This window comes from Rickettsiales bacterium (genome assembly GCA_035765535.1).
Taxonomy (GTDB): Bacteria; Pseudomonadota; Alphaproteobacteria; order Rickettsiales; family JABCZZ01; genus JABCZZ01.
In genome coordinates, this window is sequence record DASTXE010000006.1 from 115,168 (window position 1) to 230,510 (window position 115,343).

Annotated in this window: 106 protein-coding genes (2 of these 106 only partly in view); 58 read left to right on the forward strand and 48 right to left on the reverse strand. The window is 52.5% G+C overall.

Annotated features, from left to right (window positions below):
* Nucleotides 1–119, forward strand: partial view of a 50S ribosomal protein L34 gene (gene rpmH / locus VFT64_09195; protein ID HEU5047999.1) — the 3' portion only. Its footprint begins 16 nt before the window's first position; only the last 119 of its 135 coding nucleotides appear in the window; its start codon lies beyond the left edge, outside the window; it ends in the stop codon at nt 117–119.
* Between the two features lie 16 nt (nt 120–135).
* Nucleotides 136–525, forward strand: a complete 390-nt coding sequence (gene rnpA, locus VFT64_09200; GenBank protein ID HEU5048000.1) for a ribonuclease P protein component — start codon at nt 136–138, stop codon at nt 523–525.
* 188 nt (nt 526–713) lie between these two features.
* On the opposite strand, the gene VFT64_09205 is transcribed toward rnpA, so the two are convergent.
* Nucleotides 714–878, reverse strand: a complete 165-nt coding sequence (locus VFT64_09205) for a Flp family type IVb pilin (GenBank protein ID HEU5048001.1) — start codon at nt 876–878, stop codon at nt 714–716.
* 481 nt (nt 879–1,359) lie between these two features.
* Here VFT64_09205 and VFT64_09210 point away from each other — a divergent pair, with 481 nt between their 5' ends.
* The 4 genes from VFT64_09210 (at nt 1,360) to yidC (ending at nt 5,454) form a co-directional block, all read left to right on the forward strand.
* A complete protein-coding gene (locus VFT64_09210; protein HEU5048002.1) occupies nt 1,360–1,575 on the forward strand; it encodes a hypothetical protein in 216 nt (71 codons plus the stop codon).
* 76 nt (nt 1,576–1,651) lie between these two features.
* Nucleotides 1,652–2,806, forward strand: coding sequence for an FtsH protease activity modulator HflK (gene hflK, locus VFT64_09215; protein ID HEU5048003.1), 1,155 nt, complete (start codon nt 1,652–1,654; stop codon nt 2,804–2,806).
* Complete coding sequence (gene hflC, locus VFT64_09220; protein HEU5048004.1) at nt 2,806–3,738, forward strand: protease modulator HflC; 933 nt, start codon at nt 2,806–2,808, stop codon at nt 3,736–3,738. The genes hflK and hflC overlap by 1 nt, the downstream gene beginning before the upstream one ends.
* Before the next feature lie 36 nt (nt 3,739–3,774).
* Nucleotides 3,775–5,454, forward strand: coding sequence for a membrane protein insertase YidC (gene yidC, locus VFT64_09225; protein ID HEU5048005.1), 1,680 nt, complete (start codon nt 3,775–3,777; stop codon nt 5,452–5,454).
* A 155-nt stretch (nt 5,455–5,609) separates the two neighbouring features.
* Here the strand turns inward: yidC and dapB are convergent, their stop codons facing one another.
* The 3 genes from dapB to VFT64_09240 form a co-directional block, all read right to left on the reverse strand.
* Complete coding sequence (dapB, locus tag VFT64_09230) at nt 5,610–6,410, reverse strand: 4-hydroxy-tetrahydrodipicolinate reductase (protein HEU5048006.1); 801 nt, start codon at nt 6,408–6,410, stop codon at nt 5,610–5,612.
* A complete protein-coding gene (grxD, locus tag VFT64_09235) occupies nt 6,407–6,736 on the reverse strand; it encodes a Grx4 family monothiol glutaredoxin (protein ID HEU5048007.1) in 330 nt (109 codons plus the stop codon). The genes dapB and grxD overlap by 4 nt, the downstream gene beginning before the upstream one ends.
* A 70-nt stretch (nt 6,737–6,806) precedes the next feature.
* Nucleotides 6,807–7,826, reverse strand: a complete 1,020-nt coding sequence (locus VFT64_09240; GenBank protein HEU5048008.1) for an ELM1/GtrOC1 family putative glycosyltransferase — start codon at nt 7,824–7,826, stop codon at nt 6,807–6,809.
* 116 nt (nt 7,827–7,942) lie between these two features.
* Between VFT64_09240 and VFT64_09245 the strand changes: the two genes are divergently transcribed.
* The 4 genes from VFT64_09245 to dapD all read left to right on the forward strand — a co-directional run bounded on the left by VFT64_09245 (nt 7,943) and on the right by dapD (nt 13,051).
* Nucleotides 7,943–8,416, forward strand: a complete 474-nt coding sequence (locus VFT64_09245) for a hypothetical protein (protein HEU5048009.1) — start codon at nt 7,943–7,945, stop codon at nt 8,414–8,416.
* Nucleotides 8,417–8,601: 185 nt separating this feature from the next.
* Nucleotides 8,602–11,325 (forward strand): DNA gyrase subunit A, encoded by a 2,724-nt coding sequence (gene gyrA, locus VFT64_09250; protein ID HEU5048010.1) that lies wholly within the window; start codon nt 8,602–8,604, stop codon nt 11,323–11,325.
* A gap of 10 nt (nt 11,326–11,335) precedes the next feature.
* Nucleotides 11,336–12,100 carry an SDR family NAD(P)-dependent oxidoreductase gene (locus VFT64_09255; protein HEU5048011.1) on the forward strand — a complete coding sequence of 255 codons (765 nt, stop codon included), beginning with the start codon at nt 11,336–11,338 and terminating at the stop codon, nt 12,098–12,100.
* A 114-nt stretch (nt 12,101–12,214) separates the two neighbouring features.
* A complete protein-coding gene (gene dapD, locus VFT64_09260) occupies nt 12,215–13,051 on the forward strand; it encodes a 2,3,4,5-tetrahydropyridine-2,6-dicarboxylate N-succinyltransferase (GenBank protein HEU5048012.1) in 837 nt (278 codons plus the stop codon).
* Here dapD and VFT64_09265 read toward each other — a convergent pair.
* The gene (locus VFT64_09265; protein HEU5048013.1) at nt 13,037–13,927 is read right to left on the reverse strand and encodes an ankyrin repeat domain-containing protein; all 891 of its coding nucleotides are present in this window, start codon (nt 13,925–13,927) and stop codon (nt 13,037–13,039) included. The two genes, dapD and VFT64_09265, sit on opposite strands and share 15 nt — an antisense overlap.
* A gap of 163 nt (nt 13,928–14,090) precedes the next feature.
* Here VFT64_09265 and gltX point away from each other — a divergent pair, with 163 nt between their 5' ends.
* The 4 genes from gltX (at nt 14,091) to VFT64_09285 (ending at nt 19,047) form a co-directional block, all read left to right on the forward strand.
* On the forward strand, nt 14,091–15,407 hold the full coding sequence (gene gltX, locus VFT64_09270) for a glutamate--tRNA ligase (protein HEU5048014.1): 1,317 nt from the start codon (nt 14,091–14,093) through the stop codon (nt 15,405–15,407).
* On the forward strand, nt 15,404–16,726 hold the full coding sequence (gene cysS, locus VFT64_09275; protein HEU5048015.1) for a cysteine--tRNA ligase: 1,323 nt from the start codon (nt 15,404–15,406) through the stop codon (nt 16,724–16,726). Before gltX ends, cysS begins: the two co-directional genes overlap by 4 nt.
* A 178-nt stretch (nt 16,727–16,904) precedes the next feature.
* Complete coding sequence (locus VFT64_09280; protein ID HEU5048016.1) at nt 16,905–17,849, forward strand: hypothetical protein; 945 nt, start codon at nt 16,905–16,907, stop codon at nt 17,847–17,849.
* A gap of 16 nt (nt 17,850–17,865) precedes the next feature.
* Nucleotides 17,866–19,047, forward strand: coding sequence for a hypothetical protein (locus tag VFT64_09285; GenBank protein HEU5048017.1), 1,182 nt, complete (start codon nt 17,866–17,868; stop codon nt 19,045–19,047).
* Between the two features lie 3 nt (nt 19,048–19,050).
* On the opposite strand, the gene xth is transcribed toward VFT64_09285, so the two are convergent.
* A complete protein-coding gene (xth, locus tag VFT64_09290; protein ID HEU5048018.1) occupies nt 19,051–19,845 on the reverse strand; it encodes an exodeoxyribonuclease III in 795 nt (264 codons plus the stop codon).
* A 270-nt stretch (nt 19,846–20,115) separates the two neighbouring features.
* Between xth and rpsA the strand changes: the two genes are divergently transcribed.
* From rpsA to VFT64_09310, 4 genes are all read left to right on the forward strand, one after another.
* Nucleotides 20,116–21,864, forward strand: coding sequence for a 30S ribosomal protein S1 (gene rpsA / locus VFT64_09295; protein ID HEU5048019.1), 1,749 nt, complete (start codon nt 20,116–20,118; stop codon nt 21,862–21,864).
* Nucleotides 21,865–21,940: 76 nt separating this feature from the next.
* Nucleotides 21,941–22,861: a signal peptide peptidase SppA gene (gene sppA, locus VFT64_09300; GenBank protein ID HEU5048020.1), complete on the forward strand. Its 921-nt coding sequence runs from the start codon at nt 21,941–21,943 to the stop codon at nt 22,859–22,861.
* Between the two features lie 22 nt (nt 22,862–22,883).
* Entirely contained in the window at nt 22,884–23,174 is a 291-nt protein-coding gene (locus VFT64_09305) for an integration host factor subunit beta (protein ID HEU5048021.1), read from the forward strand.
* Between the two features lie 55 nt (nt 23,175–23,229).
* Nucleotides 23,230–23,541: a lipopolysaccharide assembly protein LapA domain-containing protein gene (locus VFT64_09310; protein HEU5048022.1), complete on the forward strand. Its 312-nt coding sequence runs from the start codon at nt 23,230–23,232 to the stop codon at nt 23,539–23,541.
* A gap of 10 nt (nt 23,542–23,551) precedes the next feature.
* Here VFT64_09310 and VFT64_09315 read toward each other — a convergent pair whose 3' ends face one another.
* Entirely contained in the window at nt 23,552–24,748 is a 1,197-nt protein-coding gene (locus VFT64_09315) for a sulfate ABC transporter ATP-binding protein (protein ID HEU5048023.1), read from the reverse strand.
* The gene (gene cysW / locus VFT64_09320) at nt 24,748–25,572 is read right to left on the reverse strand and encodes a sulfate ABC transporter permease subunit CysW (protein ID HEU5048024.1); all 825 of its coding nucleotides are present in this window, start codon (nt 25,570–25,572) and stop codon (nt 24,748–24,750) included. Before cysW ends, VFT64_09315 begins: the two co-directional genes overlap by 1 nt.
* A gap of 242 nt (nt 25,573–25,814) precedes the next feature.
* Between cysW and VFT64_09325 the strand changes: the two genes are divergently transcribed.
* From VFT64_09325 to VFT64_09335, 3 genes are all read left to right on the forward strand, one after another.
* Nucleotides 25,815–26,309, forward strand: coding sequence for a hypothetical protein (locus VFT64_09325; GenBank protein ID HEU5048025.1), 495 nt, complete (start codon nt 25,815–25,817; stop codon nt 26,307–26,309).
* Nucleotides 26,310–26,397: 88 nt separating this feature from the next.
* Nucleotides 26,398–27,390 (forward strand): mitochondrial fission ELM1 family protein, encoded by a 993-nt coding sequence (locus VFT64_09330; protein ID HEU5048026.1) that lies wholly within the window; start codon nt 26,398–26,400, stop codon nt 27,388–27,390.
* A gap of 14 nt (nt 27,391–27,404) precedes the next feature.
* Nucleotides 27,405–28,367: a prepilin-type N-terminal cleavage/methylation domain-containing protein gene (locus VFT64_09335; protein ID HEU5048027.1), complete on the forward strand. Its 963-nt coding sequence runs from the start codon at nt 27,405–27,407 to the stop codon at nt 28,365–28,367.
* Nucleotides 28,368–28,371: 4 nt separating this feature from the next.
* Here VFT64_09335 and VFT64_09340 read toward each other — a convergent pair whose 3' ends face one another.
* Nucleotides 28,372–29,370 carry a substrate-binding domain-containing protein gene (locus VFT64_09340; protein HEU5048028.1) on the reverse strand — a complete coding sequence of 333 codons (999 nt, stop codon included), beginning with the start codon at nt 29,368–29,370 and terminating at the stop codon, nt 28,372–28,374.
* A 73-nt stretch (nt 29,371–29,443) separates the two neighbouring features.
* Between VFT64_09340 and VFT64_09345 the strand changes: the two genes are divergently transcribed.
* The 3 genes from VFT64_09345 to VFT64_09355 all read left to right on the forward strand — a co-directional run bounded on the left by VFT64_09345 (nt 29,444) and on the right by VFT64_09355 (nt 31,432).
* Complete coding sequence (locus VFT64_09345) at nt 29,444–30,259, forward strand: prepilin-type N-terminal cleavage/methylation domain-containing protein (GenBank protein ID HEU5048029.1); 816 nt, start codon at nt 29,444–29,446, stop codon at nt 30,257–30,259.
* A 1-nt stretch (nt 30,260) separates the two neighbouring features.
* Nucleotides 30,261–31,169 carry a 50S ribosomal protein L11 methyltransferase gene (locus tag VFT64_09350; GenBank protein HEU5048030.1) on the forward strand — a complete coding sequence of 303 codons (909 nt, stop codon included), beginning with the start codon at nt 30,261–30,263 and terminating at the stop codon, nt 31,167–31,169.
* A 110-nt stretch (nt 31,170–31,279) separates the two neighbouring features.
* A complete protein-coding gene (locus VFT64_09355; protein HEU5048031.1) occupies nt 31,280–31,432 on the forward strand; it encodes a hypothetical protein in 153 nt (50 codons plus the stop codon).
* 5 nt (nt 31,433–31,437) lie between these two features.
* On the opposite strand, the gene VFT64_09360 is transcribed toward VFT64_09355, so the two are convergent.
* The 6 genes from VFT64_09360 to VFT64_09385 form a co-directional block, all read right to left on the reverse strand.
* Complete coding sequence (locus VFT64_09360; protein ID HEU5048032.1) at nt 31,438–31,974, reverse strand: hypothetical protein; 537 nt, start codon at nt 31,972–31,974, stop codon at nt 31,438–31,440.
* A gap of 74 nt (nt 31,975–32,048) precedes the next feature.
* Nucleotides 32,049–32,798: a DNA repair protein RecO gene (gene recO / locus VFT64_09365; protein HEU5048033.1), complete on the reverse strand. Its 750-nt coding sequence runs from the start codon at nt 32,796–32,798 to the stop codon at nt 32,049–32,051.
* A 40-nt stretch (nt 32,799–32,838) separates the two neighbouring features.
* The gene (era, locus tag VFT64_09370) at nt 32,839–33,738 is read right to left on the reverse strand and encodes a GTPase Era (GenBank protein ID HEU5048034.1); all 900 of its coding nucleotides are present in this window, start codon (nt 33,736–33,738) and stop codon (nt 32,839–32,841) included.
* A gap of 2 nt (nt 33,739–33,740) precedes the next feature.
* The gene (gene gmk, locus VFT64_09375) at nt 33,741–34,373 is read right to left on the reverse strand and encodes a guanylate kinase (GenBank protein ID HEU5048035.1); all 633 of its coding nucleotides are present in this window, start codon (nt 34,371–34,373) and stop codon (nt 33,741–33,743) included.
* Nucleotides 34,374–34,388: 15 nt separating this feature from the next.
* On the reverse strand, nt 34,389–35,321 hold the full coding sequence (locus tag VFT64_09380) for a bifunctional riboflavin kinase/FAD synthetase (protein ID HEU5048036.1): 933 nt from the start codon (nt 35,319–35,321) through the stop codon (nt 34,389–34,391).
* Nucleotides 35,322–35,327: 6 nt separating this feature from the next.
* The gene (locus VFT64_09385) at nt 35,328–35,759 is read right to left on the reverse strand and encodes a MaoC family dehydratase (GenBank protein ID HEU5048037.1); all 432 of its coding nucleotides are present in this window, start codon (nt 35,757–35,759) and stop codon (nt 35,328–35,330) included.
* A 96-nt stretch (nt 35,760–35,855) separates the two neighbouring features.
* On the opposite strand from VFT64_09385, the gene VFT64_09390 reads away from it, so the two are divergent.
* The 3 genes from VFT64_09390 to VFT64_09400 are packed head-to-tail and all read left to right on the forward strand — an operon-like array spanning nt 35,856 to nt 39,816.
* Entirely contained in the window at nt 35,856–37,748 is a 1,893-nt protein-coding gene (locus VFT64_09390; protein ID HEU5048038.1) for a peptidyl-prolyl cis-trans isomerase, read from the forward strand.
* Nucleotides 37,748–39,250 (forward strand): anthranilate synthase component I, encoded by a 1,503-nt coding sequence (gene trpE, locus VFT64_09395; GenBank protein ID HEU5048039.1) that lies wholly within the window; start codon nt 37,748–37,750, stop codon nt 39,248–39,250. Before VFT64_09390 ends, trpE begins: the two co-directional genes overlap by 1 nt.
* Nucleotides 39,247–39,816, forward strand: coding sequence for an aminodeoxychorismate/anthranilate synthase component II (locus VFT64_09400; protein HEU5048040.1), 570 nt, complete (start codon nt 39,247–39,249; stop codon nt 39,814–39,816). Before trpE ends, VFT64_09400 begins: the two co-directional genes overlap by 4 nt.
* A gap of 82 nt (nt 39,817–39,898) precedes the next feature.
* Here the strand turns inward: VFT64_09400 and VFT64_09405 are convergent, their stop codons facing one another.
* The 6 genes from VFT64_09405 to mutS form a co-directional block, all read right to left on the reverse strand.
* Nucleotides 39,899–41,680 (reverse strand): hybrid sensor histidine kinase/response regulator, encoded by a 1,782-nt coding sequence (locus VFT64_09405; protein ID HEU5048041.1) that lies wholly within the window; start codon nt 41,678–41,680, stop codon nt 39,899–39,901.
* 185 nt (nt 41,681–41,865) lie between these two features.
* Nucleotides 41,866–43,233: a ribosome biogenesis GTPase Der gene (gene der / locus VFT64_09410; GenBank protein HEU5048042.1), complete on the reverse strand. Its 1,368-nt coding sequence runs from the start codon at nt 43,231–43,233 to the stop codon at nt 41,866–41,868.
* 194 nt (nt 43,234–43,427) lie between these two features.
* Complete coding sequence (locus VFT64_09415; GenBank protein ID HEU5048043.1) at nt 43,428–44,750, reverse strand: PQQ-binding-like beta-propeller repeat protein; 1,323 nt, start codon at nt 44,748–44,750, stop codon at nt 43,428–43,430.
* Nucleotides 44,747–45,391: a hypothetical protein gene (locus VFT64_09420; GenBank protein ID HEU5048044.1), complete on the reverse strand. Its 645-nt coding sequence runs from the start codon at nt 45,389–45,391 to the stop codon at nt 44,747–44,749. Before VFT64_09420 ends, VFT64_09415 begins: the two co-directional genes overlap by 4 nt.
* A 3-nt stretch (nt 45,392–45,394) precedes the next feature.
* The gene (guaA, locus tag VFT64_09425; GenBank protein ID HEU5048045.1) at nt 45,395–46,942 is read right to left on the reverse strand and encodes a glutamine-hydrolyzing GMP synthase; all 1,548 of its coding nucleotides are present in this window, start codon (nt 46,940–46,942) and stop codon (nt 45,395–45,397) included.
* A gap of 82 nt (nt 46,943–47,024) precedes the next feature.
* Entirely contained in the window at nt 47,025–49,739 is a 2,715-nt protein-coding gene (gene mutS, locus VFT64_09430; protein HEU5048046.1) for a DNA mismatch repair protein MutS, read from the reverse strand.
* 67 nt (nt 49,740–49,806) lie between these two features.
* On the opposite strand from mutS, the gene VFT64_09435 reads away from it, so the two are divergent.
* Nucleotides 49,807–52,125 (forward strand): NADP-dependent malic enzyme, encoded by a 2,319-nt coding sequence (locus VFT64_09435; protein ID HEU5048047.1) that lies wholly within the window; start codon nt 49,807–49,809, stop codon nt 52,123–52,125.
* Between the two features lie 201 nt (nt 52,126–52,326).
* Nucleotides 52,327–55,857 carry a CHAP domain-containing protein gene (locus VFT64_09440; protein HEU5048048.1) on the forward strand — a complete coding sequence of 1,177 codons (3,531 nt, stop codon included), beginning with the start codon at nt 52,327–52,329 and terminating at the stop codon, nt 55,855–55,857.
* Nucleotides 55,858–56,225: 368 nt separating this feature from the next.
* Here VFT64_09440 and VFT64_09445 read toward each other — a convergent pair whose 3' ends face one another.
* From VFT64_09445 to VFT64_09460, 4 genes are all read right to left on the reverse strand, one after another.
* Nucleotides 56,226–56,651, reverse strand: coding sequence for a lysozyme inhibitor LprI family protein (locus VFT64_09445; GenBank protein ID HEU5048049.1), 426 nt, complete (start codon nt 56,649–56,651; stop codon nt 56,226–56,228).
* Nucleotides 56,652–56,715: 64 nt separating this feature from the next.
* Nucleotides 56,716–58,191, reverse strand: coding sequence for a succinylglutamate-semialdehyde dehydrogenase (gene astD, locus VFT64_09450; protein ID HEU5048050.1), 1,476 nt, complete (start codon nt 58,189–58,191; stop codon nt 56,716–56,718).
* Entirely contained in the window at nt 58,181–59,191 is a 1,011-nt protein-coding gene (locus VFT64_09455) for an arginine N-succinyltransferase (protein HEU5048051.1), read from the reverse strand. Before VFT64_09455 ends, astD begins: the two co-directional genes overlap by 11 nt.
* Before the next feature lie 228 nt (nt 59,192–59,419).
* Nucleotides 59,420–61,048 carry an ankyrin repeat domain-containing protein gene (locus VFT64_09460; GenBank protein ID HEU5048052.1) on the reverse strand — a complete coding sequence of 543 codons (1,629 nt, stop codon included), beginning with the start codon at nt 61,046–61,048 and terminating at the stop codon, nt 59,420–59,422.
* A 158-nt stretch (nt 61,049–61,206) separates the two neighbouring features.
* Between VFT64_09460 and trmD the strand changes: the two genes are divergently transcribed.
* The 8 genes from trmD to VFT64_09500 all read left to right on the forward strand — a co-directional run bounded on the left by trmD (nt 61,207) and on the right by VFT64_09500 (nt 67,688).
* Entirely contained in the window at nt 61,207–61,929 is a 723-nt protein-coding gene (gene trmD, locus VFT64_09465) for a tRNA (guanosine(37)-N1)-methyltransferase TrmD (protein HEU5048053.1), read from the forward strand.
* Nucleotides 61,930–61,951: 22 nt separating this feature from the next.
* Nucleotides 61,952–62,347 carry a 50S ribosomal protein L19 gene (gene rplS / locus VFT64_09470; protein HEU5048054.1) on the forward strand — a complete coding sequence of 132 codons (396 nt, stop codon included), beginning with the start codon at nt 61,952–61,954 and terminating at the stop codon, nt 62,345–62,347.
* A gap of 74 nt (nt 62,348–62,421) precedes the next feature.
* Entirely contained in the window at nt 62,422–63,825 is a 1,404-nt protein-coding gene (gene leuC, locus VFT64_09475) for a 3-isopropylmalate dehydratase large subunit (protein ID HEU5048055.1), read from the forward strand.
* Nucleotides 63,825–64,433, forward strand: a complete 609-nt coding sequence (leuD, locus tag VFT64_09480) for a 3-isopropylmalate dehydratase small subunit (GenBank protein HEU5048056.1) — start codon at nt 63,825–63,827, stop codon at nt 64,431–64,433. Before leuC ends, leuD begins: the two co-directional genes overlap by 1 nt.
* A 2-nt stretch (nt 64,434–64,435) precedes the next feature.
* Nucleotides 64,436–64,753, forward strand: coding sequence for a YciI family protein (locus VFT64_09485; protein HEU5048057.1), 318 nt, complete (start codon nt 64,436–64,438; stop codon nt 64,751–64,753).
* A gap of 5 nt (nt 64,754–64,758) precedes the next feature.
* Nucleotides 64,759–65,886: a 3-isopropylmalate dehydrogenase gene (gene leuB, locus VFT64_09490; protein ID HEU5048058.1), complete on the forward strand. Its 1,128-nt coding sequence runs from the start codon at nt 64,759–64,761 to the stop codon at nt 65,884–65,886.
* A 21-nt stretch (nt 65,887–65,907) separates the two neighbouring features.
* A complete protein-coding gene (locus VFT64_09495) occupies nt 65,908–66,924 on the forward strand; it encodes an aspartate-semialdehyde dehydrogenase (protein HEU5048059.1) in 1,017 nt (338 codons plus the stop codon).
* 104 nt (nt 66,925–67,028) lie between these two features.
* Nucleotides 67,029–67,688: an epoxyqueuosine reductase QueH gene (locus VFT64_09500; GenBank protein HEU5048060.1), complete on the forward strand. Its 660-nt coding sequence runs from the start codon at nt 67,029–67,031 to the stop codon at nt 67,686–67,688.
* Between the two features lie 14 nt (nt 67,689–67,702).
* On the opposite strand, the gene VFT64_09505 is transcribed toward VFT64_09500, so the two are convergent.
* From VFT64_09505 to VFT64_09515, 3 genes are read right to left on the reverse strand one after another with little or no spacing between them, the layout of a single operon-like run.
* Nucleotides 67,703–68,272 carry a PqiC family protein gene (locus tag VFT64_09505; protein HEU5048061.1) on the reverse strand — a complete coding sequence of 190 codons (570 nt, stop codon included), beginning with the start codon at nt 68,270–68,272 and terminating at the stop codon, nt 67,703–67,705.
* 3 nt (nt 68,273–68,275) lie between these two features.
* On the reverse strand, nt 68,276–69,769 hold the full coding sequence (locus VFT64_09510; GenBank protein HEU5048062.1) for an MlaD family protein: 1,494 nt from the start codon (nt 69,767–69,769) through the stop codon (nt 68,276–68,278).
* Nucleotides 69,766–71,151 carry a paraquat-inducible protein A gene (locus tag VFT64_09515; protein ID HEU5048063.1) on the reverse strand — a complete coding sequence of 462 codons (1,386 nt, stop codon included), beginning with the start codon at nt 71,149–71,151 and terminating at the stop codon, nt 69,766–69,768. Before VFT64_09515 ends, VFT64_09510 begins: the two co-directional genes overlap by 4 nt.
* Before the next feature lie 200 nt (nt 71,152–71,351).
* On the opposite strand from VFT64_09515, the gene VFT64_09520 reads away from it, so the two are divergent.
* Nucleotides 71,352–72,023 carry a hypothetical protein gene (locus tag VFT64_09520; protein ID HEU5048064.1) on the forward strand — a complete coding sequence of 224 codons (672 nt, stop codon included), beginning with the start codon at nt 71,352–71,354 and terminating at the stop codon, nt 72,021–72,023.
* 56 nt (nt 72,024–72,079) lie between these two features.
* Here the strand turns inward: VFT64_09520 and VFT64_09525 are convergent, their stop codons facing one another.
* Together VFT64_09525 and VFT64_09530 are read right to left on the reverse strand one after the other, a co-directional pair.
* Nucleotides 72,080–72,694 carry a DUF4337 family protein gene (locus tag VFT64_09525; protein ID HEU5048065.1) on the reverse strand — a complete coding sequence of 205 codons (615 nt, stop codon included), beginning with the start codon at nt 72,692–72,694 and terminating at the stop codon, nt 72,080–72,082.
* Nucleotides 72,695–72,700: 6 nt separating this feature from the next.
* Nucleotides 72,701–74,389 carry an AsmA family protein gene (locus tag VFT64_09530; protein ID HEU5048066.1) on the reverse strand — a complete coding sequence of 563 codons (1,689 nt, stop codon included), beginning with the start codon at nt 74,387–74,389 and terminating at the stop codon, nt 72,701–72,703.
* 161 nt (nt 74,390–74,550) lie between these two features.
* On the opposite strand from VFT64_09530, the gene VFT64_09535 reads away from it, so the two are divergent.
* The 4 genes from VFT64_09535 to VFT64_09550 are packed head-to-tail and all read left to right on the forward strand — an operon-like array spanning nt 74,551 to nt 77,952.
* Nucleotides 74,551–75,180 carry a 2OG-Fe(II) oxygenase gene (locus VFT64_09535; GenBank protein ID HEU5048067.1) on the forward strand — a complete coding sequence of 210 codons (630 nt, stop codon included), beginning with the start codon at nt 74,551–74,553 and terminating at the stop codon, nt 75,178–75,180.
* Between the two features lie 9 nt (nt 75,181–75,189).
* Complete coding sequence (locus VFT64_09540; protein ID HEU5048068.1) at nt 75,190–75,873, forward strand: hypothetical protein; 684 nt, start codon at nt 75,190–75,192, stop codon at nt 75,871–75,873.
* Nucleotide 75,874: 1 nt separating this feature from the next.
* Nucleotides 75,875–77,221 (forward strand): oxygen-independent coproporphyrinogen III oxidase, encoded by a 1,347-nt coding sequence (gene hemN / locus VFT64_09545; protein HEU5048069.1) that lies wholly within the window; start codon nt 75,875–75,877, stop codon nt 77,219–77,221.
* 5 nt (nt 77,222–77,226) lie between these two features.
* Nucleotides 77,227–77,952 carry a Crp/Fnr family transcriptional regulator gene (locus tag VFT64_09550; GenBank protein ID HEU5048070.1) on the forward strand — a complete coding sequence of 242 codons (726 nt, stop codon included), beginning with the start codon at nt 77,227–77,229 and terminating at the stop codon, nt 77,950–77,952.
* Between the two features lie 2 nt (nt 77,953–77,954).
* On the opposite strand, the gene VFT64_09555 is transcribed toward VFT64_09550, so the two are convergent.
* From VFT64_09555 to hslV, 3 genes are all read right to left on the reverse strand, one after another.
* Nucleotides 77,955–78,368: a hypothetical protein gene (locus VFT64_09555; protein ID HEU5048071.1), complete on the reverse strand. Its 414-nt coding sequence runs from the start codon at nt 78,366–78,368 to the stop codon at nt 77,955–77,957.
* A gap of 4 nt (nt 78,369–78,372) precedes the next feature.
* Nucleotides 78,373–78,978, reverse strand: a complete 606-nt coding sequence (locus tag VFT64_09560) for an OmpW family protein (GenBank protein HEU5048072.1) — start codon at nt 78,976–78,978, stop codon at nt 78,373–78,375.
* 109 nt (nt 78,979–79,087) lie between these two features.
* Nucleotides 79,088–79,633 carry an ATP-dependent protease subunit HslV gene (gene hslV / locus VFT64_09565; GenBank protein ID HEU5048073.1) on the reverse strand — a complete coding sequence of 182 codons (546 nt, stop codon included), beginning with the start codon at nt 79,631–79,633 and terminating at the stop codon, nt 79,088–79,090.
* A 116-nt stretch (nt 79,634–79,749) separates the two neighbouring features.
* Between hslV and hisB the strand changes: the two genes are divergently transcribed.
* Nucleotides 79,750–80,337 (forward strand): imidazoleglycerol-phosphate dehydratase HisB, encoded by a 588-nt coding sequence (gene hisB, locus VFT64_09570; protein ID HEU5048074.1) that lies wholly within the window; start codon nt 79,750–79,752, stop codon nt 80,335–80,337.
* Nucleotides 80,338–80,434: 97 nt separating this feature from the next.
* On the opposite strand, the gene VFT64_09575 is transcribed toward hisB, so the two are convergent.
* Both VFT64_09575 and VFT64_09580 read right to left on the reverse strand, forming a co-directional pair.
* Nucleotides 80,435–81,496, reverse strand: a complete 1,062-nt coding sequence (locus tag VFT64_09575) for a DNA polymerase III subunit delta' (protein HEU5048075.1) — start codon at nt 81,494–81,496, stop codon at nt 80,435–80,437.
* Complete coding sequence (locus tag VFT64_09580) at nt 81,496–82,140, reverse strand: carbonic anhydrase (GenBank protein HEU5048076.1); 645 nt, start codon at nt 82,138–82,140, stop codon at nt 81,496–81,498. The genes VFT64_09575 and VFT64_09580 overlap by 1 nt, the downstream gene beginning before the upstream one ends.
* 348 nt (nt 82,141–82,488) lie before the next feature.
* Here VFT64_09580 and VFT64_09585 point away from each other — a divergent pair, with 348 nt between their 5' ends.
* Both VFT64_09585 and VFT64_09590 read left to right on the forward strand, forming a co-directional pair.
* Complete coding sequence (locus tag VFT64_09585) at nt 82,489–83,127, forward strand: TetR/AcrR family transcriptional regulator (GenBank protein ID HEU5048077.1); 639 nt, start codon at nt 82,489–82,491, stop codon at nt 83,125–83,127.
* Nucleotides 83,124–84,041 carry an alpha/beta hydrolase gene (locus VFT64_09590; protein HEU5048078.1) on the forward strand — a complete coding sequence of 306 codons (918 nt, stop codon included), beginning with the start codon at nt 83,124–83,126 and terminating at the stop codon, nt 84,039–84,041. Before VFT64_09585 ends, VFT64_09590 begins: the two co-directional genes overlap by 4 nt.
* Before the next feature lie 21 nt (nt 84,042–84,062).
* Here the strand turns inward: VFT64_09590 and VFT64_09595 are convergent, their stop codons facing one another.
* The 5 genes from VFT64_09595 to putA form a co-directional block, all read right to left on the reverse strand.
* The gene (locus VFT64_09595; GenBank protein HEU5048079.1) at nt 84,063–84,428 is read right to left on the reverse strand and encodes a response regulator; all 366 of its coding nucleotides are present in this window, start codon (nt 84,426–84,428) and stop codon (nt 84,063–84,065) included.
* Nucleotides 84,429–84,735: 307 nt separating this feature from the next.
* Nucleotides 84,736–86,019, reverse strand: coding sequence for a citrate synthase (locus VFT64_09600; protein HEU5048080.1), 1,284 nt, complete (start codon nt 86,017–86,019; stop codon nt 84,736–84,738).
* 40 nt (nt 86,020–86,059) lie between these two features.
* Nucleotides 86,060–86,755, reverse strand: coding sequence for a lysophospholipid acyltransferase family protein (locus VFT64_09605; GenBank protein ID HEU5048081.1), 696 nt, complete (start codon nt 86,753–86,755; stop codon nt 86,060–86,062).
* Nucleotides 86,756–86,822: 67 nt separating this feature from the next.
* On the reverse strand, nt 86,823–88,964 hold the full coding sequence (locus tag VFT64_09610) for a trehalase family glycosidase (GenBank protein HEU5048082.1): 2,142 nt from the start codon (nt 88,962–88,964) through the stop codon (nt 86,823–86,825).
* 102 nt (nt 88,965–89,066) lie between these two features.
* On the reverse strand, nt 89,067–92,165 hold the full coding sequence (gene putA / locus VFT64_09615) for a bifunctional proline dehydrogenase/L-glutamate gamma-semialdehyde dehydrogenase PutA (GenBank protein ID HEU5048083.1): 3,099 nt from the start codon (nt 92,163–92,165) through the stop codon (nt 89,067–89,069).
* A gap of 181 nt (nt 92,166–92,346) precedes the next feature.
* Between putA and VFT64_09620 the strand changes: the two genes are divergently transcribed.
* From VFT64_09620 to cydX, 7 genes are all read left to right on the forward strand, one after another.
* Nucleotides 92,347–92,859, forward strand: coding sequence for a MarR family transcriptional regulator (locus VFT64_09620; GenBank protein ID HEU5048084.1), 513 nt, complete (start codon nt 92,347–92,349; stop codon nt 92,857–92,859).
* A gap of 205 nt (nt 92,860–93,064) precedes the next feature.
* On the forward strand, nt 93,065–94,450 hold the full coding sequence (locus VFT64_09625) for a DegQ family serine endoprotease (GenBank protein ID HEU5048085.1): 1,386 nt from the start codon (nt 93,065–93,067) through the stop codon (nt 94,448–94,450).
* Between the two features lie 124 nt (nt 94,451–94,574).
* A complete protein-coding gene (locus tag VFT64_09630) occupies nt 94,575–94,847 on the forward strand; it encodes a BolA family protein (GenBank protein HEU5048086.1) in 273 nt (90 codons plus the stop codon).
* Nucleotides 94,848–94,971: 124 nt separating this feature from the next.
* Nucleotides 94,972–95,148 (forward strand): hypothetical protein, encoded by a 177-nt coding sequence (locus VFT64_09635; GenBank protein ID HEU5048087.1) that lies wholly within the window; start codon nt 94,972–94,974, stop codon nt 95,146–95,148.
* A gap of 13 nt (nt 95,149–95,161) precedes the next feature.
* Nucleotides 95,162–96,697, forward strand: coding sequence for a cytochrome ubiquinol oxidase subunit I (locus tag VFT64_09640; protein HEU5048088.1), 1,536 nt, complete (start codon nt 95,162–95,164; stop codon nt 96,695–96,697).
* A gap of 13 nt (nt 96,698–96,710) precedes the next feature.
* Nucleotides 96,711–97,871: a cytochrome d ubiquinol oxidase subunit II gene (gene cydB, locus VFT64_09645; GenBank protein HEU5048089.1), complete on the forward strand. Its 1,161-nt coding sequence runs from the start codon at nt 96,711–96,713 to the stop codon at nt 97,869–97,871.
* A 12-nt stretch (nt 97,872–97,883) separates the two neighbouring features.
* Nucleotides 97,884–98,015 carry a cytochrome bd-I oxidase subunit CydX gene (cydX, locus tag VFT64_09650; protein HEU5048090.1) on the forward strand — a complete coding sequence of 44 codons (132 nt, stop codon included), beginning with the start codon at nt 97,884–97,886 and terminating at the stop codon, nt 98,013–98,015.
* A 10-nt stretch (nt 98,016–98,025) separates the two neighbouring features.
* Here the strand turns inward: cydX and VFT64_09655 are convergent, their stop codons facing one another.
* The 4 genes from VFT64_09655 to VFT64_09670 all read right to left on the reverse strand — a co-directional run bounded on the left by VFT64_09655 (nt 98,026) and on the right by VFT64_09670 (nt 102,507).
* A complete protein-coding gene (locus VFT64_09655) occupies nt 98,026–100,707 on the reverse strand; it encodes a response regulator (GenBank protein ID HEU5048091.1) in 2,682 nt (893 codons plus the stop codon).
* Nucleotides 100,708–100,733: 26 nt separating this feature from the next.
* Nucleotides 100,734–101,075 carry an Hpt domain-containing protein gene (locus VFT64_09660; GenBank protein ID HEU5048092.1) on the reverse strand — a complete coding sequence of 114 codons (342 nt, stop codon included), beginning with the start codon at nt 101,073–101,075 and terminating at the stop codon, nt 100,734–100,736.
* On the reverse strand, nt 101,072–101,935 hold the full coding sequence (locus VFT64_09665) for a response regulator (GenBank protein HEU5048093.1): 864 nt from the start codon (nt 101,933–101,935) through the stop codon (nt 101,072–101,074). The genes VFT64_09660 and VFT64_09665 overlap by 4 nt, the downstream gene beginning before the upstream one ends.
* A 98-nt stretch (nt 101,936–102,033) precedes the next feature.
* Nucleotides 102,034–102,507, reverse strand: coding sequence for a response regulator (locus tag VFT64_09670; GenBank protein HEU5048094.1), 474 nt, complete (start codon nt 102,505–102,507; stop codon nt 102,034–102,036).
* Nucleotides 102,508–102,688: 181 nt separating this feature from the next.
* Here VFT64_09670 and VFT64_09675 point away from each other — a divergent pair, with 181 nt between their 5' ends.
* A complete protein-coding gene (locus VFT64_09675; protein ID HEU5048095.1) occupies nt 102,689–103,828 on the forward strand; it encodes an FIST N-terminal domain-containing protein in 1,140 nt (379 codons plus the stop codon).
* A 13-nt stretch (nt 103,829–103,841) separates the two neighbouring features.
* Nucleotides 103,842–106,748, forward strand: coding sequence for a response regulator (locus tag VFT64_09680; GenBank protein ID HEU5048096.1), 2,907 nt, complete (start codon nt 103,842–103,844; stop codon nt 106,746–106,748).
* Here the strand turns inward: VFT64_09680 and VFT64_09685 are convergent.
* Together VFT64_09685 and VFT64_09690 are read right to left on the reverse strand one after the other, a co-directional pair.
* The gene (locus tag VFT64_09685; GenBank protein HEU5048097.1) at nt 106,745–107,470 is read right to left on the reverse strand and encodes a response regulator; all 726 of its coding nucleotides are present in this window, start codon (nt 107,468–107,470) and stop codon (nt 106,745–106,747) included. The two genes, VFT64_09680 and VFT64_09685, sit on opposite strands and share 4 nt — an antisense overlap.
* A gap of 153 nt (nt 107,471–107,623) precedes the next feature.
* Entirely contained in the window at nt 107,624–107,977 is a 354-nt protein-coding gene (locus tag VFT64_09690) for a hypothetical protein (protein HEU5048098.1), read from the reverse strand.
* Between the two features lie 170 nt (nt 107,978–108,147).
* On the opposite strand from VFT64_09690, the gene VFT64_09695 reads away from it, so the two are divergent.
* Nucleotides 108,148–108,864, forward strand: a complete 717-nt coding sequence (locus VFT64_09695) for a response regulator transcription factor (GenBank protein ID HEU5048099.1) — start codon at nt 108,148–108,150, stop codon at nt 108,862–108,864.
* Between the two features lie 39 nt (nt 108,865–108,903).
* On the opposite strand, the gene VFT64_09700 is transcribed toward VFT64_09695, so the two are convergent.
* A complete protein-coding gene (locus VFT64_09700) occupies nt 108,904–110,739 on the reverse strand; it encodes a hypothetical protein (GenBank protein HEU5048100.1) in 1,836 nt (611 codons plus the stop codon).
* Between the two features lie 80 nt (nt 110,740–110,819).
* Entirely contained in the window at nt 110,820–112,784 is a 1,965-nt protein-coding gene (locus tag VFT64_09705; protein HEU5048101.1) for an ATP-binding protein, read from the reverse strand.
* Between the two features lie 147 nt (nt 112,785–112,931).
* On the opposite strand from VFT64_09705, the gene VFT64_09710 reads away from it, so the two are divergent.
* From VFT64_09710 to mgtA, 3 genes are all read left to right on the forward strand, one after another.
* Nucleotides 112,932–113,750 carry a hypothetical protein gene (locus tag VFT64_09710; protein ID HEU5048102.1) on the forward strand — a complete coding sequence of 273 codons (819 nt, stop codon included), beginning with the start codon at nt 112,932–112,934 and terminating at the stop codon, nt 113,748–113,750.
* Nucleotides 113,751–113,854: 104 nt separating this feature from the next.
* Nucleotides 113,855–114,103 (forward strand): hypothetical protein, encoded by a 249-nt coding sequence (locus VFT64_09715; protein HEU5048103.1) that lies wholly within the window; start codon nt 113,855–113,857, stop codon nt 114,101–114,103.
* 385 nt (nt 114,104–114,488) lie between these two features.
* Nucleotides 114,489–115,343 carry the start of a magnesium-translocating P-type ATPase gene (gene mgtA, locus VFT64_09720; GenBank protein HEU5048104.1) on the forward strand. The gene runs 1,854 nt beyond the window's last position, so only the first 855 of its 2,709 coding nucleotides appear in the window; the start codon lies at nt 114,489–114,491; the stop codon falls past the right edge of the window.

Genomic DNA, 115,343 nt, shown 5'->3' on the forward strand with positions numbered 1-115,343 from the left:
AGCCCAGCAAAATCGTTCGCAAACGCCGTCATGGCTTTCGCTCCCGTATGGCTACCGTTGGCGGCCGTAAGGTGATTGCTTCGCGCCGCTCCAAAGGCCGTAAGCGCCTCTCCGCTTAATAGCTTTTCTCATAATATGCCGGAATTCCGTATACTGAAGAAGCGTGCGGATTTCCTTCTGGCAGCGGGAAGCGGTTTCAAATTCGTCAAACCTTCCATTATTGTTCAGTCGCGGCCTCGCAAAGAGGAAAACGCGCCAGATGATGCACATGTACGCATCGGTTTCACAGCCACCAAAAAACTCGGCAATGCCATCATCCGCAACCGCGCCAAACGCAGAATGCGTGCAGCCGCTGCACAATTAATTCCTGAATTGGGACTGAAAAGCTGCGATTACGTATTTATCGGTCGGGAAGAAGTATATAAGGGAGAGTTTTCCCACATTCTGCGCGATATGCGCCACGCGCTTAAGAGACTGGCCGATCAGATGAAAGAAGCTTCCAATAAAAAAGAAGAGACCATTTAAAAGTCGCTAGACCGCTAGCGAGAATGGTAGTTTCTCGGGAACCGCAGCGGAATGTACGTTCAAGTACATGAGCAGCGGAAGACCAGGAAACTACTATTCGCAGCAAGGTAAGTAGACTTATAAATGGTCTCTAAATAAAAAACCCTCCGCCACACATTAGCAGCGGAGGGGTTTTCCGTAAGCTCGAATTAACGGCTCAGGTTAGCTGAAACGTTGTTGAACGTGTTCGTCAGGTTACCACCGACAGCGCGGATAGCCGCGATAGCAGCGATCGAAATCAGAGCGGCAATCAGGCCATATTCGATTGCAGTGGCACCGTTCTGGTTCTTAAGAAGAGCGATCAAAGTATTCATAATAGTACCTTTCAGTGTTTTTTTACATCCAGTACCAACATTTTTCAGCCGATAATGAACTAGATTATAACAAGCAAGTTATAGGTCCCTCAGTTCCCCGAAGGCTCTTAAATAGTAGCAGTTTCGTTCGGCAAATACAAGATAATTGCTCCCGGGCACCTCAAACGCAGGAAATCTCCTGCATCACTCCAAAAGGCAAGGTTTTCCCTGACTCTGCAGAAGATTCACACAAAAAAGCGTTAAAAACCATAGATAAATCAACATCAAACCGCGTTGCATAAACACCACACTCAAAAGAGAAAACTATGCATCACACCTAAAATCTTCCGCCTAAAAGAGCCACGTTGGTTTCCAAGACAATATCTAAAGCACTTGAAAATACCCTCCCCCTATGACAGACTGCGCCCTTCATTGGAACCGACGTTCTTGCCGCATCGCAAAGACCTTCCTTTATTAACCCTCACGCATTCCAATTACCGCCATGTTTATCTTTCGACTGCTTTTCATCATATGCGCCATTTTCCTGTTGCTCGTGCTTGGCATGGCAAGCGCATTACTGCTGAGACTGCGCACGGGTATGAATCATTCTTTCACACAGAATGGCCCCAGGCCGTCAACGAATTACAAAAACTATAAAGACGACGGCAATGTGATCGAGGGCGATTATAAAGTGCTCGACGAATCCTCAAAGGAATGAAACACTGCCAGAACTGTTGACGTATAAAATAATACGTCTAAATAGATAATGCTTTGCAATCTTCGGGTGGCGTACAATGACAAACAGCGTGACTATCCATAATTCCGAACAAGGCCCTTGGGGAAAACCTCGCGGCAGCAGCGGCGGAAGCGGTGGCGGCTGGAAACCGGGTGGCTATCCGCCGAAAAATTCCGGTCCCGGCGATCTGGATGAAATGCTGGACGAAGTCAAAAAGCGCTTCAGGGAATTGTTCGATGGCGAGCACGGAAACCGCAGCATCCTGCTTGCGCTGATATTCTTCGTCCTGTTGTGGCTGGGTTCCGGCATCTACCAATTGCAACCGGGCGAACAGGGTGTAGTGTTGCTGTTCGGCAAATTCGACCGCATAGCGGCCGCCGGCCTTCGTTATCACCTCCCCGCCCCGTTTGAAAGCGTTGAGATCGTCAATAGCGAAGCCATTCGCATGGTAACCCTTTCCGGCGACCGCGAAAGCATGTCCTCACGCAGCATCATGGGCACCACCAGCACCGATAGCCGCGACGATGAAATCCTCATGCTGACCGGGGATGAAAATATCATCAATCTGAGCTTCAACGTGCAATGGAAAGTGCGCGACGCTAAAGATTTCATCTTCAACCTCACCCATCCGGAAACCACCGTGCGCTCCGTCGCTGAAAGCGCCATGCGCGATGTAATTGGCCGCACCCCTATCAATGCCGCCCTGACCGGAGGCAAGCTGAAAGTGCAGGACGATGTGCGCCAGCTCATGCAGGAAACGCTAGATAACTATCATTCCGGCATCGACATCATTAACGTGAACATGCTGGATGCCAGTTTCCCCCGCGCCGTGGTGGATGCTGCACGTGATGTGCAGGCCGCCCGCGCTGACCAGGACCGGGCACGTAACGAAGCCGAGGCCTACCGCAACGATATCATTCCCAGAGCCCGCGGTAAGGCACAGCGTATCGTACAGGAAGCCGAAGGATATAAACAGGAAGTCATAGCGCGCGCGCAGGGCGATGCTGCAAGGTTTAACTCCATTTATGCCCAGTATAAGCAGGCACCGGAAGTCACCCGGGAACGCATGTATCTCGAATCGATGGAAAGAGTCATGTCGGATGCACATAAATTCGTTGTGGATAATAAAGCAGGCGTTCTGCCCTATCTGCCGCTGGCCGGAACCGGCCTTCATACCACATCCGCACCGCATAACGAGAAGGATGAGCAATAATGCGCTTTAACCCCACACCGGTCATCATTCTCATCGTCGCCGCACTCGTGCTACTCTATAACAGCCTGTATGTTGTCGAACAGACAGAGACCGCGCTCGTAACACAGTTCGGTAAACCCGTTGCAATCGAACTGCATCCGGGACTGAAATTTAAAATGCCGTTCGTCCAGACAGTCGAATATTTCGATAACCGTCTGCTGGAATATTACATGCCGGACGAAATCGAGATCAATGCTTCCGATGAAAAACGTATCAAGCTGGAAGCTTTCCTGCGCTGGCGTATCGTGGATCCGCTGGCATTCGCCCGCGCGACACGCGCGGCAGGTATCGGCGGCAACCGCGTTTCCGCCATGAACCAGCAGCTTGCCAATCTCCTGGGTTCCAGCCTGCGTCAGGCAATAGGCAGCGTACCGCTGAGCGACCTGCTATCGCCGAAGCGTGACCAGATCATGCAGCAGATACGGGATATGGTCTCCAAGCAGACCTATAGCTCCCATGAAGACGATAGCAACAGCACGAAGGAACAGGGCGGTTTCGGCATTAAGATTGTCGACGTACGTATCGTAAAAGCCGACCTGCCCCCGGAAAACAGCGAAGCTGTCTTTAAGCGCATGCAAGCCGACCGCAAACGTGAAGCCACTACCTACCGCGCACAGGGCGATGAGGAAGCGCAGACCATCCGCGCCGAAGCTGAGCGCCAGCGTACCGTCATTCTTGCCGATGCGCAGAAGCAGGCGGAAATCACGCGCGGCGAAGGCGATGCGCAGGCAGCCAAGATTTCTGCCGACGCTTATAGCAAAGATCCGGAGTTCTATGATTTCTACCGGTCGATGCAGGCTTACGCCCGCTCCATGACCCCGAAGGATACTACTTTTGTCCTGTCGCCGGAGAGCCGCTTCCTAAGGCAGTTCAGCAAGCCCGAAAGCCGTTAGTCCATTTCAAATACAATCCCATAAAGTTTAGAGAGCATGACCAAACAATCCGACCTGAAAAACCTTATTCTTGCCATGGCCCTTTCCTTCCTGATCATGGCAGGCTGGCAGCATTTCGTGGAAAAACCGCGCCAGCAGCAGGCACAGCTTGCTGAAAAAATACATGCGCAATCGGAAGGTCTGAATAAACCCGAAGAAACCCAGACGCCGAAATCCCGTCAGGAACTGCTGACGGAATCCCCACGCGTGAGCATTCATTCCACCGATGTCCAGGGTTCGCTGAATCTGAAGGGCCTGCGCTTTGACGATCTCTCCCTCGCACAGTACCGTGAAACGCTTGATCCCAAAAGCCCTGAGGTCATTCTGCTTTCCCCGGCTCCGGCACAAGACGGTTATTTCGCGGAAATTGGCTGGCTGTCCGATAACAAAAATATAAAACTACCGTCGGAAGATACGGTATGGACCGCTGATCACCCCGAGCTTACCCCCACACAGCCTGTGACCCTTTCCTGGAATAACGGAAGCGGTGTCACTTTCTACGCCAAAATCTCGCTGGATGAAAAATATCTCTTCACCATCGAATGCAGCGCAACGGATGCGACCGGTAATCCCATTGCCTTAAGCAATTACGCTTTCATCAACCGCGTCTATGATATCAAGGTACATCCGACATCCGGCATTATGCATGAAGGTCCGCTCGGCGTATTTGACGGTAAGCTGCACGAAGCCACCTACAAAACACTGATCGATAACAAAGAGGAATCTTACGAGTCTAAAAACGGCTGGCTTGGCATTGCCGATAAATACTGGCTGGCTGCCTTTGTCCCTGAACAGAAAGAGTTTACCTCGAAACTCAGCTATTATTCGGCTAAAGACCGTCCGCATTTCCAGGTAGATTATCGCGGCTCCGTGCAGGCACATACCACCCTGCACTTCTTCGCTGGCGCCAAGGAAATGGCCGTGCTGGATGATTACGCCAGCCGATACCATATTCCGCTGTTCGACCACGCCGTGGATCTGGGCTGGTTCGACTTCCTGACCAAACCCATCCTGAAAATGCTGACCTACTTCTATAACCTGACGGGTAATTTCGGCATCGCCATTCTGATCCTGACGGTACTGGTGAAGCTGTTTATGTTCCCGCTGGCGAGCAAGTCTTTCCGCTCCATGAATCAGATGAAGCTGCTGCAGCCCAAGATCAACGAGATTCGTGAACGCCACAAGGACGATTCGTTGAAAATGAATCAGGCCATGATGGAGCTTTACAAGCGCGAGAAGGTAAACCCGGCATCCGGCTGCCTGCCCATGTTCATCCAGATCCCGGTATTCTTCTCGCTCTACAAAGTATTGTATGTCGCACTGGAAATGCGCCATGCACCGTTCTTCGGCTGGATTCATGACCTTTCCGCACCGGACCCGACGAATCTGTTCACGTTGTTCGGTCTTATCCCTTGGGAACCGCCCGCCCTGCTTCACCTGGGCATCTGGCCGATCATTATGTGCCTCACCATGGTCATCCAGCAGCGCCAGTCTCCCCCGCCTGCCGACCCCACTCAGGCAAAGATGATGAAACTGCTGCCGCTCGTCATGCTGTTCCTGTTCTCCTCGTTTGCATCCGGGCTGGTGATTTACTGGTCCTGGAGCAACTTGCTGACCATCCTACAGCAATGGTATATCAAGGTGAAACATGAACACCCGCATCCGCATCGCAAATAGCGGAAACAAAAAAGGGAGGCTCCGGCCTCCCTTTTCATTTCTTCCGTCTTAGGAACTCAGATTATTGAAGCGAAGCCAGCAGGCTGAGCTCTTCAGTCGCCGAAGGCGTTAGGTTCATTGCGGAGATCAGTAGACCGAAACAGGAACAATAAAGTTTAAATACCTAAAACATCTTTCATGCTGTAGAAACCCGGCTTCTGCTTATTCGCCCACATGGCGGCGCGTATGGCACCGGTAGCATAAATCTCCCTGCTGGAAGCTTTATGAGCCACCTCAATCCGTTCGCCCATGCAGGCAAACGTCACCGTATGATCGCCGATCACATCGCCGCCGCGGCGCACGGAAAAGCCGATGCTTCCCTGCTTGCGCGCGCCCAGCACACCGTGCTGGTAATGATTGATGACATCTGCCAGCGCCACTTTGCGGCCGCGTGCAGCCGCTTCACCAAGCATCAACGCCGTACCTGAAGGAGCATCCACCTTGAAACGATGATGCATCTCATCGATTTCAATATCGCATTCTTCCGGCCCAAGGATAGCAGCCATTTTCTCCACCAGCCCCTGCAGCACATTCACACCAATACTCATATTCGACGAATAGACAATGCGCGCCTGCTTCGTCTGCGCCTGGATAGCCGTAAGACTTTCGCCCTTGATAGCAGTCGTGCCGCACACATGCACCTTACCGTGCTTGGCCGCAAGCTGCGCGAGCATCACGCTATATTCCGGCGCAGTGAAATCAATGACCGCATCCGCATGGATGAACAGATCTTCCGGGTTCGTGGTAATCAGCACATCCGGCGTGGGTACGCCGACAAGACTGCCCACTTCATGGCCCGCAAGCTTGTGGCCTGTATGCTCACTGCCGCCACCCAGCGTTACGCCATCGGTCGCCAGCACTTTGCGTACCAGCGTCTGCCCCATGCGCCCTGCGCACCCGGCTATCGCAATTTTCACGCTGCCAGCCCTTTCTCTTTCAGCAGAGCCTGCAGCTCGCCCGACTGATACATTTCACGCGCGATATCGCAGCCGCCGACAAATTCGCCTTTAACGTAAAGCTGGGGAATAGTCGGCCAGTTGGTGAAGTGCTTGATGCCGTCACGCAGCTGCGGGTCAGCCAGGACGTTCACATCCTTGAAATCCACACCGCAGCGGGCGAGGATCTGCACAACGGTAGCCGAAAAACCGCATTGCGGCATGTCTTTCGTTCCCTTCATGAACAGCACAACGGAGTTGTCGTTAATCGTCTTTTCGATCTGGGAAAATACGGGATTATCGTTCATAACATTCTCTTTCCTGACTTGGGATTCCGGTACGTTAAAGCCTGTTGCTTAGCAGAGTTGGGAGGATTTGTCACTGGGAGACTGCGATTTCCGCCACTGCATGCGCTATTCGGCGTCCGGCATCCATCGTGCGTGACGCTGCAACCATAGCGTAAGGCCACTCGGTAAATCCATCACCGGAAGATTCGATAATCCCTGCTCGCCCCGTATCCCGCATCCACTCCATAAAGGCCATATTCTGCGGATTCATGTTGCTGACACGGTACAGGAACAACTGCGAAGGCTCCACTACGCGCGCAATTTCGCACGGCATGGAGACCGAATCGCCGCTGACCACAATTCGGTTATGGGGGGAGGAAGCAACCGCCCCCACCATGGCCCGGTAAGGCGTTTCATTATTCTGGTTCTTCATATGGAACGGGAAGAAAAGCATACCACAGCCTGAGCCGTATAAGACGCTGAGAAACTCCTGTGTATCCGAAATCGCTGAGCGCGGGCTGTTGGTGGCAATGACATAAGCTCCGGATGCCTTAGCTTGCTGAGCGACATATTCCGCCATCTTCGCCGTTTCTCCTCGCTGCATGTTCCTGCCATCCACCTTCCCGCCCAGCATCACGGCAATCACCGGCTGGTCTGGCGCGAACGTAAAACGATTTTTCCAATCCTGATAAGCCAAATCCGCCTTTTCCTTCGTCATTGTATTAGCCACACCGTCCGTGCGAACGATTATAGCTTTTCCGAATGTTTCCGGACAGCGCTGATCATAAGCCGGAACAGCAAGTACCGTAATTTTATCCTGCACGGATTCCAGCCCGTCCGGCACTTCATGTCCGATAAGCACAGCGATATGGCGCATCGGCTTCGGCAATTGTGAAAAAGCCTGTACACCTGCATCGCTCACGCCGATCACGATATGCTGGCCGCTATATCGTTCGATAATCGCTTCTATCCTACCGACATCACTGACATCATGTTCCAATATGATCGCATCCTGAAATCGCTCGCGCAGCGCGTCGACCACACCGAGCGCCTGGTTTCGCTCGCCGATCTTCAGTCCTTGCCGTGTATTCGTGATGTAATGAATATGCATATGCGCGCGATAGTAGAGGAAATAGGTTAACAAACTGTCAAAAAAAGTTCATTTTTATTTTGGGGCTCAACTGGCTATATTGGCGAAACCAACAAAACACAAACAGGAGTTGAGTTATGAGCAGCACAGCAACAGCATTAAAAACAGATAGCCGTGACCTGGGTTCAACCGACTTAGCCGCAAATGTGCATAAGGACGTAAGCACATGGCACAGCGCAGCATCGAAGGGAGGGAAACTTGAAAATCCGGAATTCGATACAAAACTTACAGAGAAACTGGCGCAGACAATACGCGATGGCGCAGAAGCGCTGCGCAGAGATGAAGTAATTGCAGAAGGAAGTAAAGCCGCAGTCGTAGCGGAAGCTGTAAGCGGAGCAATGGAAGCCATCAGAACACACGAGAAGCTCGCCACCTATGCAGGAAGCAAGGTTAAAGGGTTGGTTAACGATGTCGACGCTAAGCTACCTGAAGATTTACAACTGGAAGCAAGGAGAAATGCGACTGCGACACAGGCTCCCCCGGTTCCCAGAGAGAGCGCAACTGCGAGAGTAACCGCCGCTGAACCTGAAATGGCAGGTGCATCTCGATAAAGGAAATTATACGTAAAAATTCTGAGCCGGATAACATAAGCAATTTTAATATGTTATTCCGGCTCTTCCCGCCTCTCCCCACAACCTGTCCTGTTTCATCTGAAACTGCAAAAAACCTTGCTATATAACCGTTAATATTTTATCAAGAAGAGCAAGGAAAAAACCGCCTATTTTTACAGGAAGTAATTGTGGAATCTTCATCCCTGAAATCTGATCTCCAGCCGGTCTCAATCGAATCCGAAATGCGCAAGTCGTACCTCGACTATGCGATGAGCGTGATCGTATCGCGTGCCCTGCCCGACGTGCGCGACGGATTGAAGCCTGTGCATCGGCGCATCCTGTACGCCATGCACGAAACGGGGAACGACTGGAACAAACCGTACCGCAAATCAGCCCGTATCGTCGGTGAAGTAATGGGTAAATACCACCCGCACGGCGACTCCGCGATTTACGACTCCCTGGTCCGTATGGCACAGCCCTTCTCCATGCGCTTGCCGCTGGTGGATGGCCAGGGTAACTTCGGCTCCATGGACGGCGACAACGCAGCGGCAATGCGTTACACGGAATCCCGTCTTGCCAAAGCCGCCCATGCCTTGCTGACCGATATCGATAAAGACACAATCGATTTCCAGGATAACTATGACGGTTCGGAAAAAGAACCCACCGTTATTCCGGCGCAGTTCCCCAATATCCTCGTCAACGGCGCAGGCGGTATCGCTGTGGGTATGGCAACGAATATTCCACCGCACAATTTGGGTGAAGTGGTCGATGCGTGCTGCCTCTATATCGACAATAACGATGTCACCATCGACGAAATGATGCAGGTCTGCCCCGGTCCGGACTTCCCCACCGGCGCTATCATCCTCGGCCGCACAGGCAGCCATAGCGCGATGCATACCGGCCGTGGCTCAGTCATTATGCGCGGCAAAGCCGAAATTGAAGATCTCAAGGGCGGCAAACAGGCCATCATTATCACCGAAATTCCGTATCAGGTGAACAAGGCGCGCATGGTTGAGCGTATCGCCGAACTGGTGAAGGAAAAACGCATCGAAGGCATTTCCGATCTGCGCGACGAATCCGACAAGCAAGGCGTGCGCGTGGTCGTGGAAGTGAAAAAAGAAGCGGTGGCCGAAGTCGTACTGAACCAGCTTTACAGCTACACCCCGCTGCAAACCTCGTTCGGCGTGAATATGCTGGCTATCGACCAGGGCCGCCCGCGCCTCATGAACCTGAAACAGGTGATTGAAGCGTTTGTGAACTTCCGCGAAGAAGTCATCACGCGCCGCACTTTGTTCCTGCTCAACAAAGCCCGCGACCGCGCCCATGTATTAATCGGCCTTGCAATTGCCGTTGCCAATATCGACGAAGTAATCCGGGTTATCCGCGCCGCAGCCGATCCGGTTATTGCAAAGAACGAACTGATGGCCCGCAGCTGGGAAGCGCACGATGTCGGCGCGCTGCTGGCACTTGTGGACGATTCCGGCAACAGGATCGAAGACGGCAAGATCAGATTTACCGAAACGCAGGCAAAAGCCATTCTGGAACTGCGTCTGCAGCGCCTGACCGGTCTGGAACGCAGCAAAATCGACGAAGAACTGCAGCAGCTCGCCGGTGAAATCAGCGAATGCCTGTCTATTCTCGGCTCGCGTGAAAAACTGTTGGGCATCCTGAAAGACGAATTACTGAAAGCGCGTGAAGAATTCGCCACCCCGCGCCGTACCGTATTTGAGGAATCCGATTCCGATATCGACATCGAATCGCTCATTCAGAAAGAAGATATGGTCGTTACCGTCACCCTCGGCGGTTATATCAAGCGCGTACCGCTTTCCGCCTACCGCGCACAGCGTCGCGGTGGCAAAGGCAAGCAGGCAATGGCCGTTCGCGATGAGGATATCACGACCGAAGTCTTCGCCACCAACACCCACACCCCTGTATTGTTCTTCTCGAACTACGGTAAGGTGTACAAACTCAAAGTTTACCGCCTGCCACTGGGCACAGCACAGGCGCGCGGCAAAGCGCTGGTCAATATCTTCCCGCTGGCCGAAGGCGAAACAATTACGAACTTCATGCCGCTGCCGGAAGACGAAACCCAGTGGGATAACATGCATATCATGTTTGCCACCGCATCGGGCAACGTGCGCCGTAACGATCTTTCGGACTTCCATGACATTCGCGCCAATGGCAAAATCGCTATGAAGCTCGATGAAGGCGACAAGCTTATCGGTGTCATGACCTGCAAGGAAACCGACCAGATCCTACTGGCGGCAAGATCCGGTAAGTGTGTGCGCTTCCCGGTCGATGCCGTCCGCGTCTTCAAGAGCCGCACATCCGACGGTGTGCGCGGCATGAAACTGGCCGAGGGTGACGAGCTTATCTCCATGTCGGTGCTAGGAGGCATCGAATCCACGACCGAAGAGCGTGTGGCATATCTGAAAATGGCTGCCCAGCGCCGCCGCGCCGGGGATGAAGATACTGAAGTCAGCGCACCGGATGAAGAAGAAGCTGGCGTTCAGGCGATCACATTGACGGAAGAACGCTACGCCGAACTCGCAGCCGCGGAGCAGTTCCTGCTGACGATCACGGAAAACGGCTACGGCAAACGCAGTTCCGCTTATGAATACCGCGTCACGAACCGTGGCGGTTCCGGCATCGTCGGCATCGTGACCTCGGCACGTAATGGCGGTGTGATTGCAAGCTTCCCGATTGAGGATGACGATCAGATCATGCTCATGACGAACAAGGCAAAGCTCATCCGCACGCCGGTGAAGGACATTCGCATTGCTGGCCGCAACACGCAGGGCGTTACGATTCTGAAGACCGCCGAAGGTGAAAAAGTCGTCTCCGCCACTTCCGTCAAGGAAGACGAGTCGGCAGCCGGCGAGCAGGACGAAGAAGCTACGGAAGAATAATCGTCTGTAGATGCCAAGCAGCAGCACCAACATCCTCATCACGGGAGCAAGCAGCGGTCTGGGCGCAGCACTGGCAAAGGCCTATGCCATGCCAGGTGTTGTGCTGGGCCTGATGGGCCGCAACCAGGAACGGCTTAAGGAAGTCGCGGACTACTGCACCCGCAAAGGCGCCAAGGTCGAAGTCGGCCTCGCGGATGTGCGGGATGATGAAATCATGTCCGACTGGATTGAGCATTTCGATGACAGACACCCTGTCGACCTGCTGATCGCCAATGCTGGCGTTTCCGCCGGAGCTGGCGGGCAAAAAGAGTCCCAGAAAAAACTGCGCGAGATATTTGCCGTCAATATAGACGGTGTGCTCAATAGCGTGCTGCCGATCATCCCGCGCATGCAGCAGCGCCGTCAGGGCCATATCGCCGTTATGAGCTCGCTCGCAGGTATTCGCGGACTGCCGAGCTGCCCCGCCTACAGCGCAAGCAAGAATGCGGTGCGCGCATTCGGTGAAGGACTTCGCGGCGACCTGAAACAGGACGGCGTGCATGTCTCCGTCATTTGCCCCGGTTATATCAAAACACCGATGACGGACGTCAATGAATTCCCCATGCCATTCATTATGAGCGCAGAACGTGCAGCCGATATCATCATGGGTGGTATACAAAAAAATAAAGCGAGGATTGCATTCCCGCTTGCACTTTACCTTCCCCTGTGGCTTATATCCTGCCTGCCGGTGGCGCTGACCGACCCGTTATTCGCGTTGCTGCCGAAAAAGAAATAGTAAATAATTTGCACATCGGCTACACGGAAGAGTTGTACGCAACTCCTCTGGGGGATAGTACTGTGCATACCTAAACGAGGCGGATGCCTTGAAAGAAAAAGGAAGACGAAGGCCATGACGTTACAGACGACCATCGAAGCCGCATGGGAAAACCGCGACGGCATCAATACCGCCACAAAAGGTGAAGTGCGCGACGCCGTTGAAACAATCATCGGGCAGCTCGATTCCGGCACGTTGCGCGTCGCCGAAAAAACAGCCTCCGGCTGGCAGGTGAATCAGTGGGTAAAAAAGGCGATTCTGATTTCCTTCCGTCTGAACGACATGGAGCTCGTCCGCGGTCCAATCTATCATGACGGCAACAGCCCGTCCTACTGGTATGATAAGGTTCCCTCTAAATTCGCAGGCTGGGATAAAGACACTTATGCAAATGCAAAGTTCCGCTCCGTACCGGGCTGCTTTGTGCGCCGCGGCTCTTATATCGCCCCGAATGTCGTTTTGATGCCATCTTTCGTGAATCTCGGCGCTTATGTCGGCGAAGGCACGATGGTGGATACCTGGACGACGATCGGCAGCTGCGCTCAGATCGGCAGGCATTGCCATATTTCCGGCGGTGTCGGTATCGGCGGCGTGCTGGAACCCCTGCAGGCCGGCCCCGTCATTATCGAGGATAACTGCTTCATCGGCGCACGCAGCGAAATCGCCGAGGGCGTGGTCGTGGAAACAGGTTCCGTGATTTCGATGGGTGTTTACATCGGCGCTTCGACCAAGATTGTCGATCGTGAAAACGGTGAAATCATCTATGGCCGCGTTCCGGCTTACTCGGTGGTGGTATCCGGCTCACTGCCAGGCAAAACGCCGAATTCCCCTTCCCTTTACTGCGCCGTCATCGTCAAACGCGTTGACGAAAAGACGCGCAGCAAGACCGGGATCAACGAATTACTCCGTGATTAAGGCCTGAATTACCACTGAATCGCCCATATGCTCCGCAAGCTGAAGCGCCGTATATCCGTTACGGTCTTCAATAGCGCGGTTAGCATTGCGTTTGACCAGCAGGCGCACCGCATTGGGTGAGTCATTTTTCACGGCAGCAATCAACGGCGTGTCACCTTGCGCATTAATCATATCGATATCACGCCCCTTCGTGTTGAGCAGGCTGCGTAAGCCATTGATATCGTCGTTGAGGATCGTGGTATAAACCATTGTATCGTAATCCTGTTCAGAATACGCCATTGGCAAATGACGATTCTGCTTATCATAGGATTTGTTATAGATCGTGCTCGGCAGGCGGTAAGATGTCACCGGCTCAACAGGAATCGCCTTCGCAACCATCACTTTTCCTTTGTGATGATGCTTTGCATGCTTCTTATGTTTGCCATGATGCTTGGATTTAACCGGAGTTTCCTTTGGAGCTTCGCTGGTATCGGCAGTTTGCTTCGGCGCCTCTTCAGCGGGAGCGGGCGGCATAGAAGGAGCGGCTAACTGCGGCATTTCGGAAGATGCGCTGCCGGGATGTTGCTCGCCGGGAAGATGCAGGGCTTCCGCACCCGTGGCCGGAAGCGGGGAAATAGGCGGTAATGATTGCTGTACCGGTGCCGCTGGAGGCAGCGACCGCTGCATGCCGCTATCAGACACCGGAGCAGGCGCAGGTGAAGGGGCCGGAACGAGCGCCGGTACCGATATGGGCGCTGGCGCAGCGCCGGGTGCAAGAACCGGAAGATCCTGTGCATCTACTGCTGGCGGCACGGCGGCATCCTGAGCCCAGAGAAGAGCCCCGCTGCTGACGTATAATACTGTAGCAAGTAATGCTGTTTTCTTCAAAATACGCATGACAAAAGTCCTATGTTGTGTTGACACATAGGTTGGAGATTACCCGATAATGCTTAAATAATTGTTAATGAGGGATAAAATAACTTATTTATAGTTTTTCCCTTGTAATGCGGGCATTTTGGCCTAAAAACGATGTTAGCACACCTAACATTTATAGCTCCCAATGACTGTTTTCGTCCGTTTCGCTCCTTCGCCCACCGGCTACCTGCATGCCGGTAACATCCGAACCGCTCTGGTAAATTACCTGTTTGCGCGCGCGGCAGGCGGGCGTTTCATGCTGCGTCTGGACGATACGGACACGGAGCGTTCAAAAGCGGAATATGAAGCTGCCATTGAAGAGGATTTGCGCTGGCTAGGCATGCAGTGGGACGATTTTAAGAAACAGTCCGACCGCTTTACATCTTATGAACAGGCAAAACAGAAGCTTATAGCGTCTGGCAGGCTTTATCCATGCTATGAAACCGCGGCAGAACTGGACATGCAACGCAAGCTTCAGGCCGGACGCGGCCAGCCGCCGATCTATAACCGCGCGGCCCTGCAGCTAACACCGGAACAAAAAGCGAAATACGAAGCCGAAGGCCACAAGCCCCATTACCGTTTCCTGCTGGAAGATAAACCTATCGTGTGGAACGACCTTGTGCGCGGTGAAGTCCGCTTCCAGGGGGCGCATGTGAGCGATCCCGTGCTGATTCGCGAGGACGGCGTGCCGCTTTACACGCTGGCTTCCGTGGTGGATGACGGCGAAATGGGCATCACCCATATACTGCGCGGCGAAGACCATGTCAGCAACACTGCCGTACAGTTCCAGATATTTGAAGCACTGGGCTTCACTCCGCCGCAGTTCGGCCATCTGGCGCTGCTGAAAACCAAGGAAGGTGAGCTTTCCAAACGTGTGGGCGGCAACGATATACGAGGCTTGCGCGAAGCCGGCATCGAACCGATGACTATTAATAGCCTGCTTGCCAAACTCGGCACGAGCGATCCTGTTGAACCCTTTACGGATATGAAAGAACTGATAGAATCTTTCGATATCAAAAAATTTGGTCGCGCTGCCGCAAATTATGACCCGCAGGAGCTGGAACGGCTGAACGAGAAGCTGCTGCATAAGCTTCCTTTCTCTAGTGTAAAAGAAAGGCTTAGCTTCGCTGATGAGCCATTCTGGCTTTCCATACGCGCTAATCTTAAGACACTCGCCGAAGCCAAAAGCTGGTGGGATATTATCCATGGCGAAGTCAATGCCCCTGTAGTCGATGCTTCGTATCTACAGGACGCGCTGGCGCTGCTGCCGCCTGAGCCATGGGATGAAACCGCATGGGGCACATGGACAAAAGCCATCTCCGCCAAAACCGGCCGCAAAGGCAAGGAACTGTTCCTGCCGCTCAGGCTGGCGCTGACAGGAGTCGAACACGGACCGGAAATGAAGCAGTTGCTTCCACTCATCGGTTATAACAAGGTCGCACAAAGGCTAAATAAGATATGATACACCTGTACAATACCCTCACCCGCCAGAAGGAAGCTTTCACGCCGATGGATGTGCAGAATGTGCGCATGTATGTATGCGGCCCTACGGTGTATGACCGCGCGCATCTCGGCAATGCACGCTCCGTAGTGGTGTATGATGTATTGTACCGCCTGCTGAAACACACCTACCCGAAAGTCACCTACATCCGCAACATCACGGATGTGGACGACAAGATCAATACCGCAGCCAAAAACCAGAAAATCACCATTCAGGAACTGACACAGAAAGTCACGGGCTGGTTCCATGATGACATGGCCGCACTGAACGTATTGAATCCGGATAAAGAGCCAAAGGCCACCGAGCATATCAGACAGATGATCGCGATGATCGAGCAGCTGATCAAAAACAATATAGCCTATGTTTCGGAAGGCCATGTCTTGTTCAGCGTGTCGAGCTACGGCGCTGCTTACGGCGCACTCTCCGGCCGCGTGCAGGAAGAACTGGAATCCGGCGCGCGCATCAAGGTGGAATCCTACAAGCGCAATCCGAACGATTTCGTACTGTGGAAACCTGCCGACGCGGAAGACGATGCATCGAGCGTCTTTGAAAGCCCATGGGGCAAAGGCAGACCGGGCTGGCATATCGAGTGCTCGGCCATGAGCACGGAATATCTGGGCCGCGATTTCGACATCCATGGCGGCGGTGCAGACCTCATGTTCCCGCACCATGAAAACGAGATCGCACAGGCCTGCGGCGCTTACCCCGAATCGCACTTTGCCAAATACTGGGTGCATAACGGTTTCCTGACCGTCAACGGCGAAAAAATGAGCAAATCGCTAGGGAATTTCATCACCGTGCGCGACCTGCTGGATAAAGGCATTAAGGGCGAAGTGATTCGTTATGCATTGCTTAAAACCAGATACCGCGAGCCGCTCGACTTCAATGAAAAGCTCATGGAAGACGCAAAGAAAGAACTGGATGGCTTTTACCGCAAGCTCTCGGAAGGAGCTGCAACTAATAATATGAGCGCTGACTTCCTGGCGGCATTGCATGACGATATGAATTTCCCCAAGGCACTCAGCGCCTTGCACGCCTGCACACCGGAAGAGTTACGCACTGCAGGTAGTATTCTCGGCATTCTCCAGCAGAATCCAGAAGAATGGTTCAAAGGCGATACTTCCGACAGCGGTGACATTGACGCGCTTGTCGCCGCACGTATTGCCGCCAAAAAGGCAAAGAACTGGGCAGAAGCGGATAAAATACGTAATGACCTGAAAGCGCAGGGTATTATTCTGGAAGACCGTCCGGACGGCACCACCGACTGGCGCAGGGAATAGTAAATTATTTCAATCTCTTTGCGTAGGAAGCCCTGATTCTGCAACCTGCCTTCACTTTCCCTTCCCTTTTTATACACCTATTAAGGGAAAAGCGCTTAATATTCACATAATTGTAACAATATTTTACGTGCACTTCGTGTAATATAAGAAATGTAGAAGAATGCATTTCAGGCACACGATGGCAACTGCGCAGAACAACGCGGACAATATTGCTGACCAGACGACAGCCCCCGACCGGCAGCAGGATAAACACGCTCCGAAACTGGCGCGTTCCTCCGGCAACATCAAACTGGATATGGCGCTATGGGGAGGCATTCAGGGAGTAGGCATATGGCTCTTTTCGCTCGTCGTCGCGGACTGGGCGCAAAGCGGCAAAGGCTTCCTGAATAAAGGATTTGAAGCGGGCCGCACCTGGCTTACGCCCCGCCTCGGTAAATTCGCAGAGAACAAAACATCCCAGAAAATATGGGGCAGCAGCAAGGAACAGTGGGCAAGCTCGATTGTCCTCACGCTGGCTTTATCGCTCGGAGGAACGATCCTGCTGCCGGTAACCAAATATTTTGAAGACCGGCGCACGCAGATTGCCGCATGGATCGACAAAAAACTCGGTCACGACGATATCGATCCCTCCCAGGTACGTCCGGAACCTAAACAGACATGGGGCAGCATGATCAAAGGCCGCCTGATGTCCCTCGGGCTTGGTTACGCTATTTTTGCGGCACTCGGCCCCCGCAGAGCGGGCAACGTACAAAGCGCAGTAGGCGATGTTGCAACCAACGCCATTCTTAAAGTCCGCCCGAACGCAAACAGCCAGACCATTCGCAAATGGTCCGACCTTGCCGTCTTCGACCTGATCCTGACAACATTAACGGCTGGCACCGCCTATGTCGGCAGCCGTTTTAGCGCAAGCAAACATATGGAACAGAAATCGTCCGTAACGGAAGCGGTATCCCAATCTGCAGCCACCGGAGAAACCGTCATTATTCCCCCGCATGATGAAAGCGCACATATTCCGGTGGAACCCAAAACAAACAGATTACCGCAACCGCAGTCAAGCTGGCAGCAGGGGCAGGAAATACGTAAACAAGCCGCAACCTCCGCAACCGCGGCGGTGATACCGTAAGGATAAGCAACCGGACATGGATAAAATAGATCAAGATCACCCGGTCGTCCATGATGAAGCGTCGAAGTCCGCTGCCGCCCTGCCTATGCGCAAGGAAATCGAGGTCGATGCCCCTTCCGATATTCCGAAAAAAAGCATCGAGAATACCATCGGCGGCAGAATCACCAACTTCCTGAATTTTTACGTCATCGGCTTCGGTCTCAACTCCAGCCTTTCGCTTGGTATCACTTACGGGATGAACCCGCGCCCGGGTGTAAAGAAATTCAAGGAGAATATCGTCCAGGCCATTGAAAAGACCTTCGGCGGCACCAACAAGACCAATCTGACCGACAGTATCCGATCAAGCGTGGAAATCAGTTTCATGATGATCGCCGGGATGATCGCGACCACCATCATGACGCCGCTGGTCAAACATCGCGAAGAGATTGCGTACAAGATCAATAAGATGCTGAAAAAGGATACGGACATTCTACCCGAATCCATGCACAAGGATCCTGAACCGCGCAGCATTGAGGAAAAGATTGAGCTGGAGATCCATAAGCGGGTCAAAAATCACAGCGCATGGGATTTATGGGGCGCCCGTTTTGCAACGCTGGGCGCTATATTCGCCGGTGACTATCTCGTCAACCGCAGCAGCCGTATTCTCGAAGCGAGGGACAAGCCGAGCGTGGATACGCTCTCATGGAAGCTGGGCACTAAGATTTACGACGTTATTCCCCAGAAATGGTCAGCAGGCTGGAATCACTGGTTCTCCAGCCACGGTGCCAGCCTGAATGATATTAAAACCGGCATGGCGGATCATTTCGGGCGTCTGGAAAAACATGGTAACCCTGACGGAAGTTTTAACGAAGACCGCACCGTGGTAGCCGAGCAGACCCGCCTGGTGACCAAAGAACTTGGCTGGACACTGATCCTGTCCGGTTTTGTCGACAAGCTGACCAGCTCCTTCCGCGAAAGCCGTATCGCGCGCCAGGAGGAAAAAGTGCTGAAAGATATCATGAAGGATGGACTTGTACCGGAAGGGTATAAAGTCGTCATGGATAACAGCACGAGGGTAAGGCTGGAAAGAACAGGCCCGGAAGCAACTGGAGCTCAGCCGAAAAAGCAATGGGCAGCATCTGAAAAGCCCGCTTCGCATATGGAAACGGTGGACAAGAATCGGACAACTGCTTCAGAGCAGCATACGCTCGGCATATAACGGCTATTCACCTATATCCAGAACGCACACCACCGGCGCATGATCGGAAGGTTTTTCCAACACGCGCACGGACATGACCACTTCGGATGATTGCAACCTGTCGGCTGCCTGCGGAGACAGCAGAAGATGGTCGATACGCATGCCCTTGCCTGCATCGAACCCGTTGCCCCGATAATCCCACCAGCTGAAAGTCTGGCGGTCAGGATTGGCAACGCGGAAAGCATCGTAGAAACCTAAATGCATGATCGAGCGCAAAGCCTGCCGCTCCAGCGGATGGTAACAGACTGTCCCGTCCAGCGATTTCGGATCGTAGACATCGATAGGATCCGGCGCAACATTATAATCCCCGCCTATAACCAGTATTTCTTCCAACCTCAGCAATGATTTGGCATGCTCTCTCAGTCGCGCCAGGAAACGCTGCTTATACTGGAACTTGTCCGAATCGGGAGACTGGCCGTTAGGCACATAAACCGAAGCAACACGAAGCGCAAATCCCTTCCCGCTCGCCACCGCCTCTATGTAACGCGCTTCCAGGTCTGCTTCATCTCCCGGCAGCTTCATGATAACGTCATCAAGCGGCAGCTTGGAAAGAATGGCCACGCCGTTATAGCTCTTCTGCCCGTTCATCGCGATGTTATAACCGAGCTCCTCGATCTCCATGGCCGGAAATGTATCGTTCGTGGTTTTAAGTTCCTGCAGGAGCACGATATCAGGTGAATATTCACGCAGCCAGCCGGTCAGATGCGTGATGCGGCTGCGGACGGAGTTGACATTCCAGGTGGCGATTTTGATGTTCATGCCGCGCATCTTAGTGCATAATGAATACAAATCAACCGCCGCCGCTATCAAAATTGCTCATGTGAATTGCGGGAAAATCCGGCATCAAAAACCGGCCGGAGCGCTTGATTTTTCAATCAAATTGCTTGCCATTTCACATACAATGTGTATAGTGTGCGGCTCACTCAACTATCACAAGCGCCTGTGATATAGGATTATTTTAACTTAAGCGGCGCTGCTTAACCAACCCTCGCGGCAGAGGCAATTGCCGTTTATTTAGGAAAAGAGATTATGGCTCACAATGTAGCTGCCTACGCAGTAAACGACCAGACCACCGAATTCGCCACTGGTGAAAACTTCGCTGAACTGTTCGAATCATACGTTAAATCCGGCGAAAAGTCCGAAGGCAGCGTTATCAAAGGTATTATCGTCGCTATCGAAAACAACGACATCGTCGTAGTCGATGTCGGCCTGAAATCCGAAGGCCGCGTTTCCATTAAGGAATTCACGCAGCATGGCAAAATTCCGGAACTCCGTGTCGGCGACGAAGTCGAAGTTTACCTGGAAAAACTCGAAAACAAGCATGGCGAAGCCGTTATCAGCCGCGAAAAAGCGCTGCGCGAAGAATCCTGGGCACGCCTCGAACGCGCCTGCGCTAACGCAGAACGCGTTGACGGCGTCATTTTCGGCCGCGTCAAAGGCGGCTTCACAGTGGATATCGAAGGCGCTGTTGCCTTCCTGCCGGGCAGCCAGGTGGACATCCGTCCGATCCGCGACGTCACCCCGCTCATGGGCATCACCCAGCCGTTCATTATCCTCAAGATGGACCGCAAGCGTGGCAATATCGTGGTTTCCCGCCGTGCTATCCTCGAAGAATCCCGCGTCGAAGCACGCAACGAACTGCTCGGCAAGATCTCCGAAGGCCAGCAGCTGGAAGGCGTGGTCAAGAACATCACCGATTACGGTGCGTTCATCGACATGGGCGGCATCGACGGCCTGCTCCACGTTACCGATATTTCCTGGAAGCGTATCAATCACCCGTCCGAAGTACTGCATGTCGGTCAGACCGTAAAAGTTATGGTCACCAAGTTCGACCAGGACAGCAAGCGTATTTCGCTGGGCATGAAGCAGCTCGAACAGAATCCGTGGGAAAACATCGCCGGCAAGTTCCATATCGGCCAGCGCTTCACGGGTACCGTAACCAACATCACGGACTACGGTGCGTTCGTTGAACTGGAAAAAGGCATCGAAGGCCTCGTTCACGTGTCCGAAATGAGCTGGGTAAAGAAAAACACCCACCCGAGCAAGATCATCTCCAGCAGCCAGCAGGTTGAAGTGGTGATCCTCGACATCGACAACGTGAAGCACCGCATCAGCCTCGGCATGAAGCAGTGCGTCGACAATCCATGGGCAACGTTCGCTGAAAAGCACAATGTTGGCGACACGATTGAAGGCACCGTACGTAACATCACCGATTTCGGCCTGTTTGTAGGTCTGGACGGTGATATCGACGGCCTTGTTCACCATTCCGACATCAGCTGGACCGAACCGGGTGAAACCGCTGTGAAGAACTACAAGAAGGGCGAAACGGTCCAGGCCAGGATCCTCGCTATCGACGTAGAAAAAGAGCGCATCAGCCTCGGTATCAAGCAGCTCTCCGGCAATGAGTCCGGCGGCGCAATCGACAGTCTGCAGAAAGGCAGTGTCGTTACCTGCGTGGTCACCGGCATCCAGGAAAGTGGCATCGATGTGAAGATCAACGATACCATCACCGCCTTCATCAAGAAGTCGGACCTGTCCCGTGACCGTCAGGAACAGCGCCCTGACCGCTTCGCAGTCGGCGACCGCGTTGATGCGAAAGTAACCAACGTGGACAAGAACGCGCACAAAGTCACCGTTTCCATCAAAGCACTGGAAGCAGATGAACAGAAGCGTGCGATCGAGGAATACGGCTCCACCGACTCCGGCGCCAGCCTCGGCGACATTCTTGGCGCGGCATTGAACGATGCCAACGACAAGAAGGCTAAAAAGTCTAAGTAACTGACGATGGATTGCCCGTTATCTGCTCACGCAGGTAACGGGCATCCGAAAACGATTCCCCAGAAGGCTGTAACTTATGTCCCTGAATGCTGACACGCTTCTCGATCGTAACCGCCTGAAACAGCAGCTGAACAAATGGCGGATTATTACGATAGTGATAGCGCTGATTGCAGCACTGGGAGCCTTTGAAAAATTCTCGCGCTATTCTCCCATACGCACGGATTATATCGCCCGCATCACAGTCGACGGCATCATTACCGACGATCTGAAGATGGAAAAACTCATCGATAAAACCGCAAAAGATCCGCACGCAAAAGCCGTGCTCGTCTGGCTGGATACGCCCGGTGGCAGCGCCGTCGGCGGCCAGGAACTGTATCTGGATCTGCGAAAAACCTCCAAGAAGAAACCGGTAGTTGCCGTCATGCGCACCATGGCAGCTTCTGCAGGTTATATGGCCTCGCTCGGCGCAGATCGCATTGTCGCACGTGAAGGCACCATTACCGGCTCCATCGGCGTGATCATGGAAGCGTTTGAAGCCACGGAATTGGCGGAAAAGCTAGGCATACACCCTATCGTGATCAAATCCGGCCCGAATAAAGCCGCACCTAATCCGCTGGAAAAATACACCGCTGCACAGAATGTGGTCATTGAAGGCGTAATCAAGGATTTCTTCAACTGGTTCGTCGGCATCGTTGCGGAACGCAGGCATATGCCGCTTGAAACCGCAGAAAAACTGGCAGACGGACGCATCTATACGGGTCGCCAGGCACTGCAGGCAAACCTCATAGACGAACTCGGCGGTGAGGACGAAGCTGTCCAATGGCTTGCCAAAGAAAGAAAAATCGACCCGCATCTCGAGATCAGGGACGTAAAATTAGAGGAGGAAGATCCTTCGCTATTTCAGCAACTTACCCAACTTGCCAATGGAAAAATTGGCGCACACCTGTTACAAAGGCTTGACGGATTGAACGCGATATGGCAACCTAATCCACTGTAATATATAATTAACAGTAAAAATTATGACAAAATCAGACCTGATACTGCGCCTTTCCAAGAAATTTCCCGATCTTTATCTGCGTGATGTTGAAAAGATTGTGAATTCAATACTTAATGAAATGGTGGAAGCTCTGAAAAAGGGCGGTCGCGTAGAACTGCGCGGTTTCGGTGCGTTTTCGATCCGCAAACGCGAAGCACGTGTCGCACGCAATCCAAAGAACGGCCAGGAAGTCAGCATCGGCGAACGCCATGCTATCTATTTCCGCACCGGCAAGGAACTGCGTGAAAAGATAAACAAAGCGGACCAGGCATGAACCGTACGGTGAAACATGTCATGCCGGGAACCCACTTCTCTCGGCATAGTGCACTATGTTGACCGTTATCAGGAAAACCCTGAAACTCTGCCTGTATGCCCTGATTGTGATTGTGGGCATTGTCTTCTGCGTCTCAAACCGTTCCCGGCTTGAGCTGACTTTATTTCCTCTGCCTTACGGCCTTACACTCCCGGTATTCCTGTTTGCTATTCTGATATTTGTCGCAGGGCTGATAACCGGCAGATTCATTGGCGGTATGAGCCATTTCAAAACCCGCAAACTCCATAAAGCTGCGAACGAACGTGTAAGCGCGCTCGAAAATGAGATCACGGCCGTACGCTCGGAAAAGCTGCTGCGCAACAGCTAGCCTCTAACCATTACTCATCAAATACACGCGTATTTTTCGGGCGGATGAAAATATAATCGTTCTTTTTAATCGCAAGACTATCGATCACATCCTTAGCAACTTCTGCTGTCAGCCCCTCGCCGCTTAAACGCTCCATCTCTATCTTCACCAGCGGCCCCGCAGGGTTAAGATGCGTCACGAGTACTTTGACATATTCATGCTCATCCGGCGTTTTAGTCACGTAGATCTCATGCGGACGCGAAAATAATTTCACGGGCTTACCCAGCTTTTTTACATCCGCAGCCGCTTTCTGCGGTGGTGAGAGTGCAGGTGGAGTGGAGACTACTCCCGGCAGTATCCGGTGCAGCAACCCTGTAATCTCAGGATAGCGGTTCATCCAGCTGCTGCGGCTCTTAATGTCCGGCATGGTGAATTGTTCTTTTTCCTTGGCTTCATACTCCAGAAGATGCGCTTTACCATCTTCGTCTTTCCAGCCTTTGAAAACATTATAATTGCCAAGAAAGTCATACACGAAAGAATTCACCGGATGGTGATACACTTCGCCGGGAGTGCCCGCCTGCTCGATACGGCCATTGCCCATCACCACCACGCGGTCCGCCACTTCCATGGCCTCTTCCTGGTCATGCGTAACGAAAATGCTTGTCACATTGATATCGTCATGCAGACGCCGCATCCAGCGACGCAATTCTTTGCGCACCTTTGCATCCAGCGCACCGAACGGCTCATCCAGCAGCAGTAGTTTCGGCTCCACTGCCAGCGCGCGCGCAAGCGCCACACGCTGCCTCTGCCCGCCGGAAAGCTGCGACGGATAGCGGCTATGGAATTTATCCAGATGCACGAGATGCAGCAGCTTCATCACCTTGCGCTTGAGTTCAAAATCGCTGAGACGGAACTGTTTGGGGCGCATGCGCAGGCCGAACGCCACATTCTCAAAAACCGTCATGTGCTTGAACAGCGCATAATGCTGAAATACGAATCCCACATTACGTTCCCCAGCCTTCTTGGAAAGCGCTTCATCCCCGTCCAGCAATACCGTACCTGAATCCGCGATATCCATTCCCGCGATAATGCGCAACAGCGTTGTTTTGCCCGAACCTGAAGGACCGAGCAGGGCAATCAGTTCACCGGTCTTCACCTCAAGATTGACGTTGTCGAGAACGACCTGGTCGCCAAAACGTTTGCAGATATTCTGAACCTGGATGCTCATTATTTCATCGCCTTGATTTCATGCGGGAATTTATGCTCAATATAAGTTTTTATGACGAGTGTAAACAGCGCAAGCATTGTCAGGATGGAAGCGACCGCAAATGCGCCGACAGTGTTGTATTCGTTATACAGTGTTTCGACCTGCAGCGGAATCGTATTGGTCAGGCCTTCAATATGGCCGGATACGACCGACACCGCACCGAACTCTCCCATCGCACGCGCATTGCATAGCAGAACGCCGTAAAACAACCCCCATTTGATATTGGGAAGCGTCACATGCCAGAAAGTCTGCCAGCCATTGGCACCCAGCATGATCGCCGCTTCTTCTTCAGAAGTCCCCTGCTCTTCCATCAGCGGAATCAGCTCACGCGCCACAAACGGAAACGTCACGAAGATCGTCACGATCACGAGTCCCGGAAGCGCAAAGAGAATAGACAGATGCCAGCGCTCAAGCGCACCGGCGAAAAACCCTTTCGCTCCGAACAGCAACACATATACCAGCCCCGCAATAACCGGCGAGACGGAGAAAGGCAGGTCGATCAGCGTGAGCAGCAGACGCTTTCCAAAGAAATTAAACTTGGCGATGGCCCAGCTTGCAGCAAGCCCGAATACGATATTGCACGGCACGGAAATCGCAGCGACCAGAAGCGTTAATTTGATAGCGGCTTTAGCATAATCACCCCCAAGCTCGCTGAAATAAGCCTGTATTCCCGTTTTGAACGCCTCCATGAACACGACCGCCAGCGGCATGGCAACGAATACCCCCACAAACAGTACCGCTACTGCTATCAGTAAAACCCTTACCGCCAGAGGCTCTGTCACCACATTGTTCATAATAAATATATTATTCAGTTAGTTGAATGAATAGATAAAATCCAATATTATATTCATCAAATTGTCATATTTGCGTCAAAATAGTGTAATATTAAAATCCTATACTTAAGCCATATAATTATTTTCGACGAGTGAACGGATTAATGCAATTTTAGTAAATACCTATTATAATGCGGAGGAAGACCGCGGAAAGCAGGCTGGGTTCAGCTTGTCCCGGGTCAAGCGGAGTATATATGAAAAAAGATGAAATGAAAGAGCAGTATGACGAAATAGCTGCACTGTATGATCTGGCAGAGGAACTCGCCTCGACAGTGGAAAGCAAACTCGCCAAAAATCCGAAGGAACAGCTGGCGCTCGTCGAACCGTTCATCAGTGACATTGCGGATTCCACGGATGTGCTGACGGAAGAATATATCAGCATCATGGAAGAGCCTTCGCGCAAAAAACCCGCGCGCGCGCGCATTGAAAAAGCTTTGCGCAAGATGTTCACGGCACTCGATACTTTTCGCGCCCGCGCCCACGAAATGGGACAGGATTCTCTTAGCGCTCTTGCTACCCTTACCGATACGATCGCAACAAAAATCCAGAAGCAGACGGAAAAGATTATGCTCATTTTCATGCATCTGGTTGACATCTCGCTGGAGCGCATCATGCGCAAACATGAGCTGGATGAATTCAGGCGTCGCAACGAGCAGATCGTTAACAGCATCCCCCAGCACAGCCACTAAGTCACTCGAAACTCCATACCTATTTTTTGCTGTATTGACGGCATAAATACGCTAGGGTCTTGCGAAGCAGGATTGAAAAGCGGACGGTATGATGAATCTGACGAATAAGAGAATATGGGCGCTGCTGGACGAGCGGCAGGGAAACACGAGCCAGACGCTGGGCGTCGCGGAAGCGCTGGAAACCCCTTTCGAAGTCAAAAAGATCGAATTCAATGAGTGGATACGAATTCCCAACATCTTGCTGAATCATAATACACTGGGCCTGACAAGCCAGAGCAGGGAACTCCTTTCCCCGCCCTGGCCGGATATTGTGTTGTCCACGGCCAGAAGACTCGGCATTGTTGCATCCTACATCAAATCGCAGAATCCTTCGACCTTCATCGCACAGATACAATGGCCGGGCTTCCCTTCCCGTCATTTCGACCTGATCGCAGCACCGAAGCACGATAATGCAAAACCAGCCCCCAATCTCTTTGTCACGGTCGGCGCCCCTCACAGAGTAACACCGGATATTCTGGCGAGCGAAGCTGCCATATGGCAGACCAAAATGCCCATGCTGAATGCACCGAAAATCGCTGTGCTGGTCGGAGGCGATGCAGGCTCGCGGCGGTTTGAAGCCTCGCGAGCAAAAGAATTCGCACGTATGGCATCCGCGCTTGCGCAAAACTCCGGCGGTTCTCTGTATGTCACCACAAGCAGGCGCACAAGCGCGAGCGCAGCGCAGGCAATAAAAGAGTCGATCACCGTACCGCATTATCTCCACTTATGGGATGATGCGAACAACTCACAGGCAAACCCGTTCTATGGCATGCTCGGCATCGCAGATGCGGTTGTTGTGACAGGCGACTCCATCTCCATGTGCTCGGAGGCCTGCGCGACCGGTAAACCGGTGTATATTTATGCCACCCCGGATTTCGTCTCTCCCAAACATCAGCAATTCATTGACGAACTCTACCGGCTTGGCCTGGCCAAACCGCTGGAAGCAAGCGGTAACATGCTGTTTACGCCGCCTTTCCGTCTGGACGATGCCAAAAGCGTAGCCAGGGAAATCATTCAAAGGTATAATAATACTGCAATATGAGGAACGGTTCAGCCATGCCTGTTTCATACCCTTCAAAGCCACGCGCAAATTCCGGTTTCACGTTAGTGGAAATGAGTATCGTCCTGGTCCTTATCGGCCTGCTGATCGGCGGTGTGCTTGCCGGGCGCACGCTGATCGATTCCGCAGCCGTGAGCAGTCAGATCAGCCAGATCAATAAATACCAGGCGGCAGTGCATATGTTTGAAACCAAATTCAACTATCTTCCGGGCGATATTCCTGATCCCGCCGCCACTAACAATGGTTTTCAATCCAGAGGCAGCTACAACGGCGAAGGCGATGGCAGCGGCCTGCTGGAAGGCAACTGCGCTAACACTGCGACAGGCAATGGCGGCTTGCAGGCCGGATGCGGCGAACTGGCGGTATTCTGGCAGGACTTGAGCACTGCCGGTCTGATTGATACCAATGTCAAAACAGGTACGAATTATCCTAATATAATTACTCCCGCATCATGGCCGAATACTACGGCTAGCAGCACTCCTGCTATTCAGGATTGGATACCTAAGGCCAAAGTAGGGGGCGACGCTATGTACGTCTATGTATATAGCGGTCTTGGCCATAATTTTTATGGTGTATCTACCATCACTAAAATCGGCTGGTCGATCGATTCCACATTGAGCACTCCCGGAATCGCGGTGCAGCAGGCCTATAATATAGACACTAAAGCGGATGACGGGTTGCCGCAATCTGGCAATATCACCGCCTGTTATGTGAACTCGCAAACGACCGACGGCAGCAGCGGCGCCTCCGTATATGCCGCAGGTTCGCTGGGGGAAGGCAAAAATAATGGTGTCACATGGTTGAACGGAACCGGCAGCGCCTGCACTCCGAACACCGCAGCGACAGCTTATGCCGCCACGAACTGTTTCGACAATAATGGCTCAGCAGGAACGCAGCAATATTCGGTACAGTTTAACCCCGACAGATTGAATTGTGCACTGTCGTTTCAGTTCCAGTAAACTATTATTGAATCTCTTTCATCACCTGCGCCCTGATTTGCTCGCGCATGGCGGCAGGCAGCGGCACTAGCCCCTTCTCCACCAGATACCCTTCATCACCGATAGCGGCCTCGCTAAGAAACTCCTGAATATATTCCTTTATACCGGCAACCAGTGGCAGCTTGACGTAGAAATAAAGCGGACGTGAAACAGGATATTGAGCATTCTGGATAGACTCAAATGACGGACCTACACCGTCAATAATACTGCCATGTAGCTTCGCCTCGTTCTCTTCGAGGAAGCTGAATCCCATAATTCCAACTGCGTCCGGATCCCCCATAAGCTTTTCCGCAATCAGGTTGCCATTTTCTCCGGTCTCGATAAACCTGCCATCTTCACGCAGCCGCTTGCAGGAATGCTCACGTTTTTTAGGATCGGGGATAGCATCCGCAAACGCCTTTACCTGCGCACAGCCAGCTTTCATGACCAGCTCAATAAACGTGTCATACGTACCGGAAACAGGCGAAGTGCCATAGACTTTGATTGGCTGGTCCGGCAGAGCAGGATCGATCTGGCTCCAGCGTGTATAGTCATTGGGCACGAGTTTGCCATCGCGGGCAATATCGCGGGCAAGAGCAAGGAACATATCCTTGCGCGTCAGCTTGAACACCGGCGCTTTAATCGAGTTGGCGATGGTAATGCCGTCATAGCCGAACTTGATTTCTACAAATTTATTTACGCCGTTATGCTCGCAATTAGTGCGCTCGCTTGCAACAATCGCACGTGAGGCATTAGTGATATAAGGGTACGATTCCCCTACTCCGCCGCAGAATAGTTTAAATCCTGCCCCAGTCCCGGTCGCTTCCACGACAGGCGTCCTGAAATCCCCAGCTTTGCCGAAATGTTCGGCCACGCTCGCGGCAAACGGGTAGACGGTGGAAGAGCCGACCATGCGGATCTGCTCAGCCGCCAATGCCTGCGATTGCAGAAAAATAAGTGTGAAAAATAAAAACCTTATCCTCATAAACATCTATTTCATTGCGGTGATTTTTATGGCAATCTATGCTACAATGGCACGAATAACAGGGACAGGTTACATGAAAAACAGGCATCTGCAAGGCTTTACCTTAGTGGAATTGTCGATTACGCTCGTCATTATAGGCGCGCTGATCGGCAGCGTGCTCTACGGCCAGTCCTTGCTCGACGCCTCCAAACTCCAGACTGTCATGACGGATGTGGACAGTTACATCACTGCCGCCAGCAATTTCCGGCAGACTTACCAGGCCCTGCCGGGTGATTTTTCCGCGGCTACCACCGTATGGGGAACCGATTCTGTCGGTTGCCCTGCAGGCGGGGGTACTAGCGGCACATGTAATGGCAATGGCGATGGCACAATCTACAACACCAACAGCGCCGGTCAGGCGCAGGAAACATTCCTGTTCTGGCAGCACCTACGCCTTGCGGGTATGTTCACCCAGAACTTAAGCAACCAGAGCGGCTCTGGCGGTGTGAATGATGCTGTGATCGGAAAGAACGTTCCGGCAGGCAGTATCAAGGGTACCGGCTTTTCCGTTACATGGTTCGGCTCCATTGCTTCCGGCAATGGAAGTTACTTTACCCCTACCAACCCGACTTATTACGGCAATATCATTAGTCTCGGCGGCATGCATCAAAGCATCAGTGGTACGATTCAGTACACCATCACACAGGCTCCCATTCTTACCCCAACACAAGCTTCACAGATCGACACTAAGATGGATGACGGCCTTCCTGCCTACGGTAAAGTGCTTGCCTATAAGAAAAACTCATCTATCGCCCATGATTGTACGACCAGCGATACTGAAAGCGCGTCCACTTACAACGTAAGTTCCTCGATGCCGTATTGCACCTTAATCTTCCTCACAGGCTTCTGACATGCTGAACCACCAGATCCGCTCCAACCCTTTCTATCAGCCCGCTGCGCAGTGGCAGATCCGGCTCTTCGTGCCGCGCGTTCAAGTGCTGGCAGCCGAAACCGTTTTCGAAGATATGGCGCTTGCGCTTTCCAGTTTTGAGGTGGAGGAAGATTCCAATGATTGGTACGTCGATATTCTCACCGAAACGCAGCCGGATGACGCATTCATGGCGGAAAAGCTGGCGCCGCTGGCGGATGCTGGTAACAAGCTGCCGCATTACGAGATAAAGAAGTTAGAAGCAAAAGATTGGGTGAGCGAAGTGGAACAAAGCTTTCCGCCGCTGAACATCGGTCGGTTTTACGTGCATGGCTCGCATATTTCTGATCCCGCGCCTCACGGCAAGATTGCCCTGAAAGTGAATGCGGGCGCTGCATTCGGCAGCGGTGAACACGCGACCACCAGCGGCTGCCTGCTAGCACTGGGAATGCTTGCAAAACGCAGGAAGTTCAGGAACCCTCTGGATATGGGCTGCGGCTCCGGCATCCTTGCCATGGCGATGGTAAAGCTGTGGCACGTTCCCGTGACCGCGATCGACATCGATCCCGTATCGACCGCAACCACGCGCGAAAACGCCCACAACAACCGCATCAGCAAACTGATGCGCACCGCCGCCGGTGATGGTTACCACACCAAGCTCGCCAAGAAGCACGCTCGTTACGATCTCATCGTCGCCAATATCCTCGCGCGTCCTCTGGTCAGGATGGCCCCGCTGCTTAAAAAAGCGCTTCTCCCCGGCGGCATAGTTGTATTATCAGGCCTGCTCGCGAATCAGGAACGCATGGTGCTGGCCGCTCACAGGCTGCAGGGACTGCGGCTGATCGGGCGCGTGAAACGCGGCCACTGGCACACGCTGATTCTGGCGAATTAATCAAGACCCTCAACGCCCCAAGAAGTTAACCGACTACTCTATATCGCTTTTTTATTACTCCTTACGGTAGGTTGAAAGACTTTACAAACAGTCTCTAAATCGGAGGAAGTATGAATCTGTTATTGGTTGTTTTGATTGTTCTGCTGATTGCCGGTGGTGGCGGTGGCCTTTATTATGGCGGCCCTTATGTGGGCAGTGGATTCAGCGCGATAATGATCGTGATTATTGTGCTGGTGCTGATGCGCCGCGGCCCAAAACTATAGCAACCTTACATGTGTAACAGGAGATTGTTCACATGCCCCAGTATCTGGGCTTTGTGATACTGTGCGGCGGTCGTGGCCGGATTCTTATCGAACGGGAATAAGGCAGCTGTCTGTGTAGTCGGAGCAGACGAAACGGGTGCGCTGCTAAGATCGGCATCCGCATTCGGTACCAGCGCTGTTTCCTTGGCACCTGTCAAAGAAGAAGATGAGTTGCCGGTAACGGCATTCACCGCCGCTTTTGCCACATCCACCCCGGTTACATTCTCTGCCACGGAAGGCGCAGCGCCAATAGCCGCGCTGACAAGCGTGCCTCCGCCGAGCGCAAGCCCATAAATAGCGTCTCCCGCAATTTGTGATGTAGCAGAGATCGTGCCGCCTGTAAGCGTGCGGTATACACTGGAAACAACGGGAATATGCTGCAGCGGGTTCACAGCATCAAGAATATCACCGAAAGAAAGGCCGGAGGAAGAAGAGCCCGTCGGCGTAAGCGCCGTGGCTGTGGGTTGCGGACTGCCGATGCTAATAGCGTTTGTTATCGTCATAACTTAACGGCGCTCCCAAACCGGGTTTTCAGCACATATAATACCGCTTTACATACCGGCAAGTCAAGTTTTCTTCAGGCCGGAGCCGTTAGCTGACTGTTATGTAACATATTTACCAGCAATACCCGCGCGGCGGGCATAGTCACGTTACGCTGGCTGAACACACGCTCGCCAAGAAAATAGCCGCAGAGCTTGATGCCGTTGATAATATCGCGGATATGTACCTTGTCCGCCAGTGTCCCCCCGTTGCCCATGAAACCGGGCAGAATCAGCATCCTGTCGTGATAAGGCTTACCCGCATCACGGCTGACGGCCCGTCCAGATTTAGGCGATACATACGCCAGATCATGCGTCTGCCCGGTCGCAGCACACTGGCCCAGATCGACACCGAAGCCGGAACAGGCAAGCAGCGCAAATTCCAGCCGCACATATTCCGCCAGATAATCCCCATCATGCCACAGTGCTTCGATGAGCGTTTCAAATGCGACATAAATAGCAGCCTGCCGTTCGCGTTCCACCAAGATCTTTTCCACCAGCGCCGCCGCTGAACTGAGTACGGCAAGTTTGCGTGCCTCGCCGATCACCGTCGCAGCCACAGGATGAAGCAACTCGCAGTCGAGCATGCCCAGTTGGTCCGTCAGCCGCGCCTGCCAGTGCGCCGAAACGATATTGCCTGTCTGATAAATGCCGCGTTTACGTTTGCCGAACGCGCCCCGGTCCACCCCGGCATAAAGCCCATGCTCAGGCGTCAGCACGCGCACGACAGCCGAATTTTCCCCCAGCTTGCGCGATGATAATACGATTGCCCGGTCTGACCATTGCATAGGCCGATTCTACACTTAGCCGCGCAATCGGGCAAGATACCTATTTCTTATATTCAAGCCCGGCGGCGGCAAAACTCAGCGGATCATCTTTCCATTTTTCATGCAGTTTGATGAATAGGAACAGATGGACATCCGCATCCAGCGCCTGCCCGATCTTGCGGCGTGAAGCCGCGCCGATATTCTTGAGCATCGCGCCTGCTTTGCCGAGAACTATCTTCTTATGGCTTTCGCGCTCTACCACGACCACCTGATTGATCTTCAGCGTCCGCTTGCCTTTAACGGTTTTTTCTTCCCACTTCTCCGTCTCCACCATCAGCCCGTAAGGCAGCTCGGCATGGAGCTTCAGGAAACATTGTTCGCGCGTGATTTCCGCCGCAAGCATACGCTCCGGCATATCCGTCACTTCATCTTCAGGGTAGAGCCATTCCCCTTCCGGCATGGTGGAAGCAAGGTATTTCAAAATATCCTTCACCCCGTCGCCACGTTGTGCCGTAACCATGAAGCTGCGCTCGAAATCGTAAAGTTCATAAAGCGTCTGCGCCAGTTCCGGCAGGCGCTGCTTTTCCACTTTGTCGATCTTGTTCAGCACCAGTATCGCCCGTTTCGTGCGCGTACCCAGTGAAGCGGCAATCCGCTTCGTATCATCATCCAGCCCGCGATGTGCATCCACCACGAGAATTACAGCATCCCCCTCCTCCGCTCCGGTCCAGGCAGCATCCACCATTGCCTTCTCGAACTTAGGCTTCGCTTCGAATATCCCCGGCGTATCGACAAAGACAATCTGGCTCTCGCCTTCATTGGCAATGCCACGCACGCGTCCGCGTGTGGTCTGGGGTTTGGGAGTAATAATGGAAATCCGGCAGCGCGTCAGAGCATTCAGCAAAGTGGATTTGCCAGCATTGGGCGCACCGATCAAGGCAACATAACCGCATTTTGCCATGATTATTTCACCAGGCTTTCAATGAACTTGGCAACACCAACCTGCCGCTGGCGACGCAGCCTTTCGCTGCGCAGGATCGAGACGACATCCTCGATCGTCTTTTCCAGATCGTCATTCACGAGCACATAATCATATTCCTGCCAGTGGCTGATTTCAGCAGCCGCCTTCGCCATGCGACGCGCAACCACCTCCTCGCTGTCCTGTGCACGTGTGCGCAAACGGCGCTCCAATTCTTCGATCGAAGGCGGAAGGATAAATACACTGACGAGATCAGCGCGGCTTTTCTGGGCCAGCTGACGCGTACCCTGCCAGTCAATATCGAACAAGATGTCCTTGCCGGAAGCAAGGCTGTCATACACATGTTGGGCCGGCGTACCGTAATGATGGTCAAACACCGTCGCATGCTCCAGCAATTCATCCCGGATAATCATCTGCGCATAACGATCCTGCGTAATGAAATAATAATCACGCCCGTCAATCTCATTGCTGCGGCGTTGGCGCGTCGTGACGGAAATGGAAAGAGCGATCTCCTTATCCACTTCCAGCATACGCCGGGAAATGGTGGTCTTGCCAGCACCGGAGGGCGAAGAAAGCACGAACATCAGGCCGCGGCGCATTTCAGGCTGTTTTTCCATAGGCTTTGTAATACCTTATATTTTACATGACTCTAGCATGATTCTCGCCTGCCCGCAATCGTCAGTAATCTGTTTCTTGAGTGCTTCGATCCCATCGAATTTACGCTCATTGCGTATCTGGCCGATGAAATATGTCTCCATATGCTCGCCGTAGATTTCTTCTTCCCAGTCAAACAGATGCACTTCCAGCTGCAACCGATTTTCGCCGAAAGTAGGACGAACGCCGAGATTGGCTACCCCATCCACCAGCCGCCCGCCAATGCGTGCCCGAATAGCATAAACGCCATTTTCCGGTGTAAAAATACGCCCGGGACGTATATTCGCCGTCGGAAAACCGAGTTGGCGCCCGCGTTTATCGCCGTCGCGCACAATGCCTGTGATGCTGTAAGGCCGCCCAAGCAATGAAGAAGCCTCTTCCACCCTGCCCTCCGCAAGCAAGGCGCGGATACGGGTGGAGGAACAGCGGTCGCTGCCCACGGAAACCTGCGGACAGACCGTATAGCCGAATCCTTCCTCAGCCGCCATTTTCTTCAAATAATCGATATTTCCTTCACGGTTATGGCCGAAAATAAAGTCATCTCCCGTCACCACATGCGACAGTTGCAATTGCCCAAGCAGGATATTACGGACGAATTGCTCTGCCGTGGTCTGGGCAAATTCACGCGTAAAGCGGATCACGCGCATGGCATCCACGCCGCATTCCTTCAGCAAATGGGCTTTTTCGACAAAGGGAATGATTCTGAGCGTCGGCAATTCAGGCCGGAACACGCGGCGCGGATGCGGCTCGAATGTCAGTACTATCGCCACTTTTCCGGATTCACGCGCCAGCGCCACCGCCCGGCCGATTACTTCCCGGTGCCCCAGATGGATACCGTCGAAATTACCGATAGCTGCAACCGCCCCCAGATATTGCTGAGGAATTTTGGATGTATCACGCAGGATTAACAAAGAAGCCTACCTCGCGGGAACTTTAATCACCGCTTCACCTTCCACCACAACTTTGTCTTTCACAAAGCATTGGGTGGTCAGCACAACACGGTTTTTCTCAGGAATAAGTTCCTTGACAGTCGCCACGGCGTAAACCGTATCGTTGACATAGACAGGCGCTATGAATTTCAATGTCTGCCCAAGATAGATACAGCCCGGCCCAGGCAGTTTCGTGCCGATGACCGTGGAGATCAGGCTCGCCGTCAGCATGCCGTGGACGATGCACCCTCCAAACGGCGTGGTGCGCGCATATTCCTCGTTCAGATGCATGGGATTGGTGTCGCCCGAGACACCGGAAAAATTGCGCAGGTCCGTCTCCGTGATTGTACGGCTGAAAGTGGCGGACATGCCCACCTTAAGCTGTTCAAACGCATAGCCATTAAGTTCAGGGTATGGCATAAACCTCTTCCCATTCATGATTTTTTCATAATACGTTGCATAATTTCGTAATTTATGCAACGTTCTTGCCGAATTAATTAACGGGTTAGAATACAAATGCTTGATAAGTTCCGCACCTCCGCTCATACCTTCTTCGGTAAACTGCTGCTCATCCTGCTGGTGCTGAGCTTCGGGATATGGGGTATCGGCGACGTTTTCCGCGGAGGACTGGGCACTCAATCTGTGGCCGTGGTGGGTGACACACCGATTTCGATACAGGACTACAGCCACGTGCTGCATCGCCGTCTGCAAGCCCTTCAGGCACAGCTCGGCAAATCCTATAACGAAGAATTGGTAAAAAAGCTGGGCGTTCCGTCCATGGTGCGTGAAGAGATGATCAACAATATTCTGATGCGCAACGAAGCAAAAGCGCAGGGTATTGAAGTAGGCGATCAGCAGATCCTGAAAATCATCGCCTCCAATCCGGCCTTCCAGGATAAAAACGGCAAGTTCGACAAGGGCACTTATCTCGCCGTATTACGGCAGCATGAGATGACGGACTCAATGTATGTGGGGGAGCTGCGCAAGCAGATGGCTGTCTCACTGTTGGCTGACACTATCACTTCCGGTATCGACGCGCCGGAGGAATTCGTGCGTGCCGTATACATCAATCACGAGGAAAAACGCAGCGCCGATCTGTGGCTCATTGCGCCGTCCGCCCTTAAGAACGCTGCCGCTCCCACGGAACAGGACATCAAAACCTATTACGACGCGCATAGCCAGCAATTCCTGACACCGGAGTATCGCAGCGTAAGCTATGTCGATCTCAAGATCGCCGATATTCAGCCTAAGATCGAAGTCAGCGACGAAGCCATAAAACAGGCTTACGACGATCATGCTCAGGATTTCCAGCGCCCGCAGCAACGTCAGGTGGAGCAGATGGTCTTCAAAACGGAAACGGATGCAGACAAGGCATATGAGCAACTTGCGCATAGCAAATCTTTTGCCGAGGTGGAAAAGAGCGCACCCGTTACCAATAAGGGCAAGACTTCCATGGGCCTGATTTCCAAAGACGGTCTAGAAGATGAAGAAGCGCAGGCAATCTTTTCGCTCAAAGAAGGTGAAGTGACTAAGCCCATCAAATCCGCTTTCGGCTGGCATATCTTCCACGTCTCCAAAATCGTTCAGCCTGGCGCGGTGCCGCTGGCCGATGTACGCGACAAGCTGATTCAGGAAATCCGTGCAGAAAAGGCAGGAGATACCGTATCGCATATGGCGGAAAAGCTGGAAGACGCGATGGCAGGCGGCATGACGCTTGAAGATGCTGCAAAAAGCATCGGGTTGAATGTTGAAAAGGTAGAACAGATCAGCCGTGAAGGAAAAACGGAAGAGAATAAGCCAGCCTCTATTCCGGCCTACGATAACTTCCTGGAGACGGCGTTCACCGTCGTCGAGAAGGATCATTCTCAGGCAATGCAGGGTTCTGATGGTTCGTATTTCGTGCTGCGTGTCGACAATGTCACGCCCGCCAGCGCCCGCCCGCTCGCGCAGGTGAAGGATCAGATCGTTTCCGTTCTGAAAGCGCAGAACACGCAGACTTTGCTGAAACAGGCAGCGGAAGATGCGGCGGAGAAACTTCGCTCAGGGAAGAAGCCGAATATCGCGCTTTTTTCCACTCCTTCCGGCAGCATCAAACGCAGCAGCCTGACGACGGCGGATGGCAATACGAAACTCTCGCCCGCCCTCGTGAAGGAACTGTTCACCCTTGCACCGCATGGTTATACCCATGCCTATCCGGCTGAGAACGGCGCCTATATGATCGCCTCGCTCTCTTCCGTCATCCCCGCCCCCGCCAATCCGGATGCAAAAACATTGGAACCGGTGCGCAAGGAAGTAAAAGAAACACTGGTGAATGATGCATTGGTAAACTACCTGACCTATCTGCGTCTGAAATACCCTGTCTCGGTTAACAACCGGGCTACAGGAGCCGCAGATGAAAGCGCACAGTGATGCATTACACGCTTCTGCCTGACAAGGGTGAATTCACCCAGCGCTTCGACCGGAAGATTCCGCAGCTCGTGAGCGCCACTATTATTGCGGATCTCGAAACGCCCGTTTCCACATTGCTGAAACTCCAGCGCGCAGGCGAACCCTGCTTCCTGCTGGAATCCGTGCAGGGCGGCGAGAATCTGGGCCGCTATTCCATCATCGGCCTCAAGCCTGACCTGCTTTGGAGATGCCGTGGTAACAAGGCGGAAATCAACCGCCGCGGAACGCTGAATGAAGCGGACTTTGAAGCGGTAGAGGAAAACAGCCTTGCCGCATTGAAATCCCTGCTGCGCAGCTCAAGGCTCGACATTCCCGAACATCTGCCGCCTATGGCCGCTGGGTTCATCGGTTATATGGGCTATGACATGGTAAAGCTGATGGAAAAACTACCGGATAAAAATCCGGACGCTATCGGCCTGCCGGATGCCTATCTCATGCGCCCGCGCATCATGATTATCTTCGACTCCGTCAAAGGTGAGCTTCATGTAGTGACTCCCATATGGAAAGAACATGGATTCGCCAGCGCAGAGGTGGCCTATGAAGCCGCGTCTAAAATTATAGGCGAAACCGTGCAGCAATTGCGCCAGCCCCTTACTCTGCCCGAACATCGCGTGCAGATGGAGCCGCTTCCTTTTGCTTCCAACACCACGCGCGAAGAATATCACGGCATGGTAGAACGCGCGAAAGAATATATCCGTGCGGGCGATATCTTCCAGGTAGTGCCCTCACAGCGTTTTCATGCCCCGTTCCGCCTGCCACATTTTTCGCTCTACCGCTCCCTGCGCCATTTGAATCCTTCGCCGTTCCTGTTCTTCCTGAACTTCGGTACATTCTCTCTCGTAGGCTCCAGCCCGGAAATCCTTGTGCGCCTGCGCGACGGAGCCGTCACCATTCGCCCGATTGCTGGCACGCGCAAACGCGGTGCTAATAAAGAAGAAGATAAAGCGCTTGCCGAAGATTTGCTTTCGGATCCCAAGGAAATCGCAGAGCATCTGATGCTGCTGGACCTCGGACGCAACGATGTCGGCCGCATTGCAAAGACCGGCACGGTCAAGGTAACCGAGCGTATGGTCATCGAGCATTATTCACATGTCATGCATATCGTCTCCAATGTAGAAGGCATGGTAGACGACAAACGGTTTGATATGATCGACGCGCTGGTCGCAGGCTTCCCGGCAGGCACCGTCAGCGGCGCACCGAAAATCCGCGCGATGGAAATCATCGACGAGCTGGAAAAGGAACGCCGCAGTTTCTATGGCGGCTGCGTAGGGTATTTCTCGGCAAACGGTTCCATGGATACCTGTATCACACTGCGCACTGCCTTGATCAAGGACGGAACGATCTACGCGCAGGCAGGCGGCGGGGTTGTGGCGGATAGCGATCCGGAAGCCGAATACCAGGAATCGTGCAACAAAGCGCGCGCCGTCATGAGCGCCGCGCAGGACGCATGGAGGTTCGCATGATATTGCTGCTGGATAACTACGATAGCTTCACTTACAACCTGCTGCATTATCTGGGCGAGCTGGGCAAAGAGGTCGTCGTCAGGCGTAACGATGCCGTGACCGCAGCCGAAGTGCTGGCAATGAAACCTGAAGGCATTGTCATCTCTCCCGGCCCCGGCACGCCGGATGAATCCGGTATCTGCCTTGAGCTGGTGAAAGAAGCCGCAGGCAAGGTGCCGCTGCTAGGCGTCTGCCTCGGCCACCAGACAATCGGACAGGTGTTCGGCGGTAAGGTCATACGCGCACCGGAACCGATGCACGGCAAGATCAGTCCCGTCTATCATACTGGCAAAAGCGTGTTCAAGGACCTGCCGAGCCCCTTCAACGCAACACGCTATCACTCGCTGATCGTGGAGAAATCGTCGCTGCCGGATTGCCTTGAGATCACTGCCGAAACGCAGGATGGTATCATAATGGGTCTGCAGCATAAGCAATATGCCATCCACGGCGTACAGTTCCACCCGGAAAGCATCGCTTCCGAGCACGGCCACGCACTGCTGAAGAATTTCGTCGCACTGACCAACTGATCTATCAAGGAACTTTCGCAAGCGACGACTAGCGACTAAGCGGGAGTGAGAGCCTCACGCGGTGCTTAAGCGCAAAAAAATATCAAGCTGCATTCCTGAGCAGATAACTATGCTCGCCATCCTTCATATAACGGATGGAAGGCAGGTTCTCGAGGATCGGTTTAAGCTTCTGTATGGAAGCAGGCTTCATCACATACCCAACCGCACCAAGACCCTTGGCGCGCGCTTCATCCTTATCGTAAATCGAGACCGTGCACATAACGACAGGAATATTTTTAAGCGCGGCATCCTTATGCATATATTCCAGCAACTCAAACCCGTCCATGCCCGGGATGTTGATATCCAGCAACATGAGATCCACGGCTAACCCGTCCTTGAAACGCTGGCGGATAACCGTCAATGCTTCGCTCGCGTTTGACGCCGCAATCAGATTGCATTCCATTCCCGCATCTTCCATCAGGATACGGGTCAGTTCCCGGTCAGACTCACGGTCATCCACCAGCAGTACGGTCGCAAGCGCCGAAGGTCTGGACGGTGAGGAAGAAGAGGAAGGTGTCGTCGTAGCGGATGTACCTGTATAAGTAACGCCAGGCTGGGAATCCAAACTATGTGCCGCAGGCGTTTCGCCCTTCAGCGTAAAAAAGAAGGCCATGCCGCCTTTTCCGGAAGATTCTCCCCAGATTCGCCCGCCATGCAATTCGATAATTTTGCGGCAGATGGCCAGCCCAAGCCCAGTGCAATCTTTTGTCTCACCCAGACGCTTGAACGGCTGGAATGCCTTTTCCATCAATTCCGGAGGGATGCCTGCCCCATCGTCCCGCACACAGAACAGCCAGTCATGCTGGCGCTGCTCGGCGCTGATATGAATACAGACCGGCTGGTTATTATGGCGTATGGCATTGGAGATCAGATTCTGGATCAGTTGCATCATCTGCGAACTGTTAGCATGTACCACCGGCAACGCATCTGCGGTAATAAGAGCACGGCGCTCCTGGATGAGTTTACCCAGATTTTGCCGCGCCGCTTCCACCACATCCGTCATGCCGCAGGCTTCTTTGGTCATCCTGGACGGATCATCAAGCTGCGTATAGAGAAAGACCGTTTCCACCAGCCTTCCCATACGCTCGGACGCCGATTTCACATGCTGGAAATAATCCTGCACCTTGCCAGGCGGCAAAGCCTGCTGGCGTATCAGCTCGATAAAAGCCGTAATGGTGTGAATGGGCTCGCGCAGATCATGCGCCATCGCACGCGTAAATAATTCCAGCGCATCACGCTGCTCATGAATGCGCGCCTGCTGTTTCTGAAGGATCCGGATTTTCTGCTGCAGCTCGGAATAAAGCTGGGCGTTTTCCAGCGCCACCGAGGTGATATCCGCAAGCGTCTGTAATATGTCCACCTCTTCTTTCGTCGGCATGCGCTGCTGCGCCCAGTAATTACCGATAGCGCCGATAGGAGCATCCTGACAGATGGGAACCATTGCCATGCTTTTGACGAAAGTGGGCTGGTAAGCATCCAGCGGGATGCGTGGGTCTTTGTAAATATCTTCAATGACAGCTGCTTTCGCATGCGTCATCACCCAGCCGCTGATACAGGCGCACATCGGAAAACGCTGGCCCTTCCATAACGGCGCCACGGCATTTTCTTCCAGATAATAACATTGATCGCCGTCACGCAGCACAAATGTCGCGCCGTCCGCACCCGTTAATGAGCGCGCAGCTTCACGCACGATGGCAGCCACAGTATCCAGATCGCGAGCACGCGAAAGATCGCGCACCACACCGACCAGATGTTCCATCGCCTGCGCATAAACGGTGGATTTGCCTTCAGTAGCTCCTGCACCGGAATCAGACGGTTTCGCCATACCGCCTACCTCTTCTTACAGCTTATGGTTTGATACCTTATATTATACTCGCCTCCGCAGAATATGGCCAGTCAATATAACCATTAAAGGAACAATTCCCAAAGTTGGACAATTAATGGTTGTGTTTTGTCCCACAGTGATTTGATCGGCGCAACCATCGCAATAACTGTTTAAAAATAAATCAGTTATTCGGCGTAAGGGTTCTTGCTTGTCTTGAGCACCAGCCGTACCGGCACGCCGGGCATGTTAAAGACATGCCGTAGACTGTGTACAAGATAACGCTGATAGCTGTCCGGTAGTTTGTCCGCTTTGCTGACAAATACGGCAAAGGTGGGCGGGCGGGTTTTGATCTGCGTCATGTAACGAATCTTGATACGCCTTCCATTTACGATCGGCGGCGAATGGCGCACCATCGCTTCTTCCAGCCAGGTATTCAGCTTGCGGGTGGGAATACGCTTATTCCAAGTCTCGTAAGCATTGAATACCGCTTCCATGAGCTTGTCGATATGCGTGCCGCGCTCAGCAGAGATGGGCTGCACGAATACACCGCTCACCTGCGGCATTACATCTTCCAGACGCTCGTGCAGGTCGGCCAGATATTTCTGCTTGTCCTTAACCTTATCCCATTTATTTACGGCTACGACAATTGCACGGCCCTCTTTTTCAATATGATCGGCAATCGTCAGATCCTGCTTTTCCAGCGCGAACTCCGCATCGAGCATCAGGATAACGACATTGGCATACTGGATGCTGCGCCTGCTGTCTTCGACTGCAAGCTTCTCCATCTTGGCATGGACGTTGCCGCGCTTGCGCATCCCGGCTGTATCCACGAGCTTCAGTTCCCTGCCGCCATATTCAAGATCCACCGCAATAGAGTCACGCGTAATACCAGCTTCCGGCCCGGTCAATACGCGCTCATAACCGAGCAGCTTATTAAAAAGGGTCGACTTCCCTGCATTCGGGCGTCCGACAATCGCAATATTGATAACGGAAGGAATGGAAGACGCTTCATTCTCCTCGATTTCCTCTTCCGCTTCTTCTTTCGGCTGTACCTTCAATTTCTTTTCGTAAGGCGCAAGCGCATTATAAAGATCGGCCATACCCTCGCCATGTTCGGCGGAAATCGGAACCGGTTCGCCCATTCCAAGCGAGTAAGCCTCGGCAAATCCTTCCTTGGCCTTACCGCTTTCGCATTTATTGACCACCAGTATCACGGGCTTGCCGCTCTTGCGGATAAGTTTGGCAAAAAAACGGTCATCCGGCGTCACGCCGATACGCCCATCCACCACAAGCAGGGCCACATCCACCTGCTCAAGCGCTGCCTGGGACTGCTCCGTCATGCGAGCCGCCAGCGAGCCTTTCGGGGCCTGTTCCAGCCCGGCTGTATCGAAAATATCGAATTCCATCGGTCCGATGCGGCCTTTGCCCTCACGCCTGTCACGCGTAACACCTGGCATATCGTCGACGAGCGCAAAGCGCGTTCCCGTCAGGCGATTGAATAACGTAGATTTTCCGACATTAGGCCGGCCCAGTATGGCAATAGTAAAAGACATGGCAACAAAGTGTTAAGTTCAGTAATTGCCGTGGAATCTACACGAACAGCCCGAAACAAACAACAGAAGTTCTAAAGTCGCTAGGCCGCCAGTGAAAATAGTAGTTTTTAGGGAACCGCAGCGGAGCGTACGTTAAAGTACGTGAGCAGCGGAAGCCCTAAAAACTACTATTTGCAACTAGGCATAGTAGACTTTTACCACATTACATGCAGTTTAGCGTTCTTGGTCACATAATATAAGCGTCCGCCTGCCACCACCGGCTCGGAAGTGATGCCGCTGGCAATATCGATCGTTTCAAGCGTGGAACCGTCTTTAGGGGAAAGTGCGAGCATTTCTCCATGTGTATCCGCCACCAGCAGACGCCCGCCGACCATCACCGGTCCCTGCCAGAAATATGGATCGGTATGGCTGTCTTCATTGCCGTAACGCTGCAGCTGCTTTACCCATTTTACACGCCCATCGGCGCGGTAAAGACAGGCGATTTCCTGATTGTTGGAAATCATATAAATGAAATCCCCGGCCACCCAGAGCGTATTGAGCGAGGAAATATCCTGCTGCCAGCCTACCCTGCCGTTCTGCAGATCGAATGCGGCGGCAAACCCGTCGCTTCCCGCTGCATAGACAATACCATCCTTAATAACAGGATCGCCGCCGATACCTGAAAAGATCGAGGTGGCGGAAGTACGGTGCGGACGGAGCAGCGAGTCGTTCCACAAATCCTGTCCACTCTGCGTATCCAGCGCATGGATTTCACCGGAAGAATACGGCACGACCACCATCGTATCTGAAACTGCAGGCGAGATGGAAGCAAGGAATCCCGCATTTTCATTCATGCCGCGCTGGTTCCATATCTGCTTGCCAGTAGCCGCATCCAGCGCAAACATCTGATTGTCGACCGACAATACATACACCTTGCCTTGCGCCACTTTCGGCGCGGCACGCAACGGAATATCAATCGCCTGCTGCCATACCACCTTACCGTCCGCTGCATTCAGGGCAAACACTTTACCACGTCCCGTGGTGACAAAGAGATGACCGCTGTCGTAAGCCAGACCGCCGCCCAGAACATCCGGCTCGTCTTTCTCCACCGCGCTTTCGCTCTTCCATTTCACATCACTGATATCGGCAGCATCATGCGCTGTGATATAGCCTTTGGAATCCATTGCATAGACAACGCCGTTGCCTACAACCGGTGCGGTATAAAGCGGCTGTTCCCACGTATTGCCATCGCCAATACTCTTACGGTCATGATGGTCGAATCCCTCAATCGCAAGGTTCCCCGTCATTCCCTGCTGCCCGCCAGCAGCCTGGCTCCAGTCTTTGTTCCGCTCAGCATCCGGCACATTCACCGTTACATTATTTAAAGAATCATCCGCTTTGATCTGGGAGTAATCCGCCAGCACAGCAATGCGCTTCCCCTGTAGTTTCGGTGTGTCATCCGAACTGCTGCACGCGGCAAGTACGCCAAGCAGCAACGCTACAGAAAGCTTTCGCAAGCGGAGTTCTCCGTACATCATTTTTCTCCCCGTATCATATCAAGCAGGTTTCCGGCCATTGCACGCTGTGAGGACGGTACGCCCGGATCATCTGCCAGTTTCTGCAGCGCATCCTGCGCTTCCTTATGTTTGCCTGCACGTTGCAGCTGCAGCGCGCTCAACTCACCCGCCTCCGCAAAAAACGGACGATTCCAGGCATCCGGCAGTTTTTGCGCAGACACCTGCAGATGATGATTGGATGCAATCACATCTGCCTGAATAGCGGCCCTGTCCCGAATGGCCGTATCTGCACCGGAATCCTGGGCGATCGCCTGATAAACTTTTACGGCTTTGTCGAACTGGCCCGCATGCACGAGCGCATCCGCCTGCAGCATACGCGCAACAGCGGAGATACGTCCGTCTTTGCCTGCAGCTTCCAGCGCTTTTTCGGCCTCAGCGTATTGTCCGGTGTCGATCATACCCTTTGCATCGAGCACAATGCTGGTCTGCTTTTCATTCAGCGCATGCACATGGCTTTTCCAGTAGACGGAAACCGCCGTCCCGACCACGATCGCTACGCACGCGCCCAGAAGCAGCTTGCCATAGCGGCGCATGAAACGTTCCATTTTATCAGCACGCAACGCTTCATCAATTTCCTGAAAAAAGCTGACATCTTCTGCCATGTCTTACTCCCACTCGATAGTGCCGGGCGGCTTGCTCGTAATATCATATACGATGCGATTGATGCCGCGCACTTCATTGATGATACGCGTAGAGACCTGCGCGAGGAACGCATGGTCGAACGCAAAGAAATCCGCCGTCATACCATCTGTCGAGGTGACAGCGCGCAACGCACAGACATATTCATAGGTACGGGCATCGCCCATGACCCCTACGGTTTTGACTGGCAGCAGCACAGCGAAGGCCTGCCACACTTTGTCATAGAGTCCAGCCTTACGGATTTCTTCGATGTAAATCGCATCCGCACGGCGCAGCAGGCGCAGTTTTTCTTCCGTGATATCGCCCGGTATGCGAATCGCAAGACCCGGCCCCGGGAACGGATGACGGCCGATCATGTCCGCAGGCATGCCAAGTTCCAGACCTAACTTACGCACTTCGTCCTTAAACAATTCGCGCACGGGTTCCACCAGCCCCATATTCATACGCTCCGGCAGACCGCCCACATTATGGTGCGATTTGATCGTAACCGAAGGCCCGCCCGTAAACGATATCGATTCGATCACATCCGGATAAAGCGTGCCCTGCGCAAGGAAATCAGCTCCGCCAACAGCTTTCGCCTCATTCTCGAATACTTCAACAAATGTTTCGCCGATAATTTTGCGCTTCTGCTCCGGATCGCGCACACCGGTCAGACGCTCCAGGAACAGCAGGCTCGCATCTACATAGGTCAGCGGAATATGGAAATGGCTGGCGAAAAGTTCTTTCACCTGTGTGCCTTCATTCTCGCGCAGCAGGCCCGTATCCACGAAGATACAGGTCAGCTGGTCGCCAATGGCTTTGTGCAGCAGCGCCGCGACCACCGAGGAATCTACGCCGCCGCTCACGCCGCAGATCACACGCTTCTTGCCGACCTTACGGCGAATAGCGTCAATAGCCTGCTGGGTAAAGGATTCCATGCTCCAGTCACCTTTGCAGCCGACAATATTATGCGTAAAGTTACGCAACAGCTTCGCACCGTCCGGTGTGTGCGCTACTTCCGGATGGAATTGCACACCGTAATAATGGCGGCTTTCATCTGCAATCGCTGCAAAAGGCGCGGATGGCGTTGAGGCAATCACCTGAAACCCGTCCGGAATCGCCGTGATATTATCACCATGGCTCATCCACACAGGGTAGTTCTGGCCTTCTTCCCATACCCCGCGAAAAAGCTTGCTGTTAGCCTTCACGCCGACTTCCGCGCGACCGAATTCACGGTCATCGGATTTTTCTACTTTACCGCCAAGCTGCTGGCAGATCAACTGCTCACCGTAGCAGACGCCCAGCACCGGAACGCCAAGTCGAAATACGATTTCCGGAGCTTTCGGTGAAAAATCCGCATGTACGGAGGAAGGCCCACCGGAAAGAATAATGCCTCTTGGCATGAAATTCTGAATCTTCTGCGGCTCCACCGTGCAGGGAAAAATCTCTGCGTAGACGCCGCTTTCGCGCACGCGGCGCGCAATTAACTGGGTAAACTGGGAACCAAAATCAAGAATAAGGATACGATCGCTCATGGGCCAAAAACAACTCTAAATACTGATAATTCAGCCGTCATTTTGCATAAGTCCCGGCGCATGTCAAAAGGAACCTTCAAAATCAGGCTGCAAGCGCCTTGAGCTTATAAATCAATTCCATGGCCTCCCGGGGTGTGAGATTATCCGGATTAACGCCTGCCAGCGCCTTATCCACCTCCGAAGGCTTATGAACAGGCTCCACAACCGGTGGCAGGGACTTAAACAACGGCAAATCGTCCGAAAGCTTATTGGCCACCTTTACGCCCTGCGTCTCTTCCAGCGTATGCAGCACATCCGTCGCCCGCTTGAGCACCGGCTCCGGCAATCCCGCAAGCCGCGCCACATGAATGCCGTAGGAACGGTCCGCCGCCCCCTTGGCCACTTCATGCAGGAAGACCACATTTCCCTTCCATTCCTTGACCTTCATCGTCCAGCAGGAAAGTGCGGACAGGCTCGCAGCCAACGCCGTCATTTCGTGGTAATGCGTTGCAAACAGGCTCCGGCAGCGTATCTGGTCGTGCAGATGCTCCACCACAGCCCAGGCAATCGAAAGCCCGTCAAATGTCGCCGTACCGCGCCCGATTTCGTCCAGGATCACCAGCGAGCGCTGTGTTGCCTGATTGAGGATCGTAGCCGTCTCCACCATTTCCACCATGAAAGTGGAACGCCCGCGAGCAAGATCATCCGCTGCGCCGACACGGCTGAATAATTTATCGACCACGCCGATATGCGCACTCTCCGCCGGAACAAAGGAGCCGATCTGGGCCATAATCGCAATCAGCGCATTCTGCCTCAGAAACGTACTCTTACCGGCCATGTTAGGCCCGGTCAGCAACCACAGTCGCTGGACTTCACTCAAGTCACAATCGTTGCCGATGAACTGCCCCTGCCCTGACTTTGCAAGCCCCACCTCCACCACCGGATGTCTGCCGCCACGAATATCGAACGTTGTGCTATTATCAAGCACCGGACAGACATAACGCTGTTCTACCGCAAGCTCCGCCAGCCCCGCTGCCACGTCCAGCGCCGAAAGCGCACGCGCGAGCGAAGCGATAGCAACCGATTGCGCTTTTATCTCGGCCACCAGCGACTCAAATATCTCCAGCTCCAGTTTGATTGCCCGGTCCGCTGCTTCACTGATCTTGCGCTCCAATTCTCCAAGCTCCGTCGTAGTATAACGCAACGCATTGGCAAGCGACTGGCGATGAATGAACTGTTCTGTAATCTTTTTCTGATGAATGGCAGTCACTTCCGCATAATAACCAAGCACATTATTATAACGTATCTTCAGCGTATTGACGCCTGTCTCCTGCTGGTAGCGCCCTTCAAGCGCCGCAATCAGCCGCTTGCTTTCATCGCGCAGCATGCGGAATTCATCCAGCGGCGGACTGTAGCCTTCACGCACAAAATTCCCATCACGCGCTAGCAGCGGCACCTCCGCTTTAAGCGCTGCCTGCAGCCGCGCCGCAAGCACTTCATGCCCACCAAACGCGTCCAGATGCCGCATGATTTCTGCTGGAAGATTTTCCAGTGAAATCAATTGCCTGCGTATATGTTCCGCCGTCTCAAGCCCGTTCTTAAGCGCAATCAGATCACGCGGGCTGCCGCGTTCCAGGCAGATGCGTGAAAGCGCACGCTCCATATCCGGGCACTGGCGCAGGAGCGCGCGCAGATCAGCGCGTAAGCTATTTGATTCTACAAAATATTTCACCTGTTTAAGGCGTGCATAAATCGCCTGCGGCACAGTCAGCGGTGCAGACAGATAGGACATCAACAGACGCGCCCCCCCACCCGTCACCGTCCGGTCGATCACCGAAAGCAGGCTGCCGCTGCGGCTGCCGGAAAGCGTCATCACCAGTTCAAGATTACGGCGTGTCGCAGGGTCAATAGCCATCACGGCATTCTGCAATTGCTTGCGCGGTATCTCCAGCCGCGGCATCGCTGAAATCTGCGTAAGGCTGATATATTCCACCAATGCGCCGCAAGCAGCCATATCCGCACGCGATAAATCGCCGACTGCATCAAGCGCCGCTATCTTATAATAGTCCTTAAGCCCCCTCTCTCCCTTCTGCGAATCGAACAGCACGGAAGGCTGCACGCTCGCGACACCTTTCCATTCCTGCCAGAACTCGTGGCTTGCCAGCTCAGCGGCCAGTGCTTCGGAAAGAATGATTTCGCGCGGGTTGATGCGGGCGATTTCAGATGGCAACAAGCCAAACGCGGGATTACTGACGTAAAATTCGCCCGTGGAAATCTCGAGCCAGGCAAGACTATATTCCCCTGCCACCTTGGCAATACAGCACAGGTAATTGGACTGACGCGCATCCAGCAGCGTATCTTCCGTAATCGTCCCCGGCGTAACAATCCTCACCACCTCGCGGCGCATCACGGATTTGGAGCCGCGCTTCTTGGCTTCCGCGGCATCTTCCATCTGCTCGCAGATCGCAACCTTGCATCCGCTGGCAATCAATGTCTCCAGATAGCCGTCCGCACTATGGGCCGGAACACCGCACATCTGAATATCTTCCCCGTTATGCTTGCCGCGCTTGGTTAGCGCAATCCCAAGAATTGCCGAGGCTTTAACGGCATCTTCAAAGAACAGCTCATAGAAATCGCCCATACGGTAGAACAGCACGCATTCCGGGTGGACGGCTTTACACGCAAGATACTGCTGCATGGCCGGGGTGACGGGCGGGTTTACAGCTACAATGTTGTGCTGCACCGCAGCATTCTCAATCTTTTTACTTGAATTTGCTTCTTCAGTATGGAAATAAGGTGATCCGCTTTGTAATTTCATAAAAAACAGTAGCTCAGATTTAACACTCACGAGAGATTAAAACTCTTATACGCTCCCAGGAACTAATATGGCAAAAGAAAAAGATCCTATCACCGATAAGGAAGCACTAGATTTCCATTTCAACGGCAAGCCCGGCAAAGTGGAAATCGCCCCGACGAAACCGCTCATGACGCAGCGCGATCTGTCGCTGGCCTATTCCCCCGGTGTCGCCGTTCCGTGTCTGGAGATCGAAAAGGATCCGGCAAAGGCCTATGACTATACTGCCAAGGGCAACTTTGTCGCTGTTATTTCCAACGGCACTGCCGTACTGGGTCTGGGCAATCTCGGCGCGCTGGCTTCCAAGCCGGTTATGGAAGGCAAGGCCGTTCTCTTCAAACGCTTTGCCGATATCGACGCGATCGACATTGAAGTCGACACCGCCGATGTGGATGAATTCGTCAACTGCGTAAAATACCTGGGCCCGACCTGGGGCGGTATCAATCTTGAAGATATTGCTGCACCGGAATGCTTCATCATCGAACAGCGCCTGCGCGAACTGATGAACATCCCCGTCTTCCATGACGACCAGCACGGCACCGCCATCATCTGCGCCGCCGGCCTCATCAACGCTTCGCATATCACCGGCAAGAAAATCTCGGACATGGTTGTCGTCGTCAACGGCGCTGGCTCTGCCGGTATCGCCTGTTTAGAGCTGATCAAAAAGCTCGGCATTAAGGACGAAAATGCATTCCTATGCGACAAGACAGGCATCATCTATCAGGGCCGCAATGATAAAACTATGAACCAGTGGAAATCCGCTCACGCGGTTAAAACGTCCAAGCGCTCTCTGCTGGATGCCATGACCGGTGCGGATGTCTTCCTCGGTCTTTCCGTCAAAGGTGCCGTCACCAAGGAAATGGTGAAGGCGATGGCGAAAAACCCGATCATCTTTACGATGGCGAACCCCGATCCGGAAATCCGCCCTGAAGAAGTGATGGAAGTTCGTAAGGACGCGATTATCGCAACCGGCCGTTCGGATTACCCGAACCAGGTCAATAACGTTATGGGCTTCCCGTACATCTTCCGCGGCGCGCTCGACGTTCATGCTTCCGAAATTAACGATGAGATGAAGATTGCCGCTGCCGAAGCGCTGGCGGAACTCGCTCGCGAAGAAGTGCCGGAAGAAGTTTCTGCCGCCTACTCCGGCCGTAAAATGGAATTCGGTCCGGAATATATCATTCCGACGCCGTTCGACCCGCGCCTGATCACCACGATCCCGATGGCCGTTGCCAAAGCCGCAATGAAAACCGGCGTTGCACGTAAGCCTATCGAGAACGAACATGCATACCGCATGGAACTGGCTGCTCGTCGCGACCCGACCGCAGGCCGAATGAACATGATCTTCGGCAAGCTCAAGAACAATCCGCAGCGCGTTATCTTTGCCGAAGGCGAAGACGAACGTGTGATTCGTGCCGCCGTACAGTGGCGCGATAACGGTTACGGCACACCGGTACTGGTAGGCCGTACCGAGAAGATCAAGGCGAACATGAAACGCATGGGCGTCAAAAACGGTCAGGATCTCGAAATCGTCAATGCCTCGCTGGTGGATAATCTTGAACCCTATATTAATTATGCATACAAGCAGCTGCAGCGCCGGGGCTTCCTGCGTCGTGACTGCGCACGCGTTATTAAGAACGATCGCAACATCTTTTCCGCAACCATGCTCGCACTCGGCAAGGGTGATGCGCTGGTGACCGGTGTCACCCGAAATTACAACGTATGTATGCAGGACGTGCGCCGCATTATTCCGGATAAGAAGCACCAGTCCATCTTCGGCATGACCATCATGATCGCTAAAGGCAGGACTGTATTCATCTCCGACACCACTGTACATGAACTGCCAAGTGCGGAAGAACTGGCCCACATAGCAGTCAAAACCGCTGAGAAAGCCCGCCAGATGGGGCATGACCCACGCGTGGCGTTCCTCTCCTTCTCAACCTTCGGCAACCCGATGCGCGAAAAGGCACAGCGCGTGCGTGACGCTATCAACGTCATGGACAGCATGGAAGTCGATTTTGAATATGACGGCGAAATGTCGGCCGACGTCGCACTGAACAAGGACCTGATGGCGCTGTATCCGTTCTGCCGTCTGTCCGGTCCGGCCAACGTGCTGGTGATGCCGGCGCTACATTCTGCGCATATCTCTTCCAAGATGCTTCAGGAACTGGGCGACGGCGTAACCATCGGCCCGATCATCATCGGACTGGAAAAGCCTGTGCAGATCGCTCAGATGAACTCTACGGTTTCCGATATCATCAATCTTGCGGCTATCGCAGCGATTGACGCGATCGAAGCCAAGGCTGGCACGGCTCCCGCCCAAAAAAGCAAGGCGGCCAAAAAGAAGTAAAAGCCTATCCCCCTGTTTCCCTTGCATTGCAGGGGGAACAGGGTTAGAAATAACCGAATAGTTTCATAACGTTACACGGCATAGGCAAAATTTTACTAAAAATTTTCCGGCGTAATAAAACGTTAACATTTATGTGCTATGATGGTTTTACTTGAGGAACCGCATTGGGTTCTGCAAAGCGATAAAAAGAAGGTAAAAGATATGCCGGGTCGCTACGCTGGTTCGCTCCATTCCAGCCTTATATCCACTCTGTGGTGGCTTATAGCCTGCCTGCTCTTTCTTACCCCGCATAAAGCCTATTCCGCCTATGCAAAAGCGACCAGCTTTCCGACTGCACAGGCACTCGGCCTCAAAACCGTATGCGGCGACGGCAGTAACGAATGGGTTACATTGACCTGCGACGGCTTTCCCGCATTTAATCCTAATAACTGCGCTGGCCATAGCGTCTACTCTAATGACGGTCATAACACCAATGACGATCCGCCAAGTCCTCCCAATGAATTCCGCTCCTACCACTACATTCCGGGTAACCCGAACGCTTCCGGCGGTTATATCTGCCGCGAACTTGCGATACGTTACTTTAAATTTCGCTGGGGAATCAATATTGCGGGCGATAATGACCAGCTCGGCGTTCCTTGTGAGACACATCCGGGCTCCAAGGTAATACCGAAAGGCGGCTCTCCTGTACCGGGAGACGTTGCTGTCTATTCTGGCTGCGATGATCCTTTCGGAGGTTGCTCAGGACATATTGCAGTCGTTGATCACTACAATCCCACAACCCAAATGGTGACGCTTGTTAACCAGAATTTCGGCAGCAAGAACGGCTATACTGATTTCAAAGTAACTCAGGCCACCTGTTATATCCATGCCCTGGCCAATCAAAATACGGCTAACACAGATGACAACACATGCGAACCCGGTGCGGGAGCTGCGGCAGACTGCACCAGCAGCCAGACAGAGGGTGCCGGCGCAGGCAATAAGCTCTGCAAAAACAAGAAAGGTGAAGCGATTTATTGCACAACCTGTGATGCTCAGATACCTTATGAACCTAACGTATTCTCATTCGATGGATATCCGGCATTCAACTCTAACCACTGCTTAAGCTACGGAGACACCTGGTCCACAGACGGTTTCAATACTTATCCGAATAAAGCCTCCATTCCGACCACCGATCCTAACTACAGTAAAGCCTATGCAACGGATATCGGTGGCGGCGGTTATCAATGTATGGAATTCGGCAACCGCTACTTCCATTTCAAGTACGGCATAGATCTGCGCGGCAATCCGGCAGATTATTGCGACAGCGGTCCCAACAGCAAAGATCCGGCGGACGGTTCCTGGGTCCACACCAATAAACCGGCACCAGGCGACCTGATGATGTTTAACGGAAGAATGGGCTGCGGGATTAACGACGCAGGGATCGGTCACGTTGCCGTCGTCAACTCGGTCGACCCGGATGGCACTGTGCACACAGCCAACCAGAACTGGTCGCGCCCAAGCATGGATGATAAATCCGCTTACAAAGCATGGCCTTCAAGCTGCGCATGTACGTTCCTCCACGCCACCAAAAACGCTTCTGTAAGTATGGCTTCCACCTGCTCGCTCAAATTCAGGCAGGAAGCTTACTCACTGGCCGTATTCAATACCGGCATTACCGGCACGATCGACCGTAACGGCGATTTGATGGTATTCAGCAGAAACGTGTTTGGATGGGTATGGAGTGCCATACATGATCTGCCCCCACTGCTCTCACCACCATTTTTCAATCATTGGACACCGTTCAATCCGGTTATGCCGCCGGCCGTCGTCAATGCGGTAAGCGACCCCGTGGCCATGCTGCATCCCGGTGACAAACGTATTGAATTCTTCTATGTCGGCATTGACCCTTGGTGCGAACTGGCCAGTATCGCCGTTACCGCCTCTACGGCCGGGCTGGTAACCGGTCCTTCCTGCTCGCTCAATATCTGGCACGACTGGCAGACCCATGCCGCCTGGGAAGCTTGCCTCTTCGGTGCATGCGCGCATATCCCCGGCTGGTGGTCTCTCGTACCTCATCATTTGCAGGACAATAAAACGCATCCGCGCAGCAATGTATCCGTGATCAATTTCCACGGCACCACCATGGTATTCTATCTGTCTTCGACCGATGACGGCAATATCTGGGAGTTGGAAGACCACGGGGGAAGCTGGACCGATCCTGTTAATCTAAAAGTAGGTAAGAATGGTATAGCCAACTTGACCGTAATTGCAGTGGGCAACACAATTCATATTTTCTACCCAGGCCCGCTGATGACGGGTAACACGCCGGATAAGAGTGACGTTCTATATGTATGGCACACTTACAGCAGCAGCGGAAGCAGCGGATGGTCGAAGCCTTATAATCTGGGCGATGTCGTCACCAGTAATATTGCCGCTGCCGTCAATCCCGACGGCAGGCTTGAGATTTTCTATCGCGGGGCCGCAGAAGAACTGAGGCATATGTGGCAGCTGAGTCCGGGCCCGAAAGGTACATGGAATCAGCCCGTCCCGCCCGCCGCTGCTAAGGACTTCTCTCAGGTACTGCTGTATGATCCGTCTCTGGGCCCGATCATGACCAGTGATCCGGCAGTAGCGACTTATGTCCCCAACAAGGACAATACCGGGAATGATCAGCTCGGCACCCCCAATACCGACCGCGGAACCATTAACACTTTCAACGGCTCCGACGCTGGCAAACCCATGCAGGTATTCTACCGTGGAAGCGACGGGTATGTGTGGACGATGTGGCGAGTATCCGACACTCCCACGCATAATGGCATCTGGTCACCCACCATGGAAATCAGCCACGAAATGGTGACCGCGAGCCCGATCACCGTCATTCCGAATAACGACAGCACCCCGCACGTCTTCTTCTACGGTCCGTTGTCGATCGCGCTTGACAGATTCGGAGAAAATCTTGGCATTCCGGGTGCAGGGGCACTCATGCAAATCGGTACAATCATCGCTGACCCCATTCTGAAATGGTGCGACCTCGCATGGAACGTACATCAGGTTGCACCCGGCAGTAACGAGCCCAGGCCAAATTATCCGGGCAACTGGAGTAAGCTGGATATGATCTTCGGCCTGATCAACCGCAATCCAAACCAGGCGACAGTCGGCTCCTCGGGCGCTCCCGGTACTATTCAGTGTTCAGGCCAGCCCCCCGCACAGACCGCCCCCATGTGCAAAACAAAGTTTGTAATGGACAGCGCAGGTATGACCATGCTTGCAGCAGAAGAATCACACCCCTGTCATCCTGACAGCTGCCCGAGTGTGGATGGACATATCACGTTCGGTTACGGTCTCGATCTCTATGAAAACCCGAGCCAGAACTGGTGCGAACTTAACGGCACAAAAGTGCAGGTATGCCCGAACAACTTCTCTCAGGCGGATCTGCTGACATGTGCAAACCAGACCTTTGCTAGAGAGTTACAGGGCTTCTCCGATTGCGTGAACAAAGCTGTTGCGAATTACTGCATATCGCAGGCGCAGTTCGATGCCCTGACGAGTCTGGCCTATAATACAGGCTGCGGTGGTTTGCATTCTTTCATGAGCATGAACGCCGGTAATTTTGCGAGCAGCAACTGGAATGCCATCGGCGCATCCATGCCCGGTTTCAGAAATAATGGCGGCGAATTGAGAAGCCGCCGCCAGAAAGAATGCAATATGTTCATCACCGGCAATCCCGAAGGGAAAAGCCCCTATTGCAATTGAGAAAAATAGACCGTCCTGCATGGCAGGGCGGTCTGTCATCTCTCCTCAAAAATTCATTGGATCAGCATAGAAACGGTCTCTCGAAGGCACTCATTTCCGTAGTGAAGCCACTGTGCTCAGGATAAAAGCCTCGCAGCTTTATTGTAGTGGATACCAGAGCTTCATCTTTCTGAATTACTCCCAGAATATCGAAAAACCCTATTTGAACTGTAAAGGAAAAACTGGGGAATCCAGGGTAAATGAGGAACGAACATTACTGGATCATAAACGAACGTTTTAAACCCGTCTTATTCATACTCGTTGGGTATCATGAGACACCTCCCATGATACTCAACGGCTAAACCAATATCTGCTAGCCTCAGCTGCGCTTACTGAGTCTTATATTCTTTCATAGTGCCGTTGCAGCCCTGGCTGATATCAACGCCCCTGCGCCACTGTTCAAGCTCCATGATACGCGCATAGATAATTTTTTTTCTCAGGTCGCACTCGCATGTTTTCTCCATGGAACCATAGGCATGACGGTACTCGGGAGGAAAAACGGCATTGATCTCGGAATCACGGAAAGCGACCCATGCTTTTTGCGCCGTTTCAAGATATTTCAGGAATCGCGGATCGTAGCTGTATTCCTTGACAACCGCTTGGTAGGTCAGATCGAGCGTTGCCTGCGCTTCGTCGGCATCATGGCAATGCTTCACATTCAGCTGATTCTGGCTTTTAGGCTCTTCTGCTTCCTGTGCACTGGCGAATGCCGGTAACACAAGCAAAGCAGTTGCTAACAATGCGGCTTTCATCATAAAACCCCCAAAATAAAATTTCCGTGTATTATACAGCCAAGCGTTGCAAGTTTCTAACAGAATTTTATGACAATTGAATGCCGGGTGCTGGCTGCGGCGGTATCACCGATTTTGTCGCCTCGTTGGACGCAACTGGGTAAGCACAGTAATCCGCTGCATAGTATGCAGTAGGACGGTTGTTACCGCTTAAGCCCCTGCCGCCAAACGGCAGATTGGCGCTGGAACCTGCCGACGGACGGTTCCAATTAACGATACCTGCCCTGATATGCTTCAGGAAATAATCATAATGCTCGCGCTTATCGCTGAAAATAGCGGAAGATAAACCGTATGCGGTATTATTCGCTACTTCGACCGCTGCCTTCAGGTCAGGCACGCGGATTACCTGCAACAGTGGACCGAACCATTCCGTGTCCGGCCGGTCTTTTACATCAGTGACATCAATGAGCCCTGGGGAAACGAACGGCAACGTCTCATGCAGGCGCTTCATTTGCACAAGCGGCTTGCCGCCCAGGCGGATAAGCTGCTCCTGTGCATCCAGCAGGCGCTTGGCTTCCGTATCGGAAATCAACGGCCCCATGAACGGTTCCGGCTTGGCATCATAGGCGCCGACACGAATGGTCTGCGTCATTTTCACGAGCGCATAGATGAACTTATCGTTCTCAGCGCCCAGCGGCACGATAAGCCTGCGCGCACAGGTGCAACGCTGACCAGTCGTGATATAGGCGGACTGAATCGTCCAATAGGCTGCCGCCTGCTTGTCTTCCACTTCATGCACAACAAGCGGATTATTGCCGCCAAGCTCGAGCGCCAGAATCTTATGCGGCGCATCGGCAAACTGCTGGTTCAGGATTTTGCCCGTTGCAGTGCTGCCGGTGAAAAACAGCCCGTCCAGCCCCGGATTGGAGGAAAGAGCCTTGCCCGTATCACGTTCGCCCTGCACAAGGTTGACGACACCTGCAGGAAGTCCCGCCTGTTCCCAGCATTCCATCATTTTTTCCGCTACGAGCGGCGCCAGTTCACTGGGCTTGAATACGACCGTATTGCCGGCAATGAGCGCCGGAACAATATGCCCGTTGGGCAAATGCGCGGGATAGTTATAAGGCCCAAAAACCGCCACTACGCCATAAGGTTTATGGCGTAGTGCCGTCTTGAATCCGCTGGCATCCGAGAACCGTTCGCCTGTACGTTCGTTGTAAGCCTGCAGCGCCACGTCCAGCTTGCTTGCCATGGAAGCAATTTCAGCCGTCGCATCCCACAGCATCTTACCGGTTTCCTGAGCCAGCACATCGCTCAGTTCCTGCTTGCGCTTCATCACGATTTCCTGAAACTTCCGGGCTACTTTCACGCGCTCATCCACGCTGATGAAACCCCATTCGTGAAACGCGTTACGGGCCGCATCCACCGCAGCATCCACTTCGCCCTTATTTGCGGAGTTACCTTCCCAGATCACCTTGCCGGTTGCCGGGTTGAACGACTGGAACGATTTGCCGCTGCCAGCTTTCCACTGGCCATTGATATATAATTTTCCACTATATGACATAACGTACTTCATCTCCTATCTTCACTTGTATTGCTTCCGCGACTTCCGGTGTGATCGCCACCCCGTCGCGTGTCTGCTCTATATGTCCGCGCGTAATCATAAAATCTTTGAGCCGTGCATTGCTGATAATATATGGCTCGGAAGCCACAGCGCGGATCTCCGCTACGGGCGCTTTCGCGCTATTGCGCACAGTCCTGATATCATGTGCATTTCCCTGCATGGTCGGTCCGGCATCGAACAGATCCACATATCCTTCGTACCGGAAGCCTTCCAGCTTCAGAAGTTCCATCGCAGGCCGTGAAGCCTCAAACGGAACGCCGATTACTTCCTGTGCCGCCTGCGGCAGAAGATTGACGTAAATCGGATATTTCGGCATCAGGTCGGCGATAAACTGTCCGCCCTGCGTCGCATAAATATAATCAGCCTCGCTGAAGCCCATCTTAAAGAAATGCCGGGCGAGGTTATCGTAAAACGGCGAATTACCGTCCTTGTCCTGAACGCCGCGAATTTCCGAAATCACAACCTCAGAAAACAGCTGCGGAAACTCAGCGATCATCACATAACGGCAGCGCGAAAGAAACTTGCCAAGCCCGTCACGGCGATAATCCGGATGCAGGAATAAAGAACCGACCTCGGATGCGCCCGTATAGTCATTGACCATGTGCAGCACCTGCTGCATGGAGTAAATACCTATACCGGAAGAGGCCTGCGAAATCGTGGAAAGCTTATAGGAATAAAAAGGCCTGCGCAATCCCACATGCGCTACGATTCCTGTTGTCCCCGCAAGCCTGCCCGTTTCCAGGTCTTCCAGCACAAACAGAAAGCTTTCCTCTTTCGGATGGACCGGATTTCCGGCAAAACTGCGTGCTGATTTTTCAATCTTCTCACGCAGCACCTCATTATCCTGAGGCAGCGATGACATGCCGATACCGGCAATCGTGGCAAGCGCTAAAATCTCCGCCTGGTCTTCGATTCGTGCAGCTCTGACTCTTAACTTCATACGCCCTGTTTATAAAAATGACTGCCCATTATACGTCCCCACCCCTGCCGCGCAATAAATAATTTATATTTTCTAGCCTATTGACCCTGAAATCGTGCATTGCTGCCCCGCAGCATTTCTAATATAAAAGTAGAATTCTTTTAGCAAAACTGCGTAGTGCACGTCGTCATGCTGAGCGTGTGAAAAAAGTTAGAAAATATGCATTCACGACTGCAAAAGCCACAAGGCTCATTTACTGAGAAGCATTTCCGCCGTGTTCCGCTCGGATGAGGAAAGCGTTGCATTCTTATCCAGATAATTAAAGCTGGTTTCGCCTTCGCTGTCCTTTGTGCTGGGATCAGCGCCATAGGCGATCAGCTCTCTTATAATATCCGGCGTGCTGTACCATGCGGCATACATAAGCGCCGTGCGTCCTCCGGCCTCAAGGGCGATAGAGCTGCTTTCGCATTCCTCCGTATCGAAGGTGGAAAGCGAGACATCCGGTTTATGCGTCATCAGTGCCGTTATGGCCTTCTTGTTACCGTATTCAATCGCATACATTAGCGCCGTTTTGCCGAAATGGTTCTGCGCATTGATATTCGCGCCGCGTTCAAGCAGCAGCCTGATTACATCCGGTCGCAAAGCCGCCTGCATAAGCGGCGTATCCACCTTCCCTCTTCCGCCTCCGTCCACTGGAGCACCGTCATCGAGCAGCTTGCGTATATTGTCGAGGGGATAGTCATTCACCACCGCAAGCCGCAGAAAGCGCCCCAGCTGGTTTTTATAACGGGCACGTGCTGCATCGTCGCCTTTCAGATAAATATCCAGATCATTCAGATCCGCTACACGTACCACCCCAGAGGCATTACCGCCTCCGCCCAGATAATCATTGGCCAGATACACCATATAATATTGTGCGACTTTGCGTGCCTTGGCCGGATTCCATTTGAACTTCTGGATATAATAAGCCACCAGCCCCTCTTCTGCCGGAACCCGTAAGCGCTTGAGTGTCTGGTACTGCGCTTTTTCCCATAGCCCCTGCTGCGACCAGCGCTGGATTTGCGTCGCAATTGGGTTGGAGGGCTGGTTTTCATCGAACATATCGACCTGCTTCAGCATGACAGGATCGACATCGCCATCATTCAGAAGCAGCAACTCATCTATCTTGGCGGAGCGGTAATGCGACGAATTTACATTTTCAGCGCAGGTGCTTCCACCGCGCATATACTCAAGCTGTGAGATATATTGTGATAAGCCCACAATAGTATCGGCCTTGCGCGACTGATCGCAGACCGGCGCAAACTGCTCCATGTTGCGACAACTTCCGAAGATACGCGCTGCCTGTTTTGGATCGATTGTGAAATACCGGCAGGAAAACTCGCGTAGCGCCTGCGGGCTCTCAACCTCGCCGATGCGTGAGATATCCGCGCAGGTTTTATCTCCGAGATAGGCCGCCATCTCGTAAACCTTTTCATCCGTAAGCGGCAGAGAAATATCCGGCCGGTTCAGCACCACCAGCCGCTCACGATACGCTGTCCTCAAGCAATCCAGCTCGCTCCTGCGCACATCGGCTTTTTCTTTTTGCAAGGTAACGCAGCGCTCATTAAGATTCTTTCGCCAATGTTCCTGCCGAACTTGCAGGGCATGTTCTTCTGCCGGATCATCCTGCGATTGGTTACGCGCGTTTGCCAGGGCTTCCGCCATTTCCCGGTCCAGGGACATCAGCTCGTCACTGCTGCAAATCAGGGAAGCCAGCTCACCAGCCTGATGGCGGTTGCAATGGAAGTACGGAAGGGTATTTCCTTTTTCTGCCGCACGCGCAACACTATAGCTCGCTGCAGCAACCACACACCAGCCAATGACGGCTAACCTTCTCATATTCTTATTCCCAAACGCTGTGCCAGTATAGGTAGCACCCACAACTGAAACACACCTTAACAATATTTCATCCATACTTCCACAGGATAAACGGGAAAAACAGTATTAAAACTATAGAGGCTTTGGATTTGCACAAACTATATGCTATAGCGTTGGCGATGAAACAAAACTTTTCCACCATTATCCTGACATTATTCCCCGAGATGTTTCCCGGACCGCTCGGTCATTCGCTGGCCGGAAGGGCGCTCCAAAATGGCTTATGGAACATAAACCCAATCCAGATACGGGACTTTGCCACGGACAAGCATCGCACCGTGGACGACACGCCTTATGGCGGAGGTGCAGGTATGGTCATGCGGCCGGACGTCATGGATAAAGCCCTCGAACATGCCAAATCGCAGTTGCCTGGTGCTCTCCCGATATATTTTACCCCGCGCGGCAAACGCTTCGATCAGAAGATCGCGCATGAATTATGCCAGAAAGATCTGATACTTATCTGCGGAAGGTTTGAGGGCGTGGATGAAAGATTTCTGCAAAAACATGAGCCACTGGAGCTAAGCATCGGAGATTTCATACTTTCCGGCGGAGAAATCGCTGCCCTCACCCTGCTGGATGCCTGTATACGCCTGTTACCTGGCGTCATGGGTGCGGAAGATTCCTTAAACGAAGAAAGTTTCGCTGTAGACGGCGATTTCACTGGACTCCTTGAATATCCTCATTATACTAGACCGCCTATCTGGGAAGAGAAATCCGTACCGGATGTGTTGTTGTCGGGAAATCACGCGCAGATACGCAAATGGCGTCTTGCGCATTCAGAAAACTTGACAAAAACGTCGAGACCTGATTTATGGGCGCTTCGCCGTGAGACACCTAAGGCATAAAGATAACAGGGAATTGAATTGTATGAACAGCTTACAGAAACTTGAACAGGAATACACCGCGAAGCTCGCGGAAGGCAAAACCTTCCCGGAATTCGGCGCAGGAGACACCGTTTGCGTCAACGTGAAAATCGTTGAAGGCGACAACGAACGTATTCAGGCTTTTGAAGGCGTATGCATCGCCCGCAAGAACGCTGGCCTCAACTCCTCCTTCACCGTACGCAAAATCAGCCATGGCGAAGGCGTGGAACGTATTTTCCCGCTTTACTCCCCGCGTATCGACAGCATCGCTCTCGTACGCCGTGGCGACGTTCGCCGCGCTAAGCTGTACTACCTGCGCGGTCTGACCGGCAAGGCAGCTCGAATTAAAGAAAAGAAGCGCGAAGTAGCCACCACTACAACCACTACCGCTGCGCAGTAATTTTTCAGGGGAACTAGATTAAGGTTAACCGGTCTAGTATCCCTGGACCTGTAAACCTTCATCTGGATTTCCCCATGAAAACGCTTTACGATAAAATATTCGATTCCCACGTCGTCAACCGTTCCGAAGACGGAACCTGCATCCTCTATATCGATCGTCACCTGATCCATGAAGTCACGAGCCCGCAGGCGTTTGAAGGCCTGCGCGTAGCCGGACGCAAAGTCCGCCGCCCGGATGCGACTTTTGCCGTAGCCGATCACAACGTCCCCACCACACCGGACCGCAAGGAAGGCATCAAAGACCCGACCGCGCGCCTCCAGGTGCAGACGCTTGAAGATAACTGCCGCGAAAATGGCATCACCTACTTCAAGATGGACGACAAGCGCCAGGGCATCGTGCATATCGTCGGCCCCGAAGAAGGCCTGACACAGCCGGGCATGACCATCGTCTGCGGCGACTCCCACACCGCGACCCACGGTGCGTTCGGCGCGCTCGCTTTCGGTATCGGCACGAGCGAAGTGGAACACGTGCTCGCGACCCAGACCCTCATCCAGAAACATGCAAAGAACATGCTCGTGCGCGTGGACGGTAAACTGCCCGCAGGCGTCACCGCGAAAGACATTGTGCTCGCCATCATTGGTAAGATCGGCACCGCAGGCGGCACGGGCTACGTGATCGAATATGCCGGCGAAGCGATCAAAGGCCTCTCCATGGAAGGCCGCATGACGATCTGCAACATGTCGATCGAAGCAGGCGCGCGCGCCGGTCTCATCGCGCCGGACGAAACCACCTTCGCTTACATCAAAGGCCGTCCTTACGCTCCGCAGGGCGCAGACTGGGATAAGGCCGTTGAATACTGGAAAACCCTGACTTCCGACGCAGGCGCGAAATACGACACGGTCGTGGAACTGAATGCCGCAGAAATCGAACCGCAGGTTACCTGGGGCACAAGCCCTCAGGACGTGCTGCCGATCAGCGGCTCCGTGCCTGATCCGAAGGCGGAAAAAGACGAATCCCGCCGCAAGACCATCGAACGCGCGCTGGAATATATGGGCCTGACGGCAGGCACGAAACTGACCGAAGTACCAATCGACAAAGTCTTTATCGGCTCCTGCACGAACGGCCGTATCGAAGATTTCCGTGAAGCGGCAAAAATCGCCAAAGGCAAGAAGGTTGCAAGCAATGTGAAGCTCGCCATGATCGTGCCCGGCTCCGGCCTCGTGAAAGAACAGGCCGAGAAAGAAGGCCTGGACAAGATCTTCATCGAAGCAGGCTTTGAGTGGCGCGAACCGGGCTGTTCTATGTGCCTGGCCATGAACGCCGACAAACTCGCCCCGGGTGAGCGTTGCGCCTCCACCTCGAACCGCAATTTCGAAGGCCGTCAGGGCCGCGGCGGACGCACGCACCTCATGAGCCCCGCAATGGCTGCCGCCGCTGCAATCACGGGTAAACTGGCTGACGTAAGAAAGGTAAGCTAATGCAGAAATTCACCACACTGAACGCGATTGCCGCTCCGCTGCCGATTGAAAATGTCGATACCGACATGATCATCCCGAAGCAGTTCCTGACCACCATTAAGCGCACGGGCCTGAAAGAAGGTTTGTTTTATGAAATGCGTTATGATGTGAACGGCAAACGTAACGATGATTTCGTATTGCACCGCGAACCGTATACGCAGGCGCAGATCGTCGTCGCACGTGACAATTTCGGCTGCGGCTCCTCACGTGAACATGCTCCGTGGGCTTTGCTCGATTTCGGCATTCGTTGCGTGATCGCTCCGTCTTTCGCCGACATATTCTACAACAACTGCTTCAAGAACGGCGTGCTGCCGGTCGTGCTGCCGAAAGACGATGTAGAAAAACTGCTCCAGACCGCAGAATCCGGCCAGAAGATCACGGTCGACCTGCAGGCGCAGAAAGTCCTCGCAGGCAACCACAGCTTCGCTTTCGAAGTCGATGCGTTCCGCAAACATTGCATGCTGAACGGCCTGGACGATATCGGCCTGACGATGGAAAAGCTGAGCGACATCGGGGCGTTTGAAGCAAAGCAGAAAACCGCAACTCCTTGGCTGTATAAGGCGGCTTAACCATGAAGCAATTCGTAGTCATTGCGCATGACGGCAAGGACGAGAAAGCGCTTGAACGCCGTATGGCGGCACGGCAGACGCATATTGACGGGCTGAATAAGCTGCGTGCGGAAGGCAATGTCATCTGCGGCATTGCGCTCACGGACGAAAACGAGAAGATGATCGGTTCGATGGTCGCCACGAGTTTCGCCACCCGCGCCGATTTTGATAAATGGCTTGCCACCGAACCCTACGTTGTGGGCAACGTATGGCAGGACATCCAGGTTTTCCCGGGCAATCTTGGCCCATCATTTGCAGATTTACTTAAGAAGAAGGCATAAAATCTATGAGCGCTAAACATATTCTTTTGCTTCCCGGTGACGGTATCGGACAGGAAGTCGTTCGCGAAGCGGAAAAAGTGATCGCATGGCTCAACCAGAACCGCGGCACGCAGTTCACGACGAGCCAGGCGCTCATCGGCGGCACGGCGTATGACAAAACCGGCACTCCCCTGCCCCAGGAAACGCTGGACGCAGCGCATAAGGCAGACGCGATCCTGCTCGGCGCGGTCGGCGGCACACAGTGGGAATCGCTCGATTACTCTGTGCGCCCGGAACGCGGCCTTCTCGGCATCCGTAAGGAACTGGGCCTGTTTGCCAATATCCGCCCCGCCATCTGCTTCGATGCATTGGCTGACGCTTCCACGCTGAAAAAAGAAGTGGTCGCGGGCCTCGATATCGTGATTGTGCGCGAACTGACGGGCGACGTCTATTTCGGCACCCCGCGTGGCGTGGAAACGCTGCCGGACGGCACGCGCAAAGGCATCAACACGATGGTCTATACGAGCCCGGAAGTGCACCGCATTGCGCGTGTAGCGTTTGAACTGGCCGCAAAGCGCAACAAGAAAGTCTGCTCGGTCGACAAGGCCAACGTGCTTGAGTGCACAGAAATGTGGCGCGAGGAAGTCTTAAAAATCCGCGATGCGGAATATAAGGATATCGCGCTTTCCAATATGTATGTGGACAACGCCGCCATGCAGCTCGTGCGTAACCCGAAGCAGTTTGACGTCATGGTCACCGGCAACATTTTCGGCGATATTCTTTCCGACTGCGCAGCGATGCTCACCGGTTCGCTCGGCATGCTGCCTTCCGCGTCTCTCGGCGCGAAAGACGCAAACGGCAAGATGCCCGCGCTCTATGAACCCGTGCATGGCAGCGCACCGGATATCGCAGGCAAAAACATTGCCAATCCGATCGCAACGATCCTGAGCTTCGCCATGATGCTGCGCTATTCGTTCGACCTCGGCAAGGAAGCTGACCTGCTGGAAAAATCCATCACCGAAGTGCTGGCCCAGGGCCTGCGCACCGGCGACATCATGCAGGAAGGCGCGACGAAAGTGTCGACTACCGAGATGGGTGATGCCATCGTCAAGACACTTGCGTCACTCGCCAAAACGGCCGAAAAAGCAGCATAACTAATTTAAAATAGGATATTTATGTCATACAAAGTCGCAGTCGTCGGTGCTACGGGTAACGTAGGCCGCGAAATTCTGGAAATCCTCTCAAACCGCAAATTCCCGGTCAGCGAAGTCGTTGCGCTTGCTTCCAAGAACTCCGAAGGCAAGGAAGTCAGCTTCGGCGATACCAAAATCCTGAAAGCGAAAGTGCTCGATGAATATGATTTTACGGGAACCGATATTGCTCTGTTCTCGCCGGGCGCAAGTGTATCCAAAATCCACGCACCGCGCGCCGCCTCACAAGGTTGCGTCGTGATTGACAACACTTCCTTCTTCCGCATGGATAAGGAAATCCCGCTCGTCGTGCCGGAAGTGAATCCCGAGGCACTGAAGAACTTCCGCCACCGCAACATCATCGCCAACCCCAACTGTTCCACGATGCAGATGGTTGTGGCGCTGAAACCGCTGCATGACGCCGCAAAGATCAAGCGCATCGTCGTTTCGACCTACCAGTCCGTCTCCGGCGCTGGCAAGGAAGCGATGGACGAACTTTATGACCAGACCAAAGGCCTGTTCATGAATGAGCACAAGGATCCGAAAAAATTCTCCAAGCGCATTGCATTCAACGTGATCCCGCATATCGACGTATTCATGGAAGACGGCAGCACGAAGGAAGAATGGAAGATGGTAGAGGAGACGAAAAAGATCCTCGATCCGAACATCAAGATCAGCGCGACTTGCGTGCGCGTGCCCGTGTTCGTCGGCCATGCTGAATCCATCAACATCGAATTCGAGCGTCCGCTCTCAGCGAACGAAGCTCGCGAGATTCTGGAAGAAGCCGAAGGCGTGGCAGTGATTGACCGCCGTGAAAACGGCGGCTACCAGACCCCGGCGGAAGCTACGGGTGAAGATGCCGTATACGTTTCGCGCATCCGCGAAGACCATACCGTTCCCCACGGACTGAACCTGTGGTGCGTTTCGGATAACCTGCGCAAAGGCGCTGCGCTGAACGCCGTACAGATCGCCGAAGAACTGGTGAAGAATTACGGACTTTAAGATAAACACTTGTCATGCCAGCGAAAGCTGGCATCCAGCATAACCAAATCTGGATTCCTGCTTCCGCAGGAATGACAAGAACTGACAAGAGAGCAAAAGCAGCTATGCAGGAAATCATCAAACACATCGATCTGACTCCGCCAGATGGGGAAAAGCGTGTGCTGATGCATAGCTGCTGCGCGCCTTGCGCGGGTGAATTGATGGAGCAGATGCTGGCCAACGGCATCGACCTGACGATTTTCTTTTATAATCCGAATATCCATCCCAAAAAAGAATACGAAATCCGCAAGGAAGAGAATATCCGCTTCGCCGAGAAAATGGGTATTCCGTTCGTTGATGCGGATTATGACGTACAGAACTGGTTTGCCCGCGCCAAAGGCATGGAACGCGAACCGGAACGCGGCGTACGCTGCACGATGTGCTTCGATATGCGTTTCGAGCGCACAGCATTATATGCACATGAAAACAACTTTAAGATTATTACCAGTTCACTCGGCATTTCACGCTGGAAGAACATGGACCAGATCAATGATTGCGGCCTGCGCGCTGCTGAACATTATCCTGGCGTGACTTACTGGACGTATAACTGGCGCAAATCCGGCGGCTCCGCTCGTATGTATGAAATCGCCAAGCGCGAAGAATTCTACGCCCAGCAATATTGCGGCTGCATTTACTCCCTGCGCGATTCCAATGAATGGCGTGAATCGCAAGGCCGTGAAAAGATTGAGATCGGTGAAACCTGGTATGCCGAAAAGCTGCAGTAGCTACAATTTTACTGCTACTTTCTCTTACCTTTGCGCACATCTGCTGCGATTTTGTCGGAAAGCTCGCCAAGTAATTCACTCAGGCTCTGGGCAGCAGCCTTGCCTGTGCTCCCCTGTCCTCCCGTCAGCATCACAGAATGCGGTACGCCATTCTTTTCACCTGTCCTGCTGACCAGAGAAACCGCCTGAACGATAGCGCGGCCATCCGCACCCACACCAAACTGACGGACATCGAGATCGATCGCTCCATCCGCTTCCGTCACCATCTGACCGGATTCGGTCACCACTACACTGCCGGGAAGTCTCTCTTCAATATCCTGCGCCAGCACGCGCTCCAGCATCCGGTCCAGCGGCTCCGACCACTGCGCACCGTTATCATACTTAATCCGATACGTGCTATCCATGCGCACCATCTGCGGACGGTCGAGTGTTATATCAATGGCGGGCCTGCGCAGCTTAAGCGTCAGGTGCTGGCCGGGGAGTGGTTTGCCGGGTACGGATGATAATGTGTAATAGTCAGGCTCGCGTGACTTGCAGGCCGTCCCCAACAATAAAACACACAACGCCAACGCTCTAATTCGCATGGCTTATTTCTCCTTCGTATCGCGCCCGCGTATCAGCGCTTCGGGATGCTGGTTCAGGAAATCGGTCATTAGGCGAACGGAACGCGCCGCATCGCCGACCTGATCCATCGCGCGTTTAACATCACGCTGGAAGTCCGATTTCTCGTCAATGCTCTGCATGGAGCCGTTCGCTCTTTCAATCAACGCATTCAAATTATGGCCTATCTGGGCAAACGGAATGTGATTGAGCTTATCCAGCACGCCGCCTACGCCGCCGGAAGCACTCGAAGGCATAACGATTGCATCGCCTTCCATCGCCACCTCTGTCGGCTTTGCATCCGGCAACTTTTCAATGGCCAGCCCTGTTTTTCCGGGAATCAGCCCTGCATCCACCTCAACGCGGAAGCCTTTATTCACCATGCGCCGCGTAATCTCCAGAGCATTATGGGCATCGTCATCCGAAAGCTGGAAAGCACGCTCCGGCTGAATATCGAACGCCACACGCACCTTAGCTTCTGGAATCCGCGGATCGAACAACAGCTTCACATCCCTTACTTCGCCGATCTGGATACCGTACAAATTCACAGGCGAACCGGGTTGCAGATTCGTGACCGGACTCTCAAAATACGTCACATAAGAGATATGTTTGTGAAGATCACCGACCTCTGCCGTTCCCTGATCGTCATAAAGTTTGAAGTGCGTTTCTTTATCCGCCTGCTGTGCGGTCGCATATTCTTTCTTGGTCGCAAATGTCACACCGCCCATGAGCAAGGATTGTATGGATTGAAACCGCACCTGAAGCCCTGCAGGTCCCAGATTGGCATTCACGCCGGAGCTGTTCCAGAAACGCGTTTCCGAATGCACGAATTTATCATAAGGCGCATGGACGAAGATAGAAACCTCAATAGGGCCGTACCCGTCGCCAATATCGTAATGCAGCACTTCGCCGACATTGATATCGCGGTAATAAACCGGCGATCCGACCGTGATGGAGCTGAGCTTATCCGCCTGAAGCTTATAGATCGTTCCCGGTTCATCCGCACGCACTCCTGGCGGCTCTTCAAGGCCGGTGAAGCGATCCTGCGACTTGCCGCCACCGCCATTGGGATCGCACTGGATATATGCACCCGACACAAGCGTCTCAAATCCCGACAGGCTGCCGTAAGCAAGCCTCGGCCTCACCACCCAGAACCGTGTATGGTCGGTCAGCAGATCATGTGCGTCCCGCGTCATTTTTGCCTTCACAACCACATGCTTATGATCCTGGTCGAGGCTGATTTCAGAGACCGTACCAAGCGAAACGGCTTTATATTTGATCTGCGTCTGTCCCGCAATGATTCCGTCCGCTGTATTAAAAGAGATAGTAACTTCCTCGCCGCGCTCGGACAATGTATGCCAGCCGAGATAAATCGCGATAAAGCCTGCCACCATGGGCACTGTCCAGACAGGCGAAAGCCTGCGGCGCTTGCGTGTCATGGCTGTGGCGACAGGTTGTTGTATGGGACGGGAATCGTTCATGCCGTTACCATAGAGGAGCGATTGTCCTCTTCCAACTGATTTTTTCCGGCAGCATCCCACATCAGCCTGATATCGAAGCTCTCTACCGCCAGCATTGTGAGCACCACCACCGCCGCAAAACACAGCGCACCGATGCCGGAAGTCACTTGCGCAAGCCTGCCGAACTGCACAAGCGCCACCATGATGGAAAGCATGAACACATCCACCATCGACCAGCGGCCGATGAAGCGTATGACGCGGTAGAGCCGCATGCGCGTCACCAGATGCCCGCGTATGCCAAGTTTGGTCGTCACCAGGATATAAAGCAACGCGAGCAGCTTGAACAACGGTATCGCAATACTCGCTATGAACACCAGCACCGCCAGTGGCAAGAATCCGGCATGATCCAGCTCCAGCATGCCGCCCGTGATCGTGTAAGACCAGGTCCGCCCGAGCTTGGTGATATCCATCATCGGGAATGCATTGGCGGGAATATAAAGCACAAAAGCTCCCAACATATAAGCCCAGCTATGCTGCATGCTGTGCCGCTTGCGTCGGAAAACACGCGCATCGCAACGCGGGCAGCGCTGGCCGGGAGCGATATCGCTGGCATAAAAACATTCATGGCAACCCAGCAACGGCTTGAGCGCATTGCCAATCATATCGCTCGCCGCCTGCCCTCCACGCCGGAGCTTCTGCCATATTTCTTCATGATCGAGCGAGACATCCGCCATCGCCGTCAGGATGATCGCACCGCATAAGGCATACACAGCCGTATCTACCTGCACAAATGCCATTGCATGCAGACGCGTATACGCTACCAATACGCCCAGCAGGTAAACCTCCAGCATTGCCCAGGGCGAGATATGCCGCAGAAGGCGGAAAAGCCGTATAAGGTAAAATGGGCATGTCTCCAGCCGGATGCCGACCAGCACCATATTCATCAATATAAGCCGCACCACCGGCATGATCAGTGTCGTGGCAAGCACTACTCCCGCCAGCGGCAGCAGCCGTTGCTGGTCGAGCACCTCTGCCCCTGTCCAGAGGGTGGTATCCTGAAAGCGTCCGTAAAGCATGATATGAATGAACGGAGCCGCAAGTAGAACGATGCAAAAGATCAACCCTGCGCCATAACAGGCCAGAATATAGTCCAGCGAATGGCTGCGCCAGCGCCTGAGCACCCGGTAACAGCGCGGGCAGATCACCGCCATACCGCACGAGGCTTCCGGCGCAACGCTCAGCAATCCACAGTCAGGACATGACCGCACCTCGTTAGTGGGACAATATTTATGCTGATTTCCCATAAGGTTCCAGTTAAATTCCGGGTAAACTCCCGTATTCGGCGAACCGCCATTATACCAACTGGGAGCCTTTGGCGCAATCGGCAGCCTTCTTCCTGTCACAAAACCTTAACGTATTTGCTTTAATACACTTTACTATTTTCGGCTATAATAGACTGGTCCTATTGTTCAAACCTCAGGAGGTTTATCGAACGATTTCAGAGTATCCCTTTACTCTCTATCCACCGCACCTTCACAGGGAGGATTTTCAGGTGCGTACTAGAAGAAACAGACCACCGTGGCAGTGGGCGATCCTGGGAGCGGTGACATTCCTGCTTCCCATGCTTCTCGCCATCCGCCTCGGCGCGTTCTCGTGGCTCCAGACGAGTCACACGTCGTCCGACGCCACCCCTAGGGTGAGCGCCACCGTCGCGGTAACTCCGTCCCCGGCCACAGCCTCGGCATCCGCCTCGGCTTCGGCGTCGGCATCGACCTCAGAGTCGGCCAGCGCTTCGTCCACATCAGGTACACCGACTCCGTCGGAACCCGCAGGCCCCAAGTCCTGCGACAACGACAAGTTCGATATCAACAACCTGCCACGCGACGGGAACGTGACGAAGCAGTTCGACATGTACGGGTGCAAGGTCATCGCCCCACCGATCCCATGGCAACACGCGGCATGGCTGAACGGAACGGACATCGTGGTGCAGATCACGACGCACGATCCGACCAGCAACGCCTATTTGCCGCCGGGCCACGTGTTCGTCGAGATCGAGAACATCGCCGGTGCTTCCCGAGCGAAGGGTGTCAATGACTCAGATCCGGCACCTACCGACACATTCGTCCTCAGCATCTACGGGGACAAGGCTACGTGCCGGTTCACACTCGAAGGCGGCCAGAGCATGACCGCAGTACCACTGGGGTCAGGATGGGACGTCTCCTTCGACGGACTGTCACCGAACAACAGGGCCGCAACCCTGATGTTCAACTGCTGAACCACGCCTGCGGGGGATACAACGGTGCGCACACGCACCGCCCCCGCAGGCACGGCTCATCCCGCCAGATAGACCGAAGCAAATACGTAAGCTGTTATCACACAGGCACCTACTCCCGTCGCAACGCCCGCATAAAACACACTGCGCCGCTTCACAAGTGCCGCCACCGAAGCAAGCGCAATGCCGATCTGCGCCAACATACCTGCATAGCCGAGCAGGTCTTTCTGCTTGAGCTTCTTGAGCCCCATATCCAGATGCGCCTGCCGTTCCTGTGTCTTAGCGGTAGCTTCCTCTTTGTTGCCCGGCTGCCTCCCACGAAGATCCTTGTCCATCTTCGTAAGATCTTCCCGGTCACCAGGGCTGATTCCGCTGGAAGGAATCAGCTGCATTTCGACAATACGCGCCTTAATGCTGTTAGCCTGATACTCCGCCCATGCATCCGAGGCCTGGGTCTGCGATAAGATCGCCTGGTTGCTTTCGTAAATCGCTTCGTTCGTAAGCATCGTGGAACGGACCGTTAAAAAACCCGTGAGCGCCGCCAGCACCCCGGTGAGCACTGCCACCTGCCCTGCCCATTCCGGGCCGTTTTGCTCTGCCGCCGGAGCACCGCTTGCGGCCTGTGCCGCAACGTCTCCCAGTGTTTTCACTGTGGAAATGATTTTTTCTTTCATGGCTCTTTACCTCAAAATACCCTGCAGCGCACCGCCAGGATTTTCTTTGAATTGTTTAATCGTATCTTTCACAGCAGCCGGATTGCCAACATTCGCCTTGATGGCCGCGCTCACATCAGGCCGGTAATGTGGCGCGTCCAGCGGCCCTTCCACACGGACAGGCACCGTAATGCCATTCGCATCTTTTCCGCCCTGCCCCTGTGCACTGGCTACGATTTTCGGCTGCACGAGATAATTGACCTCCCAGCCCGGAAGATCCACTGTGCCTGCACCACTCACGCGCAGCATTGGTGAATTTGCTTTCAGGTCATTATTGGAAACAACACCGTGCGCAATAGTGAACGTCCCTGTCAGGTCGGAAAACTCCGTGCTCTTACTGTTATTATCCTGTGCTGCAAGCCCCACATTGCGGATCACGCTCGCCAGATCCATGCCTTTGAACTTCCCATCGCTGAAATGGAAGCTGCCTTTGCCATCGAGCGCCGCTACCATTTCGCGCTGGGACCTGCCCTGAGTAGCGGTCTGCGCCTGCAGATCCAGCTTGCCGGAGACTTTTGTAGACCCGGCGAAATCCTGCATCAGCGGTTCTGCCTGAACACCCGCAATATTCACCGCCACTCCTGCCGTATTGGCGCTGCTTGCATCCAGTACAAACTTAACGGTACCGTCATAAGCAGCAATAGCATTGCTCGCTACATTCAGCTTGCCGCCTGCCAGACGCACGGCCAGTTCAATATTATGCAGTGTTGCTTTCTTCAGAATCAGCTTGTCGATCGTCACATTAAGATCGGCATTGGCGCTCTTAAGTCCGCTTAAATCGATCGGGTCATTGCTCCAGTGCTCAGAAGATGCAGCAGAAGGAGCCGATTTCTTTGGAGCAGCTCCTGATTCACCGCCGGAAAGCGCACCCGTATCGATTTCAGGAATGGAAACCTTGCCCGTCAGCACCGGCACCGTATCCGCGAATGCAAGCGTTCCCTGCCAGGCAAGCTTCAGGTCACCAAATGCAAGCTTTACATCTACATCAGATTTTGCACCGTTCATCAGCTTCAGAGGCTTAAGCATCGAAAGCGATAATGTAATCTTTTTGCCATTGAGCATCAGACTGCCATCGAAATCCGCTTTCTGTTCGGGCTCCGGCGCTTTCAGTTCCAGATTCACTCCAGTAAGTTTCGTCGTCGCGCCGGAATGCTTGTTGTGGAATGTCAGATTACCATCCTTAATCTGAATATACTGGGGAATAATGATTTCCCCCATTCCAGCATCCTGCTGCTTTTCAGCCTGCGCCCGTTCTTTAGAAACAGGAGCCTGTGCAGGCGTGAACTGCCAGTTGGCCTGGTTGCCATTCTGGATGAGGTCAATCACTGGCGACTGCAATGTCAGTTCCGTTACCTTCACCTGTTTTTGCAGCAGCGGCATCAGTTCAACACCGATGCGCAGTGCCTTCATTTCCACCATGTTGCCCTTACCAGCCCATGCGGGATTGCTCAGCGTGACATTATCGGCCGCCAGCGCGATATTGGGGAATACCGAAAGCGACAGCTTGCCGATGCCGACTTTGCGCCCCGTTGCGGCTTCAATCTGCGCAAGCACAGGCCCTTCAAGTTTCTCCACCGGCACCACAAACGGCAGCGCCAGAACGCCGATGACGAGTAAAACAACCGCCCCTGCAATGATTTTCAGAAACTTACGCATAACGTCCCCTCTGATATGATGTTGCTGCCCTTATTTAGCAGAAGGTGAATGGTCAGAACATAGTTTTTTAGTTAATTTATGCTCCTTTAACACGACCGCTTGATATAGATCAAGCCGCTCATCGGCAGAACCTGTTACATACGCCAGAAAAGGTTCAAGCCATGCTGAATTACGAACAGATATCCGCTACCGATACCGTCACGCAGCCATTCCCTTATCTGAGTGTTTCCAACGTATTGGGCAAGGAAGCGCTGGACGAAATAAACCGCGATTTTCCGGATATCACCCAGCCGGGTATCTTCCCCTTATCGGAGTTGAAATACGGCCCTGCATTTACTGAGCTGGTTCAGCATATCGCAGGTCCGAGACTACAGTCACTGATGGAAGAAAAATTCAACATCCCTCTGGCGGGCAAACCGCTGATGGTCACTGTGCGGGGTCATTGCCGCTGGCGTGACGGACGCATCCATAACGACTCACAAGACAAAATTGTCACCTGCCTGCTCTACCTGAACCGCAAGGAATGGAACGCGCAGGGTGGAAGGCTAAGACTGCTCAGGAACGAGCACAATATTAACGATATGATTGCAGAAGTGCCGCCCGAAGGTGGAAACTTTCTGGCATTCCGGCGCACGGATAATTCCTGGCACGGCCATGCGCCGTATGAAGGCCCGCGCCGCTATATCATGTTCAACTGGCTCGCTTCCGAAGCCGCGCTGACCAAAAATATCGGAAGGCATACCATCTCTGCCACTTTCAAACGTTTATTTGTACCTAAATCCGATTATTGAGGTCATCCCATGTCTCTTTCAGCGCCTGTGCTTTCCACCGGATATGACCATGAAGTAACTGATAAAATAGCAGAGTGCTTCACCCGCTCCCTTGATACGGCAGACCGCCGCGATACGCCTTATGCACATTGGCTGATGCAGGAAACGCTTCCTTCTGCAACCGTGGATGCCATCACCTCTTTACCGTTTGCAGCACCGGAAGACATGGATTTCAACGGCAGGCGTGAGACAAATAACTCCAAGCGGGTCTACTTCACGAAAACCAATCAGGATCAATTCCCCGTATGCCGTGAATGCGCCGTCGCGTTTAACTCCTCGCAAGTACGGGAAACTATCCGCAATGTTACCGGAGCCGATCTCACCGGTGCAGCCTTGCGGATCGAATATTGCCAAGACACAGGAGATTTCTGGCTGGAACCGCATACGGATATCAAAGTAAAGAAATTCACGCTGCTGATCTATTTATCGGATGAACCGGCACTTGCGAATTGCGGCACGGATGTCTATGACGACACGCCCCAGCATAAGCTGGTTTATTCCGCCCCTTACGCGAAGAACAAAGCGATATTGTTTATCCCCGGCGCAAACACCTGGCACGGTTTTTCCAAGCGCCGCATCAACGGTATCCGCAAATCACTGATCGTCAATTACGTCGCTCCCGAATGGCGCGACACATGGGAGCTGTCTTACTGATATGGAGCAAGACAGCATAAGCGCAATATTGAGCCGGTATCCTTCCCAGCTTCCCAGATACACAAGTTACCCGGCCGCACCGCATTTTCGCGCTATCGATCCGCAAACTTACTCCGATGCCGTCGCTTCACTGCCTGCTAACAAGCCCCTGTCGCTCTATCTGCACATCCCGTTCTGTGCGGAACTCTGCTGGTTCTGCGGATGCCACACGCACATCACCAAGAAATATGAGCCTGTGCGGAACTATCTTGAACTGTTACTGCTAGAGATTGCGCTCTTCGCTAAAACCTCTGGCACAAGAAAGTTAAATATCGCCTCCATCCATTTTGGCGGCGGCTCGCCCACCATGCTTACACCGGCAGATTTCAACCACTGCATGGATACCATTCGCACGCATCTCAATATAATGGACGATGCACGCATCGCTATCGAGATTGATCCGCGCACCGTAGGGGAAGCCAAAATCGCCGCTTATGCAAAACAAGGCGTTAACCGCGTCAGCCTTGGCGTGCAGGATTTCGATCCGCAGGTGCAGGAAGCAATTAACAGGATGCAACCGCTCGCCACAGTGTATGAAACCGTACGCCTGTGCAGGGAATACGGCATTCACGATATCAATTTCGACTTGATCTACGGCCTACCCGGCCAGACGCCGGAATCCATCCGCAAGACGGCGCAATATGCCGCATTGCTTGCCCCCGGCAGGATCGCCCTGTTCGGCTACGCGCATGTACCCTGGAAAAAGAAGAATATGTTTCTCATCCCGCCGGAAACGCTGCCTTCGGATGAGCAGCGGCTGGAACTGCACGCAGTCGCAGTGCAAACTTTGCAAAATGCAGGATATATTCCTATAGGAATCGACCATTTCGCTTTACCCGCAGATCCGCTCGCAAAGGCAAAACAGGAACATACATTACGGCGCAATTTTCAGGGCTATACGGCAGATGAAGCAGAGCCGCTGATAGGATTCGGCACCTCCGCCATCAGCATGTTGCAGCAGGGATACTTCCAGAATACCGCTAATACGCAAGACTATGCGCAGGCCATCAATACCGGAACACTGCCGGTTGCACGCGGATTTCTACTGAACGACGAAGACAGACTGCGCCGCCTCCTCATCGAAGAAATCATGTGTTATCTGACACTTGATCTGAAAAAGACCGCGAGCCTGCCTGACTTTCCCGCTATCCGCACTTCCCTGCTCGACCTTGCCAATAGCGGCTTGCTAAGGATCGACGGCGATGTTATCACTGTCGATGAAAGGATACCGCAGGCCGCACGCATCGTCAGCTCGTTATTTGACAGCTATCATAACTCCGGTGAGACGCGCCATGGCAGGGTTGCATAAGAGGCATGGAACGCTTTACATTGACGCCGGAACATTTCCTGTTCCGGGAACACCCAAAAGCTTGGGAAACCATCGCACCGCATATTAAAACCAGAATATTTTCCAAAGGCGAGAACCTTGCCTGCCACGGCGATGCTGCGCAGCATTTCTTCATCCTCCTGCATGGCTGGGTGCGCCTAACCCGGCAAACGCCGGACGGCAAGGAAACGGTGGTAGGCCTATGCGCCGAGGGCGACTTTCTAGGCGAAGCCTCACTTTTTCCCCATGCAAGCTATCCAAGCAATATGGAAGTCGTGGACGAGCATACGCAGGTAGCGATGATTCCCGCCAAAATCATCCGCGAAACGGTGAACGGCGATAAAGCCTTCTCAAACTATATTATGGCGCTGCTGAATGACCGGCTGGCTAAAACTCAGCTTAAGCTGGAACATCTAAGCACACTGACCGCTGCGCAGCGCATGGGGTGTTTCCTGCTGAATCTCTGCAGGCAGCAGACAACCGGCCGCAAGGCAATCGATGTGCCCGTGGAAAAAAATATCATCGCCGCTTACTTGGGAATGAAACCCGAAACCTTTTCCCGCAGCCTGCAACAACTGAAGGAAATCGGCGTCAATGCCGCGAGCGGAAAGATCGTCATCGATAACGTGGAGCGACTCAGGGACTATGTCTGCAACAGCTGCTCGGAAGCAGGCATGTGCGACACGGCTACCTATATCAAACAAAACGGATAAACTTACGCGTTAAGCACCAGCTCCAGAACTTTGACCAGCATTTCAGGATCGGAAGATGGTTCCAGCCAGCGCGTCATCAGCGGATAACGTATCTCGGCCACAACGCGCTTGAGCGCATCCGGCGGCAGCAGAAGCTGTACCCAGGCAATATTACCCTCGCTGCCAACGATAATAATCTGATCCACCTCGTTGCTGCGTACTGCTTTATCCATGACCTGCCAGAAGGCCTGCACGGAAGTAAAGACGGTGATTTGCTCAGGCGCTATCTGTACAAGCCCTCCGTCTTTTTGCTGCAATAACGCAATATGCCCGTCACACGCCGCAATGATCCAGCGACGATTGCCGCCCTTGGAGCAGCCCCCCATGCATTTGCCTGAGCAGGCTGCTTCCTTATCCTTCTCGGTTGCTGCGCACATAGGCTTAGAACCTGTAGCCGATACCCGCGCCGATAATCCACGGGTTCAGATCCACATTCGCACGCACTGCTTCGTTATTGAATTTAGCCGTAGTGCTGAGAAATAGCTTCTTGGCGTCAATGTTGAAATACCAGTTATCCGCAATCGGAAAATCCGCACCTGCCTGCAAGGCAGCGCCGAAATTATCCTGATAGGTGACGTTATTGAGCACACCCGGCTTGGCATCATAGAACACGGTATAATTCACACCGGCGCCGATATACGGTTTCACCGCGTTAAACTGGGTAAAATGATACTGCATGGTGAGCGTTGGCGGTAAAACCCTGACACTGCCTGCATCCAGACCGCTACTTGTACGCAGATCGTGCTTCGTGGTCGCAAGAATCAACTCCGCCGCAATATTGGGCGTAAAGAAATGCGTGATATCGAGTTCAGGCACGGCGCTGTTATCCACCGAAACCGTACCGCCGATGGAAAGCTGGCTGCTGACCTGCGGCATGACGTCAATCGCACGCACGCGCACCAGCCAGTTGCCATCTTTGCTTTCCGCTGCCAGAGCGCTGCCGGAGATAAGCGTAGTGGCCAATAGCGCCGCAAAAATCTTATTCATAAATATACCTCATATTGTTGATGTGATGAGGTATAAATACGCTACAAAGAAAAACCCGGCCTTGACTTGAATCAAGACCGGGTTTTTTCTTGAATAACTTTATGAAGCTTTAAAGCGTCTCAATCGTAATGTTTTCGTTGGTATAGACGCAGATATCGGCCGCTATCTTCATGGATTTACGCACGATTTCTTCTGCGCTGAGCTTGCTGTCAGCCAGTGCGCGGGCTGCGCACAGCGCATAATTTCCGCCCGAACCGATGCCGATAATTCCGCCTTCCGGCTCCAGCACGTCCCCCGTGCCGGTAATAACAAGGGAAACGTCCTTATCCGCCACCGCCATCATGGCTTCCAGGCGGCGCAGATAACGGTCCGTGCGCCAGTCCTTGGCAAGCTCTACGCAAGCGCGTGTCAACTGGCCCGGATGCTTCTCAAGCTTCGCTTCCAGCCGCTCGAACAGCGTAAATGCATCAGCCGTCGCCCCAGCAAACCCGGCGATAATCTTGCCATCGGCAAGCCTGCGCACCTTTTTCGCCGTGGATTTAATGACAGTCGCGCCAAGCGTCACCTGTCCGTCACCGGCAATCACGACTTTACCGTCCTTGCGTACCGAAAGGATCGTCGTGCCGTGCCATAAGCTGTTGCGTGTGTCTTCCATTGTATATAATCCTGAAATTGATTGTAGCTAACTACTATATTTGGTTAGATTTTTATGGATTTCAAGGGCTTTATTTATTATTATGCGCGAATTAATGATTCTACCGCACAGGATTTATGAGAACCGCAACCGTCGAACGCAACACCAGCGAAACCCAGATCAAAGTCACCGTCAATTTGGACGGCACAGGCAAATATTCCGTTTCTACGGGCGTCGGCTTCCTTGACCATATGATGGAACAGCTCTCACGCCACAGCCTGATCGACATCACGCTCGAGGCCAAAGGCGACCTGCATATCGACTACCACCACATAACCGAGGATGTCGGCATCGCGATCGGTAAGGCTGTGACTAATGCGCTGGGAGAGCGCCGCGGGATTGTACGCTACGGTTCCTCGCTGATCCCGATGGATGAAACACTGACGCGCGTTGCTCTGGATATTTCCGGCAGGCCCTATTTCATCTGGAAAGTAAATTTCACCAAGCCTAAACTCGGAGATATGGATACAGAACTGTTCCGCGAATGGTTCCAGGCATTTGCATTCAATGCCGGCCTTACGCTGCATGTCGAGAATCTGTACGGCGAGAACAACCACCATATCGTGGAATCCTGCTTCAAGGCACTGGCACGCGCACTGCGTGATGCGATTGAGATCGACGCACGCAAGAGCGGCGACATCCCTTCAACTAAGGGTGTTCTATAATTAGTCCTATCGTGGATTCGCGAAGGAGCGAAGCGACGACCTCGCAGGGAAGTTCCGGCGGAGCCGGAACGGGGGCAGCGTGCCGCCATACAATAAATTATAAAAATAATCTAAATAGCGTAATCACAGCCTGTTTACGGTCGAGATAGAGATGTTCTGTCTCACCGAAAAGGTTGCCAGCGCGTTCCCACATCTCCGTCCAGAAATAACCCGGTTTGCTGGCGCGTAAACCCTCAAGCGCTTCGCGCTCACCACTGAACACTTCCCCAGCAAGCCCGTTATCCAGCGCAGCCATACGGACAATCAGCCATAGCACCAGACGCTTCAATATCTGCCATTCCGCTTCCGCGTCCTTACGCGCAAACCGCTCCGCGAAGGCATGCAGTTTCAGCGTATCGGCCCCGGACAATAATCTCACAACTTCTTCATACAGCTCATCCGCCCTGCCCTGCACCAGCTCCAACGCCACACCGGGAGAAGTGCCCGACAGTAATGCCCATTTACCGTAATTGCCTTCATCAATCTGCGGTGCGCTACGGCGCATCACATCAGCAAACCCTTGCGCATCCAGCGCGGAAATCCGCAATACACGGCAACGCGAGCGTATGGTAGGCAGCAGCGCTCCCGGATTATGGCTGATGAGCAAAATCACGGCCTGTGAAGGAGGCTCTTCCAGCGTCTTTAGCAGCGCATTGGCGGAATTGCGATTCATGGCTTCGGCACTGTCAATAATGACGACGCGCCATTCGCTCTCCGCAGGCGTATAGGAAAGAAACTCCGGCACGCGACGTATCTGGTCAATTTTGATGTCATCGCCTTCCAGCACCAGCAGATCCGGATGGCTTCCGGACATCACGCGCCGCGCTGTCGGGTGGTCAGGCGCGATATGCAGGGATTCCGGCGGCGGTAATGCATCGCCAAATAATCCGCCTCCGGCATCTTCCCGGTAAGCGAGCAGAAACTTCGCCAGACGATAGGCAAGCGTCGCCTTGCCAATACCTTTTTGCCCCGTAATCAGCAACGCGTGAGGCAGGCGCTTCGCATGGATCAGCCCGAGCAGTTGCTGCTCCTGCGCCTTATGTCCGATGACATGGTCACCGTACTTGGGATGCAGTGCGAGCACTTCCTCTTCGGTTTCCTGCGTAGCTGTACGTGCCATTATTCCTCTGCCAGGGGAGAAAACGTATCCGTCTTGGCATCATAGGCGATGATAACGCCGGTTTCTATATCAAAATGCCAGGCATGCACGGTAAGCGTCCCCTGCACCACGCGCTCGGCTACCCAGGGGAATCCCATGAGATTGGAAAGAGAGGTTTTCAGAGCTTCCAGCTCGCAGCAATGATAACGTTCTTCCGGCGGCAGGTCCTTCACCTTGCTTTTCGCCTGGCTGGCAATATCCACCCATTGCGCGATGAAGCTATATTCGCCGTCGAGCGCAACAGGCGCACCATCCAGCAGGCTACGGATACCACCGCAACCGCTATGCCCCATAATCACGACATGTTCCACGTTCAGCGTGCCTACGGCGAATTCCAGCGCGGCGCTCGTGCTGTGATGCGTGCCTTTGTCCGGGCGGTAAGGCGGAACGAGGTTGGCAACGTTGCAGACCTGAAATACTTCGCCAAGTCCCGAACGCATGACAATCGAAGGGTGCACGCGCGAATCGCTGCACGCGATCACCATGACCTTCGGCGATTGTCCCTTTGCCGCCTGCTGGCGATATTCTTCAAAACGTTCGCTTGTATATTTACGGTAAAAATTCTTGTAGCCTTGGATCAGGCCTAAGATAGGGCTATCTGTCATAATGTATAAACTGCGTTGTAAGTTAATTTAACAAAAACCGCCCCCTCTTCACATAGGAGCCGCAGGCAAGTGGCGGCAATGTAACCACGACCGTTTCGCATGTAAAGTATTTTGCCAGCCTTTGTCTATTCAAACACTGTATAATAGAAGGAACAACACCAACCACAACCTAGACTCGCATAATTTTGTTGAAAAATCTCAGCAAAAATGTACTAATTCCTTATTCAACAATGTCTTATATCGAGACTATTAAGATTGTGAAACCTTTTTAATGTAAATATGATACTATTACATAACCCTTAAAACCGGCGGCCCTCTGCAGGTAACCGCCATTGACTGCAGATTTTTATGAAACCCAGACGCAATTCCGATAACCGCAAATACAAGGCTATCCTGAAAGCGGCTATCACGCTCTTCCTGAAGCACGGCTACTCGAAGACATCCATGGATGCCATCGCAAAAGAAGCGGGTGTCACCAAACAAACCGTCTATGCGCACTATCACAGCAAAGACATGCTGTTTACGGAAATCGTCAGTGAATTATGTAAGAAGCATGCTCCGTCCAAAAGCCTCTGTACCGGAAAGGAACCGGACATTGAATGCATGCTGATCAAATTCGGGATGAGCTTTTTGAATATGTTAACCAGCAAGGAAGGACTGGCAACAGTCCGGCTTGTGATCGCTGAGTCACGCGCACACCCCAAACTTGCACAGCGTTATTATGAAAGCGGCTCACGTAGAATGCTTTCCATTGTAGCGGAATTCCTTGAGCAGCAGAACCAGCTCGGTAATCTTCACATCCCTGCCCCCCTCAGTGCTGCATCTTATTTCTTTTCGATGTTGAAAGGAACGTACTACGTGCGTATACTCTTCAACATCAAACCATTGCCGTCACCACATGAGAAAGAAGTTCACGTGCGCGAAAGCGTCCGTATCTTCATGCGTATCTATGGTGGCAGCAATCCAATGCACACTCATAGCACATGAAAAAACTAAAACGCCTGCTGCCGGCGCTGTGCAGCGCAGTGGTTTTGTGCGGGTGCGCGGTAGGGACACAGGTACTGAACCTCACCGCGCCACATGACGGTTACGCCGTCTACCGCGACATTGCCTACGGAACCGATAAACAACAGCATCTGGATGCATATATTCCCGCCGTGCATGCAGTGGGCAATCCCGTCATGGTCTTTTTCCACGGTGGAAACTGGCAGCAAGGGAGCAAGAGCGATGATAAGTTCGTTGCACAGACCCTGGCCAGTAAGGGCATCACTGTTGTGATGGCCGATTACCGCCTCTTTCCGGCAGTTACATTTCCTGACTTTATGACGGACGCAGCACAGGCCGTGGCCTGGGCACACGCGCATATGGACAGCCACACACCAGGCAGTCTCTTCGTTGCAGGATATGATTCCGGTGCTTATATCGCCGTCATGCTCACGCTCAATCCGCAATACCTGCAATCAGCAGGCGGAAATCCAGGCTGGCTGAAAGGCGCTATCGGTATCGCAGGCCCCTATGATTTTCTACCCTTCAAGGATCCGAAGGTAAAAGCTATTTTCAGTAAGGTGCCGGAGGCTGACACGCAGCCTGTGAATTTCGCGCATGCCAACACACCGCCATTGCTGCTGATAACAGGAGCCGAGGATAGTGAAGTTGCTCCGGACAATTCCATCTATCTCGCAACCAAATTACGCAAATATGGCAACACAGTGGTGGAAGATGTTTATCCCGGAGTTGGCCATATGGGGATTAAGCTGGCATTCTCGGATTTCTTCCGTAGCAAGGCACCCGTGCTGGAAGATATCAGCAATTTTATCGCACACGGTTCAAGTGACGTTCAGCCGGCAACTCAGCTGCAACCTGCGCCGGTAAAAAAACCGGAGACCATTAAAAGACGATAGACCGCTGCGAGCGAATATCTTTTAGAGGATGCCGAGTTTGCCGAACTCGCTCTCGAGTTTATCCTGCGTCACCGGTTTGATGATATAGCTGCTCGCACCATTAATATAGGCGTGGCCGATAAAACTCGGATGTTCGTGGGAGGTACAGATGATAACGGGAACTTCGTCGCCGTTTTCCATGCTGCGTATTTCTCGCAGCACTTCAAGCCCGTCCATCTCGGGCATTTCCAGATCGAGCAGAAAGCAATCCGGCATGGATGTACGGCATAGAGAGAGTGCCTCCTTGCCTCCGGCTGCTTCGCTGACGGAAAACCCAAGCCTTGCTACGTAGTTCGTGATGACCTTGCGATCAAAAGGAATGTCGTCCACAACAAGGCAAGTTTTCATAAATCAAAAGCCCCTGAATAATCATATGGGGCGTGCCTCACAACGCAGCCAGGAATCTAACCCGCCAGCCGCACCTTACGCGCATTCAACGCACATAACCCGGAAAGCAGGCAACCGTTCCAACTTTACTGCAGGAAGGCAACGCCCCTAACCCGTAATAATAGCATATCATAACTTGAAATGCACCTTTTAATAGGTTATGGCGCCGCCCTATTGTGGTACAAAACCACGCTCTGCAACGAATAAAGTATATTTTCCGCAAGCATAAAGGGTATTCCACTTGCAAGCGGAACACCCTTAAACACTATTATTTACGCTGTTCGAGCGGAACGAAAGCACGTTCTGCATGGCCCGAATAGAGCTGGCGCGGACGGCCAATCTTCTGTTTCGGGTCTTCAATCATTTCTTTCCACTGCGCAACCCAGCCAACGGTACGGGCCAGTGCGAACAATGGTGTGAACATCTGCGAAGGGATACCCATGGCGCGGTAAATGATACCGGAATAGAAATCCACGTTCGGGTACAGCTTGCGATCCACGAAGTATTTATCTTCAAGCGCAATACGCTCCAGCTCCATCGCAATACCGAGCAGCGGTTCGTCCTGTTTGCCGAGTTCCGCCAGTACTTCGTAGCATGCTTTGCGCAATACTGCCGCGCGCGGATCGTAGTTCTTGTAAACGCGGTGACCAAAGCCCATCAGTTTATAACGCTTGTCTTTCACACCGGCGATGAAGTCAGGAATCTTATCCTTGCTGCCGATTTCAAGCAGCATATTAATCACTGCTTCATTTGCACCGCCATGCGCGGGCCCCCAAAGCGAAGCAATGCCAGCACCGATACACGCGAACGGATTCGCTCCCGATGAACCGGCAAGACGCACCGTCGAGGTGGAAGCATTCTGTTCATGGTCTGCATGCAGGATAAAAATCTTGTCGATCGCGCGTGCCAGAACCGGATTCACCACATACGGTTCGCTTGGATTGGAGAACATCATATACAGAAAGTTTTCCGAGAAGCTCAGACGATTCTGCGGATAGACGAACGGCTGGCCGATGGAGTATTTATACGCCATTGCGCACAGTGTCGGCATCTTGGCAATCATACGCATCGCTGCAATTTCGCGGTGCTCAGGATTATTGATGTCCAGACTGTCATGATAGAACGCGGAAAGCGAGGCAACTGCACCTACGAGAATCGCCATCGGGTGCGAACGGCGCGGAAAACCGCGATACATGAACTGAAGCTGTTCATGCACAAGCGTGCGATGCGTTATCTTGTCGATAAAATCCTTTTTCTGGGCAGGATTTGGCAGCTCCCCGTGCAGCAGCAGGTAGCATACTTCCGGAAAATCGCTCTTTTCCGCGAGATCCGCAATGTTGTAACCGCTGTAGCGCAGGATGCCTTCATCCCCGTCAATAAAGGTAATGCGGGAATCGCATGAAGCGGTAGACAGGAAACCCGGGTCGTACGTGAAGTAACCTGACTCGCTGTATAATTTGCTGATGTCGATAACCTTCGGTCCTTCCGAACCATGCAGGATTGGAAACTCGAATGTTTTATCACCAATGGTGAGCTTTGCTGTCTCTGACATTACTTCCTCCTTGAATTCTATAACCTATCGGCCACAGAACCTAGAGTTTTTGGCATGCATCTTCAATGACATTTTGCAATTTCGCCAGAAAATCGCGATTTTTCATACCGGGTGTGATATTTTCTAAAAATTCGATGACGATTACGCCCGGTTTTTTTACAAATGCATTTTTAGACCAGAATTTTCCCGAATTGAGAGCCACCGGTACAACGGGAATTCCCAGGTTCTGATAAATAGCCGCCACGCCCGGATGATAAACCGCCGTTGCGCCGGGAGCCGTACGCGTGCCTTCCGGAAAGATAACGATCGGGCGGCCTTCAGCAGCCCTGCGCTTTGCCTCACGCAGCATATGCTTCATGGCGGAAGCGCCTGCCTTGCGGTTGATATAGATATTCTTCAGCAGGATCAGATACCATCCGAACACCGGGAAGAACAACAATTCCCGCTTCAGCACATAAGCCGGGCGCTCGAGCAATATCCAGTATACGACCGTATCCCACGCGGACTGGTGTTTGGAAGCAATGATGGCAGCGCCTTTGGGCATATGCTCGCGTCCGCGCACTTCATACGTTATGCCGCACAGCACCTTAAGCATCCATAATGTTCCCAGTCCCCACAGCCGTGCAACGGTAAATACTGCCGGAGGATAGACAAGTGCAAAGGGCAATCCGCAAAGCCCCAATACAAGAATCAGAATCCAGAAGCCTGCATTGAAAATAGCGGAGCGTATAACCATAAACACCTTGGCAGATTAAATAACTGTTTCTGTTTATGGGGAAACTACCGCGCGATGGCAAGTAATATCAGCGGACGTGCGCAGGCGTCAGATGAACAAGATGCCGCGGCTCAGGATACCCGAATTCACCTGTTTTGACGCCGTCCACAGGCGCTATATCCGGATGTGTAACCTTCTTGCCTTGTATTTTCTGCAGCAGGCGTGGCAATGCATGCATAATCTCCACCACAGCACTGTTAGTCCAGGCAAATCCCTCGTCATTGGTGGCATATCCCTTGTTGATATGAATAGCCGTCTGGTTCGTACCGGTTTCAGAACTAAGCTTCTCCCACATTTTTCCGGTTCGTCCATATTCACGGATAACGGCTTTTGCATAGCGCTCGCCGATTTTCCAGGCCTCTTCGTAATAACCATAACGTTCAAGCGCTTCCATTGCAGCAACCTGGAGCGGCGCCCACATCAGCGGATAATCCCACTGGCTTCCCGTATCCTTGCGCCTGCTGGTATTCAAACCATTGGCGCTCATCAGCTGCGGCATGATGTAGGTGACAATCTGCTCGGCCTGCTTAGGCGTGGCAACACCGGCCCACATAGGAAACAGTGCCGTCGCATAGGCATATTCGCGAAACTCCGGCAGATTGTATTTTTGGTTCAACGCTTCATTGATATTCTTATCGCGGAATGAAGGAAGACGGTTTCCGTCTCCCGGGTCCCATAATTCCTGCATGGCTTCACGGGTTTGTCCGGCTTTTTGTTCCCATTCTGTTTCTTTCTGCCGCCAATGTTCGCGCATGCCCGGCTCGTCCTGCGCAAGCTGCCCGTAAAGAGCACCCATCTCTTTTTCCATCTTATGGCGAAGGGAATTCAGGCAAACGGGAATATGATTGATAATATCGACATTAAAAAAACCGAACCGGCGCGATGGGTCGAAACCGCTCTCGCGCATGGCCCAGTCGCCCCGGTAGAATTGCTCCGAGAGCTGCACCCTGCCCTCTGCATCCTGTGCGGGATGTCCCGCTTCATCGAGCGTCAGATATTGCTCGATATAATAAAGATCCCTGCGCATCTGGTAACTGAGCCGGGAAACTGCAGCCGCTTGCTGGTCATCTAGATTCTGCGCTTTCAGTATCGCCCCGATATCTAAGCCGAAATCCTGCTGCAGCTTTTCCTTAATCGTGTCATATACACCGGATAGCTCATTACGCGCTACATCGTAATGCTCGGGCTCGCTATAAAGCACTTCATCGCCGGGCGTCTTACGCTCGCTGTCATACAAGGACAATACGTGGTTATTCCCTTCTTCTGCACCGGCAGGTATATGCGGCTTTTGAAGAAAAAAATCATGATAGCGTTCCGCCTGTTCCATCGCATCTTTCAGCCAGGGCACCATGGCATCTCTTTGCACAATGGCAGATTCCTCTTCTGAAGAACGATAGTAATTATAAATATCGCGTATTTTCCCAGTCAGCAGCGGCGGATGCGACCGCGGTTTGTTTTCATCCAGATAATAGGTACGGTTTCCATTCAGAATCGCGCCGTAATGCTTCACCTCATACAAAAGATTGTCTGTAAGCCACTTGGCCCGCTGAAACTCTCCGTCCCGCAGCAGCCCGCGCACGACAAAGGCTGTATCCCACCCATACATTTCGTTGAACCGGACGCCGGGCACCACATAAGGGTGCGGCAAATAGAGAAGTCCGTGTTGATCGGCGGGCGGAGGAATCAGGCTCCCTGTCTGCGGATTGCGCTGCAGAACGCGCACTTCAATTTGCGGCAGATTCTCTTCTGTGGCTGGTATGCGATTCTTAATCACTAACCGTTCACCTTCCACGACTCTGTCGTCAATGACGGTGCACATGACAGGATCCTGCGTTCCTGCACGTGCGTATATCTGCTCTACCACAGCCGCCCTTGCATCACGGACTTCCCGCTCAACACGGCTTTTATCTTCTTCAGGAGAAATATAAAGATAGTAAGGCTGGCCGGGCACATGTTCGACCTTGGAATCTTCCATAGCCCCAAGAAACCACGATTCATGCGTGCGCGTCAGTTTTTCCCACATACTGCTGATATGTTCGCGCGCGGGTTCGGCACTTGATTCCAGAATCCGAAGCTCGGTCTCCTTCCGCAGGGCCTGGCGCAACTCCATAGCCTTGTGATTAGTGCGTCTGGTCAGGGAAGAATAAGGTGGTGGGTTATAATGGGCCATCGCAACTGTTATCTGCTACACTCGCTGTATCGTAGCAAGGTAATTACTAACATTTAATTAACGAATATTGTCAAACAGTCGTGGTGAAGGTCTAAAAACTGCTTAAGAGCCGGAAAGCAATCCCAGATTGCCACCTATAGCTGCTGTGTTCACGCTAAAAGTGCGTTCAGTCAGGAAACGCAGCAGATAATGCGGACCGCCCGCCTTGGGGCCCGTACCGGATTTTCCTTCCCCGCCGAATGGCTGCACACCCACTGTCGCACCGATCATACTGCGATTCACATAAAGATTCCCTGCCCGGATACGCTGCCTTACGAGTGCGATATTCTGCTCTATGCGGCTCTCAAACCCGCAGGTCAGGCCGAAGCCTGTGGAGTTGATTTCATCACATACGGCCGCCAGCTCGTCCGCCTGATATCGTATGACATGCAGCACCGGTCCAAACACTTCATGTCTGAGTTCGGCAATGGAAGTGATCTCGAAAAGATGCGGAACAATATACGTCCCTGCCTTTTCCTGTGCACTATCGAGCGGCGAATGGGCATGAGGATGCCCTACTATTGTCATATGTTCTATATGCTTGCGCAGCCTGTCGCGCGAAGGCTCGTCGATCACCGGTCCCACATCCACCGAAAAATCCGCAAATGGATTCCCGGTTTTGATCTCCTGCATGGCCCCTTTAATCAATGCAATAAGATCGCCAGCTATTTCCTGCTGCACATAAAGCACGCGCAATGCCGAGCAGCGCTGGCCTGCACTGCCGAATGCCGAGGTCACAATATCGTCCACCACCTGCTCCGGCAGTGCGGAACTGTCCACGATCATGCAGTTTTGCCCGCCCGTCTCCGCAATCAGCACGCCAATGGCGCCTTCGCGCGCAGCAAGGGTCCGGTTGATATGCCGTGCTGTTTCCGTAGAACCGGTAAAGACCACACCTGCTACACGTGGATCCTCGGTAAGCGCCTGCCCTACCGTTGCACCGCTCCCGGGCAGGCAGTGCAACACCGTTTCGGGAGCGCCTGCTTTATGTAGGAGCTTCACCGCGAGATCTGCAATCAGCGGAGTGCATTCCGCCGGCTTCGCCACGACTGTATTGCCTGTCACCAGCGCTGCCACAATCTGCCCGGTAAAAATCGCCAGCGGAAAATTCCACGGCGAAATACAGACGAATACTCCGCGCGGTGCAAATCCCAGACTATTGCGCTCGCCAGTCGGTCCCTGCAGCACCTCCTCCTCGCCCAACAGCTTTTCCGCCTGTGCCGAGTAATAGCGGCAATAATCCACCGCTTCACGCAGTTCCGCCACCGCGTCGCTGAGCGTCTTGCCAGCTTCACGCATCAGCAGCGCAATGATCTCCAGCCGGTTTTCTTCTAAAAGTACAGCAAATTTACGAATAGTCTCCGCCCGGCTTTTTACATTTGTCCTGCTCCAGCTGCCAAATGCCGAACTAGCGGCGGCAACGGCACGATGCGCCTGTTCCGGCGTGGCAAGGAGTGCATATCCTACAATGCTGTTGCTGTCCGCAGGCTCGGTGATCGTCAGATCATACTCTTTATCTTCCGGCTTCGCCGTTCGCCAGAAACAATGCCGGAATTCAGCAAGCCCCAATCTCAGCTGCCGCAGCATATGGAGATTACCAAGATCCACGCCGCGCGAATTCTCGCGGTCACTATAGAGATGCGGCGGAGCGGGTATATGATCATGCGGCCGTCCGCAGCTTCGCCTGGTCTTGACTATCGGATCGGCAAGTAACTCTTCCGCCGCCGTATCGTGATCGGCAAGCTGCCTGACGAAGGAGGTGTTCGCACCGTTCTCCAGCAATCGCCGCATCAAATAGGCAAGCAGATCCTTATATTTCCCGATCGGGGCATAAATGCGGCAAGGTGCCTCCTGCAACAGCTGCGCGTGCAGCGCCTCACCCATGCCATATAAACGCTGGAACTCATAAGGCTGCTTACGTTCCTTCACCATCTCCAGAATTGAAGCCGCCGTCAGCGCATTATGCGTGGCAAATTGCGGATAGAAACACTCGCCATCCGCCAGTATTTTCTGCGCACATGCCAGATAGGAAACATCCGTGTGTTCTTTACGCGTGAAGACAGGATAGCCCGGCAGTCCGGCAATTTGCGCGGCCTTGATTTCCGCATCCCAGTATGCGCCCTTTACAAGCCTTACGTTCATGCGTTTGCGTGCCGCGCGGCTTAACTCCGCCAGATAATCCACCGCCTGCACGGCCCGCTTCTGGTAAGCCTGCAGCACATAGCCAAGCCCGTCATAATCACGGAACTCCGGCAGCTCGAACAGTTTACGAAAAATAATCAGCCCGATATCGAATCGTGTGGCTTCTTCCGCGTCGATGGAAACGCTAATGCCGGCCTGCATAGCAAGCCGCACAATTTCAGCCACTCTTGGTAGCAATTCGCGCACGAGTGTTTCCTCATGCACAAGTAAATAACGCGGATGGAGCGCGGAAAGCTTCACGGAAATTCCCGGCGCCTCATGCAGGCCTGCTGTGCCACGGTGTTTTCCGATAGCGGCAATCGCATCGCGGTAGGCATATAAATAAGCCTGCGCCTGTGCGTCGCTGCGCGATCCTTCTCCTAATATATCATAAGAGAAACGATACCCTTGCTTTTCATACGGCTGGGATTTTTGTAATGCGCCGTTAATTGTCTCACCCAGCACAAACATACCGCCGACAATACGCACGGCCTCTTTCAGCGCTTCCCGCGCGAGCGGCTCCCCCACCCGCCCGACGACCTTGCCGATCATTGATGCCGCCGTTTCCTCTCGCCCAAGGCCGAGACCGACAATTTTACCCGTCAGCAATAGCCCTATGCTCGATGCATTGACAAAAAAAGATTCCCCATCGCCGACATAGGCGCTCCAGTTTTTATTATGGAACGTATCCTCGATCAGCCGGTTCGCCGTATGGGCATCGGGAATGCGCAACAAAGCCTCCGCGAGGCACATGATTGCCACGCCTTCATGCGTATTGAGCCCGTAGGTACGCAGGAACGCCTCGATTCCGCTTCCCGTCTTTGCACGGCTGGCCTCGGTCAGTTTCATCGCCCGCAGGCGCGCAGCATCTTTATATTCTTCATAACCTGCAAGCTGCGCAAGTAGATCCTCCACGCATTGCGCCTCATCGGCAAATGCAAGTGAACTCAGACGGATAAGTTCCGAATCAACGATATGCATAAACGGATTATAACAGGAACGATCTGCGGATGATAGTCAGCGTTACCGCTTCCGGAAAAATCGCATGTAAATTTTATGGAAATATCTTTTTTATGTTGCATTCTTTATACGTTCGCATTAATTTGCATACAAATGATTTGTGTTGCGATTTAATATACATCCACCTGAAAACGGAGGAAATATGTCTCTTAGAAATACAGCTCAAATAGCCAACCCGGAATCTACCGGCGCCAGCACAGACCATTTCTCCCAAAGCAGGGATGATTACGGGCGTGCTATTATCAAACTGCTGCGCAAAACCGCGCAATGCATGGATACCCACTCACGCTTCCTGACCAAGCAATACGATCTCACTATCCCACAGGTCATGTGCCTGTATGAGGTGTTTGAGAAAGGCGCGACAACCGTCGCTGTGCTGGCGGAAAATATCCATGTCAGTTCCAGCACACTCATCGGCGTAATCGACCGGCTGGAAGAAAAACGTTTTGTCAAACGCATGCGTGACGGCACCGACCGCCGCTCCGTCTATATCAATATAACCGCCAAAGGGCATCAGTTCGTGGTGGAGACCCCTTACCTTCTGCATAACAGGCTGCGTGACTCCATCAACGCACTCGACCATAAAAAACAGCTGATGATCGCCGATGCGCTCAATACCATCAATCAGTTGCTTGAACAAAGAGAAGCGGTGTAGCATAATGCGAACCACTTAATCCTTCTGGAGGTGGTCATGCGCGTTTTTGGTGCGCGCATATTGCATAATGTAACATATTACACAGCAATCCTCTTTTTCACTCTTTAAATGATACATAGCGCATACTATATCCATCTTCATGCGTATAAGCTCTTGCCTGATGCAAGAAACCGTTTTGTCCGTTCATAATCTTATGGAGTTCATTATGAGAAAGTTTGTTATCCGCCTTATCGCTACGAGCCTCCTGACCGGCGTAGCATCCCTCTGCGCGCTTCCCGCCCAGGCCGCCATTCCGTTTATCGACACCATCGGTAAGAACGACCAGCAGGAACCGAGCCTCGCCCCCATGCTGAAACAGGTGACCCCGGCTGTGGTCAACATTTCCACCAAAGCCAGCATGCGTGTCTCCAACCCTTTGTTTGACGATCCGGTTTTCCGCAATTTATTTAACTTCCCCGGGGGCATGCCGCAGGAAGAGCGCGAAGTGCAGGCCGTCGGCTCCGGTGTGATCGTCGATGCCGATAAGGGTTATGTGCTGACCAATGCGCATGTCGTTGAACATGCCAAAGAAGTTTTCGTAACGCTGAAAGATAAACGCAAAATTAAAGCGGAAGTGGTCGGCAAGGATGCTGAAACCGATCTCGCCGTATTAAAAATCAAAGCCGATAACCTGACTGCCATTAAGGTTGGCGACAGCGGCAAACTGGAAGTGGGCGATTTCGTCGTAGCGATCGGCAATCCGTTCGGACTCGGCCAGACGGTAACCTCCGGTATCGTAAGCGCGTTAGGCCGCAACGGCCTGGGTATCGAAGGCTATGAAAACTTCATCCAGACCGACGCCGCCATCAATCCGGGCAATTCCGGCGGTGCGCTGACAGACCTGAAAGGCAACCTGATCGGTATCAATACCGCCATCATGTCGCGCTCAGGCGGCAATGTCGGCATAGGCTTCGCAATTCCGGTCAGCATGGCGGTTGATGTCATGCACCAGCTGATCGAGCACGGCTCTATCGAGCGCGGCCAGCTTGGCGTTCATATTCAGGATATCACGCCTGAAATCGCCAGTGCGATAGGCACCAGCGTGCATGAGGGTGCGCTCGTGGCCAAAGTGGAAAAAGGATCGAATGCTGCGAAGGCAGGGATAAAAGAAGGTGACGTGATTACGAGCGTCAACGGTCATCCGGTTACGGGCGCCGTTGACTTACGCAACCGCGTCGGCCTTATGGGAATTGGTGCGAAAGTCGAAATGGAAATCGTGCGCGGCGGCAAACACGAAACGATCAGCACCACCATTGGCAAGCGGACCGAAATGTCCTCCGAAGCCTTGGGCAACGAGATTAAACTGCTGAAAGGCGCTACCCTTGCCGATATGCCCGAGGGCAACCCCGTTAAAGGTGTTCAGGTCACAAATGTGAATCCGGAAAGCCAGGCGGCTGCAGCGGGAATTGAAAAAGGCGACATCATTACTTCAGTCAACCAGAAACGTGTCACCAGCGTTGCCGAGCTGATCGAAGCCGCCAGACAGCATCCAAAAACCCTGCTGCTTAACATCCAGCGCGGAGACGCTGCCTTATTTATTGTGATTCAATAAATTAAGCCAAGGTGATCTTTCGGTATGTATGGCGGGTTTACTACCCGCCATACTGCAATCATCTTGAAAAATAATGCGTTTTATGCTGCAATACTGGGAAGTATAATTATCCGGGTATTGCTGCATGCGAAAAATAGACCTGATGCGCCAGAAGCTGGAAACCGCCTTCAAGCCCGTCCATCTGCGGATATATGATGAGTCATTGAAAAAGATGGAATATTCCGGGGAAAGGGCAAGGCCGGAAACCTATTTCTTTGTCGATATCGTTTCCGATAAATTTATGGAGATGCCACGCAGCGAACGCGTGCGCCTTATCAATGAAGCCCTGAGCGACATTTTCCGCGGCAGCAAACACACCCTTGAAATTCACGCCAGATCGCCGCAGGAACAATCCTGATTCAAGACATTGCCACATCTTTTCCGTGTGCAACTGTGTCATATCTTTCCGATGTCACTTGACTAAGATCAATTCCTTCTCATAGTACGGGTGATAAATTGCGGGCTTAACGACATATCCCGATATGACGAAACCCATGAAGCTGAATCTGAGAAAAGACATCACGATCGCGCTGGCCATTAAATTTACGGCCTTGGCGCTGCTTTGGTTCTTTTTTGTCAGGCATCATGAAGTCGTCCCCAATACCGAAGACACAACTCACCACTTTCTCTCCTCACCCTCTCCCACCCCGAAAGCATAGGTAAACCATGCACATGGATCCGATCGTTCTCTCACGTCTGCAGTTCGCAGCCACGGCATTATATCACTTCCTGTTCGTGCCGCTGACGCTGGGGCTGTGCTGGCTTCTCGTCATACTGGAAGCGACTTACATCATGACCGGCAAGACAATCTGGCGCGATGCAACCCAGTTCTGGGGAAAATTATTCGGCATCAACTTTGCCATGGGCGTGGCCACGGGTATCACGATGGAGTTTCAGTTCGGCACGAACTGGGCCTATTACAGCCATTATGTGGGAGATATTTTCGGCACACCGCTCGCCATTGAAGGGCTGATGGCCTTCTTCCTCGAATCCACTTTCGTCGGCCTGTTCTTTTTCGGCTGGAAGAAAATGAGCAAGGTGCAGCATCTGTTCGCCACTTTCTGCCTGGCATTCGGCACCAATCTTTCCGCCGTCTGGATTCTGATTGCCAATGGCTGGATGCAGAACCCGGTCGGCGCATATTTCAATCCGGATACGATGCGCATGGAAATGAGAAGCTTTTATGATTTGATCTTCAACCCCGTCGCACAGGCCAAATTCGTCCATACCGTAAGCGCGGGTTATGTCTGCGGGTCCACCTTCATGCTAGCCATCTCGGCGTACTTCCTGCTGCGCGGCCAGCATATGGAAATCATGAAGCGCAGCTTCGCCGTGGCCGCTTCCTTCGGCCTCGCAAGCGCGCTCTGCGTGGTCGTACTGGGGGATGAATCCGGTTATACGGTCAATGAAAACCAGAAAATGAAGATGGCTGCAATCGAAGCCATGTGGGAGACCGAACCCGCTCCGGCAAGCTTCACACTGTTCGCCATCCCCGACCAGGAGCATATGCGCAATGATTACCAGATTACGATTCCCTGGATCATGGGCCTGATTGGCACACGCACCTTCAACGAAAAGATCAGCGGCATGAAGGAGATCGTCGCCGAAAGCGAACAGCGTATCGCAAGCGGTATCGAAGCATATAAGGCGCTCGGCGCAGTGAAAGCAGACCCGAAAAATAAGGACCAAAGGAACATTCTGTCTGCCCATGCTGAGGATCTCGGTTACGGCCTACTGTTGAAAGCCAAAGGCATTGAGCCAGCCAAAGCCACGCCGGAACAGATCCATACGGCGGCACTCAGCCTCATTCCAAGAGTCACGCCATTATTCTGGAGCTTCCGTATTATGGTACTGTGTGGCGTTTGGTTCATTCTTCTTTACGTGCTGGCATTCCGTGCCTCGGTCCTGCGGCGCTTTGACAATCCGATGCTGCTGAAAGCCGCGCTGTATAGCCTTCCCCTACCGTGGATCGCGATCGAGCTGGGCTGGATCGTGGCCGAATATGGTCGCCAGCCCTGGGCCATTCAAGGTGTTTTGCCGACCGGACTCGGCGTCAGTGCGACCTCAACCGAACTCGTGCTGACCAGCCTGCTGGGATTCGTCATCTTCTATAGCAGCCTGCTGGTGGTGGATATTTACCTGATGCTCAAATACGCGAAGAAAGGCCCCTCCCTAAGCCCGGAATCGCTTGCCCAGATCACCGTATAAAGGAGTAAATGCCATGATTCCTATTCCCTTCGATTATGAAACACTGCGCGTTGCATGGTGGGCGCTGTTGGGTATATTGCTGATCGGTTTTGCCGTGATGGACGGGTTCGATATGGGCGTCGCCTTCCTGAACCCATTCCTGGCTAAAACGGATACGGAGCACCGCATTATCATCAATACAGTTGGCCCCGTGTGGGACGGCAATCAAGTCTGGCTGATTCTCGGCGGCGGCGCAATCTTTGCTGCATGGCCTGCCGTATATGCGACAGCCTTTTCCGGCTTTTATCTTGCGATGTTCCTAACGCTTGTAAGCCTTATCCTTCGTCCGGTGAGCTTCGAATACCGCAATAAGTTCCCTAACCCCAAACATCGCCGGATCTGGGATTTTACCCTGTTCGCTTCCGGACTCGTACCGCCGCTCGTGTTTGGCGTGGCATTCGGCAATCTGTTTCAGGGCGTGCCGTTCTATCTCGATGAGATGAACCTTCCCCATTATCAGGATAGCTATTTCGGCAGTTTCTTTCATCTGCTGAATCCATTCGCCCTGCTATGCGGCCTGACCAGCGTCACCATGCTGGCAACACATGGCGCTGTCTACCTTGCCGCAAAAACCCGCGGCCCCGTTCAGGAACGCGCGATAAGCACCATCTATACGGGACTCACAATCTGGCTTATCCTGTTCGCTATAGGCGGATTATGGGTAGACCATATCACCGGCTTCGCCATCAGCGGAACCATTGACCATGCCGGCCCATCCAACCCGGATCATAAACAGGTCGTGCTGCAAACCGGCGTATGGATGCAGAACTACCTGTCCCATCCGGCTCTGTTCATCGTTCCGTTACTGGCTGTTCTTGGCTGTGCGGGTACCGTCATGCTCACAAAAATGAAGCGCCATGCCACCGCTTTCATCGCCAGCGGCCTGATGGTTGCAGGCACGATCGCCACCGCGGGTATTTCCCTGTTCCCCTTCCTGCTGCCCAGCAGCCTGAAGCCGAACCAGAGCCTGACCGTGTGGGATGCAAGCAGCTCGCATATGACGTTATGGCTGATGACAATAGCCGCCATTATTTTCGTGCCGATCATCCTCACCTACACGAGCTGGGCGTTTCACATCATGCGCCAGGCCGTCAGCGAGGAAACCATCAAAAATGACGGCGATCACCTGTATTAAAGGAGAAAAACAATGTGGTATTTTTCATGGATTCTGGGACTGGGCATGGCCGTGCTGTTCGGCACGCTCAACGCTATGTGGCTGGAGATGCACCTGGAGCGCAAAAGCAGATTGCAGAAGATTGATATAGAGAAGAAAAACTAAACCTCTGACCCTAACTGCTTGTCGCCGGAATATACACCTGCATCATCTGGTGTATCTGGGCAGGCTTGACGGGTTTATTGACATAATCGTCCATACCCGCCGCAAGACATAGCTCCTTCGTCCCCTGCATTGCATCGGCCGTCAGCGCAACAATGGGAACATGCCGGCCTGACTGCGCTTCAAATTTTCTGATCTCGCGCGTGGCTTCATAACCGTCCATACGCGGCATCTGACAGTCCATGAAAATAATATCATAGGGAGTTTCTTTTGCTTTCTCCACGGCTTCAATCCCATCTTCCGCCAGATCGACATTACATTTGATCTTCTCAAGAATAATCTTCATAAGCTGGCGGTTCACCGGCTGGTCATCCACCAGCAGCGCGTGGACATGCGAGTAATCCAGCAATGTATGATGCGGCAGCCCGGCAGATTTCAGCGTGGTGTGAAGCGCTTCCTCGAGCGTGGTCTTAGTGACCAAATCAGGAATATCCTCAAGCCGGTGTTCCCATAAATACACCAGCATATTAAACAGGTTGGACTGGTAAAGCGGCTTGCTGATGACGCCGGAAATACCTTTTTTTCTGAGATTATAATCATCCAGCATCAGGCCGGGAGGCACACAGAGAATCGTCTGGGTTTCATGCTTGCTCTCCGGTCCTTTGAGCCTCTCCACCAGCGACATCCATCCCGGAAGCTCCGTATCGATCAGTACGAAGCGATACGGTATTTCTGTCAGCTCTGGATTGGAAAGCAGTGTTAACGCAGCTTTGGTGTTGCCAACGCTATCGCACTTAATGCCCCAGCTCTCAAAATATCCTGCAAGCTGCTGTTGCGCGGGCGGGTAAGGCACTACGATAAGAACACGCGCGTTGCGTAGATCTTCAGGGGCTCGCTGTTGTATAAACGGTTTAGCAGGATCGGAAACAAGCGGCAGCGTAAACCAGAAAGATGAGCCATTGCCTTCAGCACTGCGCACGCCGATTTCCCCGCCCATGAGCTCCACCAGCTTTTTGCTGATGGAAAGGCCGAGTCCCGTGCCACCGAACTTGCGGGTCGTGGATTCTTCACCTTGCGAAAACTCATTAAATATCTGCGACAGTTTTTTCACAGGAATCCCAATCCCTGTATCCTGCACTTCCACATGCATGACCGGCGGTTCGTGCCTGGTCATCTCAACACAGATAAACACATGGCCACGTTCGGTAAACTTGATGGCATTGCCGACAAGATTCATGACGATCTGGCGCAGACGCAACGGATCGCCTAACACATGATGCGGCAGATCCAGAGAAATGGCCACCATCAGCACAAGGCCCTTGGCAGCTGCGCGCAGATACAGCAGGTCCGTCACCGTTTCAATAACATTATGCAGATTGAAAGGCACACGGCTCACCGTTAACTGACCCGCCTCGATCTTGGAAATATCCAGAATGTCATTGATGATATCCAGCAGGGCCTCGGCCGACTGGTGAGCGGTCTGCAGCCAGTCGCGCTGTTGTTTGGTCAGATCCGTATCCAGCACCTGGTCGACCATGCCGAGCACGCCGTTCATTGGTGTGCGGATTTCATGGCTCATATTGGCCAGGAAAGCGCTTTTGGTTTTCGAGGCCATTTCCGCATGCTGCTTTGCTTCGGCCAGCTTAATAATGTTAAGCCAGTAGATTGCCAACAGCGTCATAATGGAAAGACCGGCAATAAGCACCGAAAACACGATCATATGCCGCAGCAGCCAGGGCGTGTCATTCGTAAAGGTGAACATTATTTCACGCGTGCTGTTGCCTACCCTGAGCACGCGCTTTACATGGAACACCTGTTCCGTCTGCAATTCCAGGAACTGGGCTATATTAAACCATGCTCCTGCGTTGTCGGATAAAGCGGGGAAGATGCCTTCATAATTATTGGCAACTGAAATCTGCAGATCGTTTGCCGCATTAGTCGCCCCTGTGGAAGCAATAAGCCCATCCATATTTAATGTCAGCCCTACAACACCGGCAAGCTCCGTACCGTTATGATATACAGGGTAAAACAAATCCAGCACCAGAGGACCGGCACCAGCATGTTTTTCAGAGGCACCGCTAATAACATCCCGAATCGAAAAATTCAGCGATGCAAAGGTATTTTGTTTTTTGGCTACCTTAATGGCATCCAGCACATCAGGCATGGTTGCCAGATCGAGTCCTAGCATATCATTCAGCGGATATTGGAAATACACCGGAAAATGTTTTCCCTCCGGCACTGAGTCTGGTTTCTTATCTGCCGTATGTACTAAATAACCGGGCAAATGCCTGGCAGCCTGTTCCGTAAATTTCGTGAGATCCGCATCATGCACCTTAGGAACCCACATCACGGAATCCACTTCCGGGCGCAGCAGAAGATAGGGCGTCATGAATTTATTAAATGTCTGCGGCGGAATATCATTTTCCACATTCATGAAAAAACTGGCGCTTTGCAGAATGCTCTCATCGCCCCGCAATTCCTGATCAAGCGCAGCGGCAATATGATCGGCTCGCTGCTCGTAATCCGCTAATTCTTTATGATTTTCCAGCTGGAGCAGGCGCCAGGAAAGCAGAAGACTCAGCGGCAGCCCGATCCCGGTTGTCACGAGCAGCGCTGCAATAACCTTGCGCGATGGCAGGCGCCTCCTTACGGAGGCTACTATTTCACGCAACATTTTCAGCTCAGTGCCGCTCATAATGTAACCCGCATGCGTAACGGAGATTATCCCGTGGCAATAATATCGAGAAGGAAGCGCTTTACTACGTCGTATTCCGCCTTAATCTTTTCCAGCAATTCGCTCTTGAAAGAAGCCGGGGCATTTTCCTCGTCCTGAGCAATCTTGCATAACTCACCGAGTTTCTGCGCCCCCAGATTCAGGCTGATCCCTTTTAGTGCATGGGAATGCGCATGCCAGGCAGGAACATCCTGAGCTCCCATACTGTCTCCCAACGCAGCCAGTTCTTTTTCGAACGAGATAAAAAACTCTTCGAAGAGGCTCTTTTCGAGCTCGGCATCACCATCTGTCATCGTACGCAGATTGGTTAAATCCACAGGCCCTGTCATACATTCCCCCTTTGGTTCGAGTGCCGTTCGGTTTTATATTTATCAATAGCGTCTGTAACCTTCTTTTTGCCGTAAGGTTTGACAATATATCCATTCACGCGGTTATTACGCGCCGCAACAATATCCGCTACATCATGATTCCCGGTGACCATGATGATATAGGCATCTTCATCGAAACGGCGGACCACTTCAGCAAATTGATGCCCGTTCGTGCCGGGCATCTCCACATCAAGAAACACAATGTCAGGCGCATGATTCAAATAGAGCTCCCATGCCGATTTCGCATTAGGTGCAATATAGGTCTTATGCATATGCTCCAGTACACCGCTCAAGAGCTTGGCAGAAAAAAGCTGGTCCTCCACGATCAGTATTTCAGGACTGGGGCGCAATATCCTCGCCTTTGCAATAGCCTTGAACATGGCCACCTGCTCTGCAGTCACATGAAACACTTCCGCTTTACCGGCAGCCATCTTTTCCTGAAGCAGTTTCAGTTCCTGCCTGCATCGCTGCAGCAGCAGATCCGAGTCCACATCGGATTGCAGGTCGTAATAGGTTTCTATATCTTTTAAATTGTCTTGAAGAATCCGGTGATAGAAACAGCCATATAACGCTTCCACAATACTGCGATGCACACCGGACCAGCACACTACGATATCCCCGTTATGGAAAAAATACACTGCCGCCGGATTATCCTTCAGCACGGAACCAAGCGCGGGTAATACGGTTTCATGGGTCAGACGGTATGAAAGCTGCGACGTTTTAAAATATAACGCTCCCCAGGAATAGTTATGCTGCTTTACCTTTTCTACGAAGGCCACCAGCTTTTTTTCAGCATCTTCCGCTATAATATCAATTAACATATCTCTGGCACAACAATTTGAAAAAGCAAAACGAGTTCTTTTAATCAGCGCGCCATCTTACACTTCTGGCAGCATACGTACAACCATAACATACCTGATCACCCCTTCGCATTTCTTTCTGATACAAATTTCTGGATGACGGATAAAATCTTATCCTTGCTGTACGGCTTCACCACAAAGCCTTTTGCCTGTATCTCTTTAGCCTGCTGCACATATTCTATCTTATTATTCGCCGTCACAAGAATGATATAGGCCAGGCGATCAATAGAGGAAATGAGCTTGGCAAGCCGGTTGCCATCCATATCCGGTAATTCAATATCCAGCATGACGATATCGGGTGCATAATTGAGATAGGATGTCCAGCCCTCTCTCGCATCGGCAGCGGCATGAACCGTATAAAATTGTTTCAACAGCCCCGTCAGCAATTGCCTGGAAAAAGGCTGGTCTTCGACCACGAGTATCTCAATTTTGGAGCGTTTTGAACGCGCTTTCATGGTCGCAACAAAAATCTCCATCTGCTTGAGAGTAGGTTGAAATGCCGACACTAATTCAGTATGCGACGGCTTATTCATGATTTCTCCTGTTTAAACGCGTAAAATTTTATATAAATTAATTCTTTATCCCAAAATCAAACACAACGAAAAGCTTGGCGTTAATAGATTTTTATCAATTATAAAGTAAAATAACTCACAACCTATAATATTCATACTATATTATAATATAATTAATAGCAATTCCAGCTTCGGGAAATTTATGCAGATCGAAACGCTTATCTCCCATGGCAACCCCGAAAAAGAACTCGCTTCCTCAAAATTACGCGATGCCACCGTCGTATTGTATTTTCTCTCTCCCGCATATCCGGACAAGGACGCTTACCTGAAAGCATTATATATCGCCTATCCCGGAGCGCGGTTGCTAGGATGCACGACCAGCGGTGAAATCTGCGGCAAGGAAGCACTGTCGGGTACAGCTATATCGACAGCGATCAAACTTCAACATACTTCCATTAAAATAGCCTCTACGTCCGTTGACAATATACATGATTCACTGGGGGCAGGAAAAAAACTGGCATCTGAACTCAATCTTCCCCAGCTTCGCCTGCTGTTTGTACTGTCGGACGGATTATGCGTAAACGGCAGCGATCTCGTAACAGGCTTAAGCGAAAATCTACCCGAAGGCATCACCATCACCGGCGGACTGGCAGGCGACGGAAGCAGCTTCAAGCAGACCGGCATCGGTGTGGACGGACTGCCGATTTCCGGCAAAGTTGCTGCCATAGGGTTTTATGGAGACCGCTTCAAAGTAAGCTGTGGAAGCGTGGGAGGCTGGCTTAAATTCGGCCCGGAACGCACCATCACACGCTCGCACGAAAACATCATTTACGAACTGGATGAAAAACCCGCGCTGGAACTGTATAAGAAATATCTGGGCGATGAAGCGCAGAATCTGCCCGGCAGCGGTTTACTATTTCCATTAAGCATTCGCCCCGATAGCAAAAGCCCGCATGATATTGTGCGCACGATTGTCGGTATCGATGAAAAAGAAAATAGCCTTATTTTTGCCGGTGACGTGCCGCAGGGATATATAGCGCAGCTTATGCGCGGTAGCTCTGACAACCTTGTGGACGGTGCCATCGAAGCCGCTACCATTGCGCGTGAATCTCTTAAAGGTAACTCCGCAAACGCCAGCCTTGGAATTCTGGTGAGCTGCGTTGGCCGCAACCTGCTAATGGGACAGAGCGTCTCGGACGAAGTCGAAGCCGTCAAAACGATATTGGGAGAAACACAACTGACAGGTTTTTATTCGTACGGCGAGATTTGCCATCACCCGATCACACATCAGTGCAGCCTGCATAACCAGACCATGACAATCACCCTGATTGCAGAAGCATAAAGAAAGACCGTCCATGACACATAAGCTTCTGGAAAGACAGATTATTAAAGTAAGCGATGGCAACGGCACGGTTGACTACAAAGCTTTGCTGCAGCTGATAGAACTTGCCTATGAAAAGTACGATCGCGATGCGCAGATGCAGGACCGTGCAACCCAGCTGATGTCGGACGAACTGAATGAACTGAATGCCGCCATCCGCAAGGAGCGCGATGAAATGGTGGCCGAATCGCAGAAACGCTTTGAACTCGCAGTCGAAGGCACGAATGACGGCATATGGGACTGGGATGTGCGTAAAAACAGTCTTTGGCTTTCCAGGCACTGCAAAACCATGCTCGGTTACAATGAAGATCAGCTGGAAGAAGCGCAGATAGATGACTGGTACGATCTGGTGCATGAGAGTGACAAGCCAAGCGCCAAGGCTTTCATTGAGCATCACCTCAACAGCGATAAGCATTACCCCGTCACACTAAAATTTAATGCGGCATCGGGTGCTATTCATCACATCAAATGCTACGCCTCTGCCCTGAAGGATGCGGCAGGAAAAACCTTGCGGCTGGTCGGTGTGCTCACGGACATCACCGAATTCATTACCATGCAGCAGGAGCTGGAAGCGGAACGCAATAAGGCAGAGGAAGCCAATCGCAGCCTCGCGGCAAAAATTGCGGAAAAAGAGCGCATGGAAAAGCAGCTCGCCGCTTATATCGAACGCATGGAGATCGCCCAGTTTGAAGCCATGGAGGCCAAGGAAAAAGCTAAGAATGACGCACATACCATTCTGCTTCTTAAAACCGTGGCGGCGGAAGCCAACAGTGCATCCAGCGTGGAAGATACAATCAGGACAGTACTGGAGCAGATGTGCAAATTCATCGGCTGGCCGCTGGGACACGCCTATTATCTCGATACCAGGGAAAACATACTGAAATCAACCGGAATCTGGTATGTCAAAGAGAAGGCTCACTTTGAAAAATTTCAACGGGCAACGAGGGATACACCGCTTAAACACGGCGAAGGCATTCCCGGAGAAGTGTGGAAAAAATTAAGCCCGGTATGGAACAGCAATCTGCAGAACGATCCCAATTTCACAAGAATGCGCAAAGAACCGGAATGCGGCATTCAATCCGCGTTTGCTTTCCCCATCATAGTGGATAATGAACTGGCCTATGTGCTGGAATTCTTTTCCGACCGCCAGATTCTACTGAACGATGAACTCAAGGACATTATCCGCGACATCGGCAGCCAGCTTGTCGCACTCATTAAGCGTACACGCACGGAAGAAGAACTCAAACGCGCCAAGGAAGAAGCCGAAAAAGCCAATATTTCCAAGTCGGACTTCCTTGCCAACATGAGCCACGAAATCCGCACACCGATGAACGGCGTACTGGGAATGACATCGCTGCTGCTGGATACGCATCTGGATGCCGATCAGCGAAGCTGGGCGGAAATCATCAAGAAATCAGGAGAAAATCTGCTGGAAATTATAAATGATATTCTCGATTTCTCCAAGATCGAGGCCGGAAAACTGCTTCTGGAACCGGTACAATTCGATCTCAATAGTCTGGTTATGGAAGTGACGGACCTGTTTTCGCTCAAAACGCAGGAAAGCGGCATCGAATTGCTTGTGGAATTCGCCCCTGACCTTCCCCGCCATTTGATAGGCGATCCTACAAGGCTGCGCCAGATATTGATTAACCTGGTCGGCAATGCCCTTAAATTCACGAAACAGGGTTATGTCCTGATCCGCGCGTGGGGAGAAACGGCACCTGATAAAAAAGCGCGGCTGTATTTTGAAATTGAAGATAGCGGCATCGGAATTCCGCGAGATAAGCTCGGTTATATTTTCAATAAATTCTCACAGGCCGAAGAATCCACGACTCGTCGTTTTGGCGGAACAGGGCTGGGGCTCACTATCTGCCGGAAACTGACGGATATGATGCAGGGCAGCATTGATGTAAGAAGCGAGCTGGGCAAGGGTTCGGTTTTCTTTTTTGATGTCCTGCTGGATATAGCGGATAAAATCCCCGAGCGCCTTACTCCTCATCAGACCGATCTGAAAGACTTGCGGGTGCTGATTGTGGATGACGGAGAGATAAACCGCACCATTCTGACGCAGTACGCGCAGACTTGGGGAATGCACGTAGATACTTGCAATTCGGCCCCCCAAGCCTTTTCTATGCTGGAGAAAGCACAGAAGGTCGGAACACCGTATCATTTTGCATTGATCGATTATTGCCTGGAAGAAGGCACGGGTATGGACATCGCGGATCAAATTCAAACCGCTGCCCTTCCTATCACCACCAAGCTTATCATGATTACCGGCGTCGGCCAGCTGGTGGCCAGCATGAATCTGCAGGAAAGAGGATTTGCAGCCTTTTTCGTCAAACCGCTTTATCCCGAACATTTAAAAGCGGCAATGCAGGCTCTGCAGGATGCGAATCTAAAAGGCACGACGCTTCCGCTGCTGACGCGTAATACAATCAATAGCATTCTTCAGCATCAGAAGTCACAACAGGCCACACCGAAAGATGCATTTAACAATCTTCGTATTCTTGCGGTGGAAGATATGAAGGTGAACCTCATGCTGATTGTCCGGATACTGGAGAAACTTGGCTGCAATGTGAGCACCGCCACCAATGGTAAGGAAGCAGTGGAGAAACTCCGAAATGATTCATTCGACATGATATTCATGGATTGTCAGATGCCGGAAATGGATGGGTTTGAAGCCACCAGGAAAATCCGCGATATGGAAAACGGAAACGGTCATCACACCACGATTATTGCTCTTACGGCAGATGCCATTACAGGAGACCGCGAAAAATGCCTCCAGGCCGGAATGGACGATTACTTGAATAAACCATTCAAACCCGAACACATCGCCCAGACACTGGAAAAATGGGTCAATGCTGCCCACACATCACACTAGGCAGCTTGAGAGCGCAGCTTATCCACGTAATAAGCAAATGAGTTCGCATTAAAAGGCTTGGAAATAAAACCCTGAGCTCCCGCCGCCAGACATTTGTATATCGTCAGCGGATCGTTATCGCCGGAAAACATGACAACAAATATATTCGCATCAAAACTGGCAAGGTTTCGCATGACATCAAACCCATCATTGGTGTCGTCACGGTAATGAATATCCAGGAAGATAATATCCGGGCGGTCAATCATGGAATTGGCAATGGCCTGCCGGTAATTACCCGTAACGGTCACTTCACCATATTGCCGTAGACTCGCCGCGATCATCTGGCTGCTCATACGGTCATCTTCGACAATCAACAGAGATAAGCCCCTGGAGAAAACCGGAGCAGCACCTGCAGCGGCAACAGGGCTGGGTGCCTCCAGCAGGGCGCAAACCTGTTCCCATTCATTTTTTATATCATTGATAAACTTATAAGATTGGATTACATTCAGAACAGAACCGGGACTATACCCTCTTACAAGGCAGGCAAGCCTGCCGCCTTTCCCTTCTGCCACGGTCATGCCGGGATAATCCCTAATTTCCTGTGCTATAGCTGATTCTATCGCTTCGCGGGATGCATCCTCCCGTAACATGGCGATAAGACAGGAAACACCGCTCCAGCTCTCCGGGTCCCGCCTGACCAGTTCCGGAAGCCTGTTAAAGTCTATTTGATAATCCAAAGCCATATGGAAGCGTTACGGGTGAAAGGAAGGCTAAAAGCATGAAATTCCCCTCACTATACCATATACCCTTCCGCGGGTGAAGCGTTAGAACACAGCAATATCCATCTTTTTAAGATATTGATCTATTCACGAACAAAACCGGAAGGTTGCATTACGCTACATAAGCGGCAGATGTCTTTCCATATTAGACAGGTAATTACCGATGATTCTGCGATCGACATTATATTTGATGCTGATCAGCGCTGCAAGGTAAGCGCGGTTTGGTCCAGCTGCATCCACCTCATTACGCATAAGGCGCGGCCATTGCTGCAAAATCTGTTCGCGGAAAGGTTCCCATTTACAATGTATGTCGTATTCATGCCCTAATTGCCCCTGGTCTGCATTGAACATTGCGAAAAATGAGTTATAATCTTCTTTATCTGCTGATGATTGTCGGCCATTTTGACCTTGGCCTTGCCATTTACCACTCTGAGGAAAAAAGGCATTCTTAATACTCGATACCTGCGCCATAGTTGTTTCCTTTCACCACTGAACAAAGACATAAAAACACCCATTTTTGACGGTAAAACATATGGCATAAAGCCGCTATATGACGTGAAACAAAAATAAATAAGTTTTACATAAATCGCTTTACTATTAAGAAAAATGTCCCAATGATAATCAATCAAAACGAGGATTTTATGAACCAGAAGAAAAATACGATTCTGATTATCGAAGATGAACCGCCGATCCGTAAGCTGTTCAACATTGCGCTGGAAGCCGCTGGCTACAAGACTGTAGAGTGCGACAGCGGCAAGGAAGGCATCCGCCTGGCTGCCTCTGTGCGTCCCGATCTTGTCATTCTGGACCTGGGCCTCCCGGATATAGACGGTAAAGAGGTCATAACGGGACTGCGCGAATGGTCGCAGGTGCCCATTATTGTCTGCTCCGTACGCAGCGAAGACGAAGAAGTCATTGCCGCACTGGAAACCGGCGCGGACGATTATGTGACAAAACCCTTTAACCCGGATGTGTTACTGGCACGTATTCATGCCAACCTGCGTAAGGCCGCCACCCGCCAGGTGGGCGAACCTGATCTGGAAAACGGCGATATCCGCATGGATCTGGTGCGCCACGAAGTGTTCCTGCGCGGAGAAAAATCCGTCTTCACGCCGCGTGAATACGACCTGCTGCGTTATTTCATTGTGAACCGCGGAAAGATTCTTACCCACAAACAGATATTGAAAGATATCTGGGGTGCCGCCCATGTGGACAACATGCAGTATCTGCGTGTCTATGTGAGCCAGCTGCGTGAAAAGATCGAACCCAATCCCGCTGCGCCGATCTATATCGTGACAGAACCGGGGATCGGATATCGCATGGAAATCGTCAATGTGAGCGAGGACGCAGCCGCGTAATATCACTGATATTGCCCACGGTGCATGCAAAAGGCGCAATTACCGCATTCTATCGGTATGTTGCGTTAGATAGGCGGGATCTACCACAACATCTTTTACTTTTGCATGCACCGTTTGGGGACCCGGTTGCTCATTGAAACGGCTATAATCGTGGTAGATAATTCTATCGAGCTCCGCGCGCCGTTCAACCATTTCTGCAATTCTATCGCTTCCGTATACCGCCTCAGCCATTCCGCCCTTTTTCTCAAAGTGTTCTAGAGCTTCCGCTTTATGCTCAGGTAAACGCTGTCCTGGGGGAATAATATCATCTGGATATTCGCCTTTGGGTAATCCCTCGAGGCAACGCATATAGGTATCAAAAAGCTTGCTCTCTGTTACAATATCAGCAGCATAATCCTGTGCATGAACTGCATATTCTTGTGCCGCCTTGGCAAATACATATTCCATGCCTTCAACCACCTCATAAGCCATCGCTCGCTGATTGGGATAAGCATGGTTTGGATGTCCTATCGCTTCTGAGCATAAAATACGGTTTTCAATACGCAGATCACCAATATCCGGGGTCCCGGTGGAATTATGCTGTCCGAAGACGGTGCGTCCTTCCCCCCGAAAAAGATAAGCCCCAAAGATATTCATGGTCTTGCGGTGCCCCGCAGCATTAAAACACGGAGCATCAATGCCATCCGTTACAAAACGCTGATAGGAAGTCTTTGCAGGTGCTATGATAAGAGCGCAGTCATGATTGAACTCTTCCAGCTTACGACCGAATATTATGGCAAAACGGCTTAACTCATCTTTGCCGACATACCGTCGCTTCATTTCATCCTCTTTAGAGAAAAACCGCCTCTCGACTTCTTCCCCATTTCCGACAATAATGTCCCGCGGCACGTTAATACCTGCCGCCCGCCTGCCTTCTTCCGCTTTTACATCTTCTCCATCAATGGTAACAATATCGCCTTCCAGTTCGCGCCTGGAAAACATGTTCACTTTGATTTTACCGATGACATCCGCATAAGCCGGTGTCTTCAGAATAATCCGGGGATCGCTTTTTTCGCTGCATAACCGCTCGATATCTTCACAAACCTTGATTTCGTTGGTCTCCACGCCGCCATCACTCTGAAGCTTCTCACGATAAAACCGGACATTACGCTCCAACATTCCAGCTTTTTGTTCAGGAGAAAAAACCGGGCTGTCGAGCAGGGCTGGAAGCGCCACTTTCAACCCCAGATGCATATGCACACTATTAGCCCAGGACGTAGTGCTGGGTTTAGAGCGGAAATCTACAAACACATGCCCGGATTTATGACGCCCTCTCAATTTTTCCACCTTTGCCTCAACAGTATCGATCATATGCTGTCCGGCATTGGAAAGCCATTGAGCGGCCGCAATCGGAGAATCAATTGGCTTAGAAACAATCTCAGCCGTTAGGTAGCTCTGAGGATGAGTGTCTCCATGCTGCTGGTCTTGTATGGAAGTTGGATCGGCAACCCTGCGATCCGTATTGACTCCAGCCATATAGGTCGTTGGTTCCACAGTATATTTTGCCATATGCTTTTCAAAAGCTGAAGTAAGCTGATTGCGTTCAGAACGTTGTTCATGCTCTTGCTGCCAGGAACCGGGACGTAAAGACCGAGGTAAGAATTTTGTTCCCGCATCCTTAACATATCCCTGATATTTACCTTTGCGCAGGGCCTTAAGCCGATTATTGAATACTTTCTCATTCTCAGTAGTAACACGACATTCCACCTCACACCCTGAAGTGCGGAAAAGATCTTCCGACTGAACCCCTAACGCTGCCGCCATAGCTTCATCCCATTTTTTGATCCCTGCAAGAGATGCTTCAACCGCAGGAGATGGGGTGGCAGCTTTCACCATAAACTTTGATCTATTGATGAATCAGTGAGATGAGCTGATATGGTACCGGATATTGACTCAATATGCTACTATAAATTGTATCAGGAGATCGGCCGCCAGTCCGGGATACAGATAGTGAACACCGCGCCGCCCTCCGGATGGTTCTGCGCTTTAACGGCTCCACCCTGCCCGTCCATGACCGCCTTGCAGATAGCAAGACCGAGTCCTGTGCCTGCGACCTGGGAATCCCGCATCTGCAGACGGGCATATTTATCGAATATCTGCTCAAGCTTTTCAGGAGGAATTCCCTTGCCGTGGTCGCGTACCGCATAGGCAAATCCCCCGTCCACGCCAACAACCATGCTGATCTCTATGGTCGTCCCGGAAGGCGTATATTTACAGGCATTGTCAATAATGTTCTGCAGTACCTGCCCTATCATCATCCGGTCCACATAAAGTTCGACATTATGCTCCGGCGGCTGCAATGTAACGCTATGATTGCGCAACCGGTACTCAAGACGCCTGAGCACATCGTCAAGAATCTTGCCAGGGTGGTACCAGCCTTTCTTGAACGTGATCTTTTTGCTCTCCAGACGAGTCATATCCAGAATATTGGTGATAAAACTATCGAGCCGCTCGGATTCACTGAGTGCGGTCTCAATCAGCGTGTCACGCTTGGAGGGATCGAACTGCTTACCGTGGCTGCGGTAAATATTCAGCGCGGCGATAATGGAAGCAAGCGGGGTCTTCAGATCGTGCGAAACACTGGAAAGCAGCATGGACCGGAGCTTCTCGCGTTCCTCGCTGATGCGCGTGGCCTCCATGGTGCTGGCCAGTTCCATACGCTCGATAATGGTTGCCACCTGATCGGCAATCGCTGTCATCATCCCTCCGAACCAGACATCCACTTGCTTGCGCGAGCGCGGCTTCACACCGATAATGCCGATCGCACCGCTTTGCGACAGCATGAGATTGAAACGCCAGGCAGAATCACGGAACGAAGGAGATCCGAGCCCCGTTGTCTTCATTTCACGCCAGCATAATTCCATCGCCTTGATATCGGAGTCGCTGAGCGTTGCATCCTGCGGAAATGTCAGTACGATATTTTCCGGGCTGACAGCGGGAGGCAGGAAAAATGCCACTTCCATCTTAAGGGTGCGTACGATATGCGCATGCAGCTTCTCCAGCGCCTGGGTTAACGAAGACGCATTCGCACTGACCTGATACAGATTGAACAATACCTGCGTATTCAGCTCGCGTCTGCGTGCTTTTTCGGCAAAACCGCGTGTGCGGCTGGTGAAAATAGAGATCAGCATAGCTGCCGAAAGGAAAATCCCCATATTGAGCATGTCCGTCACATTGCTCAGATCGATATGGTAATGGGGAACGGTTAGAAAATAATTGATGACGAGAAAGCTCGTCAGCGAAGCGATCAGCCCCGGCATAAGTCCGAAACGGCTCGCCGCAAACGCGCAAGCGGTCATGAACAGCAGGCCGATATTCTGGTTATTGATCCTGAATAAGGCAGGCGGCAATGTCGCCTGGAGCGCGAATGCGCAAAGATATGCCACCCCTACGGCCAACAACCCGTATAGAATAGGAAGCGGCCTGAAAAAACGCAGCCTTTCCCACAAGGAGTAACGGTAATTATGTCCCGTGATCGTAATTCCTTCGACCGGAATCCCTCGCTTCCGCGCTTGCTCCATCACGGTCTGCGGAAGGGTGCGGCGCAGTAAAAAACTGCGCTGCTGCTGTTCGGAATGGGCTATAATAATAGATGCAACGCGCCCTTTTTCCTCCTCCAGCATGGTCTTGACGGCACGCGTATAATTCTCGGCGGTGATATGGGACGTTTCACCCCCCATCTGCTCTGCAAGCGTCAGAAGGCGCAACATTCTCTCTTGAGCATCCGGATCGAGTCCATCCTGCCCTGGCGTTTCCACGAACACGGCACGCCATCGCCCCCCCATACGCATGGCACGGTTGCGGGCAACACGTAAAAGAATAACTGCTCTTGGATGATCCTCAAGACAGACAATAACCAGATCAGGTGACGTCGGTTCCATATAGGCGTATATCTATTAAGAATAAGAATGGAATAGCACAGGCTAATATAAATTCTCCATAACTTAAAGATTGATTATACGGCAACCATATATTACTATGCCGCCGCTTACTTCCCCGCAATACGTCCATGACGCTGAAGGCCCCGTATGAATCCCAGGTTTTCCTGTGCTGTTTTACGCCGTCTGCCCTTTCTGGCGTTATCCCTCATTCTGCTCGGATGTACCACTCCGGTCCCCCCCTCATACACAGCGCCGGAACCCCCGCCCGTAAAACAGGTCAAGAAACCCCAGCATCACATCAAACCTGTTGTATCTCCGCATTACGCAATGGATGCCTATATAGAATCCCTGTCCTTAAGCGATATGGAGCTGTCCTATGTATCGGCAGAAAATTCTGCGCTTCAGTCCCGGCTGGATATAATTTCGCGCTTCCTGAACGAAAAGAGAAAACAACCCGCATTGCAACCGGCAATCGTGGTTTCCTATAGCGTAAAAGATCAGAAAAACATTTTACAGCTGATTGCTCCTTTCGACATGTCGCGCAATGAATATGATTTCTCCGACCTGCAGGCGGTACTGTCTCACGTTAAAGGCCCACAATACGTCATACAGGATATTCATCCCGTGATTGCCAAAAGCACCCAGCAGAGAAAAATTCTGTTTTCCAGAGACGATACGAATGCCACTCGTGAGATGATACGGCATGAACTGAAGGCGCTGCTGGCCAACACCACACCGCTTTCCGATTCGGCGGAAGCAAAAGTTCAGCTGCAGCTTCTAAGATTCTTCATCGGTCTTCATATGAGGGATGCTGCCTATCTCGCCGCTGAAAATGCCGAACAGTCATTGGCAAGCGTAGAAGACCGGCAGGGAGACAATCCGGAAACGCAGAAATTATCCGGTGAACTCGACACCTTGAAAAGCCGCCTTCGCAAAGAGATGCCTTTCACTTTCAAGTCATTATAAACGCTCTTTATATGCTGCTTATATGACCGTTAAGCATACGAATGGCATGCTTACGCTTATTTTGTAATCCTCAGCCTGCTAATATTCTTACGACAGGAGGATTTATGAGCTATACTCTTCAGCTGCCGCTGGGTGCCAAGCCCCAGAGAAAGCAGATGAAATATGCTTCGCAGAGCGTAGACGATCTTATTCGCATGAAATGGCCGAAGCTGGCAGACGAAGAAATCCGCAATTACAGGCTCGATCCCCGTCAGTTTTATTCTGCTCTTCAGCAGACATACAATATCACACAGGAAGAAATAGAGCTTCAGCTCAATCTGATTAAACGAAAAGTAATTTATGCAGCAGCGTAATTACTGAGACTTAAAAGTTCTGGCGTATTTGGTATTTTAAACTCTCCCCTTGACCGGCGCCCTCTCAAGCGTCGGTTTCTTTTGTCCGGAAGGCTTGCTCCGCTCAGGCACTTCATCCGGCTTCCCCTCCTTTTCGTTTCAGCCTGTTTTAATCTTGACAGGCATTTTCCACGTGGGTAGACAATCTCCATCGTTAACTATTGAGAAGGTGTAGCAGTGTCTGACGGCGATAGTAGTCGCTTGGGTTACGGAACGTTTATTCCCGGTTAAAACGGACAGGCACCACCTTCCGCCGGGACAAACGGCGGAAAATAGTTTATATTCTCCTTCTGACTCAAGCAAGTAAGCAGCTGAAGCACTGACTCTGCCTAAGGGAGCGTTTTGCATGAAACAAGCGGTCAGGAATATCATAAAAGCGAAGGATCCGGTCGTCTCGGAAACGCTTGTAAGCGCCTCAAAATCCTCGATCGATGACGCTATTGCATTACTGGAAACCGGTTTTCATGGCCTGACGGAAGAAGAAGTGCTGGCCCGTCGTGAGCGTTACGGCGCAAACGAGGTAGCTCACGACCATCCCGATCCATGGTATAAGCAGCTTGCAGGCGCATTCGTTAACCCGTTTATCGGTGTACTGGCAGCCCTGATCGGCATATCCCTGTTTACCGATGTTCTGCTCGCCCCGCCGCAGGACCGTAATTTCAAGACCATCATTGTGCTGCTGACCATGATTCTCATCAGCTCGGTCTTGCGCTTCTGGCAGGAATATCGTTCCGGCCAGGCCGCAGAAGCATTGAAAGCCATGGTGCGCACCACTGCTACCGTCACCCGTAAGGAATTTGACAGGCCGATGGAAGTTTCCATTATCGACCTCGTTCCGGGCGATATCGTCAAGCTTTCTGCAGGTGATATGATTCCGGCGGATGTCCGCCTGCTCACTTCGCGCGATCTGTTCATCAGCCAAGCCGTACTTACAGGCGAATCCATCCCGGTAGAAAAATACGATACCCCCGTTTCTCGCACGAGCGAGGTAAAAAGCCCCCTGGAGATGGAAAATGTCTGTTTTATGGGAACTAACGTCGTCACCGGCTCGGCCACCGCGCTCGTCGTCGCCACCGGCAAGGACGCCTATTTCGGCACCATGGCACGGGAAATCACGGGCACACGTCCGCTTACAAGCTTCGATATCGGCATTAATAAGGTTAGCTGGGTGCTGATCCGCTTCATGTTCATCATGGTGCCG

What these genes read in the sequence shown, in the direction of transcription:
- rnpA (HEU5048000.1), top strand. Translation starts at nt 136, where the DNA reads ATGCCGGAATTCCGTATACTGAAGAAGCGTGCGGATTTCCTTCTGGCA.
- VFT64_09205 (HEU5048001.1), bottom strand. Translation starts at nt 878, where the DNA reads ATGAATACTTTGATCGCTCTTCTTAAGAACCAGAACGGTGCCACTGCA.
- VFT64_09210 (HEU5048002.1), top strand. Translation starts at nt 1,360, where the DNA reads ATGTTTATCTTTCGACTGCTTTTCATCATATGCGCCATTTTCCTGTTG.
- hflK (HEU5048003.1), top strand. Translation starts at nt 1,652, where the DNA reads ATGACAAACAGCGTGACTATCCATAATTCCGAACAAGGCCCTTGGGGA.
- hflC (HEU5048004.1), top strand. Translation starts at nt 2,806, where the DNA reads ATGCGCTTTAACCCCACACCGGTCATCATTCTCATCGTCGCCGCACTC.
- yidC (HEU5048005.1), top strand. Translation starts at nt 3,775, where the DNA reads ATGACCAAACAATCCGACCTGAAAAACCTTATTCTTGCCATGGCCCTT.
- grxD (HEU5048007.1), bottom strand. Translation starts at nt 6,736, where the DNA reads ATGAACGATAATCCCGTATTTTCCCAGATCGAAAAGACGATTAACGAC.
- VFT64_09240 (HEU5048008.1), bottom strand. Translation starts at nt 7,826, where the DNA reads ATGCATATTCATTACATCACGAATACACGGCAAGGACTGAAGATCGGC.
- VFT64_09245 (HEU5048009.1), top strand. Translation starts at nt 7,943, where the DNA reads ATGAGCAGCACAGCAACAGCATTAAAAACAGATAGCCGTGACCTGGGT.
- VFT64_09255 (HEU5048011.1), top strand. Translation starts at nt 11,336, where the DNA reads ATGCCAAGCAGCAGCACCAACATCCTCATCACGGGAGCAAGCAGCGGT.
- dapD (HEU5048012.1), top strand. Translation starts at nt 12,215, where the DNA reads ATGACGTTACAGACGACCATCGAAGCCGCATGGGAAAACCGCGACGGC.
- VFT64_09265 (HEU5048013.1), bottom strand. Translation starts at nt 13,927, where the DNA reads ATGCGTATTTTGAAGAAAACAGCATTACTTGCTACAGTATTATACGTC.
- gltX (HEU5048014.1), top strand. Translation starts at nt 14,091, where the DNA reads ATGACTGTTTTCGTCCGTTTCGCTCCTTCGCCCACCGGCTACCTGCAT.
- cysS (HEU5048015.1), top strand. Translation starts at nt 15,404, where the DNA reads ATGATACACCTGTACAATACCCTCACCCGCCAGAAGGAAGCTTTCACG.
- VFT64_09280 (HEU5048016.1), top strand. Translation starts at nt 16,905, where the DNA reads ATGGCAACTGCGCAGAACAACGCGGACAATATTGCTGACCAGACGACA.
- VFT64_09285 (HEU5048017.1), top strand. Translation starts at nt 17,866, where the DNA reads ATGGATAAAATAGATCAAGATCACCCGGTCGTCCATGATGAAGCGTCG.
- xth (HEU5048018.1), bottom strand. Translation starts at nt 19,845, where the DNA reads ATGAACATCAAAATCGCCACCTGGAATGTCAACTCCGTCCGCAGCCGC.
- rpsA (HEU5048019.1), top strand. Translation starts at nt 20,116, where the DNA reads ATGGCTCACAATGTAGCTGCCTACGCAGTAAACGACCAGACCACCGAA.
- sppA (HEU5048020.1), top strand. Translation starts at nt 21,941, where the DNA reads ATGTCCCTGAATGCTGACACGCTTCTCGATCGTAACCGCCTGAAACAG.
- VFT64_09305 (HEU5048021.1), top strand. Translation starts at nt 22,884, where the DNA reads ATGACAAAATCAGACCTGATACTGCGCCTTTCCAAGAAATTTCCCGAT.
- VFT64_09310 (HEU5048022.1), top strand. Translation starts at nt 23,230, where the DNA reads ATGTTGACCGTTATCAGGAAAACCCTGAAACTCTGCCTGTATGCCCTG.
- VFT64_09315 (HEU5048023.1), bottom strand. Translation starts at nt 24,748, where the DNA reads ATGAGCATCCAGGTTCAGAATATCTGCAAACGTTTTGGCGACCAGGTC.
- VFT64_09325 (HEU5048025.1), top strand. Translation starts at nt 25,815, where the DNA reads ATGAAAAAAGATGAAATGAAAGAGCAGTATGACGAAATAGCTGCACTG.
- VFT64_09330 (HEU5048026.1), top strand. Translation starts at nt 26,398, where the DNA reads ATGATGAATCTGACGAATAAGAGAATATGGGCGCTGCTGGACGAGCGG.
- VFT64_09335 (HEU5048027.1), top strand. Translation starts at nt 27,405, where the DNA reads ATGCCTGTTTCATACCCTTCAAAGCCACGCGCAAATTCCGGTTTCACG.
- VFT64_09340 (HEU5048028.1), bottom strand. Translation starts at nt 29,370, where the DNA reads ATGAGGATAAGGTTTTTATTTTTCACACTTATTTTTCTGCAATCGCAG.
- VFT64_09345 (HEU5048029.1), top strand. Translation starts at nt 29,444, where the DNA reads ATGAAAAACAGGCATCTGCAAGGCTTTACCTTAGTGGAATTGTCGATT.
- VFT64_09350 (HEU5048030.1), top strand. Translation starts at nt 30,261, where the DNA reads ATGCTGAACCACCAGATCCGCTCCAACCCTTTCTATCAGCCCGCTGCG.
- VFT64_09355 (HEU5048031.1), top strand. Translation starts at nt 31,280, where the DNA reads ATGAATCTGTTATTGGTTGTTTTGATTGTTCTGCTGATTGCCGGTGGT.
- VFT64_09360 (HEU5048032.1), bottom strand. Translation starts at nt 31,974, where the DNA reads ATGACGATAACAAACGCTATTAGCATCGGCAGTCCGCAACCCACAGCC.
- recO (HEU5048033.1), bottom strand. Translation starts at nt 32,798, where the DNA reads ATGCAATGGTCAGACCGGGCAATCGTATTATCATCGCGCAAGCTGGGG.
- era (HEU5048034.1), bottom strand. Translation starts at nt 33,738, where the DNA reads ATGGCAAAATGCGGTTATGTTGCCTTGATCGGTGCGCCCAATGCTGGC.
- gmk (HEU5048035.1), bottom strand. Translation starts at nt 34,373, where the DNA reads ATGGAAAAACAGCCTGAAATGCGCCGCGGCCTGATGTTCGTGCTTTCT.
- VFT64_09385 (HEU5048037.1), bottom strand. Translation starts at nt 35,759, where the DNA reads ATGCCATACCCTGAACTTAATGGCTATGCGTTTGAACAGCTTAAGGTG.
- VFT64_09390 (HEU5048038.1), top strand. Translation starts at nt 35,856, where the DNA reads ATGCTTGATAAGTTCCGCACCTCCGCTCATACCTTCTTCGGTAAACTG.
- trpE (HEU5048039.1), top strand. Translation starts at nt 37,748, where the DNA reads ATGCATTACACGCTTCTGCCTGACAAGGGTGAATTCACCCAGCGCTTC.
- VFT64_09400 (HEU5048040.1), top strand. Translation starts at nt 39,247, where the DNA reads ATGATATTGCTGCTGGATAACTACGATAGCTTCACTTACAACCTGCTG.
- VFT64_09405 (HEU5048041.1), bottom strand. Translation starts at nt 41,680, where the DNA reads ATGGCGAAACCGTCTGATTCCGGTGCAGGAGCTACTGAAGGCAAATCC.
- der (HEU5048042.1), bottom strand. Translation starts at nt 43,233, where the DNA reads ATGTCTTTTACTATTGCCATACTGGGCCGGCCTAATGTCGGAAAATCT.
- VFT64_09415 (HEU5048043.1), bottom strand. Translation starts at nt 44,750, where the DNA reads ATGATGTACGGAGAACTCCGCTTGCGAAAGCTTTCTGTAGCGTTGCTG.
- VFT64_09420 (HEU5048044.1), bottom strand. Translation starts at nt 45,391, where the DNA reads ATGGCAGAAGATGTCAGCTTTTTTCAGGAAATTGATGAAGCGTTGCGT.
- guaA (HEU5048045.1), bottom strand. Translation starts at nt 46,942, where the DNA reads ATGAGCGATCGTATCCTTATTCTTGATTTTGGTTCCCAGTTTACCCAG.
- mutS (HEU5048046.1), bottom strand. Translation starts at nt 49,739, where the DNA reads ATGAAATTACAAAGCGGATCACCTTATTTCCATACTGAAGAAGCAAAT.
- VFT64_09435 (HEU5048047.1), top strand. Translation starts at nt 49,807, where the DNA reads ATGGCAAAAGAAAAAGATCCTATCACCGATAAGGAAGCACTAGATTTC.
- VFT64_09440 (HEU5048048.1), top strand. Translation starts at nt 52,327, where the DNA reads ATGCCGGGTCGCTACGCTGGTTCGCTCCATTCCAGCCTTATATCCACT.
- VFT64_09445 (HEU5048049.1), bottom strand. Translation starts at nt 56,651, where the DNA reads ATGATGAAAGCCGCATTGTTAGCAACTGCTTTGCTTGTGTTACCGGCA.
- astD (HEU5048050.1), bottom strand. Translation starts at nt 58,191, where the DNA reads ATGTCATATAGTGGAAAATTATATATCAATGGCCAGTGGAAAGCTGGC.
- VFT64_09455 (HEU5048051.1), bottom strand. Translation starts at nt 59,191, where the DNA reads ATGAAGTTAAGAGTCAGAGCTGCACGAATCGAAGACCAGGCGGAGATT.
- VFT64_09460 (HEU5048052.1), bottom strand. Translation starts at nt 61,048, where the DNA reads ATGAGAAGGTTAGCCGTCATTGGCTGGTGTGTGGTTGCTGCAGCGAGC.
- trmD (HEU5048053.1), top strand. Translation starts at nt 61,207, where the DNA reads ATGAAACAAAACTTTTCCACCATTATCCTGACATTATTCCCCGAGATG.
- rplS (HEU5048054.1), top strand. Translation starts at nt 61,952, where the DNA reads ATGAACAGCTTACAGAAACTTGAACAGGAATACACCGCGAAGCTCGCG.
- leuC (HEU5048055.1), top strand. Translation starts at nt 62,422, where the DNA reads ATGAAAACGCTTTACGATAAAATATTCGATTCCCACGTCGTCAACCGT.
- leuD (HEU5048056.1), top strand. Translation starts at nt 63,825, where the DNA reads ATGCAGAAATTCACCACACTGAACGCGATTGCCGCTCCGCTGCCGATT.
- VFT64_09485 (HEU5048057.1), top strand. Translation starts at nt 64,436, where the DNA reads ATGAAGCAATTCGTAGTCATTGCGCATGACGGCAAGGACGAGAAAGCG.
- leuB (HEU5048058.1), top strand. Translation starts at nt 64,759, where the DNA reads ATGAGCGCTAAACATATTCTTTTGCTTCCCGGTGACGGTATCGGACAG.
- VFT64_09495 (HEU5048059.1), top strand. Translation starts at nt 65,908, where the DNA reads ATGTCATACAAAGTCGCAGTCGTCGGTGCTACGGGTAACGTAGGCCGC.
- VFT64_09500 (HEU5048060.1), top strand. Translation starts at nt 67,029, where the DNA reads ATGCAGGAAATCATCAAACACATCGATCTGACTCCGCCAGATGGGGAA.
- VFT64_09505 (HEU5048061.1), bottom strand. Translation starts at nt 68,272, where the DNA reads ATGCGAATTAGAGCGTTGGCGTTGTGTGTTTTATTGTTGGGGACGGCC.
- VFT64_09510 (HEU5048062.1), bottom strand. Translation starts at nt 69,769, where the DNA reads ATGAACGATTCCCGTCCCATACAACAACCTGTCGCCACAGCCATGACA.
- VFT64_09525 (HEU5048065.1), bottom strand. Translation starts at nt 72,694, where the DNA reads ATGAAAGAAAAAATCATTTCCACAGTGAAAACACTGGGAGACGTTGCG.
- VFT64_09530 (HEU5048066.1), bottom strand. Translation starts at nt 74,389, where the DNA reads ATGCGTAAGTTTCTGAAAATCATTGCAGGGGCGGTTGTTTTACTCGTC.
- VFT64_09535 (HEU5048067.1), top strand. Translation starts at nt 74,551, where the DNA reads ATGCTGAATTACGAACAGATATCCGCTACCGATACCGTCACGCAGCCA.
- VFT64_09540 (HEU5048068.1), top strand. Translation starts at nt 75,190, where the DNA reads ATGTCTCTTTCAGCGCCTGTGCTTTCCACCGGATATGACCATGAAGTA.
- hemN (HEU5048069.1), top strand. Translation starts at nt 75,875, where the DNA reads ATGGAGCAAGACAGCATAAGCGCAATATTGAGCCGGTATCCTTCCCAG.
- VFT64_09550 (HEU5048070.1), top strand. Translation starts at nt 77,227, where the DNA reads ATGGAACGCTTTACATTGACGCCGGAACATTTCCTGTTCCGGGAACAC.
- VFT64_09555 (HEU5048071.1), bottom strand. Translation starts at nt 78,368, where the DNA reads ATGTGCGCAGCAACCGAGAAGGATAAGGAAGCAGCCTGCTCAGGCAAA.
- VFT64_09560 (HEU5048072.1), bottom strand. Translation starts at nt 78,978, where the DNA reads ATGAATAAGATTTTTGCGGCGCTATTGGCCACTACGCTTATCTCCGGC.
- hslV (HEU5048073.1), bottom strand. Translation starts at nt 79,633, where the DNA reads ATGGAAGACACACGCAACAGCTTATGGCACGGCACGACGATCCTTTCG.
- hisB (HEU5048074.1), top strand. Translation starts at nt 79,750, where the DNA reads ATGAGAACCGCAACCGTCGAACGCAACACCAGCGAAACCCAGATCAAA.
- VFT64_09575 (HEU5048075.1), bottom strand. Translation starts at nt 81,496, where the DNA reads ATGGCACGTACAGCTACGCAGGAAACCGAAGAGGAAGTGCTCGCACTG.
- VFT64_09580 (HEU5048076.1), bottom strand. Translation starts at nt 82,140, where the DNA reads ATGACAGATAGCCCTATCTTAGGCCTGATCCAAGGCTACAAGAATTTT.
- VFT64_09585 (HEU5048077.1), top strand. Translation starts at nt 82,489, where the DNA reads ATGAAACCCAGACGCAATTCCGATAACCGCAAATACAAGGCTATCCTG.
- VFT64_09590 (HEU5048078.1), top strand. Translation starts at nt 83,124, where the DNA reads ATGAAAAAACTAAAACGCCTGCTGCCGGCGCTGTGCAGCGCAGTGGTT.
- VFT64_09595 (HEU5048079.1), bottom strand. Translation starts at nt 84,428, where the DNA reads ATGAAAACTTGCCTTGTTGTGGACGACATTCCTTTTGATCGCAAGGTC.
- VFT64_09600 (HEU5048080.1), bottom strand. Translation starts at nt 86,019, where the DNA reads ATGTCAGAGACAGCAAAGCTCACCATTGGTGATAAAACATTCGAGTTT.
- VFT64_09605 (HEU5048081.1), bottom strand. Translation starts at nt 86,755, where the DNA reads ATGGTTATACGCTCCGCTATTTTCAATGCAGGCTTCTGGATTCTGATT.
- VFT64_09610 (HEU5048082.1), bottom strand. Translation starts at nt 88,964, where the DNA reads ATGGCCCATTATAACCCACCACCTTATTCTTCCCTGACCAGACGCACT.
- putA (HEU5048083.1), bottom strand. Translation starts at nt 92,165, where the DNA reads ATGCATATCGTTGATTCGGAACTTATCCGTCTGAGTTCACTTGCATTT.
- VFT64_09620 (HEU5048084.1), top strand. Translation starts at nt 92,347, where the DNA reads ATGTCTCTTAGAAATACAGCTCAAATAGCCAACCCGGAATCTACCGGC.
- VFT64_09625 (HEU5048085.1), top strand. Translation starts at nt 93,065, where the DNA reads ATGAGAAAGTTTGTTATCCGCCTTATCGCTACGAGCCTCCTGACCGGC.
- VFT64_09630 (HEU5048086.1), top strand. Translation starts at nt 94,575, where the DNA reads ATGCGAAAAATAGACCTGATGCGCCAGAAGCTGGAAACCGCCTTCAAG.
- VFT64_09635 (HEU5048087.1), top strand. Translation starts at nt 94,972, where the DNA reads ATGACGAAACCCATGAAGCTGAATCTGAGAAAAGACATCACGATCGCG.
- VFT64_09640 (HEU5048088.1), top strand. Translation starts at nt 95,162, where the DNA reads ATGGATCCGATCGTTCTCTCACGTCTGCAGTTCGCAGCCACGGCATTA.
- cydB (HEU5048089.1), top strand. Translation starts at nt 96,711, where the DNA reads ATGATTCCTATTCCCTTCGATTATGAAACACTGCGCGTTGCATGGTGG.
- cydX (HEU5048090.1), top strand. Translation starts at nt 97,884, where the DNA reads ATGTGGTATTTTTCATGGATTCTGGGACTGGGCATGGCCGTGCTGTTC.
- VFT64_09655 (HEU5048091.1), bottom strand. Translation starts at nt 100,707, where the DNA reads ATGAGCGGCACTGAGCTGAAAATGTTGCGTGAAATAGTAGCCTCCGTA.
- VFT64_09660 (HEU5048092.1), bottom strand. Translation starts at nt 101,075, where the DNA reads ATGACAGGGCCTGTGGATTTAACCAATCTGCGTACGATGACAGATGGT.
- VFT64_09665 (HEU5048093.1), bottom strand. Translation starts at nt 101,935, where the DNA reads ATGTTAATTGATATTATAGCGGAAGATGCTGAAAAAAAGCTGGTGGCC.
- VFT64_09670 (HEU5048094.1), bottom strand. Translation starts at nt 102,507, where the DNA reads ATGAATAAGCCGTCGCATACTGAATTAGTGTCGGCATTTCAACCTACT.
- VFT64_09675 (HEU5048095.1), top strand. Translation starts at nt 102,689, where the DNA reads ATGCAGATCGAAACGCTTATCTCCCATGGCAACCCCGAAAAAGAACTC.
- VFT64_09680 (HEU5048096.1), top strand. Translation starts at nt 103,842, where the DNA reads ATGACACATAAGCTTCTGGAAAGACAGATTATTAAAGTAAGCGATGGC.
- VFT64_09685 (HEU5048097.1), bottom strand. Translation starts at nt 107,470, where the DNA reads ATGGCTTTGGATTATCAAATAGACTTTAACAGGCTTCCGGAACTGGTC.
- VFT64_09690 (HEU5048098.1), bottom strand. Translation starts at nt 107,977, where the DNA reads ATGGCGCAGGTATCGAGTATTAAGAATGCCTTTTTTCCTCAGAGTGGT.
- VFT64_09695 (HEU5048099.1), top strand. Translation starts at nt 108,148, where the DNA reads ATGAACCAGAAGAAAAATACGATTCTGATTATCGAAGATGAACCGCCG.
- VFT64_09700 (HEU5048100.1), bottom strand. Translation starts at nt 110,739, where the DNA reads ATGGTGAAAGCTGCCACCCCATCTCCTGCGGTTGAAGCATCTCTTGCA.
- VFT64_09705 (HEU5048101.1), bottom strand. Translation starts at nt 112,784, where the DNA reads ATGGAACCGACGTCACCTGATCTGGTTATTGTCTGTCTTGAGGATCAT.
- VFT64_09710 (HEU5048102.1), top strand. Translation starts at nt 112,932, where the DNA reads ATGAATCCCAGGTTTTCCTGTGCTGTTTTACGCCGTCTGCCCTTTCTG.
- VFT64_09715 (HEU5048103.1), top strand. Translation starts at nt 113,855, where the DNA reads ATGAGCTATACTCTTCAGCTGCCGCTGGGTGCCAAGCCCCAGAGAAAG.